Raw genomic sequence first — 115,343 nt, 5'->3', positions numbered from 1 at the left:
CAATATTCATTATCTCGATGGTGGAGTTGAATAATTTCAGCGGCGGTATAGCCCGTGTCATCTTCATTTTCGCCGAGTAAGTCGGTGTTATTACGTTGCCATTCTTCATTAATAATTTTTTGCAGTTGTTCAAAAGAGAGACGAATGGGGGTGTTAAACGTATTTTCCACGATACCAGATAACGGCTTCAGTTCTCCTGATAAGGCCTTGGCAAGAGAGGATTTACCACTGCCATTAGCACCAATAAATGCCCAGTTTTCATGCTGATTAATTGTTAATTCAGGTATATCCAGTGTTTGCGTGTCATTGAGCCTAAAGCTACTGTGACGCAGAGTAATTGAAGCCATAATACTTCCTTCTTATATACCCTTCTGCTTCAAGCGGCTGCACGGTATGAATAATATTGGCTAAGCGCCCGCTCACTAGTCAGGTTGTTGTCTTTATGCCTAGTGATGCATTAACTTGCTTTTTGGCTGCCAACTCGAATTAGCTAGAGTATCGATGTTATATTTACCTATCTGTCTCCTCCACAAATAATCATGATTGCAGACAATGTCAATAATTCACTGAGAAATGAAGCATAAAAAAAAGATGAGGGCACTTATTTATTGAGGATGATGGTGGCAATAAATAAGTGCGTTTGATTAGCAAAGCGTTGCGATGATCACTTGATCGGCATTAAATTGGGCGGTGACATCGTCATTGATCTGGAGCTGCTGTTGATCGACTTCTTGGTTACTGAGTGTTGAACACAGGGTTTCACCGCCTAATAAGGTGACGATAACTTCGCTATTTTCGTCACCACGTTCAAGTGTTGTGATTTTACCTGCAAGTTTATTATCAAATTCGTCCGTTGCTGCTGACGGCTTAGTCAATTTCACCCAAGGTGCTTTAATTAAAGCGAGTACTTCCTTACCTTCGGCAAGGCCTAGGCGGTTGGCACTCTGTTCTGTTAAGGCGGCATTAATAACGGTTTTATTATCCGCTAACAACACTTGGACATGTTGTTGGACTTGGCTATGGTCTCTTGCAATTAAGGTACCAAAGAATTGGTTACGTGCGCTGGTTTGTAGCGAGAAGCGAGAAATAGCAGCGAGAAGACTATCAAGGGGTAAATTGTCCTCTTTGAGAACATCGAATGCCTTTTGCTGGATTTGTGCTAGTAAATCGTAAAGTTGTAACAGCCTTTCACCATAATGAGTGAGCGTTGTTCCTCCGCCGCCTTTACCGCCCGTCGCTCTATCAACTAAAATATCATCCGCCAACTGATTCATTTCATTGATGGCATCCCAAGCACTCTTATAGCTGATCCCTGCTAATTTAGCGCCTTGGCTAATCGATCCTGTGGCTTTGATTTGTTTAAGCAGTGAAATTCGGCGAGGGTCAGCAAATAAATTTCCTTGTAGTTTTAGCGTGAGTAAGATTTCTGCCTGCATAAATATCTCCCTTCCTATTTCCTGTTAAGAACGACGCCATGAACAACGAAACTGCGACGAAAAAGCACGTTTAGTGTGTCGTTTGAAATGTAATTTGTCTACAATAGTGGCTGTTTTATCACTATTATATACGTTATTATTTAAATTCAGCTTTATTTTCCCTCGTCAGCGCATCAGTTGGCTGGTGGGCACAGTATCACTGAAGAGGCTTTAATGTTAGATATTCTAAAAAGCATGGGTTTTGCCCTGTTGATGGTTCCAGTTGTGATGTTTTTGATTATGGGGCTAATTTATGGCCTTGGGGCTTTCTTTAACCTGTTATCTAAAGCTCACGTTCCGCATCATCATTCCGAGAATAAATAATTCTCCCTCCTTATTTAAGTGTGCCTGTTTCTTGACGGATAATGTGAAGAAACAGGCTACTCAACATCCTTTCTTTGACTAATCCGATTTGAGTGTAGGCTCCCCGCATTTTGTGCCATTGACGCCAATTTTTGGTCAATTCATTGCGCTAGCACACTTTTATGCATCCTATGACTTTAAGTTATCGTTGTGTCCTGTTATATATAACGGGACAGTTAAATTTTAGGATGGATTAACATGAAAAAAAGCTTAATTAAGTTACTGGCGGGTGCCACGATAACGCTTTCAATGGCAAGCCACAGTGTTGCTGCGGAGAAGATTACCGTTTTTGCTGCCGCTTCTTTGACAAATGCGATGAATGAAATCTCTGAGCAATTTCAGAAAGAAAGCAAAGTAGAAGTGGTTTCATCTTATGCATCATCATCAACGCTTGCACGCCAAATCGAGCAAGGAGCCCCTGCAAATCTATTTATTTCTGCCGATCAACAATGGATGGATTATGCTATTGATAAGCAGTTAATGGTTGAAAATACCCGTTACACTTTATTAGATAATGAGTTAGTGCTTATTGCACCAAAAGATTCGAAAATTGAAAAAGTCGATATCAATAAACAGACTGATTGGAAAAAACTGCTCGATGGCGGACGTCTTGCGGTAGGTGATCCTGATCATGTGCCTGTTGGGATTTATGCTAAAGAAGCGTTGAACTACTTAGGGGCATGGGATACTGTCAATCCCATGTTAGCGAGAACAAACAACGTACGCAGCGGTATGGCGCTTGTTGAACGCGATGAAGCACCTTTAGGTATCGTGTATGGTTCTGACGCCGTTGCCAGTCAAAAAGTGAAAGTTGTCGGTATCTTTCCAGCTGACTCACATAAACCCGTTGAATACCCAATGGCTATTGTGAAAGATCAAGATAATAAAGCCACTCGTGACTTTTATGAATATCTGAAAACGCCTGCGGCATCAGAGGTATTCAAACGTTACGGTTTCACTCCACGTTAAGAGATTATAGTATTGCAGATGTTAAGTGCTTATGAATGGGAAGCGATTTACCTAAGTTTAAAAGTCTCTAGTGTTGCGGTGATCTTTAGCCTACCGCTAGGGATATTAGTTGCATGGGTATTGGTTCGTTGCCATTTTCCTGGCAAAACACTGCTTGATAGTATTATTCATCTACCACTGGTATTACCGCCAGTGGTAGTGGGGTATTTACTGTTGATCAGTATGGGACGCCGTGGATTTATTGGTGAGTGGTTGTATCATTGGTTTGGGTTTAGCTTCACGTTCAGTTGGCGTGGTGCGGCTTTGGCTTCTGCTGTTGTTGCATTTCCTTTGATGGTGAGAGCCATTCGTTTAGCGCTTGAGGCTGTCGACCGTAAATTAGAACAGGCCGCTAGAACGCTAGGGGCGACACCTTTACGTGTCTTTTTCACTATCACCATTCCGCTCTCTTTACCCGGTATTATTGTGGGTACGGTATTAGCCTTTGCGCGTTCTTTAGGTGAATTTGGTGCCACGATCACTTTCGTATCAAATATTCCAGGTGAAACTCAAACGATACCATTGGCGATGTATACGCTAATTGAAACACCGGGAGCAGAAGTTGATGCTGCTCGTCTGTGTGTTATCGCGATAGTGCTCGCACTGATCTCACTATTAATTTCAGAATGGCTAACCCGTTGGGGTAAAAAGCGATTAGGGGTAGCCTGATATGTTACAACTTGATTTTTCACAGACACTGGGTGATTTACAGCTTGAAGTGAACACTGAGTTACCCACAGAAAGCATAACGGCAGTATTTGGCTTGTCTGGTGCGGGGAAAACCTCCTTGATCAATGTCATTGGGGGGCTAACCAAGCCGAATCGTGGGCGTATTGTGCTTAATGGGCGCACATTGGTGGATATGGAAAAAGGGATCTGCTTACCACCTGAACAGCGACATATAGGCTATGTGTTTCAAGATGCTCGGCTTTTTCCACATTATCGCGTAAAAAACAACCTACGTTACGGGATGGCGCCAGAGATGAAAGGGCGTTTTGATGAAATCGTGGGTTTGTTAGGGATCGAAAAATTACTGAATCGTTTTCCAATTACGCTATCGGGGGGGGAAAAACAGCGTGTTGCGATTGGTCGTGCGTTGTTAACAGCCCCTGAAATTTTATTAATGGATGAGCCTTTGGCTTCTCTTGATCTACCGCGTAAACGTGAATTATTACCGTATTTGGAAAGGCTTTCTCAGGATGTCAAAATCCCGATTTTGTATGTGAGCCATAGCCTTGATGAAATTTTACGTTTAGCTGATAAAGTGATTGTGATGGCACAAGGGAAAGTAAAAGCTTTCGGCCCGTTAGAAGAGGTATGGGCAAGTAGTGCATTACGTCCTTGGTTGCAGCAAGAAACATTAAGTAGTGTGCTGAATGTGATCTGCCATGGTCACCATCCTGATTATGCAATGACCGCCGTGACGGTAGGTCACCAAAAACTGTGGATCCCACGTATTGATACTCAAAAAGACCACATGTTACGTTTACGCATTGATGCCTCAGATGTCTCGTTGGTGTTAGAAAAACCTCAAGTGAGCAGTATTCGTAATATTTTATCTGCGGAGGTTGTTGAGTGGATAGAAGATGGTGAACAGGTCGACGTGAAGTTAGATTTAGGGGATCAGCACTATTTATGGGCGCGAATTACTCGCTGGGCGCGCGATGAGCTTTCTATCCGCAAAGGGCGGAAAGTTTATGCTCAAGTGAAGAGTGTTTCGCTAAGCCGGCAGATTACGCTTCATACTCCAAGCCCCAAGTCATAGTATTGTTGGTGCTGAACACGGATCCTAGCCATAGATTTCTCAGGATCCGCGCCATTGCAACCTAGTGAAAACTTAACGTATTTTGAGTGATCACTTTATTATTATTTTCTTGATGGGAATTACAAAACATACTTGCGGATCACTTCGGCAATGCCCGGTTGGGTATTATCGCGAGTGACCAGCTTGGCTTGTTGTTTGATTTCATCGACTGCATTGCCCATTGCAACACCTAGACCAGCAGTCGTTAGCATACTTAAGTCATTGAAGTTATCGCCAAAAGCAACTACATCATCCATGGTCATGCCTTGTGATTCAACCCATTGTTTGAGACGTAGGCCCTTGCTGTTTCCTTTACGCCCAATATCAACCTGATCAACCCAAGACCATTCACACTCCAAACCGAAATCAGTTTCAATGCCATGGACAACTTCTTTAAGCTGATCCAGATTTTCGGAGCTTACCGCAAATTTCCAGATCGATTGATAATCGTGCATGACATCAGCATAATTTTCGACAAATTGAATATTTGGACGCTGTGCTTCTGGCAAGGTTTCTGCCCAGCTAAGGGTTCTTTTGATCCCTTCAGTCGGCGCGTTATACAACATTGCATCATCAACATACATTAAATGTTGAATATCCGTATCACGTAGCCTTTCTATCATTTGTGTTGCTGACTCTAATGTCATTGGATCAGAGGCAAGAACCTTTTTACCTAAATAGTCATAAAGGTAAGTTCCGTTACAACAAATCGCTGGAGTATCAAGATTAAGAGCTTGATAGAAAGGGTGAATAGCAACATGATGGCGTCCAGTCACAATCAGTACTTTGACGCCTTGACGGCGTGCTTCATTCAAAGCAGCTAGAGATTCAGGTAAAATCTTCTTTTGAGGATCAAGTAGTGTTCCATCGAGATCGAGCGCAATAACGCGGTATGACATAAACGGCTCCACGTGATTTGAGGTTACATATGCCATGGTTTAATGGCGATATGGTGGTTTTGACGTCGGAGGCTGAACAGAAAGGGAAATCTGATTAGCCTGATAATAATCTAGGTTGAGTATAATTTACCATCTTAGCGGATATTCGAGATTAACTAAAGTGGCGTATTGACGAATCGAGTCAAGTTATTGGTAATCCACTGTTTTAGTCATATTACGACAAATTAATAACTTGATATCGTTAAAAAAGCGTTATTAATTGTTATTCGCTAGTGTATCTAGAGATTAACCGTCATAATGACAAAATAGCGCTTTATCATGAAACACAAAGGAGACAGGATGAATCAGGTTGTCTATATTGCTAGCCCCGAAAGCCATCAGATCCACGTTTGGTCTATGAACGAAGTCGGTGAACTTACTTTGTTGCAGACTGTGACGACGCCAGGCCAAGTACAGCCAATGGTATTAAGCCATGATAAAAAACATCTTTATATTGGGGTAAGACCCAACTTTCGCGTCATCACTTACCGTATAGAAGATAACGGCACATTAAGTTTCAAAGCGGAAACCTCAATTCCAAGTACACCAGTACATTTATCATTGGATAACACAGGTAAGTATCTGTTTGTGCCGTCGTACCATCAACACAATTTGGCGGTATTACCAATAAACAGCGCAGGTGTGCCGCAAACGGCGATCCAAGTTATTGAAGGGTTACGTAACCCGCACTCTTCACATGTTGATGCAGACAATCAGCAATTATGGGTACCTTGTTTAGGGGAAGATCATATCCGTTTATTTGATCTACATGCTGACGGTTATTTAACGGAAGCCTCTGCTGATCAAATTAGTGCTGCACAAGGTGCAGGGCCTCGCCATTTGGCTTTCCACCCTCAGCATAAAGTGATTTATTGTGTTAATGAATTGGATTCGACGATTAATGTCTACCATAAATTTACACGGTATCGTCAAACGCAACATATCAATGTCTATCCACAAGGCAGTGACAGCCAACGCTGGGCCGCAGATATTCATATTACGCCAGATGGTCGTCATCTCTATGCGAGTGAGCGTTCAGATAGTTATATTAGCCACTTCCTGGTTTCTGATGATGGCCGTGAATTAACCTTTGCGGGCACTTATCCAACTGAAGAGCAGCCTCGTGGATTTAATATCGATGCGACGGGACGATTTTTGATTTCGAGTGGACAAAAGTCCGACAGTATTTCGGTCAGTGAAATCGACCCAATTACCGGTAAGCTCACACAAATTGGCCGCTACCCAGTAGGAAAAGGCCCTATGTGGGTAACGGTACTTGCACGCTAAATTGCATGAAAAGATCCCTTTACGAATAAAGGGGTCTTTTACCCTTCGATCACTTTTCTTATTGCCCCTGTCACTTTACTCAGTTGTTCTGGTGAGATGATATAAGGTGGCATGACATAAATGAGCCGCCCAAACGGCCGGATCCATACCCCCTCAGCAACAAATTTTTTCTGTAGCTCAGCAGTATTGACAGACTGGTGCATCTCAACGACGCCAATCGCACCTAAAACGCGAACTTGCTTAACATCGGCATGGTGGGCAAGTGGTGTAAGTTCTTGAAAAAGTTGTTGTTCAATATTGGCGATGGTTTGCTGCCATGGGCTTTCACGCAATAATAGCAGACTCGCGTTGGCAACTGCGCAAGCTAAGGGATTCCCCATAAAGGTTGGCCCATGCATAAAGCATCCCGCTTCACCGTCACTAATCGTTTCTGCTACGTGACGAGTGGTTAAGGTTGCTGAAAGTGTCATATAGCCGCCAGTCAAAGCCTTTCCTAAACACATAATATCAGGGGAAATATTAGCATGGTCACAAGCAAATAATGCCCCAGTACGGCCAAAACCGGTGGCGATTTCATCCGCAATCAATAAGATCCCGTAGTAGTCACAAAGCTCGCGAACGCCTTTCAGATATTGAGGATGATAAATACGCATCCCACCAGCACCTTGAACAATCGGTTCTAGTATTATCGCCGCAATGTGTCGATGGTTCGCTGCCAATGCTTGCTTTATCGGTAATAAGTCATCATCATCCCATTGGTCATGAAAACCACATTGGGGGGCTGTGACAAAAATATGCGGAGGTAAATAACCTTTGTAGAGGCCATGCATAGAGTTGTCAGGATCACACACCGCCATCGCACCGAAGGTATCCCCATGATAACCATGACGTAACGTCAAAATACGCTGACGTTTTTCTCCTTTCGCTTGCCAGTATTGAAGCGCCATTTTTAGTGCAACTTCTACGGCCACTGAACCTGAATCAGCAAGAAAAACACATTCTAAAGGTTCAGGTGTGATGTCAACGAGTTGACGGCATAGATTGACGGCTGGGGGATGCGTAATACCACCAAACATCACATGAGACATTTTTTGCAGTTGTTCTGTTGCTGCTTGGTTGAGCACAGGGTGATTGTAGCCGTGGATCGCAGCCCACCAAGAAGACATACCATCAACCAGTTTTTTTCCATCAGCCATAATGAGTTCTGCCCCTCTCGCCTCAACAATAGGATAGGCTGGGATTGGCTGGCTCATCGAGGTGTAGGGATGCCAAATATGTTTAGCATCGAAAGCAATATCTGAATTGTCCATTTATTTTATCGTCAACTTATTTTATTAAATTTGGTTGACATGATAACCGCAATATTTAAACTGGCAACGACTTTTTACGATGGAGAACTGCCGTGAGCGAATTAAAAAAGTGGACAACTAAACAGGCTAATGAATTGTTTTCTATGCCTTTCTTTGAACTTCTATTTCAAGCTCAGCAAGTGCATCGACAGCATTTTGATCCACAGCAGGTGCAAGTGAGTACTTTACTGTCAATCAAAACGGGCGCTTGCCCTGAAGATTGTAAATATTGTGCGCAAAGTGCTCGTTATAAAACAGGTTTAGAAACCGAACGTTTAATGGAAGTACAGCAAGTTCTTGAATCAGCAAAAAAAGCTAAGCAAGCAGGATCAACACGTTTTTGCATGGGGGCCGCTTGGCGTAACCCGCGTGAAAGAGATATGCCTTATCTTGAAATGATGGTGAAAGAGGTAAAATCTCTTGGCATGGAAACATGTATGACATTGGGCATGATTGACGATCATCAGGCTCAACGCCTCGCGCAAGCAGGCCTCGATTACTACAATCATAACCTTGATACCTCACCAGAATACTATGGCAACATTATTACCACGAGAACTTATCAAGACCGCTTAGATACCCTAGACAATGTACGTAATGCCGGCATTAAAGTTTGTTCTGGTGGAATTTTAGGTTTAGGAGAAAAAATTAGCGATCGGGCTGCATTATTAGTACAGCTTGCCAATTTACCTAAGCCGCCTGAAAGTGTGCCGATCAACATGTTGATGAAGGTTGAAGGGACGCCAATGGCTGATAACGACGATGTCGATCCATTTGATTTCATTCGAACTATTGCGGTTGCACGTATTATGATGCCAACCTCTTATGTACGCTTATCTGCTGGGCGTGAATACATGAATGAGCAAACTCAAGCATTGTGTTTTATGGCAGGAGCGAATTCAGTATTTTATGGTTGTAAGTTACTCACGACACCAAACCCAGATGAAAATAAAGATTTAGCACTATTCAGAAAATTGAATATTAACCCTGAACGTATTGAGGTTAATGAAGGCGACAATCAACAAGCCGCGCATTTAGCGGAAAAAATCCTTACCGCAGACAACCAACAGTTTTACAATGCGGCGATCTAATGAGCTGGCAATCTTTTATTCAAGCAGAGTTAAAACAGCGCCAGCAGAATGCGATTTGGCGCAAACGAACCTGTGTTGAGCATAATACGGGGCGTGAATTGCAGGTTGATGGCCATCAGTACCTGAATTTTTCAGGAAACGATTATTTAGGCCTAAGTCACCATCCCAAAGTCATTGAGGCTTGGCAGCAAGGCGCTGCTCAATATGGCACAGGCAGCGGTGGTTCAGGGCATGTTACAGGGTTCTCTCGTGCCCATTACCAGCTAGAAAATGCGCTGTCTGAATGGTTAGGCTATCCGAGAGCACTGCTCTTTATCTCTGGTTTTGCGGCAAATCAAGCGGTAATCACCGCTTTGATGACCCAAGATGACCGCATTTTAGCCGATAAACTTAGCCATGCATCGATCCTTGAAGCAGCAATGTTATCTCGCGCTACTTTACGGCGTTTTACCCACAATAACCCGCTATCACTAGAAAAATTGCTCGCTCCTCCAGCAAAAGGGAAAACGCTTGTCATTACTGAAGGTGTTTTTAGTATGGACGGTGACTGTGCGCCACTCGCTGAATTGCAGCGGCTTGCCACACAGCATAATGCATGGCTTATGGTGGATGATGCACATGGTATTGGCGTGCGAGGGCGAGAAGGGCGCGGTAGTTGTGATGTTGATGGTATTAAACCCGAACTGCTGATTGTCACCTTCGGCAAAGCTTTTGGTTTGAGTGGGGCCGCGGTTTTGTGTGATGAAGCTACCGCAGATTATTTTATCCAAGCAGCTCGCCATCTTATTTATAGTACATCAATGCCACCGGCTCAGGCTATTGCACTATCAGCGGCTCTACAACAGATCCGTAACGCTGATGACGAGAGGGAACGGCTTAATCAGCATATTGCGTATTTTAGAAAAAATAGTCAGTTGAGTGGTATGCAATTAGCGAATTCATCGATGGCAATCCAACCGCTCATTGTTGGTGATAATGATGACAGTATTCAGCTTTCTAATTATCTTCGGCAAAAAGGGCTCTGGGTGCAAGCGATCCGCCCGCCTACTGTCCCGCCCGGAAGTGCACGATTACGCATTACTCTGAGTGCGGCTCATCGCCAACAAGATATAGACCAACTGTTGGAGGCGCTACATGGTTTTGCCGTTAAGTGATGAAAAGCAAAAAATTGCCTCTGCGTTTGGTAAAGCGGCAAAGCGCTATGATTCGATAGCGTATTATCAGCAAAACAGCGGTCACCAATTATTGGATTTATTAGCCTCAGCACAGGTAAATTTAAGTGATAAAAAAGTGATTGATGTTGGCTGTGGAACGGGATTTTTCAGCCAAATTATCAAAAGACAAGGCGCTGAAGTCACCGCGTTAGATTTGTCATTAGGCATGTTAGAGGTTGCTCGCGATAAAAAGGCCGCTGCACAATATATTTGTGCAGATATGGAATTACTGCCTTTTGCCGACCAAACCTTCGATATCGTTTTTTCTAATTTAGCGATCCAGTGGTGCTCAAACTTATCACAAGCGTTAACGGAATTACATCGAGTGACCAAAAGTGGGGGCGTTATTGTATTTACGACTCTTGCGAAAGGCTCACTGTCTGAATTATCACAAGCTTGGGCTAAGTTAGATGGCTATTCACATGTGAATGAGTTTTTGAGCTTTGAGCTGATTACGGCGAGCTGTCAGCCATGGAAGCATCAATTACTGCTTCAGCCCGATAAACTGTATTTTCCTGATTTAGCTCGCTTGTTGAATTCATTAAAAGGGATAGGCGCGACGCATCTTACGGCAGGACGCCAAGGTGGATTGATGACAAGGCAACGATTACAGCAACTCACACATGCCTACCCAGCGTCAGTGAACGGCCTAGAACTGACTTATCAAACTGTATTTGGAATAATTTATCGTGATTAAAACCTTTTTTGTGACTGGCACCGATACTGAAGTCGGCAAAACGGTAGCCAGTTGTGCATTGCTACAAGCCGCTAATCAATTAGGTTATCAAACTGCGGGTTATAAGCCAGTTGCTTCAGGTAGCGAGCAGACGGCACAAGGGCTACGCAATAGTGACGCACTCTTTTTACAGGCAAACAGTACACTGCCATTAACTTACCAAGAAGTGAATCCAATTGTATTTGAAGCACCAACGTCTCCGCATATTATTAGTGAAAAAGTCGGGCAACCAATCGCGTTTTCGGTGATGACTGATGGATTAAAACAGTTGCAATCAAAAGCCCAATGGGTTTTAGTTGAAGGGGCTGGCGGTTGGTATACGCCACTATCAGCACATCACAGTTATGCCGATTGGGTGGTTGAGCAACAATTGCCTGTGATCATGGTTGTTGGTATCAAGTTAGGCTGTATTAATCATGCGTTGTTAACAGCGCAGGCCATCGCGCAATCAGGACTAAAATTGGTGGGGTGGATAGCTAATGAGGTCGAGCCAGCAGGAACCTATCAAGCAGAATATTTAGAGACGTTACACCGCACGATCAATGCCCCATCTCTTGGTACAATTCCTTATCAAAATAGCGATACATTTTTGGATGTTGGTCAGTATATTGATGTGAGACGGTTGCTGACAGCGTTGTGATGAGTGCTGAGAAAGAGTGGGAATATTTAAATGCCAAAAAAATCCACAATAAAGTGGATTTTTTGTTTTGCAGTGTTCGCAGGTATTGTTGGAAACATACTGACGAACACCAGTTGTTTCGCCATGACACTTACATGTTCCGTGTTGCCATTAAAGCATGACATGTTCTATCTCATGGATCTTACTGAATAATTTTTTATGTTTCTGTTTGTGCAGTGTAAAAAGTGATTCTGGATCGTTAATCCGCCATTTTTGTCAACTCTGATCCTGTAAACCAGAATAAATATTGTTTTTGTGATAAATTCTGCGTAAAAAAATTTTCACTGAATTGCCATTTTTCTGTCATTTATTTGGTCTATGTGGTTTTTAGAGTAGAACGGAAACGCACTATCTTAAAGGGATTGCAGAGTTATCCACTATTTCTGTGGATAACCTTGTGAATTAGATCTAAAAAAACAACCGTATCCAAGGTGACAAGCGGCTTTGCCTTTATTTGATGTGATTTCAGACTCATAAATAATCGTATTGAAATACAATAAGTTAAATAAAATCAATACGCAATTTTTTATTTGAGATAAGAGCAGAAATGGCATCAGCATAAAATATATAAATAACGTTAGGTCAAGTAAAATTTTGGGGATAACCTAACGCTATCCACAATAAAATTTGTGCTAGAGAAATTTTAAATTCAGTACTTGAAGCTGGTTTTTTATCCAGTATTATAAGGGAATGATCGTTTAAGAGGCGTGGGTAATGAGTAAAGTATTTAAATTGTATTCTGATTTTCAACCAGGAGGAGACCAACCAGAAGCCATTCGTCGGCTTTCTGAAGGGTTGGAAGATGGCCTAGCTCATCAAACCTTACTTGGTGTAACGGGTTCAGGTAAAACCTTTACTATTGCCAATGTGATTGCCAAAGAAAACCGTCCAACCATGTTGATGGCACACAACAAGACGTTGGCTGCACAATTGTATAGCGAAATGAAAGCTTTCTTCCCTGATAATGCAGTTGAATATTTCGTTTCTTATTATGATTATTATCAGCCTGAAGCTTATGTTCCGAGTTCAGACACTTTTATTGAAAAAGATGCCTCTGTTAACGAGCATATTGAACAAATGCGTTTGTCAGCCACAAAGGCCTTACTGGAACGACGTGATGTGATTGTTGTGGCTTCTGTTTCTGCCATCTATGGTCTTGGTGATCCGGATAGCTATTTAAAAATGATGTTGCATCTAACCGATGGCATGATTATCGATCAACGCGCTATTTTGCGCCGCTTAGCGGATCTACAATATACACGTAATGATCAAGCTTTTACTCGGGGAACATTTCGCGTACGCGGTGAAGTTATCGATATCTTCCCCGCGGAATCAGATGAATATGCGCTACGGGTTGAATTATTTGATGAAGAAGTTGAGCGGCTATCTTTATTTGATCCTTTGACAGGCCAGATCCAACATCGTGTGCCTCGTTTTACCGTTTACCCTAAAACCCACTATGTCACTCCTAGAGATCGGATCTTAGAAGCGATGGAGCAAATCAAGGTGGAGCTGGCTGATAGACGTAAAGTGCTACTCGAAAATAATAAACTTTTAGAAGAGCAACGCATTACCCAGCGAACTCAGTTCGATCTTGAAATGATGAATGAACTTGGCTATTGCTCTGGGATTGAAAACTATTCACGCTATTTATCTGGTCGAGCTCCCGGAGAACCACCTCCAACCTTGTTTGATTATCTTCCCGCAGATGGCCTATTGGTGGTGGATGAATCTCACGTCACCATTCCACAAATTGGTGCTATGTATAAGGGAGACCGTTCTCGTAAAGAAACGTTGGTAGAATATGGTTTCCGTTTACCTTCTGCACTGGATAACCGGCCAATGCGCTTTGAAGAGTTTGAAGCGTTGGCGCCACAAACGATTTATGTCTCAGCAACACCGGGTAACTATGAAATAGAAAAATCGGGCTCTGAAGTGATAGAGCAGGTGGTTAGGCCAACAGGTTTATTGGATCCCATTATTGAGGTGCGTCCAGTCGCGACTCAGGTTGATGATTTACTTTCCGAAATTCGCATACGCGCCCAGAAAAATGAACGTGTGTTGGTCACCACACTGACAAAACGGATGGCTGAAGATTTAACAGAATACCTTGAAGAGCATGGGGAGCGCGTTCGCTACCTTCACTCTGATATTGATACAGTTGAACGTGTTGAAATTATTCGTGATTTACGGCTTGGTGAATTTGATGTTTTAGTCGGGATCAACTTGCTTAGAGAAGGTCTTGATATGCCAGAGGTCTCATTAGTGGCGATTTTGGACGCGGATAAAGAAGGCTTTTTACGTTCAGAACGCTCATTGATTCAGACAATAGGACGCGCTGCTCGTAACTTAAATGGTAAAGCGATTTTGTATGGCGATAAAATTACCAATTCGATGGAAAAAGCCATCAAAGAAACGGAACGACGCCGAGCTAAGCAGATCGCCTTTAACGAGCAGCATGGTATTGTTCCTCAAGGGCTGAATAAAAAAGTCGGCGATATTCTACAAATCGGCCACAAAGTGGGCGGAAAATCGAAAGGGCGCAATAAAGAGAATACGAAAATTGATCATCGCGATGATATCCAATTGCTATCAACAAAAGAATTGGAGCAACGTATTTCACAGCTTGAGGCTCAGATGTATAAACATGCTCAAGACTTGGAATTTGAAGCGGCTGCAAATGTTCGCGATCAATTACAAGAACTCAGAGAACGTTTTATTGCTAATTCATGATGAGATAACGTTAACCACGAGATGCCTTTCTCGTGGTTAACTTCAGAGCGTTTGAGTGGCAAATTGTCGACGGCTATACGAATGATTAAAGTAGTTGTACTGTTTCTTCAATCGCTTGCAAAAGCAATTTGCGGTCGTGACGATAAGGGATATCGTCGGCTTCTAACACACGCTGTGTTACTAAACGTTCATGGCGAATAGGTTCAATATTGGTTCTTGGGCCAACGATGACGGCATTAATTTTTTGGCAGCCAATATGTTGTTCCATCATCAGTAACTTTTCTTTTAAGGTTAGACTGGCAGCTGAGGTACTGAGTTCTTTACCAAGGTTGCCAATATAAATCATAGGGGCTTTACATTCACGTAATGCATCGGTGATGTCATCAAGCAGCAATAAGGGCATTAGGCTAGTAAAGAAGCTGCCTGGGCCGATTAAAATCAAGTCAGATTGGTGAATTGCCTCAACCGCTTCTGCGGTGGCTTTGACTCTGGGGTATAAACGTAGCTCTTGAGGCAATTCAACTAAAGCATCAACATTCACTTCGCCATAGACTTCATTCCCCATATCATCTATTGCCATCAAATCCACAGGGGATTCAGACATAGGAATGAGTTTTGCATCCACTTTTAGCATATTGCGGATCAAATTGATGGCATCAAGGGGGCGAACACTGAGGTGATCTAATGACTTTAACATTAGGTTACCTAAATTATGTCCAGAGAGTTCACCATTCCCACTAAAGCGATATTCGAACATAGCTGAGGCAATTGAAGGTTCTGTGATTAGTTGGTTGAGACAGTTACGCATATCTCCCCAAGCGATGCCGCCTTCTGCTCGACGGATACGACCAGTCGACCCACCGTTATCGGTAGTGGTAACAATGCCCGTTAATCGAGAACCTAAAGATGAGAGAGAAGACATTACACGACCAAGCCCATGTCCGCCCCCAAGAGCGACAACATGCCTAAAATCAGTCAGACTACTATTCGGCATAGTGTTCCTATATCAGTTATTTTCCAGCGCCATGGCTATTATACAGTGTTCTCGTTAGTGAGATGTAATTTAAACGAAAAACGGCGCGATTTGTCACGTTTAACACAAAACCGCGTTAATCTATCACAAAACCCTGGTTTGGGTTCATTTATCATCATTATTCACAGTAAAAATTTAAAATTATGATGAGTTAAAAATTAATTATCTCATCGGGTTATTTGTGATAATCAAGAAAGGATCAATAATTGTGTTAAACCTAAATTCAGATTGCTCTTAATTAACTAAAAAAACGATAATTGAAGTGATTTTCTTATCATCTTCAAATCTTTTCAAAATGTTCAAAATACATTTACCCACATACGTCATGACATTAAATTTATATTGGATTAACAAATGCATAACTAAATGCTAAGCCGTTGTATAATATATTATATATCGAAATTCAAATTCGCTTTTTGCTTTTATTTACGCTAAAATCCCTACATATAATAAGTGAACAAAGTAAACAATGTTGAGAGCTCATTCGCCACGTTAACTTGATTCGCTTATAGATAAAAACTCCTAGCCTTTGTGTCTAAGTTCGCGCTAACGAATATGATGCTTTGGCCGTGGTCTTTGAACCACCAGGGTGCAAGATAGAAATGTCTGCATCTCCCGTATTTGGAAAGGTGTCATTATGCAGCAGCTTGTCGATCAATTTGCTCGGAAATTTTACTATCTCCGCCTATCTATTACTGATGTGTGCAACTTTCGTTGTACCTATTGTCTCCCTGATGGTTACAAACCTAGTGGTCGCCACGAGTTCCTTTCGCTGAGTGAAATTCAGCGTGTTAGCCGTGCTTTTGCTGAATTAGGAACAGAAAAAGTCCGTATCACAGGTGGTGAGCCGACGATGCGTAAAGACTTTACCGATATTATCGCTGCGATAAACGAAAATAAATCAATAAAGAAAATTGCGGTTACCACCAATGGCTATCGTATGGCGCGTGATGTGCAGCAATGGAAAGAGGCGGGGCTTGGTGCGATTAATGTCAGTGTCGACAGCTTAGATCCTCGTCAATTTGCGGCCATTACAGGCCAAGACAAATTTTATCAAGTCATGCAAGGCATTGATGCAGCCTTTGACGCTGGTTTTAAGCAAGTCAAAGTCAATGCGGTGTTGATGAAAAACGTCAACGATATCGCACTCAAATCATTTTTAAATTGGATTAAGCATCGTCCTATTCAATTGCGTTTCATTGAATTAATGGAAACGGGGGAAGGCAGTGATCTTTTTAACCGTTACCATATTTCGGGAGAAACGATTCGTGACCGCCTTATTGAAGAAGGTTGGTACAGTGTACCCCGTGCACGGAGCGATGGTCCCGCACAAGTATTTAGCCACCCTGATTACCTAGGGGAAATTGGCCTTATCATGCCTTATGAAAAAGATTTCTGCCAAAGTTGTAACCGCTTACGCGTTTCTTCATTGGGAAATCTTCATCTGTGTTTATTTGGTGAGAATGGCATACCACTACGTGATTTGCTCAGCGATGACAACCAAAATGAAGCACTGAAAGCACGTATTCAAAGTGGATTACAATTCAAGCGAGAAACCCATTTCTTGCATATGGGCGACAGCGGCATTACCCCTAATTTATCGGTAATTGGCGGCTAACCCATTTTTGATTTTTTCAGGAGAAAATATGTCACAACTGACTCACATCAATGCTTCGGGTGAAGCGCATATGGTGGATGTTTCTGCAAAAGCGGAAACAGTCCGTGAAGCGAAGGCGGAGGCTTTTGTTACCATGAATGCAGACACCTTATCCATGATTATTGAAGGAAGTCATCATAAAGGTGATGTTTTTGCAACAGCTCGCATCGCAGGGATCCAAGCAGCCAAAAAAACATGGGAATTGATCCCGCTATGCCATCCTTTGTTACTCACCAAAGTGGAAGTAACTCTCCAAGCCTTACCTGAAACAAATCAAGTACGTATTGAATCTTGCTGCCGTTTGACAGGGAAAACGGGGGTGGAAATGGAGGCACTAACGGCAGCGTCTGTTGCGGCTTTAACCATCTATGATATGTGTAAAGCGGTGCAAAAAGACATGGTTATTGGCCCGGTTCGTTTATTGGAAAAAACAGGCGGCAAATCAGGTCATTTTAAGGTGGATGCATGATTAAAGTCCTTTTTTTTGCTCAGGTGCGTGAATTAGTTGGTACAGATTGCCTTGAGTTATCAGAATATTATCCAACTGTTGAAGCGCTACGCCAATCCCTATCTAAACGTGGTGATCGCTGGGCACTCGCGTTAGAGGATGGTAAGTTGCTATCGGCGGTAAACCAATCTTTTGTTGCCTCAGATCATCCTTTGAACGACGGTGATGAAGTGGCTTTTTTCCCTCCAATGACAGGGGGATAAGATGAAAAATACCCATATTGCCGTTCAAACAGAAAATTTCAGCGTGGGTGAACAATACCAATGGCTTGCAGAGTGTGATAGCGACGGAGCAGTGGTCACCTTTACTGGTAAAGTGAGAAATCACAATTTAGGCGACAGTGTTGCGGCATTAACACTTGAACACTATCCCGGAATGACGGAAAAAGCGTTAACCCAGATAGTAGTAGAAGCACGACAACGTTGGGAATTACAACGCGTTAGTGTGATCCATCGTGTGGGAACTTTACAACCGGGTGAAGAAATTGTTTTTGTTGGTGTCACTAGCGCTCATCGTGCAGCCGCATTCCAAGCTGCTGAATTTATAATGGATTATTTGAAAACCAAAGCCCCATTTTGGAAGAAAGAAACGTTGCCTAATAATGAACGTTGGGTTGAGGCAAAAGAGAGTGATGAGGCCAGTGCAGAGCGCTGGTAATCATCTGGATTTCTTATTGAGTTTTGAGTTTGTTGAATGTTAATGTCAATAAATTGTGATAAACTTTGCAAGATATTGTCTGGCTACGGCACATTGCTGTGGTCGTTTCTTACTAATGTATGAAGGGTAACCATCATGGATCGATTCGATCAACGTAATGATTCTCTTGTCCAGCGCAGCAGTGCCACCATTCAGACATTTATGTCTCAGGTGTATGGATGGATGACCGTTGGCCTGTTACTGACGGCTTTTGTCGCTTGGTACACGTTGGGTCTTTTACTCGAAGGTAAAATAATGCTAAGCCAAGGTCTTATTATCGGCTTAGTTGTTGTTCAGTTTGGTCTCGTACTTGGCTTATCATTCCTACTACCAAAAATGAGTGGAATGGTTGCAACGGGCATGTTTATGCTCTACTCAATGCTAACGGGCGTGACACTTTCTGTGATCCTTGCGGTATATACGCAAGAGTCAGTTGTCGGTACCTTTATTATCACAGCGGTGATGTTTGGGGCACTTAGCTTCTATGGCTATACCACTAAACGCAGCTTATCGGGTATGGGTAACTTCCTGTTTATGGCATTGATAGGCTTGATCGTAGCATCACTGGTTAATATCTGGATGCAAAGCTCTGCAATGTACTGGGTGATTACTTATGCGGGTGTGTTAATTTTCGCTGGTTTAACCGCATATGACACTCAAAAGCTGAAAGAAATGGGTGCACAAATTGATGTCGAAGATAAAGAAAATATGCGTAAATTCGCTATTTTAGGTGCATTGAACCTGTATCTGGACTTCATCAACCTGTTCTTGATGTTACTCCGTATTTTCGGAGACCGTCGCTAATTTAGCGGTTTTGCGTATCGTGGTTAGCTGATACGTGAATAGATAAAGTAAAAGAACATAAACCCTTGTTATGGTTTAACCAACAAGGGTTTTTTATTGCTTGTCGATCATAAAAAACAAGTGAATGAGAGCATCTAAGCTATTTTCTTGCGAAATAGATAATAAGCAATGGAGCTGGTTATCACCGATATGAAGAGTAACGGCCATAAACTGTGCCAAATAATATTGAAATCAGCATCTTTGAGGTAAATTTGTTTGGTTATTTCCGTAAAGTGGCGAATCGGATTTACCCAAGTGATATCTTGTAGCCATACAGGCATGTTTTCTACTGGAGAGATATAGCCCGATAGCAAAACAGCGGGCATCATAAAGACAAATACGCCAATGAAAGCTTGCTGCTGTGTTGAGCATAATGCTGAAATTAACAAGCCAAACCCTACCAAAGATAAGCCATAGAAAATCATGGTCGCATAAAAAAGAGGGAGGGAGCCTGCAAAAGGTATTTGATAGCAAAAGATACCAATCACTAAGACTAATGTAGCTTGTGCTGTTGCGATAATCAGCGCAGGAACCGCTTTACCGATAAAAATTTGCCAAGTGGTAAGGGGTGAGACAAGTAATTGATCGAGAGTGCCTTGCTCTGCTTCACGGGCAATCGATAGCGAGGTAACAATTAACACCCCAATAGTAGTAATTAACGCAACCAATGATGGCACAATAAACCATTTGTAATCGAGATTGGGGTTATACCAGTTGCGTACTATTAACTCACTATTATTGGCTAAAGGTTTTCCCGCAGTCAGTTCATGTTGATACTGCTGAACAATTTGTTGGATATAATTAGCCGCAATTTGTGCACTATTAGAGTTACGGCCATCAAGCAGCAACATCATATTGGCAGTATGTTGGCTATCTATGTCTCCACTAAAATTCTGCCCAAAGCGTACGACTAACAAGCTTTCACGGTTATCCAGTGTTTCACGAATCTCATGTTCATTTTTAAGTAATAGAACCTTTGAGAAGGCCTCCGCCTTAGCCAAGCGTTGAGTTAGCTCTATGGCGTGTTGACCACCATCTTGGTCAAAAATCGCAATGGTTGTATTGGTTACCTCTAATGTTGCCGCAAGCGGAAATAAGATCATTTGGAAAATAACCGGCATGATCAAAATGATCCGTGTTTGCTTTTCTTGTAATAAAGATTGCAACTCTTTCATGATCAAGGTGTATAAGCGATAAAACATAGCAAATCCTTATCAATCAAGGCGTCGGCGCGTTTTCCATGCCGTTAAACCAATAAATAAAATGGCGGAAGCAATAAGTAGCAGTAAGTCGGTGAGTAAAACAATATAGATATCACCGGCTAAAAATAGCGTCTGTAGACTACTGACAAAATAGCGCGCTGGAATAAAGTAGGTCACGATTTGAATAACTATAGGCATACTTGATATTTCAAAAATAAAGCCTGACAGCATGATTGCTGGTAAAAATGCCGCATTTAAGGCAACCATAGCGGCATTAAATTGGTTACGGGTGATCGTTGAGATCAGTAAGCCCATCCCCAGCGCCGTCGCTAAATAGAGGCTCGTGATCAAAAACAGGACTAGGAGGGAACCTCGATAAGGGACATCTAGCACCAAGGTCGTGACGACCATACAGAGGATCATCACAAAAGAGCCAAGAACCTGATAGGGTAATAGTTTCGACAGTAATAGCTCGGTACGAGTAATTTGCGTAGAAAGTAAGGCTTCCATTGTGCCTCGTTCCCACTCTCGAGCTACAACTAATGAGGTTAAAATCGCGCCGACAACGGTCATGATAATACTGATTGCACCGGGTATAATAAAATGCTGGCTAATCGCTGCTTCGTTGAACCAGTAACGCATATTTAGATCAATAAGTGGTTCTGTTGAATAGCCTTTATTTTCACCTTGTTGCACTAACCATGTATGCCAAACACCTTTCGTGTAGGCCTGCACAAAGTTGGCGGTATTAGGTTCACTGCCGTCGGTAATCACTTGTATGGCGGCATGTCCTTCAGGCCGTAATAGCTGTTGTGAAAAATCAACGGGAACTACAACGATGCCGCGAATTTCTCCTGCTTGCATTTTATCAATCAATAATTGTCGGTTATCACTCACTGTGGCATCAATAAAAGGAGAGCCTGTGAAAGTATCAACCAGCTCTCTCGCTTCATGGCTTTGTTGATCCATTAATATGCCAATTCGTAATTGGCTTGAATCTAAATTTATGCCGTAGCCAAAGATAAATAGCAGCATCAATGGGATGACGACAGCGATTAATGCACTGCTTGGATCGCGCACAATCTGTTTGCTTTCTTTAATGCATAATGCTTTGAGTCTACGCCAAGAAAAATGAGACGCATTAGCGGTCATTGTTCCTCCTGCTGTTTATCATAGTCGAGTATCAGCTCAATAAAGGCATCTTCCATTGAAGGGTTCGGGTTCGCTTCTGTGGCAACTTGTTGTTTTAAGGCATCAGGGGTACCTGCTGCAATAATTTTGCCACGATACACTAACCCAATTCGATCACAGTATTCCGCTTCATCCATGAAATGGGTTGTGACCATGACGGTGACTCCTTTATCTACCATTCCATTGATATGTAACCAAAATTCACGCCGAGTGAGAGGGTCAACACCTGAAGTTGGTTCATCAAGAAATAAAATATCAGGCTCATGCATCAATGAACAAGCCAGTGCCAGTCGTTGCTTAAAACCAAGTGGTAGAGAATCTGTTATTTGATGCAGTATGGGGGTGAAATTAAAAGCTTCAACCATTTCAGCGATTTTTTGAACTTGATGTTTGCCATGTAGGCCATAAACCCCTGAAAAAAATTTCAGATTTTGTCCAACCTTTAAATTGCTATAGAGAGAAAACTTTTGGGCCATATAGCCTAAGTGTTGTCGTGCCTTATCTGAGCTAGTTTTTAAATCCATCCCTAAGACCAAAGCTTGCCCTTCCGTGGGTTTCATTAACCCACACATCATTTTAAAAGTGGTTGATTTTCCTGCGCCATTAGGGCCGAGTAAGCCAAAGATTTCGCCGCGTTTTACTTGGAAATTCACCGTGTCCGTTGCAGCAAAGTCACCAAATTTTTTGGTAAGGTTACGTGCTTCAATAACGGTTTCACTGGGGTTTGCAGGAATTTGAGGCATGATAGCCGCTAGCTCTGAGCGATGAGATGGCCCTCCACCCAATAAATCAATAAAGGCATCTTCGAAACGAGGCTCTGCTTCAACAAGTTTACCATTAGGTATATTCAAGCCTTGTAATAGTGATTCTTTAGATGCGTTTTCTTTTAAAATCAAACGAATGTATCGACCTTGAATAACCCCATCGGTCGTTTCAGGAAGTACAAGGGCATCTTGTAAAACGGTGCGTTTATCTTCGGCAGGAACCTCTAATAAATATGAGCGCCCGACCATTTTTTGGGTCAGTGTTTGTGGTTGTCCTGAAAAAAGTAGCTTACCTTGGTTTAGTAATAAAACATTTTTGCATTGCTGGGCTTCATCAAGATAGGACGTACTCCATAGGATCAACATGCCCTCATCAGCTAAGGTATGAACCATCTGCCACAATTCCCGCCGTGCTATCGGGTCGACTCCCACTCCGGGTTCATCCAAAAGAAGCACTTTAGGTTTACCTATCAGTGTGCAGGCTAATCCCAATTTTTGCTTCATTCCACCTGATAATTTCCCCGCTAGCCTATGAGTAAAACGGGTTAAATCGGTAAAGCTGAGTAGTTGTTGATAGGTTTTTTGGCGCTCTTCTCCAATAACGCCACGTAAATCAGCATATAAATCGAGGTTTTCTTGGACGGTTAAATCTTCATATAAACCAAACTTCTGTGGCATATATCCCAAGTTAGCATGAACTTGTACACTATCCGCGATAGGATCTAACCCCATTAGGCTGATTGAGCCAGAATCTGGTTTTAATAAACCAGCAAGCATTCTCATCAGCGTCGTTTTTCCTGCTCCATCAGGACCAACTAACCCAGTGACTGAACCGCCATAGATTTCAGTGGTTAAGCGTTCTACTGCCGGCGAATCCAGTCCTATAAATGTCTTTTCGACCTCTTGAAGACGAATATGATAATCTGATTCACTCATCATACACTCTTATTACTGCTCTTGAGGGAAACGAATAGTGACAGGCATTCCTTGACGTAAAGCATCATCAGGATTGCTGACAATAATACGTAATCGATACACAAGGTCAGTGCGTAGTTCAGGCGTTTGGACGCTTTTCGGCGTAAATTCAGCGGTTGGTGAGACAAAGCCAATGGTGCCATGGTAAGGCGCATCAGGGCGGCTATCTGTGTAGAGTAAAACTTCTTTGCCGGGAACGGCCATACCCAAATTGGGCTCATTCACATAAGCTCTAGCCCAAACAGGGCTTGTTAGAGTGACACTAAAGACGGTATTCCCAGCCCCGACAATAGTGCCTGGTTCGATTGCTCGAGTAAGAATGGTGCCATCGGAAGGGGCTGTCAAAATGGTATCTTGTAAATCTAATTCGGCTTGTGCAACAGCCGCTTCCGCTTGTAACCATTCACCACGAGCGGCTTCTATTTCCTCTTTACGGAATCCACTCTGATATTGATTCAATTTATCTTGTGCTGCTTTCAAGGCTGCAAGAGCTTGATTACGATTCGTTTTAGCATTATCCAATTCATTGGCGGAGATAACGTGGGATGCTGCTAACCCTTTTTGACGTTGATAAAAACTTTCTGCGTATTGCCATGCAGCTTGTTTTTGTGCGACTTCCGCTTCAACTTGTGCAACTTCTTGAGTTCGATAACCTTTTTCCTTCATGGCTAGTTGCGCTTTGGCACTATCCCTGATCCCTTTAGCTTTATTCAACGCATTGATATAAGGAGCTTTATCAAGCTCCCCGAGTGTTTGACCTTGGGTAACGCGCGCGCCTTCATCAACATTCAAAGACGCGAGCTTCCCACCTACACGAAAGCCTAGATTAACGGTTCGTACGTCAATATTGCCATATAAGGTTAATGTTTTATCTTGTTGTGATTGATACCAATAATAGCCACCAGCCGCGATCCCGATTACTATGACAATAAGAATAAAAAAGACAGAACGACGTTTACTGTTCATAATTAACCTTATTTCGTGTAAATATTGTGATTTAAAAGAGATAGAACAATAATCTATAACCAATTTTTATAGATTAATCATATCACTTTTTACCTTCTTTGCGATGGCGTAAACCTTCTAATAATATATTGGTGTGCTCTATCAGTACCTGATTGATAATTTTATACTCCTCTTCATTAATGTGTTTCCAGCCTGTTTGCCGAAGGAGTGTCTCTCTTGCGATACGGAATGAGAGCGTTTCCCCCAAAATGGCATGGGTCTGAATTAACGTGGTTAATTTGTTCGGATCGGAGCCTATATAGATAGCAATAAGCCGATTCAATTTAGTGTAAATAGGACCTAGTGCCTGTTCATGGATAATCGTATAAGCTTCAGTGGGATTGAGCTGTTCTCTAGCAAGTATCCGTGAAAAGCTAAGGTTCTTTTTTTCTAATTGGAAGTAGTTGTAACCTACTAAGATTTTTTGCAAATGCGTAATGGCTTCATCAGGCGAGGGTGCCGGTTGACGAAGGTAAGTATCTATTTCTGAAATATTTTCACTAAAATTTTCTTTTATTGTATCTGCAATCAATTGTGCTACAGCTAGGTATAGACCCTCTTTTGAACCAAAGTAATACGAAATAGCAGCAATATTTTGGCCTGAAACCTGAGCAATTTTGCGGGTTGTTGCTCCATCCAGACCTAATTCACCATAGACATCAGCAGCCGAATATAACAACTGCACTTTGGCGTTTTCTCCTCTATGAGTTGATGGTGTATTTATGGTCATGAAATTTCCTTAAACAGTTAAAATTAAATATTAACTTAACTAGCGCTATGCAGCTTTTTGCTTTCCGCACTGACGGAAAACGATATATTGCAGTGTGTAATAGTTATATATACTATATTCAAGTAATTTTGTATTAATTTATTTTATAAACTAAATTAATATACTTATTAGGAACAAATAATGTTACAATTTTTGCAATAGCACGGCAGTTTGCACCTTTATCCTTCTACATGATCCTTCCCCTCGAACTGCCTCTGATTATTCAGAGTGGTGAAGCCCGGAGTAATTTAAGTTGACTAGTTTTTCAGACCTCGCATTAAACGAGGAAATTCTGCTTGCCATCAATGAGTTAGGCTATGAATCACCGACGCCAATTCAGCAGCAAGCTATCCCGGCAGTTCTTGCTGGCCATGACTTATTAGCAAGCGCCCAGACAGGAACGGGAAAAACCGCGGGCTTTACGTTACCTATTTTGCAGAAATTGATCTCCACTCCCCGCACAGGGAAAGATCGTAAACCCATTCGAGCATTGATTTTGACGCCTACCCGTGAATTGGCTGCTCAAGTTGCTGAAAATGTTAAAGAATATAGCCGCCATTTGAAGGTTCGCTCCTTTGTGGTCTTTGGGGGGGTCAGCATTAACCCTCAAATGATGAAATTACGTGGTGGTGTTGAAATCTTGATTGCGACACCCGGACGTTTACTCGATTTAGAACATCAAAATGCGGTCAATTTATCTCAAGTTGAAATTTTTGTTCTTGATGAAGCTGACCGCATGTTGGATATGGGATTTATTCATGATATTCGCCGTGTTATCAATAAATTGCCTAAGAAACGCCAAAATTTGCTGTTTTCAGCGACGTTCTCTGATGAAATTAAACAGCTAGCGAATAAGCTATTAGATAACCCAATTACTATTGAAGTCGCTCCCCGTAATTCAGCCTCTGAACAAGTCACCCAATTTGTGCATCATGTTGATAAGAAACGTAAAGCGGAACTTTTATCCTACATGATCGGTCGTGATAATTGGCAACAGGTGCTCGTGTTTACGCGTACAAAACATGGCGCGAACCGACTTGCTGAGCATCTTAATAAAGATGGAATAAAAGCCGCTGCAATCCATGGAAACAAAAGCCAAGGTGCACGTACACGCGCCCTAGCAGACTTTAAATCAGGTGACATACGTGTCTTAGTGGCTACAGACATTGCTGCGCGTGGTTTGGATATCGAACAGCTTCCTTACGTCGTTAACTTCGAACTGCCTAATGTGGCGGAAGACTATGTTCACCGTATTGGTCGTACAGGACGAGCAGAAGCAACGGGAATGGCGGTATCACTAGTTTGTGTGGATGAAGTTAAGTTATTAAAAGATATAGAAAAATTATTGAAAAAATCCATCCCCGTTATGGCGATTGATGGTTATGAGCCCGACCCTTCAATTAAGCCTGAACCTATTCAGAAAGGCCCTCAGCGCAATAATGAGAGACGTAGCGGTAGCGGTAAGCGCCATACCACGTCTGCGAAGCCTCGCCGTGAACGCACCGAGAATACGAAAAGTAAGCCGGCAACTTCTGGTTCACCGTGGAAAAAATCACAAAAGAAAGTGCGTCAGGGGCATGGTGAAGGCTAATGCGTGTTGTTCTGGCTCCAATGGAAGGCGTTCTCGATTCTCTGGTACGTTCGCTACTCAGTGAGGTCAATGATTATGACCTCTGTATTACCGAGTTTGTGCGTGTTGTCGATACTCTACTTCCTGCGAAAACGTTTTATCGATTATGCCCAGAACTACGTCATGGGAGTCGTACACCGTCGGGAACATTAGTACGCGTACAACTATTGGGCCAGCATCCGCAATGGCTCGCGGAAAACGCGGCTAGAGCGGTTTCTTTAGGTTCATGGGGGGTTGATCTTAATTGTGGATGTCCCTCTAAAACGGTCAATGGACATGGTGGCGGAGCGACATTACTGAAGCAGCCTGAACTGATCTACCGTGCAGCGAAAGCTATGCGTGAGGCTGTTCCAAAGGAGCTTCCTGTGTCTGTTAAAGTAAGATTAGGTTGGGATAGTAGCCAGCTTTGCTATGAAATTGCCGATGCAGTTGAACAGGCAGGCGCGACAGAGCTCACAGTACATGGGCGAACCAAGGAAGATGGTTATCGAGCCGAGAAAATTAATTGGCAAGCTATTGGTGATATTCGTCAGCGTTTATCGATCCCCGTTATTGCTAATGGCGAAATTTGGGATTATGAAAGCGCTCAACGCTGCCTTGAAATGACAGGCTGTGATGCCATTATGATTGGCCGAGGTGCCTTGAATACGCCGAATCTTAGCCATGTGGTGAAAGCGAACCAGCCTAAAATGCCTTGGGAACAAGTTGGGAAGCTACTCTTAAAGTACACTGAGTTAGAGAAACAGGGAGATACAGGGAATTACCACGCTGCTCGTATCAAACAGTGGTTAGGTTATTTACGCAAAGAATATGAACAGGCCAACCTATTATTCTCACATATTAGAGCACTAAAAACTGCTAATCAGATCGCAGAAATAATCGAAAAAGAAGTTAAACAAACATTAAATAAAAGTTAAATTGTTTGAAATTTAATCATTCAATTGTATTTTATTTGCCAAAATAGCGTATTAGATCTTTACTTAAATTGGTTAATCATTTTTAAGTCATGTTAAATTGGGTTTAAATTGTTTGTCATAGAATGGCAAACTCACAGGATTAAACTCTATTTTACCGTGTTTAATTTGTATGGAGGTCTATGATGGGAGTTATTTCTTGGGTTATTTTTGGTCTTATTGCAGGTATTTTGGCGAAGTGGATCATGCCAGGAACCTACCAAATCGGTTTTGTCATGACGACCGTACTCGGAATTGTTGGGGCCGTCGTTGGTGGATATATCAGTACTTTCTTTGGCAAAGGTAAGGTAGATGGTTTCAACTTTGGCAGCTTTGTGGTTGCCGTGATCGGTGCGATAGTCGTGCTATTTTTAGCTGGAATATTTGCTAAATAACCTGATACCCAATCAGAATGAACCTTAAAATAAACCACCGTTAATTAGGTGGTTTATTTTTATGGAAATCGTCATGCTGATACTATAGATATCTTGGCTCACTCAATTATGGCTGATGAGTTCCCAAGATTTCAGCTAACACTCCCTTATGTGAGTTAAGTCGCTTTATATGCAAGGGAGTGATAGCACAGTGACTAAGGTTCTATCGGTAAGCCGTTATCTTGCCCCCATTCAGCCCATGAGCCATCGTACAGGCTAACATTGGTATTACCTAATAGTGTTAATGCCATTAAGACGACGGCGGCGGTCATACCTGAGCCACAAGTTGTGACAGAAGGGGCATGAATATCAATGCCTTGTTTAGCAAACAGCGCTTTCAGTTCTGTTTCTGATTTAAACTCACCCTTGTCGACTAACAGATCCCAAGGCATATTTTTACTACCAGGGATATGCCCCATGCGTAGACCCGGACGAGGTTCAGGGGCTTGCGCTAAAAAGCGTGCGGCGGCACGGGCATCAATAATCTGTACTTGCTTTTGCTCTTCTACTAGTTCAAGGACTTGAGCTTGATTTAAAACATTTTCACGCTGGCATTTGGCCGTGTAGGTTTGCGGTGTCGGAGGGATAACTTCTCCTGTCTGAGTTTCAAAACCTGCCGCTTTCCATGCATCAATGCCACCAGCTAGAATTTTGACATTTTTGTGGCCCATCGTTGTAAATGTCCACCACGCGCGAGGCGCAGAGAATAAATTATTCTGAGCGTAAATGATTACTTGAGTATCATTATTTATTCCCATTTTACCGACGGCCTGACTAAATGTAGTTTCATCTGGCAGCATATGTGGCAGGGCAATACGCGTATCTGCCACTTCATCTTGATTAAAGAATTGGGCATGAGGAATGTGTTCTTCTAACCAACGCTGCCGACAATCATAAGGCGCGGTTGGAGGGGGAGATGAAGCATCTAGTACGATAAGGTTAGTATCTGACAGGTGGTCATGTAACCAGTGAGGTGTGACAAAATAAGCGTCATACATAAATTATCTTCATCCTGAATGTAAATATTATTGAGCCTGATTAACCGCAGGAATAATAGAAGGTTGCTGTGGTTGACTGTGTTCAATAGGTGTCGTTGAACGTGTATAAATATTCATGCCCGCTAAAACAATCCCACCAACGGAACCGAATGCACATAGCGCGAAGAGAGCGATAACAACCTTTTTCATTTTTTATAGCCTGAGTTGAAGAAGTAGACCCAAAGTATAACTCGATGAGTGTTGCAGACAAGTTAAATACTCTTTTTTGTGCGGATGAATGGGGAATTTGCCAACCTGTTCCCAATTTTGTGGCATAATGGTTTTTTAAACAGTAGTTTTTGCAAAGCACATCGTAAATACTTTCTGATAACGTCTGGTTTATTAACCACATTGGTTATTCTACACCTTCTAATGTAAACAGCAGTGAGCCTATGTCTCTGTCAAATAAAATTAAAGAACATATAACCCAATGGTATAAAGGGTTATCACACCATATTGACGGGTTCGTTTCCCGCGCACCACAGCGCCAAATGATTGCTGAAGTTGCAAAAAATTTGTCTGATGAAGAAGGGCGACATTTGGTGATTGAGGCACCAACAGGAGTAGGCAAAACACTCTCTTATTTAATACCCGGTATTGCTGTTGGGCGTGAAGAAGGCAAAATATTAGTCGTCAGCACGGCGAATGTCGCGTTACAGGATCAAATTTTCAGTAAAGACTTACCATTACTCAGTAAAATAATTCCCGACCTTAAGTATACAGGCGCTTTTGGTCGAGCACGTTATGTATGTCCTCGCAATTTAGAGGCAATTTGTGCAGCTGAAGGCGAACAAATTGACTTAATGTTGTTAGTCGAAGATAAGGCTGAAATAGCCAATAGTGAAGAAAGAGCGATTTGTCAGCAGCTACGTAATGACTTTCATAGCTTTGCATGGGATGGGTTGAGGGATCACCATAAACGAGCATTTAGTGATAGCTTATGGCGAAAGGTGAGTACTGATAAAATGAATTGCTTAGGTCGTAATTGCCAATTTTATCAGCGCTGTCCATTTTTTATTGCCCGCCGAGAAATTGAAGATGCGGATGTCGTGGTGGCAAACCATGCCTTAGTGATGGCAGCGATGGAAAGTGAATCTGTATTGCCTGAACCTAAAAAGCTGCTTTTGGTACTTGATGAAGGTCATCATGTGCCTGATGTTGCGAGAGATGCATTAGAAGTAGAAGGTGAAATCACCCTTGTTCAATTAACTGCGCAAGTGGATAACTTTATTCATAATGTAGGGCAGTATGTTGCTCAGTTTAGCCCGGCTAAACCACCGAAGTTAGCGAATCCCGAACGATTGCATCAACATGCAGAAAAATTAAGGGCGGCATTTCGTGATTTTTCACTATTAACAAATGCTTTATTGCCAGAAACCTCGAAGGACAGTGAATATTTATTTCCGTTGGGACAGTTACCTGAGGCAATGCAATTATGCTGTCAGGATTTATTCAAATTAACAGATGCCCTTAAAGGCTTATCTGAAGCGATTTTAAATGATTTAACCGAACAGACAGCGAAACAAGATATTGTTCGCCTACATCGCGCTATTTTATCAACTAGCAGAGCGTTAGGTTATTTTGAAAATATGGCAAAGTTGTGGCGTTTAGCGACTCTTGAGCAAACATCAGGCGCTCCGGTATCTAAATGGCTTAGTCGTCGTTATGAGAAAAATCAGTCTCGCTTATTTATGCACTGTGCTGGTATTCGAGTGAGTGAACAACTTCAGCAACTGTTATGGCGCAATGTGCCACATATTGTGGTGACCTCTGCAACGTTACGTTCACTCAACAGTTACGCGCGTTTTCAAGAGTTGAGTGGGTTATCAGAAAAAAGTGATGATCGTTTTATCACTTTATCGTCTCCTTTTAATCATGTTGAACAGGGAAAATTAGTTATTCCTCAAATGAAATATGAGCCAACTATCGCGACCGAAGAGCAACATTTAGCGGAGATGGCAACCTATTTTCGCCATGAATTAGAGAAAGGAACGCATCGAGGGATGTTGGTGCTATTTAGTAGCCAACGCGCTATGGACGGTTTTTTAGAGCATGTGAAAGATTTGCGTTTACAATTATTAGTACAGGGGGATCAACCTCGTTACCGATTAGTGGAAACGCACTGTGAACGCATCGATAAAGGTTTAGTTAGCGTATTAATTGGCTTGCAATCATTCGCTGAGGGGCTTGATTTAAAAGGCGAATATTTAACTCAGGTGCATATTCATAAAATTGCATTTCCACCTGTAACGAACCCAGTCATTATCACAGAGGGGGAGTGGCTAAAATCGCTTAAGCGCTATCCTTTTGAAGTTCAAAGTTTACCGAGTGCTTCTTTTAATCTAATTCAGCAAGCTGGCCGCTTGATCCGTAGTCATGAATGCTACGGTGAAATTATTATTTATGATAAACGGTTAATCACCAAAAATTATGGCAAGCGGTTATTGAATGCGCTACCCGTTTTTCCTATTGAACAGCCTCAAATGCCAATAAATAAACAGGTCACATGAAGTGAACTAAAAATTGAAGGGGTTTAATAACCAATAGGGATGAAAAAGGCCACACCATGGTGTGGCCAAGGGGCAGTCAAGGTTGACTATTGTTATCGACATTACTCAATATTGGCTTCTAAGAACCATAGGAATTTATCAAGGTCACGTGATGCTGCTGTAAACATATCCGCAGTGTCTTCATCTTCGACTTCATCAATAGCCTTACGGATATCATTAGCAACAACAGCATAGCGATCGGCTAGTGCTTTGAGGTGATCCTGCACATCATGGATATCAATTGGATATGCCTCTAACGAAGTAAACTTATTCACTTGCTGAGTGGTCCCAATAGCGACTCCGCCAAGTTGAACTGCACGTTCTGCAAATTCATCAAGGTGCTCAACTAAAGAGGCACGGAAACCATCAAGCATTTCATGTACAGCAATGAAATTACGACCACGCATATTCCAGTGTGCTTGTTTTGTCATTAAAGATAGATCGGTGAAATGAACCACCATGACATTCAACATATCAATAGTTTCTAATTTGACACTATCTTCAACATCATTGCGGGTATATAAAAGGTTTGCTTGAGGTGCTTTAACTAATTTAGCTGTACTCATAATTTTCCCCTTATAAGTCTTTAATTTATCAGTATCCTGTTTCTGTTAAATAATATAAAACAACAGAGTCAGTTTGTCATAATGCTATATTCTATTACTTTGATAGGTAAAATTGATAACGAATTACAAGTAAATTAATTATTACTAAATAATAATATAGGATTAATAAGGTAATATTTCAATGACGTTAAAGAAAATTTACAATAAATAAGGTTAATAAAGAAAGTTATTTTAACTTTATTAACCTTGAATAAGATAAAAATAATAAAAGAAATTCAAACGTTATATATTTAAGTGACTTCTTCTATTTTAGTTTTTGGACGCGCAGTAGATGTTGAACCAATAGATGCACATACTATACATAATAGCGCTAACCATTGGGTTGCAGTTAAATGCTCCTGAAGAAAGATAATGCCTAGGAATGCGCCCATACAGGGTTCTAAGCTCATCAGGGTACCAAAGGTTCTTGCTGGAAGCCGCGTTAGGGCGATCATTTCAAGAGTATAAGGAAATGCAGTTGATAAAACAGCAACCGCTAATGCCAATGGTAAAATAGCGGGATCAAACATGGCTTCAACACCAGTTTGCATTAATCCAATCGGGAAAAAAATCAACGCGGAAATAAATGAACCAATAGCGACAGTTGCAGCACCATAACCCGCGCCGGCACGTTGACCAAAAATAATATAAATGCCCCAACACACGCCAGCACCGAGCGCATATAAAGCACCAATCGGATCAAGGGCATTAATATTATCACCAATAGGTAATAAAAATAGCAAGCCAACGATAACCAATGCTATCCAAAGGAAATCAATAGGGCGGCGAGATGAAAACATAGCAACGGCAAGTGGGCCAGTAAATTCGAGTGCAACCGCGATCCCTAATGGAATTCGTTCTAAAGAGAGATAGAACAAATAGTTCATGGTTCCCAAAGAAAGGCCATATGTGAGTAGAGGAACAAGGGAGTTGCGTCTAAATTTCAATCGCCAAGGCTTAAAAATAACAAATAAAATAACGGTCGCAAGCAATAGGCGTAGCCCAGTTACCCCCGGAGCACCGATAACAGGAAATAATGTTTTAGCTAGAGATGCACCGCTCTGAATTGAGGTCATTGCAAGCAACAACAACCCTACAGGTAACAGAGGAAAAGCGCTCTTTTTAGTATCGGCAGACATGAATAATTAAACCTCAGAAATACGTTATCAAGCCTATAAAATGCTTGGCTATTCTTAAATATGAATAATTTTGCGACAAAAGGAAAAACACATAGCTTAGCAATAAGATGGACGTAATTATGGCATAAATTCAACATAGATAATATGTGTTTATAAAATATAAAGCACAATAATACATGACATTTAATGTTTGTCTTGTTAACCCGATACCGACTAAAGTATAGACTAAATTTGGACAATAATTTATATGCGACTTTATGGCTTTATACAATGTGTATTGAGGTTATCTTTATGTGACGTATAATTATTTTTCAATAAAAACACAATAATAATGAGGACAAAATGAAAAAAATTAACAGTATCGCGGTATATTGTGGGTCAAGCATGGGGGCGAATGAGGTTTATCGGCAGCAGGCTATTCAATTTGCTGAAGAAATGGTCAAACGTAATATTACTTTAGTCTATGGTGGTGCTAGCGTAGGCATTATGGGAACAGTGGCTGACACCATTTTATCTTTAGGCGGAAAAGCCATTGGCGTTATTCCTTCATTACTTGAAGAACGTGAAATTTCACATAAAAACCTCACTGAATTATATAAAGTTGAAACAATGCACCAGCGTAAAAATAAAATGATAGAGCTAGCTGATGGTTTCGTTGCTTTACCCGGAGGATATGGCACGCTTGAGGAATTTAGTGAGGTATTTACTTGGAGCCAAATTGGTTTACATACCAAACCTTGCGGCCTGTTCAATATTAATAACTATTGGCAACCATTAATCGATATGACCAATAAAATGGCAGATGAGGCTTTTTTGCAGGAAAAATATCGTCACATGGCGATTGTTGAAACTTCTCCAGCGGCATTATTCGATCGCTTTGAGAGCTATATCGCGCCATCAATAAAAACATATAGCTAACTTATTAAGAGGGGATTTATGATCCGATGTGCGGTTAAACAAGACCTTGAAGCAGTGCTTTCCCTATACGAGCTATTATTTTCAGAGATGGCGAATTTAGACAGTGAAAGAATGCAACCAGCAAAACAGGCTAGAGAGTTTGTCGAACATGCCATTAGTGATGAAAAATTTCAGTTGCTAGTGGCAGAGCATGATGGAAAAGTTAAAGGTTTTTGCCTCGCTCAACAACAATCAGCATCTCCCTATAACTGTATGGTTCCTAGAGATTTTTGTTATATCTTTGACCTTGTCGTTGCTCCAGAATTAAGAAGTCAAAAAATGGGGCATCAATTTCTTGAGCATATGAAAATATGGGCGAAAGAACGCAATTTAAGTCATTTAGAACTTTCTGTATTATCACAAAATCATCAAGCTATTAAGTTTTATGAGAGAGAAGGGTTAACAGAAATCACTCGTACCATGGGAATTAAGCTATAAAAGCCCATTGATGGCCTAATAATAAATATTGGGCCATCACGATATTATCAATATATTCTATTTTTTATTGCGATTATGTTCCGTTGTCTTAACAAAGAATATTTTTATTTAGAACTTAAAGGTCATTATACAACTTTTTAATACCATTCATTATATCGTCATAATAGCAATAATTAGTATTGATATATAAGCTCATAACCGATTCATGTTTATCTCATTTGATTATAGACAGAGCAGGTGGATGACTATTGATCTCGGTGGCGCAATCAGTACAAGATCTAAGCGAACGAATGTGGCATAATGCGCCGCTATTTGGTTGGGTATCCTCGACATCGTAAATTAAAGGCATAGAAGTGTTACAGACAAGCAATATCACTATGCAGTTCGGCAGTAAGCCGCTGTTTGAAAATATTTCCGTTAAATTCGGAACAGGAAACCGTTATGGTTTAATCGGCGCAAATGGCGCCGGTAAATCGACATTTATGAAGATACTAGGGGGCGATCTTATACCAACTGCGGGAAATGTAAGTACCACAGATCCTAATGAGCGCATTGGTAAGCTTCGCCAAGATCAATTTGCCTTTGAAGAATACACGGTACTGGATACTGTGATTATGGGGCACGTTGAGCTATGGAATGTAAAACAAGAACGCGACCGTATTTATGCCCTCCCAGAAATGAGTGAAGAGGATGGCTATCGCGTTGCAGACCTTGAAGTCGCTTACGGTGAAATGGATGGCTACAGTGCGGAAGCTCGTGCGGGTGAGCTGCTGCTTGGTGTTGGTATTCCTGTCGAGCAGCATTACGGCCCAATGAGTGAAGTTGCTCCTGGTTGGAAATTGCGGGTACTTTTGGCTCAAGCACTGTTCTCTGATCCCGATATTTTGTTACTCGATGAACCAACCAACAACCTTGATATCGATACTATTCGTTGGTTAGAGCAAGTATTGAACGACCGTAACTGTACAATGGTGATTATTTCCCATGATAGGCACTTCCTGAATACAGTTTGCACCCATATGGCCGACTTAGATTATGGTGAGCTGCGTTTGTTCACGGGTAACTATGATGAGTATATGATTGCCGCAACACAAGCAAGAGAGCGCTTACTTGCCGATAATGCGAAGAAAAAAGCGCAAATTGCCGAATTGCAATCATTTGTGAGTCGCTTCAGCGCTAATGCCTCTAAATCAAAACAAGCAACTTCTCGTGCACGCCAAATTGATAAAATTCAATTGGAAGAAGTTAAAGCCTCTAGTCGCCAAAACCCATTCATACGTTTTGAACAAGAGAAAAAATTGTTCCGAAATGCATTGGAACTTGAAGCTGTGACCAACGGTTATGAGCAATCCTCTCTATTCAAAAATGTGAGCTTATTGCTAGAAGTTGGTGAAAAAATGGCGGTTATCGGTGCGAACGGTATTGGTAAAACGACATTTTTGAAAACACTGGTAGGTGAGTTACCACCTAAAAGTGGTACAGTAAAATGGTCTGAAAATAGCTCTATCGGCTATTATGCTCAGGATCATGCCGAGGATTTTAATACTGATTTAACCGTTTTTGATTGGATGAGCCAATGGAAAAACGAAGGGGATGATGAACAAGCCGTCCGCAGTATTTTAGGTCGTTTACTGTTCTCTCAAGATGATATTAAGAAAAAGGTTTCTGTTTTATCGGGTGGTGAACAAGGCCGTATGTTATTTGGTAAGCTCATGATGCAACAACCAAATATCTTAATTATGGATGAGCCAACCAACCACTTAGATATGGAATCGATCGAATCCTTAAACCTTGCGTTAGAACTCTATAAAGGAACATTGATTTTTGTTTCTCACGACCGTGAGTTTGTCAGTTCATTAGCAAGTCGTATCTTAGAAATTAAGGAAGATAAAGTGATTGATTTCAAAGGCACTTATGATGAATATTTGAAGAGCCAAGGTGTTGTTGAATAAACTGACTATGGTTTATAAATGATTGAAAAAAGACCTAGCTTAGCTAGGTCTTAGTTTTTAACAAAATAAGTTAATTAGTTCTTTTTCACAAATTCAGATTTTAGCTTCATTTGGCCGAATCCATCAATTTTACAATCAATATTGTGGTCGCCTTCGACTAAGCGGATACCTTTTACACGAGTACCAATTTTTAGCATTGATGAGCTGCCTTTCACTTTTAGATCTTTAATGACAGTGACAGTATCGCCATCTACTAATAGATTTCCGTTCGCATCTTTAACGACCAACTCATCGCTTTCTTCAACAGGCTCGGCATCATTCCATTCATGCGCACACTCAGGGCAGATATACATATCGTTATCAGTATAGGTGTATTCAGACTGACATTTCGGGCAAGGAGGGAATTGCATATTAAATACTCTCAGTAACTTATTTAGTAATGTAAAGTGATGACTGATTATTCATGCCAGCCAACACGAAAGGGGATAGTATAAGGTTAAAGCAAAAATAATTTATTTTTTAGGATTATTCTTAATTTGGGCGGCATTTGAATAACCGCCACATATCATCGACAAAAATGTTATTGCTGAGAGCACACTTCACAATGGGTGTCTTTGGTGAGTTTAAATTGGCGGAACTCCATCGTCATCGCATCAAAGAATAACACCTTACCCGTATTCACTTTCCCATATTGCGTGAGCAGTTTGATGGTTTCCATCGCTTCCAGTGTACCAATCGTTCCGACTAATGGAGCCATTACACCTGCCTCTACACAGGTTAGACTATTTTCACCAAATAAGCGGCTCAAGCAGTGGTAACAAGGGGTGTCATCTTCATAGGTAAAAACTGACAATTGTCCTTCCATGCGAATAGCGGCACCTGACACCAGCGGTTTTTTTTGTTGGAAACATAGACGATTTAATTGTTCACGAATAGCGACATTATCGGTGCAATCAAGTATTACATGATGTGTTGTGATTAATTCATTTAGTTGCACATCATCCAACTGTGCATTGATCGTCTCAATACAAATATGTGGATTGATCGCTGTTAATTGAGCTTTAGCGGAATCTACTTTAGGTTGGCCAATCGTCGCATCACGGTGCAAGGTTTGCCGCTGTAAATTAGACAGTGAAACGGTATCGAAATCGACTAAGGTGAGTTGACCGACACCCGCAGCCGCTAAGTATTGTGTGGCTGCGCAACCTAAACCACCGAGACCAATGACCAGCACTTTGCTGGCCTTGAGTTTCTCCTGACCGTCAAAATCAAATCCACGCAAAATGATTTGACGGTTATAGCGTAACATTTCTTGATCGGTAAGCTCTTGCACTGTCATTATTCACTTTTGAGTAGGTCATTGAACATTTCGACATCAACGATTTCGCCTGCGGCGACATGTCCTCGTTCCCTTTCTAAGACGATAAAGCAGTTGGCTAAACTAAAGGAACTAAACACATGAGAGCCTTGATGCCCTGTTGTTGCAACTTGCAGCAGCCCATGTTCATTGACGCTTAGGATCCCACGTTGAAAATCCAGACGGCCGGGGCTTTTTTTCAATGGCGTAGTCACAGGAACTTTAAATTTCATTGGCGCTTGCCACTGGCTATTTCCAGAAAGGCGAGCAATTAACGGCTGTACGAGTTGATAAAAGGTAAGTGCCGCGGAGACAGGGTTACCTGGTAATCCACAAAACCACGCTGAATGGAGTTTACCAAAAGCAAATGGCTTGCCGGGTTTTATGGCAAGTTTCCAGAAGCCGATTTCTCCTAGCTCCTCTAAAATGTGTTTCGTGTAATCAGCTTCCCCCACGGAGACACCGCCACTACTAATCACTAAGTCAGCTTGGCTATCGGCATCAATAAAGGTTTGTTTAAGTTTTTCAGGGGAATCAGGAATAACACCTAAGTCGATAATTTCACAATTGAGTTTTTCGAGCATCAAGCGGACAGTAAAGCGGTTAGTGTCGTAGATTTGCCCCTCTTGCAACGGTTGACCAACTGCTTGCAGCTCATCTCCTGTAGAAAATAGTGCAACTTTTAGACGGCGATGTACATTGACCGTTGCAATGCCCAAAGACGCGATAAGGGGTAATTGGGCTGTGGATAGCAGCGTGCCGCGAGGGAGTACGCAACTTCCTTTGGCGATATCTTCGCCTGCTCGGCGGATATTGCTACCTTGTTTGACAGTACCTGTAAATAAGATCCCTTGAGCTGTCTCTTCCGTCTCTTCTTGCATGACGACAGTATCGACACCTTGTGGAATGGGTGCGCCAGTCATAATGCGAACACAGCTACCGTGGGGAAGCTCCCCTTGCATTGGTTGGCCTGCGAATGATTTTCCTGCTACAGGCATAGGGGTTTTACCATCCCACTCTGCGAAACGAAGACCGTAGCCATCCATTGCAGAATTATCAAATGGGGGAACATTCATTGGTGAGATGATGTCAGCTGCGGTGATGCGCTGGGCCGATTCTGTGAGCGGAATGGATTCTGAGCTAGTCACAGCTTGTGTTTGAGAAAGAATTTTTTCTAGTGCTTGCTCAAGAGAGATCAATCCCGCGGTATGACACATGTCCATTATTACCCCTATATTTCTGCTTTGCCATTGAGGCTTAAAATACTGTCGTACTGCTTATTATGGCAGAGATATTGCGATGGGTGAATGAATAGAAATTGATTCAGAATAGCTTTTGATTGGATTTCGTAGGAAAAACCACACAGAAAACAGTCTGCTATTAGGCATAAACAAAATTGTTTTTTTGTGAATGCTATGTTAAACCAGTAATCAAATTAATTATTGCATTTGAGATGAAACAAAGGATTTTATGGCTGTAGCGCAGAAACATCCCCATTCAAGCCGTAGCGCTAGTGCTTTTCATATTGCTTTTAGCGGATTTCTTTCATTAATTGTCGTGATGGGAATAGGGCGTTTTACGCTCACGCCTCAAGTTCCGTTAATGATTGAAGAGCATCAGCTAACCCTCTCTACCGCCAGTGTCGTTGCTGCATTTAATTATCTAGGATATTTATTGGGTTCATTTGATGCGATGCGAGCTCGTCAGCATATTGAAGTCCGTATGTGGTTGGGGATATGGGGAGCAGTTGCGATCACATTAATATCATCACTTCTTGGTGATGTCATACTTCATAGTCTCGCGCGTTTTGTTATTGGCTGGGCGAGTGGCATGTCATTAGTGTTGGTCGTTGCTTGGGCAAATGAAAATTTAGCGAGGTTAAATCGCCCAGCGTTAAGTGTCGCGGTGTTTGCGGGGACAGGAGCAGGCATATTTATTAGCGGTATGTTCGCCGTTGCGATTCAAGATTGGCAATTATCTGCCAGCCAAGGTTGGTTGATTTATGGTGTGTTGGCCCTTATTTTTAGCTTGTATATCAGTCGTTATATTCCTCGAACGGGTCAATGGCATCGTCCAGCAGGAGACGTGAAAAAGCTGCATCTTACGCCGGAAATTAAGCGCTTGGTATGGAGTTATGGATTAGCTGGATTTGGCTATATATTACCTGCGACCTTTTTGTCGCAAATGGCTTCCCAGCGCTTTCCTGATAGCCTATTTGCCCAGTTTGTTTGGCCCGTTTTTGGTGCGTCAGCTGTACTTGGTATTCTTATCGCCATGCTATTAAGGACGGTATCTACAACGCAAAATCGTTTAGCCATCACGTTATGGTTACAAGGGGTTGGCATTCTCATTGCGGAAGTGATTTCAGGTATTTCGGGATTAGTGATGGCCGCGATATTGATTGGTGGTGGCTTTATGTGTGCTGTACAGCTATCAATGCAATTAGGTCGTGAATTAGCCCCCGAACATAATCGCTTTATGGCTGGATTACTCACTACTTTTTATGCCATAGGTCAATTAGTGGGCCCAACACTGTCCTTCATTTCTACTTTGCTAACAGGAAAACTGGAACCTGCACTGTATACCGCATTTATGGCTTTGTGTATTGCCGGTGGGTTAGTCTATCGCCGTTCTAGATAAAGACTATAGCGGTAAATATGTTATTTATTAGAGAAATAATAATATAGCCGCTAAAGAATTCGACGGTGTATCATGATGAAATAAATATTGGTTCATGCAAATATTTCATATGAACCATGGCGGTAATGCTGGATTATCGATACATGCTGTTTTAGAGTACGGCGCACACCTGCGTTTTTATAAAAAATCGTTATATCGTTTGTGGAGAATCTAATGTCATCTCTGAGTAAAGAAGCCGAATTGGTTCATGCTGCTCTGGCAGCGAGAGGGCTTGAAACGCCGTTACGCATCCAACCTAAATCTGGGCAAGAGCGTAAGCAGCTAATTGAAGGGCATATGGCAGAGATCATGAAGTTACTGAATTTAGACCTAACCGATGACAGCTTAGCAGATACCCCAAAACGTATTGCTAAAATGTATGTTGATGAGATTTTTTCAGGTCTAGATTACGCGAACTTCCCAAAAATCACCGTCATTGAAAATAAAATGAATGTCGACGAAATGGTGACTGTACGTGATATTACATTAACGAGTACATGTGAGCATCACTTTGTCACTATTGATGGAAAAGCGACGGTTGCTTATATTCCAAAAGATAAAGTGATAGGTCTTTCGAAGATCAATAGAATTGTTCAGTTCTTTTCTCAACGTCCTCAAGTTCAAGAACGTTTGACTCAGCAAATTTTAGTTGCGCTACAGACATTACTTGGAACAAATAATGTTGCGGTATCAATTGATGCGGTACACTACTGTGTCAAAGCTCGCGGTATTCGTGATGCAACCAGCGCAACGACGACGACTTCTTTAGGTGGGCTATTTAAATCAAGTCAAAATACGCGCCAAGAGTTTTTGCGCGCAGTACGCCATCAGTAATGCATTATGGCTGTCATGGCATCGCCTGAATCCCAACAAAGGCGCATTGATAGGCTTGATGCAACGCGCGGCATTGCAATCTTAGGTATTCTATTAATGAATATTTTTGGATTTGCTTTGCCGCAAATGGCCTATATGAATCCTGTGTATTCTCAATCGGTAAGCCAACCAGACATCCTCGTCTGGGGCGTCTTTAATCTCTTTTTCCAAGGCAAGTTTTTAGCTATTTTTTCGATTTTATTTGGTGCAACTTTGGCACTTTTACATCGTAAAGGCTATCGGTGGAATATGTGCCGTTTAGCGATCTTAGCGATTTTAGGCGTGATTCACGGTGTAGGGCTTTGGGATGGTGATATTTTACTCGCTTACGCGATTACGGGAGTAATGGCATTATTTATTTTTGAGCAGTATACACAGCAATATTTGTTAAAATTTGCCTGTTTTATTTATGTCATTGGGCTCATTATTTTATTTTTCCTTGGTATTTCGGTCGATGCAGATAACTTCTGGCGTGTGTCTGAAGAACAAGCACTCTCTGAATTTTTACAAAAAACAACGGGGGGAAGTGTTAGCCTGCTATATCGAGCACAATCTGTACTCAACATGGTCGAAATGCTATTTATTCAATATGGTTGGCAGTTACTTGGATTAATGATAACAGGGTTTTTATTAATCCGTAATGGATGGTTATGTGGGCAATTTAGTTCGCAGCATTATCGACGTATGGCCATTTTATTGATCACACCGGCTTTGTTGGTGCAAATTTTGTCACTTTATCTACAAAGTCAATTTGGTTGGGGGTATTTTGCTACCTCGATTGTTGGCTATATTATTAATGAATTGATGATCCCGCTACAATCACTAGGGTATATTGCGCTAGTTTATGGTTTCTGGGAAAGTATAAAAACGTGTGTCATTGCTAAGATGTTGCAATGTACAGGGCGTATGGCATTAAGTAATTATTTATTGCAAACCTTTATTTGTACAACGATTTTTTATCATTTGAGTTACTTTAATAAGTTTTCTCGACTCGAGTTATTAGCGTTTATTGTGCCAATATGGCTAATCAACTTACTGTTTTCTTATTATTGGTTACACTTTTTCACGCAAGGCCCAATCGAATGGGGATGGCGCAAACTGACTGACACCATATCCAATTGCTTAGAAAGCCCGAAATAAGCATTTAGGCAGTTATGTTTGATAACTGCCTAATGAATAAAAAGGATTAAATTTTATTTACTTCATCGGGTGAAACGGCAGGATAACCCTTCATTCCTTCAGGCATTTTGATTGGTGCAGGAATGGATTCTTGTTCCCCTAAAAACTTAGGCTCACGGTTTAAAATATAGAGATCAGCCAATGCCCCTAACCGTGCAAATACTTCACGTACTCTTACCTTAAACATGGCTTTTGGCGTTGGTACAGCTAAACACTGTGCATCGATACCTTTATGTTTAGCAATAAATAAAGCTCTTTCACAATGAAAGCGCTGAGTGATAATCGTGAAATTATCCGTATCAAATACTTTGCGAGTACGAACAACAGAATCTAACGTTCTAAAACCTGCAAAATCGAGAACAATTTTAGAGGCGGGAACACCGGCCTTGATTAAATCTTTGCGCATGGTAATCGGTTCATTGTAACTATGAGCGCCATTATCACCACTTAGCAGTAAATATTTTACTTTTCCGCTATGGTAAGCATCTGCGGCACCTTGGATTCGGTAGTGGTAGTATAAATTTTGAGCGCCTGTCGAATAATATTTCGATGTCCCTAAAACCATCCCGACATCACGTGCGGGCAGCTCTTCAACTTTTTCATAGATATAAGGGGCAGTTTCCCAAGCGATCCAGCGGTCAAGTAAAATAATAGTGACTAAAGTTATCCCTAAAATAGTTATTAGACCATAAAGCAGACGTTTCCTCATTGTCCTTGCCTTCATAATAATAGTCGTAATGATAAGGCTACTTGACTTAAATGGGGGAAGCAAGTTGAGCAACGTAAAATCCTGTCAATAGATTTAACAGTGTTCGAGTTGGCTCAGCGCAAGTGCCGATTGTTGCATTACAGGAACATGTTCAAGTAGAGATCCTAGAGGGGTTCGAATTGATGGTGCATGCGTATAAATGCAAGCAATTAACCGATTCTTCTCATCTTTTACAGGTACTGCACAGGCTACCATCCCATCAATAAACTCTTCATTATCCGTACTGATTTGAGTTTGAGCGATTTTATCGAGTTGAGCATTTAATTCAAACATGTCAACTAGCGTATTGCGTGTCATTTGATGAATAGGGAGGGCTTTTAACAAGCTTTGTCGTTTGGCTTCGCTAAGGCTTGCAAGGTACAGCTTACCACTGGCTGTACACCAAAGCGGCGTACGACTACCTTCCGGTAAGTTAATTTGTAGTGGCCAATTGGTTTGAATTCTTTCGTAGTACAGCATTTCTAAGCCATTCGGCACTGAAATTCCACAGGTTTCATTGATATTGTTTGCCAGTGTTCTCAGTATGACTTGGCGTGCAGACTTAAAACGAACACTATTCCAAACACCTTGCGATATCTGGAGTAAGCGATTTCCCGGTTCCCAAAGCCCTCTTAAATTCATTTGTAGATAACCATCTTGCTTAAGTTGAGCAAGAAGACGATGAACAGTCGGTTTAGGGATAGCCAGATCATGAGCAATATCAGCAGGTGAAAGAGGATTATCAGATTTTGCAATGTGCTCCAAAATGGCCAAAACGCGTGTTACGGCTGAACTTTTATCATGCTGTGTATTCAATAGACGGTTTCTCTTAACATAAATTTTTTGCCATGGTGGCATTATCGCAGGTGTGAAGCAAGAGTGATAGAGGGAAGGAGGGAAGAAAATAGCCTCTCATCAAGCAAAAGATGAGAAGCTATGCGTTAAATTTTACTTCATTGTCGGCATTGAAAACTCAGCGCCTTCACGTAAGTTTGCTGAAGGCCAACGCTGAGTAATTGTTTTACGGCGGGTATAGAAACGGACACCATCTGGCCCATAAGCGTGCAGGTCACCAAATAGTGAATTTTTCCACCCTCCAAAGCTATGATAGGCAACTGGTACAGGTAATGGAATATTGATCCCAACCATGCCCACTTGGATATAGTCTGCAAAATAATTCGCTGCCTCACCATCACGGGTATAAATACAAGTACCATTACCATATTCATGCTCATTAATAATATCCATGGCTTCTTGCATCGATTTAGCGCGGATCACTTGCAGAACTGGGCCAAAAATTTCAGCTTGATAGCTATCCATAGCGGTGGTGACGTTATCGATAAGTGTAGCGCCAACAAAGAAGCCGTTTTCATGGCCTGCTACCTTGGCATTTCGTCCATCGACAATAATTTTTGCCCCTTGCTTTTCTGCACTAGTGATATGCCCAATGACTTTTTGTTGATGTTCTCGAGTGATAACGGGACCGAAATCGTTATGTTTATCACTGTAAACTCCCATTTTTAGGGTAGACATCCGTTCTTGTAACTGACTGACCAACTCATCAGCGATTTCATCACCAATGGCAACAGCCACGGATAAAGCCATACAGCGCTCACCCGATGATCCAAAAGCAGCACCTAAGAGTGAGTTAACCACGTTTTCCATATCGGCATCTGGCATAACAATGGCATGGTTTTTAGCGCCTCCGAGAGCTTGGCAACGTTTGCCATGTGCCGTAGCTGTCGCATAAATGTATTGTGCAACAGGGGTTGAACCAACAAAGCTAACAGCTTTGACGCGTTTATCAGTCAATAACGTATCAACAGCTTCTTTATCACCATTAACAATATTAAAGACCCCATCAGGTAAACCTGCTTCTTTTAGCAGTTGGCCTATATACAGGGTGGCGCTTGGGTCACGCTCTGAAGGTTTCAAGACAAAGGTATTCCCGCAAACGAGTGCTAATGGATACATCCATAATGGCACCATCGCAGGGAAATTAAAGGGGGTGATCCCAGCGACAACCCCTAGAGGTTGGAAATCACTCCACGAATTAATGCCAGGCCCCACATTTTTGCTAAACTCACCTTTTAAGAGTTCTGGTGCACTACAAGCATATTCGACGTTTTCAATGCCTCTTTGTAACTCACCGGCAGCATCGTGCACAATTTTACCGTGCTCTTGACCTATTAATCGACAAATCTCATCGGCACGCTCTTCGAGTAACTGTTTATAACGAAACATGATGCGTGCACGTTTCATCGGGGGTGTATCGCGCCATTGTGGGAATGCTTTGTGAGCCGCATCGATTGCATCTTCGACGGTAGCTTTTGGTGCGATAGCGACCTGACGGCTCACTTCTCCGGTAGCTGGATTATAAATATCTTGTAAGCGTGAATGGGTTTCATTGATTGCACCATGAATGAGGTGTCCGACGATATTCATTTTATTTCTCCAATTAATTCAGTTTTTAATCCCAAAGTTGTGTGTAGATAGCGATCATTTCATCAACAGTTGGAACTCGCGGATTATTACCTGGTGAACCTGAGGCTTCCGCTTGTTTTGCCATGGTGTCGACAACTGAGAAAAAATGTTGCTTATCAATGCCAAATTCCGCTGGTGTTGGAACAGAAAGTTCCTTGTTGAGTTCGACAAGGGTATTAATCAGCTTTTCGCAGGCGACATCATCGCTATCTGTCTCTTGTGCAAAGGTTAATGTACGGGCACATGTCGCATAGCGTGCTTTTGCTGCATTTAATGAAAAGCGAGTGACAGCAGGAAGTAACATGGCATTAGAAAGACCATGTGGAACATGAAAAAAGGCACCAATAGGGCGGCTCATACCATGTACGAGTGCTACGGAAGCATTAGAAAAAGCAACGCCAGCAAGTGTTGAGCCTAGCATCATGGCTTCACGTGCCTGTTTATCGTTACCATTATGATAAACTTTACGTAAATTAGGGCCGATGAGCTTCATGGCACACAGCGCTTGGCTGTCTGAATATAAATTCGCCTTACGGCTTACATAAGCTTCGATGGCATGTGTCATTGCATCGATACCCGTATCAGCTGTTGTTCTGGCAGGAACACTCAGTGTTAAATTGTAATCAACGATAGCGGCGATGGGCATAAAACCGGTGCCCATACACATTAGTTTTTCATCCGTTTTCTCATCCGTAATGATGGTGACTCTGGTACATTCGGAGCCTGTTCCCGCCGTCGTAGGAATAGCAACAATGGGAAGACCTTGCTCCTCGACTTGTCGAGGAAACCGGTATTCATTGATAACCCCCCCCAATTTACCGATCACTGCAATTGCTTTTGCACTGTCGATTGGGCTGCCACCCCCAAGTGCAACGACAGCATCAAAATCGGCACTTCGGACTTTATCAATACCGGCTTGAATAGAGGCCGCAGTCGGTTCAGGAACGGTGTCTGAATAGACATCACTTTCAATACCTGCCTGAGATAATATCGATTGTAAATCACTCAGGTAACCGAGCTTAACCATCATATTATCTGTTACAATCAAAGGTTTACGGCAATTTAGGCCTTGTAAGATATTCGGTAGACGCTTGATTGAATTATGACCAATTTCAAGTGTTCTTGGTAGCACAATCGTAGACATAACCATTTCCTTTTGTTTTAGAATGAGCCAAATATTGAGCCAAGGGAGATAACAGCAATGAGTCCTAACAGACTGCCAATGACGGTCACCATGAAAATATCGAGATAGGAACGTTTGTGAGTTAGACCGCAGATAGCAAGTAGTGAAATCACCGCGCCGTTATGCGGTAAAGTATCAAGACCGCCAGAAGCCATAGCTGCAACTCGGTGTAGTAATTCAGGAGAGATGCCTGTTGCTTCAGCAAGTTGTAAAAAGTGTTCCCCCATCATACTAAGAGCGATACTCAAGCCACCGGAAGCGGAACCTGTTGTACCGACAAGCATGCTAATGACAATTGTTTCGGAAATCAGCACATTGCCAGCGGAGATACTGAGTAAATAATTACTGATTACGGCAAATGCCGCGAGCGAGGCGATGACTGCACCATATCCAACTTCTGACGCGGTATTGAAAATAGGTAATAACGAACCCATCACACCTTTGTTCATGGTTTCTTTCAAATCTTTCCAGCGTGACCAATTCAGTAAAATGATCGTGACACAAGAAAGTACCAGCGCGCCGATAATCGCCCACAAGCCTAAAACGCTATTTAAGCTGGCATGTCCATATTTAGCATCAGAGAGGTATTCGGTATTCATTAGAGGAATGAGTTTGCTGAGTGCATAGTTACTGGAGACAACTAATACGATTGGCAACAGGGCTTTCCATAGTGCAGGTAAATGATGGTGTTCATCATCAGTATGCTTTTCTGGTGCATGATAAATATCCCCGTAGCCTTCTGCGGCATGTTTGGCTTTACGGACACGATAGCTCAACCAGCCATAGCCAGCCGCAAACATCACGGCAGAACCAATCAAGCCAAGACCGGGAGCCGCGAAAGCATCGGTTCCAAAAAATGGCATAGGAATGGTGTTTTGAATCGCAGGCGTTCCTGGTAAAGCAGTCATCGTAAAGCTGAGTGAGCCAAGGGCAATAGCACCAGGGATCAGGCGTTTAGGAATAGCGGCAGCATGAAAAATTGCAGCTGCAATAGGGAAGATAGCAAAGCCAACCACAAATAATGAGACCCCACCGTAAGTCAAGATACTGCAAGTAATAACGACGGCGAGTAGCGCACGGTGACCACCTAATTTTTTGACCAATGAATAGGCGATAGATTGAGCTGAGCCTGAATCATCCATCAACTTCCCAAAGACGGCACCCAGTAAAAACAATGGAAAATACTTTATGACATAGCCGCCTAGACCAGTCATAAAGACCTGTGTGTAGACACCAAATAAGTGTGTGATATCTCCACTCATCACCACAGCAAATAGCGCTAGGATAGGAGCGAGCAGTAAAACGCTTACGCCACGGTAAGCAAAATACATCAACATCAGTAGGGAAAGAATAATACCTAGGATACTCAACATAACCGTTTCTCCAGTGTTATTAATCGCAGGCTGATTATTAGGATTCTATTTTTATCGGCCGCAAAATAATCTTTTTGTTAATCCGTATCGTTGGTTGATATGAATTGTATTAATAGATGAGATAATTGTAATGAGCAAATGGATTCGGAGAGAAAAGAAAAGAAAAACTGTCTGGATCACAGAAAAGTTAACAAATCGTTAATAACTCGTGATTGAGATCGCAAACAGCTATTGAAGGAAATTTGAGATAAAAATGGCATCCGCATTGATTGCGATGAAGAGGAGTACGCAAGTTAGGAGAAAAAGAAATTTTTTTGGTGTTTAAATCAAAGCTCATTATTTGTTCTGTTTATAAAATATAATGCTTTTGGAGATAATATACGTTTCTAGCTGAAAATATTGTGAGGGCTTATTTGTCAGAGTCAGAGCGATGAAAGGCAGCATAATCACGACATTTAGATATTCTACTTATATAAAAATATTATTCGTATTTTAGTATAAAAAAATCGCGTCTTAATCTCAGAGTTAGACTAAATAAAGTAATTAAAATCATAATATTAAGAAAAAGAGTATTGGACTTGTTGCTATGTCAAAACTGGTTTTTTTGATAAAAATAACAAGAAGGAATAGGTATGTCGACAATGAGGGTAAAGTTGGAATGTTTACTCACTAGGGGAAAAGGCACTGAACAACGTATCGCCAGTTTTTTGTTAGATAGCAGTCATATGAGCCATCTTGCAATGAATGTTGCTGAACTTGCTCAGGCAGCGGGTGTCAGTAGTGCATCGGTGATTCGTTTTGCTCGTCAAATGGGTTATCGTGGGTATCCCGAGTTTAAGGTCGATTACTTATCTGATGAAAAACAACATAGAATAAAAAACGAGTATAGTAATCTAACCTATTATGATGATACAAATCAGATCATTACTAAATCCGGCCAAATGTTTACTGTGGCTATTGAAAAGTCATTAGAGTTACTTGAACCTAAAATAGTGGATCGTATTGCGCAACAGATGGTTGCCGCAAAACGTGTCGTGTTATTGGGAATTGGCTCTTCGACTATTGTTGCGAATGATATTTTTCATAAACTGATTAATGCAAATAAAGATGTTTTATTTAGTCCAGACCTCTATATGCAACTTAGCTATTCAGTTAATTTGAATGCGCATGATCTTGTGATTGCAGTCACTGCAACGGGTAATAAGCCCGATATGAATGGCATGCTAAAAACAGCTAAACAAAAAGGTTGTACCATCGTGGCGATAACCCGTTTTGGGCAAGATGAGTCGGCACGTTTAGCGGATATAGTACTGCCTTATTTCTATGATGAACAGCCTTCTCAACTTGGCATAATCACACCTCAAATTTTGCAAATGGTTGTATTCGACACTTTATTTTTTAAATACTTAACGCTCGTTAATCAAGATATAAATAACGTATCATAGAAGAAATGATGAGCGTTTATGTAAAGCAGGATAAGGTATCGTGATTTTAACTGAATTAGCCATCGGTGCATTGATTGGCTTGATTATTAGTACAACTGGTGTCGGTGGTGGTGTGATCGTTTTGCCCATCTTGACTTATTTTTTTGGGCTTAATGCATTAGCCGCTGTTGCAACGGCTAATTTTCTGTCGATGTTGATGAAGGTATCATCCTCGTATATGCATTTTCGATTAGGGAATATCCCATTAAAGGGCGCGGCTATTGTGTTAGCAATTATGTTGCCAAGCACATTTTTGTCGAGCTTATTGGTTGCTTGGCTAGGAAGTTTCCCTGAATATCAAAAGACGGTTGAATGGGCAATTAACCTACTTGTTGCTGCCGCAATTATTTTTTCATTGTATTTATTTGTTCATCGAATGTTTTATGCTGCACCGATTCAAAAAAATATTGCTCAAGGAAATCCATTTCAAACAATGGCATTACCAGCGGTAATTGCGGGAATTGTACTTGGTGCAACGGGGGTTGGTGGGGGCATTGTCGTTTTACCGATGTTGTTGCGTTATATGCAATTAAATATTAAGCAAGCTATTGGAACTTCAATTGTTGTTACAACAGTCTTATCGGGCGCTTCTGCATTGGCTTATGCCCAAAATGGGTATACAAATCTCAAATTGGCGCTAACTTTGTGTATCGGTGCATTATTGGTGATGCCATTAGCTAAATATTTATTAATCAAGCTGTCAGAAAGAGCTTTTCAATATATGACATTGTTGCTGATATTATGTAGCGCAATTATGATGACCCTAAAAGCGATCATGCAGGCATGATCTCCTTTAATACTTTATTTATGTGCCATGTGAAGTTCTTTATTGATCTCTTGATAAATAAATTGACGTTCATACAGTAAATTTTCATCTGTAGAAAATGAAAAAGAGTGGATCGCTAACGCAAGCAGGAGCACGGCAATAACCGTGATGCTAACACTCGTCATCGCTGACTTTTTGGACACTAAAACATAGCCGATACTGATTAGTGCACCAATAATAGCCCCTCCAATATGGGCAGCATTATCAACACCAGATTGCAAACCATTTACCAGCGTTAATGCGATCATTGCAATAATATTATAGAGTTGGCGCTTTTGCTTTGAGTGTATGACAGGGTGAGGGTGTGGCTTATTAATCGCTTTTAGCAAATAGATGACGGATGCAGCCGCAAGCCCCATAATTGCACCGGAAGCACCTACACCAATGATGATATAAACCGTATTGTCTGACCATATTTGATTGTTTATCGTGTCGTAATATTGCCAATAGGCGCTAAATAGCGCCGCTCCGACACCTGAGATAATATAAATAGCTAATACTTTTAATTTACCATAAGCACGTTCACATTCTATGCCAATCACAAATAACGCTAAGCAGTTAAAAGCTAAATGCATCCCGTTTGAATGTAATATCATACTAATAGGGTAACGCCACCAATCTCCGGTTAATGATAATTGGTAAACATTCGCACCAAACAGTATTAAGTTATTTTCCCGTGATTCAAGGGGAGAAGCGAAAGCAATTTGATAGAAATAGACGGCAATATTCAGCAGGACAAGGATCAGCGTGAGAGCCATTGCCCGTAGGAAAGAGCGTGATTTTAGTGTATGCCTTTGTTGTCCTATCATCTCAACTCCCCCTCTTTAAAGATAACGATCTTAATAAAAATACGGCGGTATATCACGGCTATTTTATGATGAAAAGCATCATTAGCACAGCCAAGTACATACGTAATGAATTTAAATTTAAGTCGGCTCAAGAATTAGAGAAAGAAGTATGAGATTTAGACGTTATATATGAATCAATCATTATGCACTAACGACGTTAAAAAAACATTTCTCTTTTTTATTCTTACTCAATAAACGTTTTAATTAAATTCAGTGATTTTTCTTTTTCTACTAGAAGGATAGCGATATTGATGAACATAACATGATGGACCATTATTCACTACAAATAGGTATAATGAGATCTTATGATGACAAATAACAACTCATCAATAAATGAATGCCAATATTCACTCACTGAGACATGAAAGCTATTTTTAGGTTGATGATAAAAGATAATTACTGGTGGAATTATCTAGGGCACCTTAAGGTGCCCTTATTATCTTAGAATGAAGTCCGTTTATAAGTCCGGTATTCAGGTTTCCAGAAGTTACGCTCGATCGCTTCATCTAATGCACTATCTGATGTTACTGTTGCAACACCTTGCACTTGAGCTTCTTTAGCGACTTGTTTTGCTATAATGCGTGACACTTGTTGGATATCAGACAATAGTGGTAACAGTGGGCCTTCACCTTCTTTTGCCAGTGGTGAACACTCAGCTAATGCACGGCTTGCTGCCATCAACATGGCTTCTGTGACACGTTTTGCACCTGACGCGATAACGCCAAGGCCAATACCTGGGAAGATGTAGGAGTTGTTACACTGAGCAATTGGGAAGATTTTCTCTTTATAAGAAACTGGCGAGAATGGGCTTCCTGTTGCGACCAATGCTTTACCGTCTGTCCAATTAATAATATCTTCTGGGCGGGCTTCTACTCGTGATGTTGGGTTAGAGAGTGGCATCACGATAGGACGTTCACAGTGTTTATGCATCTCTTTGATGATCTCTTCTGTAAACAGACCGGCTTGGCCAGACACACCGATTAGGATCGTTGGTTTTGCATTACGTACGACATCCAATAAAGAGATAGAATCGCTATTGACATCCCAATCGCTTAAATGATTGCTGTTTTGGGTTAGTTTGCTTTGGAAATCAAGCAGGTTAGGCAGTTTATCAGTCAATAAACCAAAACGGTCAACCATGTAAATGCGTGAACGCGCTTGTTCATCACTTAGCCCTTCAGATTTCATCTGAGCAATGATTTGCTCGGCGATACCGCAGCCAGCAGAGCCTGCACCTAAAAAGGTAACGCGTTGATCACTTAATTTACTGCCCGCAGCATGGCTGGCAGCAATTAAGCTTCCCAATGTGACAGCCGCAGTACCTTGAATATCATCATTAAAGCAGCAAAGCTCATCGCGATAGCGATTGAGCAATGGCATGGCATTTTTTTGTGCAAAATCTTCAAATTGCAATAAAACATTTGGCCAACGACGTTTCACCGCTTGAATAAACTCATCGATAAACTGGTCGTATTCTTCACCAGTAATACGTGGATGGCGCCATCCCATATATAGAGGATCATTGAGGCGTTGTGGATTATTGGTTCCCACATCAATGACAATTGGTAATGTATACGCTGGGCTAATACCACCACAGGCGGTGTAAAGTGAGAGCTTGCCGATAGGGATACCCATACCACCAATGCCTTGGTCGCCTAAACCTAAAATACGCTCACCGTCAGTGACAACGATCACTTTAACATTTTGTTTGGTGGCATTTTGCAGCATATCATCAATATATTCACGGTTTGGATAAGAGATGAATAAACCACGTGCACGGCGATAGATATCAGAGAAATGTTCACACGCTTCACCAACAGTAGGGGTATAAATGATTGGCATCACTTCTGTAAGATGGGCATCAATCAAGCGATAAAACAAGGTCTCGTTGGTATCTTGAATATTTCTTAAGTAAATATGCTTATCGATGTCAGTTTTGAAATCAATTAATTGTCGATAGGCACGCTCAACTTGTTCTTCAATAGTTTCAACTTGCTCTGGCAGTAGGCCATAAAGGTTAAAGCTAGCGCGTTCTTCTTCACTAAAAGCACTTCCTTTGTTTAGCAAAGGAAACTCGAGCAGGATAGGGCCTGCATAAGGAATGTACAGAGGGCGTTTTGTTTCGTATTCATGTTCCATGAAATATCACTCTTCGGACGATTAAAAAACAACAGTCGAGATAGATCCTAAGGCAAACAAAAAATATGTACAGTGATTATTGATACAAAGAGTTAAAATAAATGTTAATTTATATTATTTGCATAATAAACAATATAATAGAAGACTTAAACCAAAAGGGAAATTGTACGACTTAAAGGGTAAGGATAACCTAGGATGCTTAGCGCCAGCACAGTGCGCTTAAGAGGAGTCAAAAGCACCAAAAAAGCGACGAACAGTGGAAACGAGCAATAGGGCTCAAATAATAAAGTGCGATGCCTTGTGCTACATTAACGTATATATTTATTTAAAATATTGTCATTAGCTTTCAATAATGAATGACGATAATAGGTTGCTAAATATCTGAAGCATAAAATATGCATATTGATAAATAGAATTTAAAGGCGTGATAAAATTAATTTATTCGTAGAGAATATAGCGATATTAAAATAAAGTATGATAATGTCAAACTAACGTTATTCATTGAATTTTATCTACGACCACTGTCTATCGGTTTGATACAGGCTTGTTTTGCGATTACTGCCATTGATGATATCTCAATAGTTAAAAGGCAGAATGGTTAATCGATCGTTTATCAAGGCTTAAAGATAAGAAGAGGAGGTTGATAATTCTCAAAATATAATGGCATATTGATTTGATGTGTCGACTATAGCCGCATTTAATTTTGGTTTTGGTGTTTTTACGCTATATCGCAATACACGTATGATGAGATGTGCTTATATTTTAAGTGTGTTGATCTTCTCTTGATTTTATTATCGATTGTTAAAGTCTATATGAATAAAACTGCCGCTATTTTATTTGGCGGCAGTTAAACAGATAAACAATTAATCGAGATAAATGACCTCTTTTTGCTGGCAACCGAGCGCCTGCAATGTATTTTCAGTTATACACCACTGCTTAACGATAGCATCTTGTTTCTCAACTAACACCGCTTGTTCAATGGCATGCATACCTTTACCTGCTAAATTAACCATAATCAATGCCGCTTGCAGTGGCGGTAGACTTGGGTTGAATGCGGCATTTTCGGCATAGCGGCCAGTAAATAATGAGCCATCTTTTAGCTGTAGTGCAATGCCTGAATGGGATTGACTATAAGGTGCGTGTGACTGGTTTGCAGCTTCAATAGCAGCACATAATAACCGGTTACGGCTAGGCGTACTGTAACCATGATCAACGGTATCCAGCAGTAGCGTTGTGATTTCTAAGTCAGATGGACCAAATGAATCGGGCAAGTAATCATGCAATGTTGCTGGTTGGCGTTCTGGTAAGTGGATTGCGATTTGGCCACCACCCCGTAATTCGTTCATAAACTGTCGGCAATGACCACATGGCGTATAGTTGACGGTGATCGACGCTAATTGTTTTTCGCCCTTTAACCACGCATGTGTCACCGCACACTGCTCGGCGTGGATAGTTTGCGCGATAGCGACACCACTGAACTCCATATTAGCACCGAAATACAGGTTACCACTCACACCACGGGCAATTGCGCCCACATTAAAGTGTGAAATTGGGGTAACGGCATAGGCGGCGGCGAAGGGTAATAATAAAAATGCCAGCTCGCTGTCACTATAACCGCAATCAGTTTTAATCTGATTAACGTGTTCGGCACTCAGCATCGCTTGAAAGTCAGGTGTATCAATAATAGGTCTGAGCGCAGTTTGTAACTTTTCTGGAAGTTGAGACCAAGCGGACTTAAATCTTGAATGCATGAGTTGCTCTCCTAATGACTTGCTTACATTCTATACTCAATGGCGGCGCTTTATGTTGAGGTATGGTGTTTAGCTTCCTAGCGACTCCTTTTCTCGTCGTTTAACTATACCTCGAATGATTGAGAGTATATGTAATAAGCCATACCCTCATATGTGACTGTAGTCACTATTTTTGTGAAATGAATGAAACAAATTTTATAATTGAGAGATGTATCTCAAGTTTTTGATGCAAAAAAGAGTGAGAGAGGCGATAAGCCTCTCTTCGTTGTATTGAGTCTAGCCGAAAAGATGAAGTATGACAGGGAAGATAAACGGGGCGAGTAAGGATGTAATAATCCCACAGGTCATTAATGCTAAAGAACTATAAGCACCTTCAATATAATTAATTTCTGCACAACGAGCTGTTCCTAAAGCATGAGACGCTGTGCCCATAGCCAGTCCTCGTGAGGCATGTGTTCGAATACGTAAAGCATCGAACAATGAATGGCCAAACATAGCACCTAACATCCCAACAAAAATGACGCAAGCTGCACTAATCGCGGGAATACCACCAATAGAATCAGCAACAGCCATTGCAATAGGTGTTGTAACAGATTTTGGTAATACTGATGCCGCAATATCAGGTGTTGCACCTAACCATAAAGCAATGGCTGTACCAGTAAACATAGCGACTAAACTACCGGCTAAACATATGCTGAATAAAGATTTCCATTGGGCACGAATTTGATGCATTTGCTCATAAAGTGGAAATGCCAATGCAACAACAGCAGGTTGCAATAGGTCATTCAGAATTTTACTGCCCGCGAAATAGTGCTCATAGGGGGTATGAGTGAAAATCAGCAATGGCACAATAATCGCTATCGCAACTAATAATGGATTCAACAGTGGGAGTTTTAATTTAACCGATAAAAACCGTGCCAGATAAAAAACAGCGATCGTTAACGGTAGTGACCACCAAATATGCTCTAACATTTGCCATTCCCCTTATCTTGCTGATTATCTGTTGGTATTTTTGTTGGTTCTTCAGGGGGAAGGGGGACCTCATCTGGCTTTGCCCCAACGATTTGACGCTCTTTATGGATGTAGTGAGAACTAAAAGCTACCACCCCCATCACCACTAACGTACTGATAAAGCAGGCTACAAGAATGGGAACCAGTTGCTGACTTAATTGACTGTAGTAGTTCATGATGCCAATACCGATGGGTACGAACAGCAGTGTCATATTTTTTAGTAAAAGTGAGCAACCCGGTTGCGCCCAATGCGCAGGAATAATTTGTAAAGCGAGTAACACAAACAGTATTAACATACCGATGATGCTACCGGGAACAGAAAATGGCAGTAGTGTTGATAACAAGTTCCCAATGATTAGGCAGAGATAAAGTATGACAAAAGCACGTAAATACTGCCATCCGGTTATCAGCACTTGTTTTAATGACATGAGACCCGTCCTATTATGCTAAGTGCATTCATCATACAATTAACTTTATTATTGTGCTACAGATCACAGTTAAAAGGTGATAAAAAAAGCGGAGAATTCATCATTCTCCGCTTTTCGCTTAATAATTAACTCTTTCCAGAGTAGGTTGCGTTATTTTATTTTACTTGCATTCCTGGTTGAGCACCGCTATCAGGGCTAAGTAGGTAAATATCCTTCCCACCAGGACCCGCAGCCATCACCATACCTTCAGACATACCAAAGCGCATTTTTCGAGGTGCTAAGTTTGCCACCATGACCGTCAGTTTACCTTCTAATGCTTTCGGGTCAGGGTAGGCACTGCGAATACCAGAGAACACTTGACGCGTCTCGCCACCAATATCTAATTGTAGTTTCAATAGCTTATCAGAACCTTCAACAAAGTCAGCTTGCTTGATCAACGCAATGCGTAGATCAATTTTAGCAAAATCATCAAAGGAGATGGTTTCTTGAATTGGATCATCGGCAAGTGGACCCGTCAGGACTTTAGCGGGTTTAATACTTTCTTTAGAAGCTTCAACCATAGCATCAACCTTCGCCATTTCAATGCGGGTAAACAGCGCTTTAAAGGGTGCAACTTCATGGTCAGTCAATGGCTTTGCAATGGAATCCCATGCCAGATCAACATTGAGGAACGCTTCTGCGCGTTTTGCCAGTCCTGGTAGAATGGGTTTCAAATAAGTCATTAACACACGGAACAGATTGATACCCATTGAACAGATATCTTGTAGCTCTTGGTCTTTACCTTCTTGTTTTGCAACAACCCAAGGGGCTTTATCATCAACATAGCGGTTTGCAATATCTGCGAGTGCCATAATTTCACGCACGGCTTTACCGTATTCACGGCTTGTATAAGCCTCGCCAATAGTTTGGGCTGCATCAACAAATTGCTGATATAGTTCAGGGTCAGCCAATTTAGCTGACAGCTTCCCGCCAAAGCGCTTAGCAATAAAACCGGCATTACGTGAGGCAAGGTTAACGACTTTATTGACGATGTCACTGTTTACGCGTTGAACAAAGTCTTCTAAATTCAAGTCGATATCATCGATACGTGATGAAAGCTTGGCCGCGTAATAGTAACGTAGGCAATCGGCATCCAAATGATCAAGGTAAGAACGCGCGGTAATAAAGGTGCCGCGTGATTTAGACATTTTTGCCCCATTGACCGTCACGTAACCATGAACAAACAGGTTAGTTGGCTTACGATATTCGCTGCCTTCAAGCATTGCCGGCCAGAATAGGCTATGGAAATAAACGATATCTTTGCCGATAAAGTGATACAGATCGGTTTTTGAGTCTTTATTCCAAAACTCATCAAAATTGATATCAGCCCGTTTATCACATAGGTTTTTAAACGACCCCATATAACCGATAGGGGCGTCTAGCCAAACATAAAAATATTTGCCCGGCGCATCTGGGATTTCAAAACCAAAATATGGCGCATCCCGGGTGATATCCCACTGTTGCAGTCCTGACTCAAACCACTCTTGCATTTTATTCGCAACTTGCTCTTGCAGCGCGCCTGAGCGTGTCCACGCTTGCAGCATGTCGCTAAAGGCAGGCAAATCAAAGAAGAAGTGCTCGGTATCACGCATTTCAGGTGTTGCACCAGAGACAACGGAACGCGGATTAATCAGTTCTGTCGGACTATAAGTCGCACCACAGACTTCGCAGTTATCGCCATATTGATCTTCTGCTTTACAGGTTGGGCAGGTGCCTTTGACAAAACGATCAGGCAAGAACATGCCTTTTTCAGGATCGTAAAGCTGTGAAATAGTACGATTTTTAATAAAACCGTTATTTTTCAATTTACTGTAGATCAGCTCTGATAACTGTTTATTTTCTTCACTGTGTGTGGAGTGATAGTTATCGTAACTGATCGAAAAACCAGCAAAATCTTCCTGATGCTCTTGGTTCACTGCGGCAATCATATCTTCCGGAGAAACACCTAATTGCTGAGCTTTAAGCATGATTGGTGTGCCGTGTGCATCATCTGCACAAATAAAGTGAACCTCTTTGCCGCGCATTCGCTGATAACGGACCCAAATATCAGCCTGAATGTGCTCCAGAATATGACCGAGATGGATTGAACCGTTAGCATAGGGTAACGCACAGGTTACCAATAGTTTATTCGCGACTTGAGACATAGTAATGATCTTACTTCCGTAATTAAAAAGGGACTTTGATGTTACCCGATCACAACTTTCGCTGCTAGGGTAATAGGATATTAATTGTCAAATCAGACGAAAAAGGGTTTTTTTGCTGTTCAGTGGCTTTTAGTTAGGAAGGCGATCACTATTTTTGTGGTTCTCTGTTATGATGAACAGTAGTCAAAGTATACTCGTGATACTTCAAGTTGTAGCGTTACGTTGTGGAATGGGGATTAGCATATTCACACTAGTCTTAACACCTTCCATATGGCTAGCTTTTATTAGCCTGTTGTGAGCTGCACCTCGAATTATTTGGGGTATATCATAGTGTTAAAAATATAAAATAAAGGAGCCGGGATGAACGATAAATCCCCCGAGCAGAACAACCCAGAACTGCTGACTGAAAAAGTCTCCACTGTTTTGGCTTCATTTACACACCCAACACTGAAGCGCAATCTGATTTCTATCAAAGCATTACATCATTGCGCAATGTTGGATAATGTGTTGCATGTCGAACTCGTGATGCCATTCGTTTGGAAAGGGCCTTTTCAGGCACTGATCAGCGAAAAAACGGCAGAACTGAAACAAGTTACTGGCGCTCACGCAGTTGAATGGAAACTACGTCACGACATAACGACACTAAAACGTGCAAATGATTTAGCTGGCATTAATGGTGTGCGTAATATTTTGGCTGTGAGTTCTGGTAAAGGTGGGGTCGGTAAATCCAGTACCTCTGTCAACCTTGCGTTAGCACTAGCTCAAGAAGGGGCAAAAGTCGGTATTCTTGATGCGGATATTTATGGTCCATCGATCCCTAACATGCTGGGAACTACCATGGAACGTCCAACATCACCAGATGGCCAGCACATGGCACCGATTATGGCATATGGCCTCGCGACAAACTCAATCGGTTATTTGGTTACTGATGACAACGCAATGGTCTGGCGTGGCCCAATGGCAAGTAAAGCGTTGATGCAAATGTTGCAAGATACCTTATGGCCAGATTTAGATTATTTAGTTATCGATATGCCACCGGGTACGGGGGATATTCAGTTGACGCTGTCACAAAATATTCCGGTTACAGGTGCTGTGGTTGTGACAACGCCACAAGATATCGCGCTGGTGGATGCGATGAAAGGGATTGTGATGTTTAAGAAAGTGAATGTCCCTGTCCTTGGCATTGTGGAAAACATGAGCGCACATATCTGTAGCAATTGTGGGCATGTCGAGCCGATTTTTGGTACCGGTGGTGCAGAGAAACTTGCTGAGAAATATAACACTAAACTGTTAGGGCAAATTCCATTGCATATCTCACTGCGTGAAGACTTAGATCGTGGTCAACCAACGGTGATGCGTGACCCTGAAGGTGAATTTGCGGATATTTATCGAGAAATTGCGTCAAATATTTCGTCACTAATGTACTGGGAAGGGGATAAAATCCCAACTGAGATCTCATTCCGCGCAGTTTAATACTCTGCTTATTGTAAGGATCTATTTCAATTTAATGGGATAGATCCTTATTTTTCAGCTTACTAACACCGCTTCTTCCTGATTTAACTCATTTCGATTTTTCTGATTTATTATTTGGTTATTTCTCTATTTCATGAGGATAGCGTAGAATGCTGAATATATAATGTTTAATGAATACCTGTTAAGTTAGGGCATTAATATTGCATTTTTTTCCTATGGCGGATGCCTAAAAGGTGATTATGAAATTTTTAATTTTGATTGTCGTTTTAGTATTGATTGTTATTTACTTTTATAACCGTATTGTCGCCATGCGTGAAGCTGTTATATCGAGCGAAACTGAAATCTCAGTGCAATTAGATCGCCGTGGAAAAGTATTTGATAGTTTGCTGGCAACGGTCAAAAAATATTTAAGTCATGAGTCAGAGGTTTTCAGTAAAATTACTGAGCTGAGAACAAAAGCTCAAACCGCAACAGGTGCACAGGCGCGAGAAGCGGAAGATGCTTTATCAAAAATGGTGACCAGTGGTGCGATTAATGTTGCTGTAGAAGCCTATCCAGAGCTGAAATCAGACGCGATTATGGCCAATTTACAAGAGGAAATCGTTTCATCAGAGAATAAACTTTCGTTTGCGAAACGCGGTTATAATCGCGCATTGGAAAGCTACAAAGCGTATATTGCTTCAATGCCAGCAGCGCTTATCGTCGGCATTATTCCGAGTTTGAAAATCGATAAAGACTACTGGCGTCTTGATGAAGAAACGATTAAGAGTGAGGAAGCTCGCCGTATTAATTTTGATTAAAAACGACAATCGTTAATGATATTTGTTAGGGGGATGCCCCTAACAAATTATACAGAGTACTTGTTCATGGATTTTAGAAACATCATACGTAAAAATAATTTTCGTACGCGATTGGTGGTCATTAGTTATATATTTATTATGCTGATCGTCGGTTTATTAGCAGATACAGCGACGCACTCAGACGAGCGTATTGGATTTTTTGAAAATATGCTCATATTTGTGACTTTTGAAAAACTACCAGTAGCAACATTAATTATTTTAGGGCTTACCGTTTTAGGATTGGTATATATTCATTTTCGTGGCCATAAAATGATGTTAGCAGGTCTGAACGCAAAAGAAATTACAGCGCAAAATGCCAGCACTCCTGAAGAAAGACAACTGTATAATATTTTAGAAGAGCTCAGTTTAAGTGCTACTTTACGCTATGTGCCTCGCCTGTATATTTTAGACAGTGATGAGCCTAACGCATTTGCTGCCGGTTGGGGCGCTAAAAACGCTTTAGTCGGTGTCACTCGAGGTTTATTGCAAACACTCAATCGTCACGAAGTTCAAGCGGTGATGGCTCATGAAGTTGGGCATATTATTCATGGTGATTCTAAATTGACATTGTATGTTGGTATTTTAGCGAATGTGATCCTGACTATTACGAATATATTTAGCCAACTATTTATTCGGACGGCAGGGCGTAGCCGAAATAGTGCATCTAATAAAGCACAGCTAATTCTATTAGCTCTTAACTTTGTTTTACCGTGGATCACCCAAATTCTCTATTTTTATCTTTCGCGAACGCGTGAATATATGGCCGATGCAGCGGCTGTTGATTTAACCACCGATAATCAAGCTATGATCAGCGCACTGAAAAAAATTTCGGGTCAGCATGAAAAACAGCAATATGATAAGTCGGGTATTGGTGATGCATACCGTAGTGCAGCCTATATCTTTAATAAAGGTGATTCGATATTGTCGACGCATCCATCGATAGAAAATCGCATTGCAGCTTTAGAAGGCCGTAAAAAATTTTAGCGGGTTGAGTGATAACAATTTGGGGCACACTATTTTAGTCACATATTGACATACACTTTTTATGATGTTTCCCATTAATATTTGGTATTTTTTGAGTCTGTTTGTGTTGCGAAGCTGGAACCTCACGCCATTAACTCCTATAATTCCGGCAACCATAACTTTGTGAAGATAAAGTTAGGCATTTCATTTCAGATTTATTTAACCAGGTTATCATTTTATGACTGACATAGCGCATCAATGTACCATTGTAGGTATATCAGGAGCTTCTGCATCCGGAAAAAGCCTTATCGCAAGTACCTTATATAGAGAATTAAGGGAAAAGGTCGGTGATCATAATATCGGTGTTATACCAGAAGACTGTTACTATAAAGATCAAACAGATATACCAATGGAAGAGCGGTTAAAAGTCAATTACGACCACCCAAACTCCATGGACCATAGCCTGCTTTATCAACATCTTAAAGCATTAAAAAGCGGTAAATCTGTAGAAATTCCTCAATATGACTATGTCGCTCATACACGTAAAGAAACCAGCATTCACTTCAAACCTAAAAAAGTCATTATTATCGAGGGGATTTTACTGCTTACGGATAAACGTTTACGTGAAGAGATGGATTTTTCGATCTTTGTTGATACCCCGCTTGATATTTGCTTGATGAGACGGATAAAACGTGATGTAAATGAGAGAGGGAGAACATTAGATTCGGTTATTGAACAATATAATAAAACCGTGCGTCCTATGTTCTTACAGTTTATTGAGCCGTCGAAGCAGTATGCCGATATTATTGTGCCTCGTGGCGGTAAAAACCGTGTGGCAATTGATATCTTAAAAGCAAAAATCGGCGAATTTTGCCAAGACTAAACTTGGCTAGGCGACATGGCGATAAAAAATAATGAAGGGGGATATAATCATGCGTCTTTGTGACCGCGATATTATTCAATGGATGGATGAAGGAAAGTTAGTTATTAGCCCTCGTCCACCTATTGAACGGATCAATGGAGCAACAGCAGATGTGCGCCTAGGAAATCAATTTCGAGTTTTTCGAGGACATACCGCCGCTTTTATTGACCTAAGTGGCCCGAAAGATGAAGTAAATGCAGCGCTTGACCGTGTGATGAGCGATGAAATTATTCTCAATGATAATGAGCCATTTTTCCTTCACCCAGGAGAATTAGCACTTGCAGTCACTCTTGAGTCTGTTACCCTGCCTGATAACCTCGTAGGATGGTTAGATGGCCGTTCTTCATTGGCGCGATTAGGTTTAATGGTGCATGTGACAGCACATCGAATCGATCCCGGTTGGTGTGGGCAAATCGTGCTAGAGTTTTATAATTCAGGCAAACTACCACTTGCTTTGCGCCCTGGAATGGTGATTGGTGCGTTAAGTTTTGAGCCATTATCAGGCAGCGCAGATCGCCCCTATAATAGCCGACAAGATGCGAAATATAAAAATCAGCAAGGGGCGGTTGGTAGTCGTATCAGTGAGGACTGATAGTAATATGTATGACGGAATTATTGCTTATATGGGGTAATTCCGCATAGCGCAGGGATAGGTGTAGTGTGAGCCTTTTGTGTGGCGTAGCAGACATAATTTTAGTGAGGGAAGAATGAAACGATTTCTGACGACACTGGTCATTTTGCTAGTCGTGATTGTGGTTGGTCTAACCGCATTAGTGATGTTGGTTAACCCAAACGACTTTAGGCAATATCTTGTGGAAAAAGTTGAGAAAAAAAGCGGGTATCAAATTGACTTTAAAGGGGATATGCGTTGGCATGTTTGGCCAACACTGAGTATTATTACCGGCCCTGTTTCGATTACCGCTCCCAATGCCAGCCAACCTGTTTTAAGTGCGGAGAATATGCGCTTAGATGTGGAATTATGGCCGCTACTTTCTCATCATTTATCCGTCGAACAAATTGTTGTCGATGGTGCAGTGATTCGCCACACGCCTGAAAGCGAACCCCAAATGAATGCGAACTCACCTATTGCGCCTGCCGGTAACCAAAGAACACCAAATTCTCCAGAAAAAAATCAATGGTTATTAGATATCGAAAAAGTTGAAATATCAAACAGCTTGGTGATCTGGAAAACACAAAATGATGAGTACAATCTACGCAATATTGATCTTTCTTTAAAGAAAAGTGATAAGCGCAAAATCAGCGCTAAATTCAGCGGCAACTTAAATAAGAATCAACAAGAGCTACGTTTTGATGCGCGGGCAGAACTTGATCTTTCCCAACTATCACATCAAATTAATGGTCAATTAACTCAGTTTGATTATACTTTCACGGGGGTTGATTTACCTGAAGGTGGGATCACCGGACAACTGACCAGTGATTTTGCTTATATTAAAGATAATATTGCAACAGCGAGTTTACATAACATCGCGATTAAAGCCAATGACAGTGATTTAACGGGTCACGTTGAAGCAAAATTAGGGGTTATTCCAGATATTAATGTTCAGTTATCTTCTCAAACGTTAAATCTTGATAAATTAATTGGCGCACCAAATTCAAGTACAGCGGCTAATTCGTCTAATGAAACGAACCTTTCTACTCGCGTTGGCGTTAAACCGGTGATTTCTGGAAAAGAAACACAGAAATATGATTTATCTAACCTAAAATCATTTACTGGAAATATTAATTTAAATATTGAGAATTTAGTTTATCGTGGAATGGCTGTGAATGCGGTAAAATTTGCAGCACAAAACCAAGCGCCGCAATTAACCATTTCCCAATTAGAAGGTCAGGCCTTTAATGGCCAGTTTTCGCTTCCTGTGACTATTAATTACTCAAATATTCCAGCGCAAGTTACAGCGAAACCTAATATTCAAAATATTAATTTAACGCCATTGTTGAAAGCGTTTAATATGCCAGAAAAACTGAGTGGTATTGTGACAATCAATGCCGATTTATCGGGCCCAGGTTATGATGATTATGCGGTGAAAAATTTATGGCAAGGCCCGGTGAATTTCAGTTTACAAAATGCACGCTTAGCAGGATTAAATATTCCATTATTAATCCAACAATCTATTTCACGGGTGACCAATAAAATCAATGCACCTGTTAATACAGGTAATTATACTGAAGTAGAGCAGTTCACCGTTAATGGTCGCTTAAATAAAGGCACGATTAACATTGCATCCATGAATGCAACTTCTCCTTTAATTTCAATTACGGGGCAAGGATGGGCAAATGTGCCAGCAGAAACATTGGATGTGAACCTCGGTGTGCAAATTACGCAAGGTTGGGGCGGAGACTCTCGCTTTATTCAACAACTGCAATCAATGACAATACCGCTACGTATTTATGGCGGTTGGAGCAACTTACAATATCAACTTAATGTTGAAAGATTGCTACGTAATGAATTAAAGACACAAGCCAAAGAGGCATTAGGGAACTTTTTGAAGAAAGAGGAACAAAAAGGATTGAGTGATTTGCTGAATGCACTATAGCTTTTCTATTGATAAATGGCATCATAGGTCATGATGCCATTTATTGGGATAAAATGATTAGAGTAAACTACGAGGGGTGACGTATTTTGGCGTTGTGTTATCAAATTTTTTATTGGCTTCTTGAGTCGCTTTCGTATTTTTATAACCTTCTTTTGATTCAATCTTATTTTTATCTAAGCTCGCTGCATTTAATTTACTTTCAAATTTTGCAAGCGTTTCCCGTTTTTTAGAGTTTTGCTTATAGTTTACGCCATTGAGCCTTTCTTGATAGTTTGCTGTTTTAGCCTTCAGAGAATGAAGCGTGTTTGAAAATATTGTTAACTCTTTTTTATTATTTTCTCTCTCCATCGCTCCTCGTTCATGACCTATATTTTCTAATAATGTCTTCATTTTTTGCTGAATAGAGTTAACCTCTTTTTCTATTCCTTTTAATTCTTTAAGCTTAAAGATTCCACTATCAACTTTAGACGTGTTTTGCTGATTTAGAACTGGATTTGATTGAACATTATTGGCTGTACGTTTGATATTTCCAGTAATACCTGAGTTGTGAGCTGTTGTTTGTGGCTGTTGTAACTGTTGTGTGTAATTTAATGCTTTATGAGTGATTGACTGGACCATGTTAACCTCGAATAACCTTATTAAGTTATCCGAATTATTGAACAATCAAATGATTAATGCTTTTAAAAAACGCTGTTATTTTGGCGCTTCAAGTGACTTGTTATGGGAATACTTATCCGCACTATAAAAAAATACCGGCCAATTTGGCCGGTATTGTATGAATAAACAAAAATTATTCTTCTTCGTCTTCTTCCGGTACTTTCGGCGGAACAATGAGCACTTTACTAATACGGTGGTTTTTGATTTCAAGCGGCTGGAAAATGCAGCCATTGACTTCAATTTGTTCACCTTCTTCAGGTACTCGTTGTAGGTGTTCCATCAATAAGCCTGCAATGGTTTCATATTCGCGCTTTTCATCCAGTTCCATAGGAACAAATAGGATCAAATCTTCTAATGGCATAAAGCCGTTAGCAATCCAACTCCCATTTTCTAGCTTTTGAATATCATGACGTGAGTCATTTTCTTCTTCACCATCTGGTAAGTTACCGGCGATCGTTTCCATCACATCCGTTAAGGTGACAACACCCTCGACAGAGCCAAACTCGTCGACGACAAAAGCAAAGTGAGTCTGTGCTTTACGAAACTGCTCTAATGCTTTTAATAGCGAGAGACCCTCAGGGAAGATAAGAGGTTGAGTAATCAAAGCTCGTAAGTTCAGCGGCTGACCACTTAACTGCTGTTTGACTAAATCGAGCATGTGAACAACACCAACAGGCTCATCACTCACGGTTTCATCGATGACAACAAAACGTGAATGCGGATTTTTTTCCAGCAATTGCAGCAGCTCATTGGCAGACTTATTGACATCGAGATATTCCACATCATGACGTGATGTCATAATACTTTCGACATTACGTTGAGCCATACCTAAAACACGGGCGATCATCTGGCGCTCTTGAGGGTCAAAAACCGCTTGGTTGTCCGCGATTAAGTCTGAAGTGTGCGCATCTAGCTCCGCACGTTCGTGGTTACCACTTAGAATACGTAAAACGGCTTCAGCCGTACGTTCACGAAGTGGACGACTACCTTTGAGGAATTTGCGACGGTTAAATTGTGCAAACTGGTTTAAGACTTCAATCATAATAGAGAAGCCAATCGCAGCATACAGATAACCTTTTGGTATTGCGTAACCAAAGCCTTCAGCAACTAAACTAAAGCCGATCATCAGCAAGAAGCTGAGACATAAGATCACAATAGTTGGGTGATTGTTGACGAACGATGTTAGCGGCTTACTTGCCCATATCATAAGGATCATGGCAATAGTCACTGCTGCAACCATAACCCCAATATGGTCAACCATCCCAACGGCGGTAATGACTGAGTCAAGAGAGAATACCGCATCTAGGACGATAATTTGTGCAACAACAGCCCAGAAATTCGATGTTTTTCGTTGATTAGTGGTGTGCTCATCCCCCCCCTCTAATCGTTCGTTTAACTCCATTGTGGCTTTAAATAGCAAGAATAACCCACCCACCAACATGATGAGATCTCGGGCGCTAAATGGATGATCGAATAATGTTATTAAAGGCTTGGTGAGAGTGATTAGCCAAGACAAGCTAAATAGCAGAATAACTCGCATCACGAGAGCGAGCATGAGACCCGTCACACGAGCCCTATCACGCAATTTTTGCGGCAGTTTGTCTGCCAAAATGGCAATAAAGACGAGGTTATCAATACCAAGAACGATTTCTAGAACGATTAAGGTGGCAAGCCCCGCCCAAATCGAAGGATCTGCGATCCATTCCATACAGTTTGTTTTACCTTCTGATATGACGGCATATGCCGACTCGTGAATAATGCGGTTTGTTTCCCTAAATTTCAATAAAAATTGTCGCGTATGAGACGATAATCTACAAATAATATTCCGTTTGCGTCATCGATTGCATCAATAACTACCCAGCAGAACAAACCTGAGTTAACATGTGATCCTGTTAACAGAATTGCCAGCATAAAAATGGCTGGCTTAGGTCCTAATCAGACAGGAGTTTTTCATGTCAAAGCAACAGATTGGTGTTGTCGGTATGGCTGTCATGGGGCGCAATCTTGCCCTGAATATTGAAAGCCGTGGTTATTCCGTCTCTATTTTCAACCGTTCAAAAGATAAAACGGATGAAGTTATTGCCGAAAATCCAGGGAAAAAATTAGTTCCCAGCTACACGATTGAAGAGTTTGTCGACTCTCTGGAAAAACCACGCCGTATCCTGTTGATGGTGAAAGCGGGTGAAGCAACGGATAAAACGATTGCTGCATTGACTCCGCATCTAGACAAAGGTGATATCCTGATTGATGGCGGCAACACTCTGTATAAAGATACTATCCGTCGTAACCGTGAACTGTCTGAGCAAGGCTTTAACTTTATCGGTACAGGGGTTTCTGGTGGTGAAGAAGGCGCTCTAAAAGGCCCATCTATCATGCCTGGTGGTCAAAAAGAAGCTTATGAGCTGGTTGCACCAATTTTGAAAGAAATTGCCGCTAAAGCCGAAGGCGAGCCTTGCGTAACTTATATCGGTCCAGATGGTGCTGGTCACTATGTGAAAATGGTTCACAATGGTATCGAATACGGTGACATGCAGTTGATCGCTGAAGCATATTCATTGCTAAAAGGTTCTTTAAACCTGAGCAATGAAGAGTTGGCGGAAATTTTTGCTGATTGGAACCAAGGCGAACTTAGTAGCTATCTGATCGAAATCACTGCGGATATCTTCAAGAAAAAAGATGAAGATGGAAAATATTTGGTTGATGTGATTTTAGATGAAGCAGCGAATAAAGGTACAGGTAAATGGACAAGCCAAAGTTCATTGGATTTAGGTATCCCAGTAACGTTGATCACTGAATCTGTATTTGCACGTTATATCTCTTTCCTGAAAGACCAACGTGTTGCCGCATCTAAAGTACTAACAGGCCCAGTATTGAAGCCTGTTGAAGGCGATAAAAAACAATTTATTGAGAAAGTTCGTCGTGCACTCTACTTAGGTAAAATTGTTTCTTATGCCCAAGGCTTCCAACAACTGAAAGCCGCTTCAGATGAATACAATTGGGATCTGAACTACGGTGAAATTGCTAAAATTTTCCGCGCGGGTTGTATCATTCGTGCACAATTCTTGCAAAAAATCACTGATGCATACAATGATAATGCACAGATCGCTAACTTGCTGTTAGCGCCATACTTTAAGCAAATCGCTGATGAATATCAGCAAGCACTACGTGATGTGGTGTGCTATGGCGTACAAAACGGCATCCCAACACCGACCTTCTCTGCGGCAATTTCTTATTACGATAGCTACCGTTCAGCGGTATTGCCTGCAAACCTAATTCAAGCGCAACGTGATTACTTTGGTGCTCACACTTATAAGCGTACTGATAAAGAAGGTGTGTTCCATACCGAATGGATGGAATAATACGTTAAAATAACGTATTAAATTATTAAGGTGCTGGTTTTCCAGCACCTTTTTTATTTTTAAGTATAAAAATAGGGATGTACTATCAATACTTATTGGTCGTTTTTATCTTTATTATTGGATCGAGTATGGTTTTGATTGATGATACTGATAGAATCGAAAGCTTGTTTTTATTCTTAGGCCTCAGGTATTACTGTAAGCCTAGCTGATCATTTTATGATTATAAGTAAGAATTCTATTTATGCGAAAGTTCCTTGTCTTGCTGCTGTTACTTGTGCTGCTGAGTCCATTGGCAATTGATTTATATCTGCCAACAATTCCTACAATTGCGATTGCGTTAGGGGCGCCCGAGTCGCTGATCCAGTCTACTATTGCATTATTTATACTAATTTTTGGTATAGGGCAGTTAATTTCTGGCCCCTTGATCGACCGATATGGACGTAAGCCCATCGCGATTGTGGGCATCCTAATTTACATTGTCGGTTCAACTGTCGCAGCGTTATCAACAACCCCGGAAATTTTTATTGCCGCTAGGGTATTACAGGGGGTCGCTGTTTGTTGCACTGGTGTTGTGGCTTTTAGTGGTGTTCGTGATCGGATGAACGGCACGGAAGCTGCGCGTGCATTTGGTTTTTTAAATGGAACGCTCAATATCGTACCAGCATTAGCACCGCTTTTGGGGGGCTTTCTCGCTGAATATTGGGGATGGCGAGCCCCTTTTTGGTTTTTGGCTCTCTATGCGGTACTCATTTTAATTTTAGTCATCGCATTTTTGCCCGAAACTCGCCCGGCAAGTTTGCAAAATGTGAAGAAGTTGCAACTCAATCACTACCTGCATATCTTGCGTAACAAGCACTTTATTATTTTTGCATTGGTGAATGCAGGTAGTATGGGCATGGTCCTGACGTATGTTTCATTCGCACCGATTGTCTTAATGGGGGATGCAGGACTCACGCCACTAGAGTTTTCATTGGCGTTTGGTGCTAATGGTTTTTGGATTATGTTTGCGAGTTACATTGCTAACTATTATATCCCCAAAATTGGTCGCCCTAACTGTTTAAAAGCCGGCAGCCTATTTATGATAGCGGGGTGTTTAGGCTTGTTATTCGGTTTACTTGTCTTACCAACAGAGTTACAAAACCACTGGTTAGCTTATATGTTACCTGTAGCGTGTGCCTGTACAGGCCTTGCCTTTATGATGGGAACCGCAACGAGTTATGCTTTAGAACCTTTTGAAAAAGAGGCAGGAACGGCTTCGGCTTTAGTGGGTTTTATTCAAATGGCAGTAGGTGCAGCCCTGAGTTTATTGGCGATTAGCTCTCCCTTACCTGCAAATTGGGCATTAGCTATGTTAATGTTAGTAGGCGGAGTGATTGCGTTGGTTGCACGAAATACCAGCTTAAAATTAGCGCATTAAGTAGAGAAAAGATAGATGATAAATCCGTTATTAAAGCAGCCAAGGGTTGCTAAAGGTGATGTATTTTTGAGCGCGAATACATCACCATAGACAGCGTTCTATGGTAATAATAATTTTATAATTAGGATTGTTACCATGAATCAAAAACATTGGTCAAAATATCAACTTTTACACGAAGTTGTACAGAATCCGAATATCCATATCAAAGGACGTCATAGTTATTATAGTGACTGCTGGGATAATGGGTTTGAACAATCAGTAGTCCGCTATTTACAAGGGGATGAAGTCAGCCGTGATTGGCAATTACCTTGGGATGTCGATCAACTTTATATTGGCGATTATGTGTGTATTGGGGGAGAAGCCGTCATATTGATGGGGGGAAACCATACTCACAGAACAGATTGGTTTTGTTTATATCCATTTATTGAATATGTTAATGAAGCCTATGTTGGTAAAGGCGATACGGTTATTGGTGACGGAGCTTGGATTGGAATGCGGGCATTGATTATGCCAGGCATAAACATTGGTGAAGGCGCAGTTATCGCAGCAAATAGTGTTGTGGTGAAGGATGTCGAACCATACAGTATTGTGGGTGGCAATCCGGCTAAACGGATTAGCTATCGTTTTGCGCCTGATATCATTGCAGAACTTCTGGCATTAAAGATCTACGATTGGCCAGAAGCACAATTTAATGCCTTAAAGCCTTATTTGTGTAATTCAGATATAACAGCTTTGAAAATAGCCTTGGCTAAATATTTAAAATAAATAATACATAGGGAATGAGTTTATTATCATTCCCTTTTTGCATTTTATTTATCAGAATTATTTTTTGCCGGCTAAATAACCGAATATAAATCCGATACCAGCAGCGACAGTTGCTGCGGCAAGAGGATTACTTTTTACTGTATCCACAGCAGAATTGAGCGTGTCACAGCCTTGAGCTGCACATTTTCTGACAGTACCTTTTATTTGATGCTCAGCAGAACCCGTTGCTTCACCGTAGGCTTGTTCTGCTGTACCTGTTGCTTCTCTAGCTTTGCTTTCTGCTTTGTCGAATAAACTCATTATATTCTCCTTAAGAGTGAATAACAGTCACTATTAAGTGTAGCAGTCTTAAAAAATATGATACTTGATTTTACTTAAAAATAGGTACTTTTACTTTTATTCATCATCTCGAATAAAATCGACTAAAGTTGGATTAGCAATACGACGGTAATCTTCTGTATTCAAAATAACTGAGCGCTCAAGTGTTCCTGCATTAAAAGCCAGCTCTTCAAAACGAACAAATAAATAAGGATCAGCAATGAGTTTTAGAGATGGATGAAAACTAAAGGGCGGGATTGCACCAAAAACACATTGAGTTAATTCATCCACTTCTTTTGGGCTTGCTAATGAGGCGCGAGTGCCTCCGATGGCATGAGCGATCTTCGTTAAATCCGCTTGTTTATCAGCAGGAAGGATAGCAAGGACATGTTGACGAATACCATTTCCTTTAACGTGGCAAACTAAGCCTTTAGCACCTTGACCTAATTGTGTGCCACGTATTTTTGCCACTTCTTCTGATTTACCTGCCGTTGGATGTTCCATCACGCGGTATCGCGCATTCTGTTTATCAAGTAATTGGGTTAATTGAATAAAAATAGGGCTTTCTGACACGACGGTTCCTTTTTTATAAAAATAAACAGTTGAGATAGTAGCAAAATTAGATAACAAGCTAAATACCATGGATATGATATGAAAATTGGAAGAAATAATGGGAGCTAGGCAACGCAATAAGAGAGTTTTTAAGTTAATAGCGAACTCATTGTCTAAATCGCATGTTGATTAAAATAGGCTTTTACGTGAATTGGTTGACTCAGTTATCTAAGTCGCCACTTATAGGTAAGAGAATAGAGAGGATTTGGTCGACGATCAAGTATCAGCGCATTTTGTTATATTGGGTAGCCCACCTTAAGCAGGCTACCGCATTATTATTGATGGCGTTCTTTCAGACGTTTGATAATGGTGCTTAAATCAAGATCTTGGTCCTGTAAGAGTACCAGCAGGTGGTACATTAGATCGGCGGCTTCATTCGTTAGCTCAGCACGATCATTGACTGTGGCTGCAAGTGCCGTTTCAACGCCTTCTTCGCCAACTTTTTGAGCGATACGTTTAGTACCACTTGCATATAGACGCGCCGTATATGAGCTTTCCGGATCAGCACACTTACGTGATTTTAATAAGGTTTCCAGCTCAAATAAGAATCCCCAATCACTTTGAGCGGGAGCAAAACAGCTCTCCGTACCATTGTGGCAAGTTGGTCCAACCGGTTGCACTAGGGCGAGTAGCGTATCACTATCACAATCAGGATAGATATCGACTAAATTAAGATAGTTGCCCGATGTTTCGCCTTTAGTCCATAAGCGCTGTTTGGTTCGTGAATAAAAGGTTACCTTACGGCTATCTAATGTGGCTTGCAACGCTTCTGGGTTCATATAACCTAACATTAATACATCACCAGAAGTTGCGTGTTGCACAACCACGGGCATTAATCCATCCACTTTTTGCCAAGCAAGTTGGCGACATTGTTCTGTGGTTAACATACTCTTATTTGAACTCCATTTTCTGCAAGGTATTGCTTTAATTCACCAATATTGATGATTTGCTTGTGGAAGACGGATGCGGCGAGGGCACCATCAACCTTTGCTTCAGTAAAAGCATCTAAGAAATGTACCATTTCACCAGCACCACCAGAGGCGATTAATGGCACTTGGCAGACATCACGGACTTTTTTCAGTTGGATTAAATCATAGCCTTGGCGTACACCGTCTTGGTTCATCATATTTAAGACAATTTCACCGGCACCTCGTTGTTGAACTTCAGTGACCCAATCGAGGGTTTTCCAGCGTGTTTGGGTGGTCCGTTTTTCATCCCCTGTAAATTGATAAACGAGGTAGTCACCCGTTTCATGGTCAAACCAGGTATCGATACCGACGACAATGCATTGTACGCCAAAACGATCAGCAAGGCGGCTAATTAGTGTTGGATCCGATAGCGCTGGTGAGTTAATGGATATTTTATCAGCGCCAAATGATAAAATTTGCGCCGCGTCTTCAACACTTTTGATACCACCCGCAACGCAAAATGGAATATCAATGACTTCTGCAACTTTTGATACCCAACTCTTATCGACCACTCTTCCATCAGATGATGCTGTAATATCGTAAAATACCAGTTCATCAGCACCTTCTTGGGCATAGCGCTGTGCCAGTGGAACGATATCACCAATAATCTCATGATGACGAAATTGAACCCCTTTTACTACTTGTCCATCCCGAACATCCAAACAAGGAATTATGCGTTTTGCCAACATGCGATTGCCTCCGCGACTGTGAATTTGCCTTCGAGTAGGGCACGACCAACAATCACCCCCGCGGCGCCTGACCCTGGAATAGCAGCGATATCCGCCAAAGAGCCAATACCACCAGATGCTTGAAATGCAATAGCTGGATATTTTTGGCTAATTTCTTGGTATAAATTGACATTTGAACCTGCCAATGTGCCATCTTTAGAAATATCCGTGCATAAAACGTGCTTTAACCCATAAGGTTGATACATTTCAATGGCTTGTTCTAATGAAAGATTAGAGTTTTCTTGCCAACCACTGATGGCAATCTCTTTTATACCTTGTTGGTTAATTCGCACATCAAGGGCGAGTACGATGGCTTCTCCACCATAACGTTCGAACCAGGTTTTAACTAATTCAGGCTGTTTCACCGCGGTTGAACCAATAACCACCCGTGTAGCCCCTGCATCTAAAAGTGCTTTTACATCCTCTTCTGTGCGGATCCCGCCACCGACTTGAACGGGTACAGACACTCCAGCTAACAGTTTTTTAAGGAGGGGAATTTGGCGTTTTTGTGGATCTTTTGCTCCAGTTAAATCAACTAAGTGTAATAATTTTGCGCCTTCTTGTTGGTATTGTTGTAAGCGTGGCAGGGGATCACTGCCGTAAGCGGTTTGCTTGGCATAATCGCCTTGATGTAAACGAACAACATTACCATCAATAAGATCTAAAGCAGGAATGATCATCTCAATTACATCTCCAAAAAGTTTTGGATCAGGCGAGAGCCAGCTGCTCCCGAGCGCTCAGGGTGAAACTGAACACCATAAAAATTATCCTGATTGACAGCACTGCTAAATGGATTACCGTATTGGGTTTGTGCAATGGTATTGCCTGAAATAGGCATGGAGTAGCTATGCACAAAATAGAAGTAAGCATCGTCGCGGATCCCTTTAAATAAAGGGTGGCCTGCTAAAGGTTTGACTTGATTCCAGCCACTATGAGGAACAGGTAAACCATCCGCATTCATTTTTTGGACTGGGCTATCTATCAAGCCAAGCAGTGGGATCAACGATTTTCCTTCTTCACTAACACTCCCCATTAATTGCATACCTAAACAAATACCTAAAACAGGCTGAGTCAGTGCTTTAATTAAGGGGATCAGTTCACGTTGCTGGAGTTGTTCCATCGCTGCGCTTGCAGTTCCGACACCCGGTAGGAAAACTTTATCTGCTTGTAAAATGGTGTTGGTATCACGACTGATCTGTGGGGTATAGCCTAAACGTTTGACGGCATAGGCCACAGAAGACAAATTTGCACAGCCTGTATCAAGGATAACAACGTTCATTAGAGAACCCCTTTCGAGCTAGGTAACGTATCTCCTTCAACGCGGATAGCTTGACGTAAGGTACGACCAAATACCTTAAATAGGCTTTCAGCTTTGTGGTGATCGTTTTTCCCTTTCGTTTTCAGGTGTAAGGTACATCCCATCGCATAGGATAGGGAGCTGAAAAAGTGTTCGATCATTTCAGTGCTGAGGTCACCAACACGTTGGTATTTAAATTCTGCTTTATATTCAAGGTGTGGTCGGCCTGAAATGTCTAATGCACAACGCGCTTGGCACTCATCCATTGGGAGTACAAAGCCAAAGCGTGCGATACCACGTTTATCGCCGAGAGCAACGCGTAATGCTTCACCGAGTGCCAAACCCGTATCTTCTACGGTGTGGTGGTCATCAATAAACAGGTCACCTTTAACTTGGATATTCAAACGGAAACCACCGTGAGTGGCGATCTGGTCAAGCATGTGGTCAAAGAAGCCGACACCCGTATTGATTTCGCTTCCACCCTCACGATCAAGCCAGAGTTCGACGCGAATATTGGTTTCTTTTGTGACACGCTCAACGATTGCATGGCGATCACGCTGAGTTAATTTATCGGTGATAGCCACCCAATCAAGTGAATCAGGGCTATAGCGTAGGCCTTGGATCCCCATATTTTCGGCCAATTGTAGGTCAGTTTCACGATCACCAATCACATAACTGTTCGCTTTATCTAATTTACCTTCAACTAGGTAGTTTTCCACTAAGCCTAGTTTTGGTTTACGGCAGTTACAGCCATCCGCTGGTTTGTGAGGACAAATTAATACATCGTCAAAATTAATCCCTTGTGACTCAAAAACCTGCATCATTAAGTTGTGTGGTGGTTCGAAATCAGCGGTTGGGAAGCTGTCGGTACCTAAACCATCTTGATTGGTGACCATGACTAAGCGGTAGTTGGCTTTTTGTAAGGCCAGCAGGCTTGGAATCACTGCTTTTTCAAAAGCTAATTTGCTTAGGCTATCGACCTGAAAATCAGTAGGTGGTTCAGTGATTAATGTACCATCACGGTCAATAAAAAGAATTTTTTGGCTCATGAATATTTCCTATTTCAGGTTTAGCAAAGGGCTTCAATAGCTTCAATAACACGCACGTTTTCGGTTTCAGTACCCACAGTGATGCGTAGGCAGTTAGAAAGTCCTGGCTGTTTACTTTGGTCACGCAAAATAATGCCTTGTTCCCACAGCGCTTTAAATACTTTATTTCCATCCGTAAAACGCACCAAAATATAGTTGGTCTCACTGGGATACACTTTTTCTACGATAGAGAGTTCCGCTAGCGCTTCAGACAAGGCAATACGATCATTCGTGATTGTTGCGACACGGTGTTTCATTGTCGCTATTCCTTCCACGCTCAATGCTTCTGCGGCTATCATCGCAACGGGTGTCGAAAGAGGATAAGGAGCGATCACTTTTAAGAGTATTTCGATTACATCGGCGGAGGCTAATGTGAAACCACAACGTAGGCCAGCCAGCGCAAAGGCTTTTGATAATGTTCTTAATACCACAAGGTTTGGATAGTTAGCGAGCCAGCCTGCCACACTGTATTGTGGGCAAAATTCAATATAGGCTTCATCAACAACCACAAGCGCTTGACCCGCCGCCATGTCGAGCACTTCACGCAGTGCCTTATTATCGATGATGTTGCCAGTTGGATTATTTGGGCTACAAATATAGATCAATTTGGTGTTTGGCAAATTTTCACGAATGGCATCAATATTTAATGACCAGTCTGGTAAAGCGGGAATTTTTTTCTGTTCTACGCCAAAAGTTTCAGCGCTGACACTATACATACCATAGGTTGGAGGACAAAACATCACAGCGTCTTTGCCCGGTTCACAAAATGCACGGATCAGCAGTTCGATAGATTCATCGGCACCTCGGCAAACTAATACTTGCTCAGGAGCAACATTTGCATAAGCGGCATAGTTGAGAATGACACTGGCGGGCTGGCATTCTGGGTAACGGTTTAGATTACGTTCGTTAAATTGGAATTCTGGTGCAATAGGGTATTCATTGGCATTTAACCAAACATCGCCGTTACCACCTAAGCGACGAGCAGACATATAAGGGGTCATCACTTTCACATTTTCACGCGCAAGGCTAGCGGCTTTAAAGTTTTCGCTCATCACTTACTCCTGACTTTGTTTTTTGAGTTCAGTAACACGTAATGTTACGGCATTTTTGTGGGCGGTTAGGCTCTCTGCTTGCGCGAGTGTTTCAATCGTTGTCGCTAACCCAAGTAACCCTTGAGGTGAAAGCTTTTGTACTGTCATCCGTTTCATAAAATCAGCAAGACCCAAGCTGGAATATGTCGATGTATAGCCATAAGTTGGCAGCACATGATTAGTTCCTGATGCATAATCGCCCGCTGATTCAGGTGACCAATCTCCGACGAACACAGAGCCTGCACTGGTTATGCTGTCAACGAGTGCATCGGCATTACGAGTTTGCAAAATCAGGTGTTCAGGCCCGTAGCGATTGCTAATTTCGACACATTGTGCAATTGAATCGGCGATAATTACACGACTAGCACTCAGTGCGGCTCTCGCGATGTCAGCACGTGATAATTCAGCCAGTTGTTTTTCTGTTTCATCAATAACCTGCATAGCAAATTCTTGGCTATCCGTTAGTAGAATAACTTGTGAATCAGGTCCATGCTCAGCTTGCGATAACAGATCTGAAGCTGTAAATGCAGGGTTTGCTTGGCTATCTGCAATAACAAGCACTTCTGATGGGCCTGCTGGCATATCAATGGCTGCTCCTTCGTGGCTTTGGCTCACTTGGCGTTTCGCTTCTGTTACATAAGCATTGCCTGGGCCAAAAATCTTATCGACCGCAGGGATACTCTCTGTACCAAATGCCATTGCAGCAATGGCTTGCGCACCGCCCACCTGAAAGATATCGCTAATACCACACAGTTTTGCAGCATAGAGAATTTCATCCGCAATCGGTGGGGGAGAGCAAAGGATAATTTGTCGACAACCTGCAATTTGTGCAGGAGTGCCTAGCATCATTACCGTTGAGAGCAATGGCGCTGAGCCGCCGGGAATATATAAGCCAACCGAATCAATTGGGCGGGTGATTTGTTGACAAACCACGCCTGACTGAGTCTCAACGCGAATAACTTCAGGTTTTTGTGCTTCATGAAAACGACGGATATTACCAATAGCATTTTTCATCGCGACTTTGATGTCGTCATTGAGGCGTGATTCAGCTTGCTCAATGCTATCTGGCGTGACTCGAATGCTAGAAATGGCCGTTTTATCAAAACGTTGGCTAAATTCAATGAGTGCATTGTCGCCACGAGCTTGTACTTGCTCAATGATCTGTGTGACCGCGCGACGAATACTGTCTGATGCCGCAATGGCTGGGCGTGTCAGCAGTGCTGTTTGCTCATTTGCATTACATTCTGACCAGCGAGTCGGTTGGTTAAATCCCATTTCCATTGCACTTACTCCATCATTTTTTCAATAGGCAGAACTAAAATAGAGCTGGCACCTAATGCTTTAAGTTTTTCCATGGTTTCCCAGAACAAGGTTTCGCTACTGACCATGTGCATAGCTACGCGATTTTGATCGCCTGCTAATGGGAGCAGAGTTGGGCGTTCTGCGCCTGGCAGCAATGCAATAATATCTTCCAAACGTTCACTTGGAGCGTGCAACATGATGTATTTGGATTCACGAGCTTGAATAACGCCCTGAATACGAGTCATCATGCGGTCAATAAGCTGTTGTTTATCTGAAGAAATTTCGCCGTCACGTTGGATTAAGCAGGCTTTTGAACGATAAATCACTTCAACTTCTTTGAGGCCATTCGCTTCGAGTGTTGCGCCAGTAGAAACTAGGTCACAAATGGCATCGGCAAGACCTGCCCGAGGCGCGACTTCGACAGAGCCGTTTAATAAGCAAGATTTAAATTGAATGCCTTTTTCATCGAAATAACGTTTTAATAAGTTCGGGTAAGAGGTCGCAATACGAGCGCCATTTAAGCACTCTGCACCTGTGTAGTTAAAGTCAAGAGGTGCGGCTAATGACAAACGGCAAGCACCAAAATCAAGACGACGTAGTGTTTTGTATGCGGGGTTATCGCCTTGAGCGCGGCGGCTTAATAATTCTTCTTCAAGAACGTTTTCACCGATAATTCCAAGGTCTACAACGCCGTCCATGACCAGTCCTGGGATATCGTCATCACGTACACGCAGTAAATCAATAGGCATATTTTCTGCATAAGCAATCAGTCGCTGTTGCTGTAAATTGATTTTAATTCCACAGCGTGCAAGTAGTTCTTGTGAGTCTTCACTTAAGCGTCCTGACTTTTGAATGGCAATTCTTAATCGTGATTTGTCCAACATAATTTTACCCTGCTTATTTTGTAATATATTTTTGATTAATAATAAAAAAACCCTCGGAAGATTATCTTCCGAGGGTTTTCTCTAATTCGCATTTCAGCCACCGGAAGAGTCGTTGATCGTCTTCCAGCACACATCGCCCGAAAGACTAATCAGGATGATGGTGATGATGATGGTTGCGAGAAATACGAGTCATAATAGCTTCCGTTAGTAATGGTGTTAGTTGCTTAAACATTCATTACCTATCAACCTATCCGATTTCCTCCCTACAATGCAACTGTTTTTTGCAAAATAACCAATAATAATTAGATAGTGAGGTTTCATAGTGAATAATCGCATAAATAATATATTCGGAAGTTAAAAGGTTTTCAGTTAACCTAGATGAAATTAAGTCGTTATCGGTAATCAGAGGTGATAGATGAAAAAGGTTGCGATTGTTGGATTAGGTTGGTTGGGATTACCGCTTGCGAGAGCCTTGTTAGCTGCTGGTATGGATGTTTCTGGTACCAAAACAACGCCGGATGGTATTGCGGCGGCTCGTGCTATAGGGATTGATTGTTATTATTTACAATTAACGCCGGAATTAGACTGTGATCCCACTGATTTCGCTCAATTAATGGAAGAGGCAGGGGCACTCATTATTTTACTACCACCTTCAAAAATTAATGTATCTGCTTATGTTGAAACAATTGAATTACTTGTCGATACGGCGATAACTTTTCGGATCCCCCGCGTGATTTTCACTTCTTCAACGTCGGTTTATGGTGATCTTAGCGGTGAAGTTAATGAAGAGAGCGAACGTCAGGCAACCACGGCATCAGCACAAGCTTTGATTGATGTTGAAAATTGGCTGCATGCGCTACCAAATATTTCGGTGGATATTTTACGGCTCGCAGGCTTAGTTGGTGAGAATCGCCATGCTGGACGTTTCCTTGCAGGCAAAAAATCACTCAAAGGGGCGCAACAGCCGGTGAATATTGTTCATCAAGATGATGTGATTGAGGCAATCAAATTATTGTTGAAACAACCTCAGGGTGGGCATATTTATAACTTGTGTGCACCAGAGCATCCACAACGCGCTGATTTTTATCGTCAAGCCTCCCAATCTCTAAATTTAGAATTGCCTGAGTTTATGCTCGAAACGGAAGTAACAACTGGAAAGATTGTGAACGGTAACCGTATTTGCCAAGAACTCGGGTTTGAGTATCAATACCCAAACCCGATGAATATGCCAATGACAATTTAATTATTTCAGTGGGATCAACACAATTTTTTGGAAAGCGGGGCGCGTTTTTAATTGCTGATACCAACGCTCTAAATTAGGGAATTCAGGGCGTTCGGTGGCAATTTCATGCCATGGATAAAATAATGGGGCAATGGCGATATCGGCAATACCAAATTTTTGGCCATTAAAATAAGGCTGATTTGCCAGTGCCTCATCGGCAATTTTAAACAATTTTTCAAGATGATGATAAATTGCACGCGCGACTTCAGGATCGCGCTCAGCGACGGGAACACGCACAATTTTATTCATCATTTGTTTAATACTGTCGAATAAAGTCCCACATCCCCAGTCCAACCATTTGTCTGCCGCAGCTTTCTCTTGGAGGTTTTGTGAGACTAATAAGTGAGAGTGATCAAATTTTTCCGTAAGGTATCGTAAAATGGTATTTGATTCCCACAGGGTGAAGTCATCATCCTGTAAAGTTGGGATAGTGCCGTTTGGGTTCATTTTCTGATATTCAGGTGTATCAAGTCCGCCAAAAGGACCTCCAACATCTTTTTGATTATAAGCAACATTCAGTTCTTCAAGGCACCAAAGCACTTTTTTGACGTTTGATGAGTTTTTACGACCCCATACAGTTAGCATAGTTTACCCCATGATTTGATATTTCGTTGTTTATCGTCTCTAAGATAGATGAAATTGCATTATGGGAACAATCTTTATTTGTTGTGTGTAGCTTAATAGCGTAAAAAGTCCTACATTAATAATGAATTAACCGTTTTAGTATTTGCAAAGGAGTAACCGATGAACAGAAAATTTTTAACCTTAAAGGCACAATATCTAGGAACTGGATTAGGCCTTTTAGTTGCTGTAAGCAGTTTTTCTTATGCAGCAGAGACACCGGTTGCTCCACAGGTTGATGCCAAAGCTTTCGTTTTGATGGACTACGATAGCGGTAAAATATTGGCCTCGGGCAACCCAGATGAACGGTTAGATCCGGCAAGTCTAACAAAAATGATGACGAGCTATGTGGTAGGTCAAGCCATTAAAGCGGGCAAAATTACCCCACAAGATATGGTAACGGTTGGCGTCGATGCTTGGGCAACGGGGAACCCAGTGTTGAAAGGTTCATCATTGATGTTTTTGAAGCCAAAAGATCGAGTGTCAGTATTGGATTTAAATAAAGGGGTTGTTATTCAATCGGGTAATGATGCCAGTATTGCATTAGCCGATTATGTCGCAGGTAGCCAAGACTCGTTTGTGAGTTTGATGAATCAATATGTACAGCAGTTGGGTTTAAAAAATACCCATTTTAAAACGGTACATGGCTTAGACTCCGAAGGGCAATACAGTACCGCTCATGATATGGCAATCCTAGCGCAAGCCATGATCCGCGATGTACCAGAAGAGTACGCATTACACAAAGAAAAAGAGTTTACGTTTAATAAAATCCGTCAACCGAATCGTAACCGTCTATTGTGGAGCCAAAACCTCAACGTGGATGGCGTGAAAACGGGGCATACCAGTGGGGCAGGGCATAATTTAGTGGCATCAGCGACAGATGGCCCAATGCGTTTAATTTCCGTTGTGCTTGGTGCGCCAAGTGATCGTGTGCGTTTTTCTGAAAGTGAAAAACTATTAACTTGGGGATTCCGTTTCTTTGAAACCGTCACGCCAATAAAGGCTGATCAAACATTACAAACTCAACGAGTTTGGTTTGGTGATAAATCAGAAGTTGCACTCGGCGTAGAAAAAGATGCTGCTATTACCATACCAAAAGGGCAATTACAGAATTTGAAAGTGAGTTATACACTGTCTGATCCCTCAATTGAGGCGCCATTAGCTAAGAATCAGGCTGTAGGCACGGTCAACTTTATCTTGAATGATGAAGTGATTGAGCAGCGTCCTTTAGTCGTAAAAGAAGCTGTTGAGGAAGGAGGGTTCTTTGGCCGAATTTGGGATTATATCGTTAAAACGGTTAGTGGCTGGTGGACGGCTATTTTTGGTTAAATTGTTATGTTAAAAACATTTTAACCAGGGAGATATTAGCAGCTACTACGGTTAGGCATATCAATAAAGCCTATGTGAAGATGAGCCGTTAATAAACGTTTTCTACCATGGTCTTGATAGAAAACGAAGTTAACGACATAAATAAAAGCAAACCTTATGGTTTAGCAGCCCGCCAATCTAAACGGGAAGGGAGAGACCTCTTCCCGTTTTAACGTCAGCAAATCAAATGCCTCAATCACGGTAGCTCGGTAAGTTTCAATTTATCAATATCTTAGGTTTTAAATGGCGCGTGGTCATTGGCATAACAATCGAAGATATTGGGGGAAGGAAATCACGTGTGTGGATTGCCTAAATGACGTTTGATGGAAAATACAGGGGGCTACCAGATAAAAAGGAAAGCGTAGTTTCTGACGCTATTATATTTTCTACGCATTAATTTGCTGATTTAAAATAGCAGTAACCACCTCCGTAGAGATGGTTACTTGTATTTTATGGATTATTCACAATGTGCTAGTTTGATGGCTAAGCCGCCCTGTGAGGTTTCACGATATTTAGCATTGATATCTTTACCTGTTTCATACATGGTTTCGATAACCTTGTCTAAACATACCCGTGGGTCACTGACGCGGCGTAATGCCATACGTGCCGCGTTCACTGCTTTCACCGCAGCAATCGCATTACGTTCAATGCAAGGTACTTGTACTTGGCCGCCAACGGGGTCACAAGTTAGCCCTAAATTATGCTCCATTGCAATTTCAGCAGCGACACAAACTTGTTCAGGGCTTCCACCCATGAGTTCAGCCAGTCCTGCCGCAGCCATTGAACAAGCTACGCCGACTTCACCTTGACATCCAACTTCTGCACCTGAGATAGAGGCATTCATTTTATATAATGACCCAATCACACCAGATACTAAGAAATAGCGGGTGTAAGAGTTTTCGTTAACAGGGCGAATAAATTTATCGTAGTAAGCTAACACGGCAGGAATAATACCGCATGCACCATTCGTTGGTGCGGTGACCACACGGCCGCCAGCGGCATTTTCTTCGTTTACAGCTAAAGCAAACATATTGATCCAATCAATAACGGCCATAGGGTCGATATTGGTATTGTCGCTAGTGACTAATTGACGGCGTAAAGCGGCTGCACGGCGAGGAACACGCAGTGGCCCCGGTAATAACCCTTCTGTAGTGACACCACGTTCAATACTGGCTTTCATGACATCCCAAACGGCAGATAGGTATTCATGAATTTCTTCTTTGCTGTGCAAGGCAAGCTCATTCTGCATCACTAATGCAGAGAGGGATAAGCCGGTTTCTTTACAATGTTTTTGTAAGTCAGCGGCATATTGATAAGGATATGGAACTTGTACTGATTGTTCATCCGATTGACCAAAGTGCTCTTCGTCGACAATAAATCCACCGCCAATCGAGTAATAGGTTTTTTTGTAAACAACATCATCTGCATTAAATGCCGTAATGGTCATGCCATTCTCATGCAAAGGTAGATTGGTTGAATGGAAATTCATGCCACCTTCAACAGGAAAATCCACTTCATGTTGGCCTTGGGCTAACAGAAGTTTGCCGCTTTGTTCTACGTGACGGATAAAATTGGGAATAGAGTCAATATCAACAGTATCAGGTAAATTACCCGCGAGGCCCATGATAATAGCAATATCAGTCGCATGTCCTTTACCCGTTAGTGATAAAGAACCATAGACGTCAACAACAATTCGTGTTGTTGAGGTCAGTCGATTTTGCTGAATCAAATCCTCGACAAATTGTTTACCTGCTTTCATCGGGCCGACGGTGTGGGAACTAGATGGACCGATACCAATTTTGAAGATATCAAATACGCTAATCATATTCAGCGCTTCCTATATAAAATAAAGTCTTAATATTTTAGGCATGTGATGCCGTGTATTCCGGCATCTTATTGTATTGAGAAGGGGAGGTATGTCCGCCGGAGTGGATCACGCCTCCCTCAAAGGTATGCTTAGAAGAACAGTTTATAAGTTGCCGCGGAGATAGCAATCAGACCCATCACGACGACAAACACATTGCTAAACTTACCCGCGTACTTATGCATTGCAGGAACTTTGCTAATCGCATATACCGGCATTAAGAACAGGAGGATCGCAATCACTGGGCCACCTAAACTCTCAATGATATCCAATACGCCAGGGTTCAGTGTTGCGACTAACCAAGTTGTGACCAACATGAAAATAGCGGTACCACGATTGAGCTTACGGATATCAATTGTTTTGCCTTTTGCACGGTATGCGCGCTCAACTAGGCCATTAAAACCTTCTCGTGCACCTAAATAGTGACCGAGGAATGACTTAATTATAGCAACAAACGCGATGATAGCGGCAGCAAACTTGATGAAAGGTTGATCAAAGTAGCCTGAAAGGTAATCAAGGATACTAATGTTCTGAGCTTTTGCTTGCGCTAGGTCAGCTGATGAAAGGGTAAACACACAGCTAAACACAAAGAACATTACGGTAAAGACCATCAAGATATGGGCAGAGGCTAGGATGCGTGAACACTTTTTCTCTGCTTGCGCACCGTACTCTTCGCGTTTCGCTACAGAGAAGGCAGAAATAATCGGTGAATGGTTGAAGGCAAATACCATGACAGGGATTGTCAACCAGATGGTCACCCACATGCTTTGTCCACCGCTGTGTTTTGCTGCTTCGGCAATACCTTCCATTGTTAATGTATCCAGTACTGCGCCATTCCAATGAGGGATCATATATAAAGAGAACGCGAGCAGGACCGCAATGAATGGGAATACCAGCATGCTCATCACTTTAACAATATATTTTTCACCGAATGAAACAATTGCCATAATCCCACCCACTAAGATCAGCGCAAGTAACCAACGTGGTGGCGCGGCGAATCCCATGAGTTCAGTAAGGAATTTGTTGACGTTATTGGTAATTGAAACCCCATACACCAGCAAAATAGGGTAGATGGCGAAGAAATACAGCAAGGTGATCCAGTTACCGGCAGTTCGTCCAAAATGCTCTTCCACGACTTCCGTGATATCCCCTTCTGGTTTTGAACCAGAAAGAACAAAGCGTGTTAAGCCACGGTGAGCAAAAAAGGTCATTGGGAAGGCTAATACCAACATCAACAGAACAGGAATTAATCCACTCATCCCCGCGTTAATGGGTAAAAACAGAACACCAGCACCGATTGCTGTACCATATAATCCCAGCATCCATACTGTGTCAGTTTTACGCCAAGCCGCGGCATCCACTGTTTGCGAGGCTGTTTTATCGATGGAACCAACTCGAGTTGTATCCATAATAGTCTCCGAAATAAAAGTCAAAAAATAGGCATCTGAGCGAGGACAATAAGTCATCGCTGATGTTTTAATCTTTTGGTACGAACAAAATATCGCCAAATATAATGTGCAGTTTTTGTTTCAACGTAACAATCTGATTGGAAATAAATATAAAACTGATAGTAAATTTATTTTCAATCAGTTTTGTTAATTTTATATGTAAATTTGATAAACCGTTTTTGATGGTGCAAATGTACATATTATTAGTAGAAATCACCGTGATCATACTCTCAAAAGAGAAAAATGTCTTTAATGATGCTTTTTTTCGATTTTTATAAAAATGTTAAAAAATTTGCCTTAAGATTAACGGATATAATGCTATTTGTGACAATGAAAAATAACCAAGATAATGGCGTTATATGCCTTTTTATATTTAGTCTGCAATTTATTATTATATTAATAAATTAAATTAATATAAAAAAATAACAGTGAAATAAATTAATTTAAGAAAAAAATGTTAATGTGAAAAATATTATACTCAAGCGATGAGTTATATAAATAATTGATTTTTATTGGTATTTTTATTGGTGGTTAAGTGATTCACTTAGTGAATAATTATTGTTTTTTTAGTTTTTTAATTCTAAATACATTAATGAACGATAAGGTGATAAGAGGAAGAGGTTAATACTTATTTTTCGATGCAAAAAATAATTAAAAAACGTAACGAAATATTTGTTAAGTAATTGTTGTTATTTTTTGTGAGGAAAGCGTTATTTTATTCATTTGAAGGATAAAAAAATAAAACTAAATATTGATACAACGCAATATTTAAATAGCTTAGGTACTGGCGGAAATAACGCCAGTACCGATTAATAAGATTATTAGGCTTGCAACCAGCCTTTACGGATCAGAGACGCAAATATCATGTGGTAGAGGCGAGTGAGAGGAGCTTGAATTTTATGGCCAATAAGGCACCAAAAAATCTGAGTTAATCCGCATGAGATTAGGCCTAAGATAAATGCGCCAACCATGTCTAACGGCCAGTGAACCCCGAGATAGATGCGTGACCATGCAATAGCAATGGCGGGAACAAGCATTAATACGCCAACCCAAGTTCTTAGCCAGAATAAAAATGCAAATACAAAGGTAAAGACAATCGTTCCGTGGTTACTAGGGAACGAGGAAGTCGGTTCGTGTTCAAGGAAGTTAGTACCAATACCCATCACAAAAGGTCGGTCGTGAGGCGCGACTAAACCAATCAACCATGAAATTGCTAAGCCAATCACTAATGCATATGCAGTTTTACACACAAAGGCTCTTTGACGAGTCATGTCTTGTTGTGCTCCCCAAAACCAACATGCTGCGGTGAATAAGGGGAAAAGGAGAATTAAGCGTTTAGCGATAACGGTTGCAAATGCGATAGTATCACTTGCAGACGCTGGGGCCGCATTAATGAGATTAAAAAGATCCAGATTAAGTTGTTCCAGCACGAGTGTATACCTCTGAAAATGGTGATATTAAAGACAATAAAGCGAGAGAGTAAAGTCTCTTACATGACAGGTAAAGTACCTTTATCTTAATATTGGTGAAATTAGTCGATAAATTGACGTTTTGTTGATGATTTGCTCAATGGTTATCAATGAAAAACATGAAATGGGGGAAAGGACAGGTGATGTGGGTTCAAAAAGAAATAAAGCTAATGGCAAAAGAAAGGGGATTTCATCTTGTTACTGAGGAAATTTTACAGCAGCTACCAGAGCTAAAACAGATTCGGATTGGGTTACTGAATGTGTTCATTCAACATACCTCAGCCTCATTGACGATAAATGAAAATGCGGATTATACGGTAAGAAAGGACTTTGAGCGTTTTTTTAATCGTATGGTTCCTGAAGATGAACCTTACTATCAGCACAATTATGAAGGAAGTGATGATATGCCTGCTCATCTTAAAGGGAGCATTCTAGGGGCGAGTTTGACCATTCCTGTGAGCAAGGGGCAATTAAACATGGGAACATGGCAAGGGATTTATCTATGTGAACATCGAAATTATGGCGGTCAGCGTAGGCTCGTTCTGACATTACAAGGGGAATAAGAGGGATCGCTTGAAAATGGGCAACAAAAAACCCGATAGCAGTAAGACGTAAAGTTGGCTATCGGGCTCCTCAATATGGGGACATCAAAGAAAAGCAGTGGCATAAATTAAGACTCCTTCTCAATAAGAAAGTTCGCATGTAAGAAAAAAAATTTGCTTTATTTTTGAATTTCTGGCTGGAATAGCACAAATTGGATAAGAAAGCGGCTCAAAGGAAGGCGTGAACCGCTTGAAAGTGAATGCTTATTTATAAAGGTCTAGATGCTCTTTCGCATAAGCTTCAAAATCTGTGCAGCCACCGATGTGTTTTTCATCGATAAAAATTTGTGGCACGGTCAGAACTTCTTTACCTACTGTTTTTGAAAGATCTTCTTTGGTGAGGCCTTCTGCTTGAATATCGACATAGCGATAGTCGAAATCATCACGATCATTTTTCAGTTTTTCCGCTAACTCTTTCGCACGCACGCAGTATGGGCAGCCTGGACGACCAAAAATCACAGTATACATAGTATCTCCTATATGACTAATTCTGTTTTTTTATCCACAATGCTCAATACTATGCCTATAACAGCAAAGAAATAAAAGATGATTTTTCCTTTTGTTAGTATAGGTCTGTCATATAATACGGTGAGTAGCTGTTGGTCATATTTTAAAGTACAGGATGGTTAATGTGCGCCAGCCACTGACATGACATAGCTATCTGCTAATTTGAGTAGGTTATTGATAAAAATTGACCAAAGGGTATACGATGAATAAAAAACCACAACGTGAAATGCGTTCACTATCTGATCTACCTAAACCCATTTTAATTTTAGAAGCTATCGGTATTCTGCTACTCATTGTTGTATTACTTGCCATGAATGGTTACTTGACATTACCTGAACCATTGATGCAAAAAAATGCAATGGTGGCGATAGTGATGGTTGGAATTGGTTGCTTGATACCTGCAACGATTAACATCGTTTGGCGTGCGATTCATCGATTAAGCTTTCTTGGGATTGATAGTCAAAAAACGGCAAGGCCGGGAAGTAGAAAAAATCGAAATAACGATGATGAAAAAGAGAAAAAGGATGAGTGAGCATGGTTTTACTGGCGTTTTCACGGTTGATGTGTGAAAATTATCCACTTTTCTAACCATAAACGTTCGGTTTGGTTTAGTTAGAGTCAGGCGATTTGTTATTATTTGAGTTGAAGAAGGTTGTTACCCATGGATTCTATTTGTTACCCAGACATCTCACAATTGCGTGAATGGCTCGATCAACTCAAAACGTCCTATTTCGAGTGTGATTCATGCGCGGCGTTGCATTTGCCTCATATGCAAAATATAGAAGGTATCTTTGATGCTAAACTGGACATTATTAATAATGTACTGGTTCTTTCTGCTTTAGCTGAGCTGAAACCGACCGCAATAGTGACTTTGGTGGCAAATATTAGCCAAATTAATGCGAGTTCGCTGACGGCGAAAGTCTTTTTAGAAATTAATAACGAAAACCTACCTAAGTTAATTGTTAGCCAATCATTTTCTCTTGAAGCTGGGATGACTTATCGTCAGTTTTGTCATTTTTTACAGCAAGCCGAAGAGCAAATATCATCAATTGTGTTTGAAATTTATAGTAATAATCTACTTTATGCTAATCAAGATGAGTTTGATGAAGAAACCATTGAACTTGATGTTGATGATAATCCTTCCGTGATCCTTCACTAAATTTTTATATTATGTATTGTGAAAAATATGAGGCAGGTGAATGTCGTTCCTGCCAGTGGCTTGAATTACCGGCTGAGCAACAACTTAGACTAAAACAAGACAATTTGTTTTCCCTGCTACCTACGCTTTCACCAGCAGTATTTCAGCCTCCCGTTGCGAGCGCCTCGGTCAGATTTCGTAATAAAGCAAAAATGGTCATTAGCGGTAGTGTTGAAAAGCCTGTATTTGGCATCATCAACCCGCAAGGACAGGCGGTTAGCTTAACTCATTGCCCTCTCTATACTGAAGGTTTCGAACCTGTGTTTGACGTGCTTAAGCCTTTTATTGCGCGTGCAGGCTTAACGCCATATAACATTGAACGCAAACGAGGGGAATTAAAATATATCTTGTTAACTCAGAGCCAGCATACAGGGCAATTTATGTTGCGCTTTGTATTGCGTTCAGAAAAAAAAGTTGAGCAATTAAAAAAGGCATTACCTTGGCTAAAGCAGCAACTCCCACAATTAGCCGTTATCACCGTCAATTTACAGCCTATTCATATGGCGATTTTAGAGGGTGAGCAAGAAATCTATCTTACTGAGCAACAGGTTCTACGGGAAGAGTTTAACCAAGTTCCTTTGTTTATACGCCCTCACAGTTTTTTTCAAACTAACCCTGTTGTTGCTGCGCAGCTATATCAAACAGCGCGTGAATGGGTAAGGGAACTTAAGATTGATAGCTTATGGGATCTTTTCTGTGGAGTTGGCGGCTTTGGTTTACATTGTGCTGATAAACAAACTAAATTAACGGGCATTGAAATTAGTGCACCTGCTATCGCTTGTGCAAAGCAGTCAGCCCAAGAACTAGGTTTACAGCGGGTTGAATTCCAAGCGTTAGATTCCACTCAGTTTGCGACAGCTAAAGAAGGTGTTCCTCAACTTGTTTTAGTCAACCCACCAAGGCGTGGGATTGGTAAAGCGCTGTGTGATTATCTTTCAAGAATGCAGCCAGACTATATTTTATATTCGAGCTGTAATGCGCAAACAATGGCAAAAGATATAGAGCAATTGGTCGGCTACGACGTTCGCAAAGTTCAGCTGTTTGATATGTTTCCTCACACATCGCATTATGAAGTGCTAACCTTGCTTGCCAAGGTCTCCACAGAACACAAGCATTGATTTATTCACAGTCACTTGCATGTTAGCAAGTGACTGACTGCTCCTCGAGAAATGCAAGCTACGCCGAGCATAATGGCGAGTGATGGCGCTTTGACTTGATAGGTATCTGGTAGACAGGAACGATACAGTTGCAGCCATCTGTTGAGTGGCTGCGACGTAAATTCGTAGAATTGGATATGATGGCGCTAATTTCATGATGGCATATGGCAATATGCCATCATGAAAGCTTAACTTCGTTGTTCAAACGCGAGTGCTTGGCGCTCAATCAATCGCATAATAATGGTTAAGATGGCATTAACAACAAGATAAATAATACCAGCAGCGACAAACGCCATAACATCCCAACTTTGCCCAAACACTTGGCTACTGTAGCCCATAATATCCATCATCGTGATGGTACTGGCTAATGATGTACTCTTGAAGATCAACACGACTTCATTTGAATAAGAAGATAGAGAGCGTTTGAAAGCATAAGGCAGAATAATGCGCATAGTTTGTGCTTTAGACATACCTAATGCTTGGCAAGATTGCCACTGTCCTGAAGGAATCGCTTTTACCGCACCGTGGAAAAGTAATGTTGAGTAAGCTGCACTATTTAATGCCAACGCAATTACAGCACAGACCCATGGTGTCGAAATAAAATCCCATAAAACAGGGTAGTTCTGTAATGATTTAAATTGGCTAGGGCCATTATAAATTAAAAAGAACTGCACTAATAATGGGGTTCCCGTAAATAGCGTGATGTAAACCTTCACCGCTTGGGAAATCACCGGTGTTTTCAACGATAGAATCAATGTAAAGACTACCGCCAAGACAAAAGCGATAAACAATGCACTGAACGTCAATGATAAACTGGTCGGTAAGCCAGGAAGAATATTAAGAATTAAATCGATCATTGCGATTCACCTCGCTCAAAACGGGTTGTACGCAACTCGATTCGTTTTAGGATGACTTGGCTCAATAAGGTGATCGCTAAGTAGATTAAGCCAACAATCGCATACCATGTAAACGGTTCATGGGTACGGTTAACGATGGTTTTAGTCTGCAACATTAAATCATTAACACTGATTAAAGAAACTAAAGCGGTATCTTTGAGTAAAACTAACCACTGGTTCCCTAATCCGGGCAGCGCATGACGCCACATTTGAGGCATGATAAAGCGAAAGAAAATAGTTCGTTTAGTTAATCCGAGGGCTAAACCAGCTTCCCATTGCCCATAAGGTACGGCTTTTAAGGCTCCTCGTAGCGTCTGTGATGCATAGGATGCATACAGTAGAGCCAGTGCAACCACACCGCAAGCAAAAGGCGTAAAGTCGAACTCACCACTTTCCGCAAAGAAAATGCTTGGATCAATTTGTAAGGTGGTTTGCCAGAAACCAAGGTTGATATCAATACCATCGCCTAATAGGTTTATCAGTTGCAGTGTCCCGAAGTAAACAAACAGGACAACCAGCAGTTCTGGTAAGCCTCGAATTAACGTTACCCAACAGGTTCCTAAAAATGCGATTGGTTTAAATCGAACGGATTCCCAAGCTGTGAATAGCATGGCGAGAATCAAACCCAATATAAGGGCAGAAACAGCAAGGCCGACGGTCAGACCGGCGGCACTTGTTAGAAAAAGAAAATTATTCATTAACAGTATCGATTATTGTTCAAACCATTTTTTATAGATAACGTCATAAGTACCATCTGCTTTGACTTCTGCGAGTGCCTTATTCATTTTATCTAATAACTCTTTATTACCTTTACGTACTGCAATACCGAGACCAATGCCGAAGTATTGTGGGTCTGTGACTTTTTCACCAACAGGTGCTAAGTTTTCGTTACCTTTAGCTTTTAGCCATTCGTCGGCAACCGCAGTATCGCCAAACACGGCATCAATACGGCCATTTTGTAGGTCAAGAATGGCAGATTGATAGTTATCATAAGGCACAGTTGTCATACCTTTATGTTGTTCCATGATGTATTTTTGGTGAGTTGTTCCGTTTTGTACACCAATTTTTTTACCTTGCAGTTGATCGACCGAAGAAACCTTCTCTTTAATGGCGATAAATTCGGCTGAGTTAGGATAGTAAGTATCCGTGAAATCAACTTGTTTTTGACGATCTGGCGTAATATCTATTCCTGCCATTAATGCTTCAAAACGACGGAATTTTAGACTTGGGATCAAGCTATCGAAGGATTGGTGAGTAAATGTGCATGTCGCATTCATTTTTTCACACATAGCATTTGCCAAATCAACATCAAAGCCAACGATTTGGTTATTTTTATCGAACATTTCAAATGGTGCGTATGTTGCTTCTGTTGCAAAACGGATAGTCTCTTTTTCCGCCGCAGTTGCAGATAAGGTTACAGCGCCAAGTAGTGCAGCTAATATCATTTTTTTCATTGCTTAATCCTATATCTATTAATGTGACAGATAGTTTGCAAATGCTTGAGTTTGAGGAGCAGTGAAGTGGCTAGCATCCCCTTGTTCAACAATATGGCCGTTTTCCATATACACCACACGGCTAGCGGCTTTACGGGCGATCTCTACTTCATGAGTAACGATAACCTGTGTAATTCCTGTTGCTGACAATTCCCGAATAATATCGACAACTTGTGCCGTAATTTCAGGATCAAGTGCCGCAGTAGGTTCATCAAATAGCAGCACTTGGGGTTCCATCATCAGTGCACGGGCAATGGCAACACGTTGTTGTTGACCACCCGATAAATGTAACGGAAAACGTGTTGCGAATTGTGTTAGGCGTAAACGCTCTAGCAATTTCTCCGCTTTGGCTTTTGCTTCTTGACGTGACAGCTTTAAAACTCGGCATGGTGCTTCAATAAGGTTATCTAAAACGGTCAAATGTGGCCACAAGTTGTATTGTTGAAATACCATACCTACATTTTGGCGCAATGCACGGATCGCCTTGGCATCGGGTGTAGATGCAAAGTCAAATTGCTGACCTGCAATGTTAAGCAAACCTGAACGTGGCATCTCGAGCAGATTTAACACGCGTAATAAAGAGCTTTTACCAGCGCCGCTAGGACCGAGTAACACCATGGTTTCTCCGGCTGGGCACTCTAAGTTAATATCAAAAAGTGCCTGATGAGAGCCGTAAAAACAGTTTATATTTTTTAATTGAATGCTCATGCTTACCAATAATACCTTGTTTAATTGACACAGATATTAATCCTGTAAGCATATTTATGCAATATTGTATGCATAAAAATTTGGTTTTTATCTTCAATCAATGATTATTTTGAAGATAATTGCTCTGTTTGTGGTTTATGAGCACGCTGTTTATCGCGTTCAAAAGCCAGCTCACTGATGCGTTTTGCCATTCCTTTAAAAATAAATAAATGTGCTGGCATCATGGCGAACCAATACAGTAATCCACTGAAGCCAGCAGGATGCCACCAAGCACGTACATCAATTGAACGGCGACTTCCGGTATCATGAATCGTAAAGGTGAGACGGCCTAAACCTGGGGCTTTCATACCAAATAATAAACTAAGCTGTTTTTCTGGTTCGATATTAATCACTCTCCAGCCATCGATCTCATCACCTAGCTGAAGTTCTTCGCGATCAGGCCGACCATATTTCACCTTGTTTAGCATCATGTCATCCATAATCGCACGGGTCTTCCAAAGGGCATTGGCATAAAAGTAGCCATCTTTCCCCCCAATTTGTTGTACGACGTGCCATAAAGATTCTGTGCTGGCGGAGGTACCGAGGGTAAAACCTGCTTGTTTAGGATAAAAACCATAACCTGGGCGCCAACGTTTTTTAACTTCAGGATCGTATCCCCAATCTGCATTATCGATCGCATCGGCTTCTTGAGACAAAGTCATTCTGACAGCATCATCAAATGAAACTAACGTTTGTGGTATCAATTGGCGTAGCGCTTTATCATCTGCTGGCAGATCATGTTGTAGGCCTTGGATCAACTCTTTCGCAATGGAAGGTGGTACTGAAGTGATTAGACTAATGAAATGTACCGAAATCATACTGATTGGAATGGGAATAGGGATCAGTAACCGACGTTTGCCGCTGATTTTGATAAAGCGTTTAAATAATTCTTGGTAGCTCATATATTCTGGGCCACCGGCATCATAGATATGATCTTCCGTGACAGGCAGTTTTGCGAATTCAGTTAAATAATAAAGGATATTACTCAATGCGATTGGTGATGATTTTGAGCGAACCCAACGTGGCGGAGTCAAAATGGCTAAGTTGTAAACCATATCACGCATGATTTCAAAGGCGGCGGAACCCGAGCCAACAATGATAGCCGAGCGAATTTCGGTGACAGGCACTTTGCTTTCGCGCAGGATCTCTCCGGTTAAACGGCGAGAGATTAAATGCTGTGAATAACTATGACCATGCTGTAATGAACTAAGATAAATGACATGTTTTACATTAGATTCATCAAGCGCTTGCTGAACATGACGTGCCGCAGTGCGTTCACGTTCAATGAGATTGGCTTGATCCGCCATGCTATGAACGAGGAAATAGACAATATCGATTTCCTGCATAATATCATTGAGTGTTTCAGGATCTTGTAAATCAACATAGATGCATTGCGTGTCTTGCCAACCTTGGGAGAGCATCCAATCTACACGTCTTGCTGCTGCTGTCACTTGATGGCCTTGTTTAATTAATTCAGGGATTAAATTCTGCCCGATATAGCCACTCGCTCCCAAGACTAAAATACGTTGTTTTTCACTCATGTTGGTTTCCTATTTCGCACTCATCTAACGCTATTGTGACTGAAATTCTACTTATGTAAAGCGCTGTTAAATATCGTCATTTTAGGATACCTGCTTATTCACTTAGTCATGAATAAGCAGGTGGATATAAAGAAAAAGGGGGTTAGGTAAAGAAGGCCATTAAGATAGGGGTAACGAGACTCAGCACGAAGCCATGAACAATCGCTGCGGGAACAATAGAAACCCCTCCACTACGCTGGAGAACGGGAAGTGTAAAATCCATTGACGTGGAGCCACATATCCCTAAAGCCGTAGAACGGTAGCGATTAATCATTAGAGGAATTAGCATAATTGCGGCAAGTTCACGAGCAAGGTCATTAAAGAACGCGGCACTTCCCATAACAGGGCCGTAAGCATCGGTTAATACGATACCCGTTAAGGAATACCAGCCAAAACCTGAGGCTAATGCCAGTCCCATTTTGACCGGTAGACCCAATAATATTGCAGCAATAGCACCACCTGCGAGTGCACTGACGGCCATTACAAAGGCAATCGTTGTACCACGACGGTTAACTAATATCTGTTTAATACTCATGCCACTGTTACGTAGTTGCAAGCCAACTAAGAGTAATAGGGCCATTAAAGCTATTTGGCTACCTTTATCGGCATAGTGAAGAAAATCAAAGCCGGTTAAGCCGACCAAGAAACCGATTAACAAAACACCACATAGCTGGAGTGATTCGAAAACCATCTTGATACGTGAAGGCGGTTTTTCTTGTTTATGCTTTGGAATTTTCCAAGGATCAAGCTTATCTAATAGCAAGAGTGAAATCAGGTTGAGCGAAAAGATACAACCAAAAAATGTTAGTGCGTAGATTAAAATGGAAAAGAGGTGAACACTTAAGTTTTCAAGTAAGGCGAGTGTAACCCCCATTAAAAATAAAATGATATATACCATTGAATTTAATGCACGATGGGTAATATCTAAGATCTTTTTATTTTTTATAGGGATAAGATAACCTAGTGTTAACGGTAGTAAAATAATGAGTAGTCCTGAATACATTTTGCATCCTTAAATTTATCCCATTAACAAGGAGTTATATAATCATTATTATATTTTAAAATGATTTTGCCTGTATCCTGTTTTTATAACAGCAGGCCAAATACTTTTATTACAACAACTATTACAGCAACGTCTTTTTCTCTAGCTATCGATAAAAAATAGGATAAAAAGACTAAAAAATAAAGTTTAACTATTTTATAACACTAAAAATAGATGCTCAATATGGTTCGCTATACTCGGTATACTACAAGTGTATTGAATGGTTGACTACCTGCATTTTTGTTAGCGATTTGGCTCTACATGCTTTTCCAATCCATTTATCTACTGTTTTACTACGTGTCGAATTATTTAGAGTATATATTGATGTAAATATATTTAATTTTTGAGCACTCTTATAGTCAGTCTATCGGTTAATAAGGTAAGCTCTAAAAATAGTGAATAGCAAGGAGAGGGTGTATGTATCTGGAACGTGTGGAAATATACGGTTTTAGAGGGATTAACCGGCTCTCATTAGCTTTGAATAAAAATACGGTTTTAGTAGGTGAAAACTCGTGGGGAAAGTCGAGTCTTTTAGATGCATTGACTCTCTTACTTTCACCAGAACAGGAACATTATCAGTTTAATAAGCACGACTTTTATCATCCAACGGGCGATGACACTTCGCGGTTTCGTTCATTACAGATAGTGCTTAAATTTTGTGAAAATCGGCCCGGACGCCATCGTTCATTTCGTTTTCGTCATCTTAGTTCTGTTTGGGTCGATAATGGTGATGATTTAAAACATATTTTTTATCGTGTTAGTGCAGTATTAAATGACGATGGAAGCATTAGTGTTGATCGTAGTTTCCTTAATGCGGGAGGAAACAAGTTATCTTTGGATAATGTCGGTAAGTATATTAAAGAAATTATTCGTTTATACCCTGTTATCCGTTTACGTGACGCCCGTTTTCTCCCCTCATTAAACACCGAGACCATTGTGTCAGGTGAAAAAGAAGTTCGTGATATTTTTAATGTACGTATGGAAGAACTGACGCGAGCCTTGATCAATAACCCACAAAGGCTGAGCGATGAAGAGTTAGTTGAAGGCGTTGATGCAATGCAGCAATTACTCAGCCATTATTTTGCTGGGCAAAGCGCATTCATGTTTCAAGAAAAGAATGAAACGATTAAAATTGAGCCCCGCAAACGTGGTTGGCAGGCCTTAGATAATATCAGCCGCATTATTGCTAAACCCAATCAACGTAATATCCGGTTGATTATATTAGGAATGTTTTCTTCTCTGCTACAATCAAAAGGCAATATGCAACTGGATAAGTATGCTCGGCCTCTCGTCATTGTCGAAGACCCTGAGACACGATTACACCCGATTATGTTGTCGATTGCTTGGGGGCTGTTAAATCTTTTTTCGCTACAACGTCTTACGACAACAAACTCAGGGGAGCTTTTATCACAGGTTCCCATTGAAAATATTTGCCGTTTAGTACGGGATTCCGGCAAAGTCTCTGCTTACCGTTTACGAGAGAATGAGTTATCCGCAGAAGAAATTCGTAAAATCTCCTTTCATATCCGTTTTAACCGGCCTTCTGCAATGTTTGCTCGCTGTTGGTTACTGGTGGAAGGAGAAACTGAAATTTGGTTGATGAATGAGTTAGCCAGACAATGTAATTATTACTTTGAAACCGAAGGGATCAAGGTGATTGAATTTGCACAAAGTGGTCTTAAGCCTTTGTTAAAGTTTGCCAATGGAATGGGTATAGAATGGCATACATTGGTTGATGGTGACGAAGCAGGCAAAAAATATGCGGCAACGGCGATTAGTTTTGCTGAAAAAATGCATGATACAGAGCGCGACCGATTAACACGGTTACCCGCACCCGATATGGAGCATTTCTTGTATCGTGAAGGCTTTGGACATCTTTACCACGAAATATCGGGGATCCCTGATAACGCAAAAGTGTCCACGCGACGAGTGATTATTAAAGCGATTTCAAAAGCCTCAAAACCTGACCTTGCGATAGCCATTGTTAACCGCGCGGCAGAATTAGGGCCCGACTCAATACCATCACAACTCAAAAGCATGTTTTCACGAGTCGCGTGGCTAGCGAGGGGGAAAGCTTACTAAGTAACATCATAAGCAGGTTTTGAAGAGAGTGAATTTTTGAGGGGGCGTAGCCCTCTCTTTATTGTTATAGGTATGGATTGAATGAGAGCAAATTCACGTAAAAAAAAGTGGCTGATTTCTTTATCAGTAATTTTGATTTTGATGGTTATCGCATTGTTATTTTTTGGGGGAGAACAAAAAGAAGTCTTTCAAACAGTTTCTGTGACGCGAGGTGATTTAAATAAGCAAGTTCAAGCAACAGGGAAACTGGACGCGGTCAGAAAAGTTGATGTTGGGGCGCAGGTTAGCGGGCAACTACAAACCTTGTATGTGAAAGAGGGCGATAACGTCAAAAAAGGCGATTTACTTGCTGTTATCGATCCCCAAAAAGCACAAAACGATGTTACCGAATCTCAAGAAACGATTCATGAGTTAGAATCTAATTTAGCCTTAGCAAAAGCGGAATTACGTTTAGCAGAGGTGACTTACCAACGCCAATTGAGTCTATCCAAACTTCAAGCGGTTTCTAAACAAGATTTAGATAAAGCGCAAACAGATGTTGAAGTGAAAAAGGCACAGGTAGCAACGTATCAATCACAGATTAAGCGTAATCAAGCCACTTTAGATACCGCTAAAACGAATCTTAAATACACGCAGATTACCGCGCCAATGGATGGCATTGTGACCTTTATTAAAACATTACAAGGTCAAACGGTGATAGCGGCGCAAGAGGCTCCTACCATTTTAACGTTAGCTGATCTCGATACCATGCTAGTAAAGACTGAAGTATCAGAAGCTGATGTGATTTATCTTAAGCCTGGTCAAGCGGCCTCATTTACCGTATTAGGTGCTCCCGATAAACGCTTTTCAGGGGTATTGAAAGATATTTTACCGACGCCTGAAAAAATTAATGATGCAATCTTTTACTACGCGCGTTTTGAGGTGCCTAATCCTCAGCATTTACTGAAATTGCAAATGACGGCACAGGTGCAAATTGATCTCGAATCACATAAAGATGTCCTGCTTTTACCTTTGTCGGCATTAGGCACAGAAGTTTCACCGCAGGTGTATGACGTTGAGATCCTTAATGGTGAAAATGCCGAGAAGCGCCAGATAAAAATTGGTAGCCGCAATGATATTTATGTTGAAGTCATTGATGGCTTAAAAGAAGGCGAACAGGTTATCACTAGTCGCAGCACGGTGGATTAATATGTCGGCCTTATTAGAACTGAAAGGGATAACTCGACGTTATCCCGCTGGTGAAACCGAAATTACCGTACTGAAAGACGTCTCACTAAAGATTGAAGCAGGGGAGATGGTTGCCATTATTGGCGCTTCAGGCTCAGGTAAATCAACATTAATGAATATCATTGGATGTTTGGATAAGCCGAGTTCAGGCGAGTATTTCGTTGCTCAACAAACAATTTCACAGCTTGATAATAATCAGTTAGCGGAATTGCGTCGAGAGCACTTTGGTTTTATTTTTCAACGTTATCATTTGTTAAGCCATTTAACGGCGGAGCAAAATGTTGAGGTTCCAGCCGTTTATGCGGGGGTGGGCAAAACACAGCGACGTCAAAGAGCGATTGAATTACTGGCCAAATTAGGGCTTAAAGAACGCGCAGAATATCGGCCTAATCAGCTGTCTGGTGGGCAACAACAGCGAGTCAGTATTGCACGAGCATTAATAAATGGCGGTCAAGTGATCCTTGCTGACGAACCTACAGGTGCTCTTGATAGCCATTCAGGTGAAGAGGTCATGAAAATCCTCAAAGACCTGCGCGCACAAGGTCACACCGTAATCATTGTTACTCATGATCCAAAAGTGGCCCAGCAGGCTGAACGCATCATTGAAATTAAAGACGGTGAAATCATTCGTGATTCCGGAACAGTGACAACGTCAGCACCACCGCGATTAAAAAAATCCGCCCCGAGAAAAATGTCCTTGTCACAAATGTACGGCCGATTCAGTGAAGCACTGTTAATGGCATGGCGTGCCATGGTCGTGAATAAAATGCGTACCTTATTGACGATGCTGGGCATTATTATTGGTATTGCGTCAGTCGTCTCTATCATGGTGATAGGGGATGCTGCACAGGGAATGGTACTTAATGATATTAAATCAATTGGTACGAATACCATCTCAGTGTATCCAGGCGAGGATTTTGGTAGCGATAATGCACAAGACCGGCAATCGTTAAAACCAGCCGATGTTGATGCCATTGCGAAGCAGCCCTATGTTCAAGCGGTATCTGGTGAGTTATCTCAATCAACTCGATTACGCCGAGGTAATTTAGATGCTTCAGCACGATTATTAGGCGTTGGGCGTGATTATTTTCAAGTTTATGCCGAAAAATTTTCTGAGGGGATGAACTTTACTGAAGATATGGTGAGACGTAGAGCTCAAGTGGTCGTGATTGATGCTAATACGAAACGACGTTTTTTCCCTAATCAGAAACAAGTGGTTGGTGAAACTATTTTGATTGGTAATATGCCAGCAACGGTGATTGGGGTATTAGCGGAACAAAAATCAATTTTTGGTTCAGATAATTCATTATCGATTTGGTTGCCTGATACCACCGTCAATAGCAAAATCGTAAACCGACCTTATTTGGATAGTATTGTTGTTAGGGTTAAAGAGGGTATTGATGCCAAAGTAGCAGAGCAACAAATCACTCGTTTGTTAACACTGCGACACGGTAAAAAAGATATTTTTACCTATAATATCGACACGCTAGTGAAAACCGCCGAAAAAACCACGCGTACGATGCAGCTATTTCTCACCTTAGTGGCTGTTATTTCACTGGTTGTTGGCGGGATTGGGGTAATGAATATCATGTTGGTGTCTGTAACAGAGCGCACACGAGAAATTGGTATTCGTATGGCTGTAGGAGCACGAACGAGTGATGTGATGCAACAATTTTTAATTGAGGCAGTGCTCGTCTGTTTGATGGGGGGAGGAATGGGCATAGCCCTTTCTTATGGTATCAGCCTACTTGCTCAAATGGCATTACCTGGCTGGGAGTTTGTTTTTCAGCCAATCGCGTTGATTAGTGCATTTGTGTGTTCGACTGCGATCGGTATTATTTTTGGGTTCTTACCTGCAAGAAGTGCCGCTAGATTAAACCCTATTGATGCGTTAGCCAGAGAATAATTTCCCTCTTTTTTCAAATTTGTGAAGCACCTCTAATCATTAAAGAGGTGCTTCAACATCCTTATTTTTATATTAATTTCCCTTCTAAAGGTTTTGTTTTCCGTCTTTAGTAATATTTCGACACCTAAAAATATATCTTAAAAGATAAATTTTACTTGCGATTTGGTAGCGAAGGCGGATATCATTCATCTCGTGGAATAAATGAAACCCAGTTCCATAAAATGGAACCGGATAATAAGCCAAAAAAAATTTAACAGCAAAGATTCTCACAGCAGGAATACTAAAATGGCGAATAAAATGGGTGAAGATTATTCTCTGGCTAGGGTACCTCTCAGTGCCCGTCGGCCATTTTATGAAGTCCTAATAATCCGTATTGGTTCACTGGCCTGTGTTTCACAGGTGATGTTAGGGGCCGCTCTCGGTTATGGACTGACTTTTTGGCAAGCGTTTTGGGCCACCATGCTAGGTTCAGTTATTTTACAAGTCGTTAGCTGGGCATTAGGTGCAGCTGCGTGCCGCGAAGGAATGTCAATCAGTCTACTGTCACGGTGGTCTGGGTTTGGTAAGTTAGGATCTGCTCTGATTGGTGGCGCTATTGCGATTTCACTGATGGGGTGGTTCGGCGTACAAAACGGTTTCTTTGCGGATGGTATGTATAAAGCGACGAATGTGCTAACACCAGGGACTTGGTCGCTTATTACAGGTATTGCGGTGACGATTATTACGGTATATGGGTATCGCTTTTTATCTATTACCGCCAATATTTCAACGCCGCTATTTTTACTCGCGTTAGTCTGGGCAACTTATAATCTGCTTTCAGGGCAGGATATTAGTGTCCTTATCAGTAGTGCTGAACCAGCAGGGCCTCTTATGACTTTACCCGCGGCCATTACTATGGTTGCTGGTGGGTTTATTATTTCCGCTGTCACAACGCCCGATATTAGTCGTTTCATGAAAAGCCCAAAAGAGGTTTTTTGGATGACTCTTATCGGGACTTTTTTTGGTGAGTTGTTAGTTAATATGATCGCCGTATTGATGGCGCTGGCATTACATACGTCTCAGGTATTCGATTTGATGATGACACTAACTGGGCTAGTTGGCGCATCAATTGTTATCTTCTCAACCATCAAAATGAACGATATTAACCTATATTCATCATCTTTAGGTTTTTCGACTTTATTGAACGCTATTTTTAATAAACGTTTTGATCGTCGTTATCTCACATGGGTCATTGGTATTTTTGGCACTATTGCTTCAATGCTAGGTATTTTAGATAACTTTATTGGTTTTCTGATTTATTTAGGAATAGCGATTCCGCCTGTTGCTGGCATCATGGTCATTGATTACTACTTATTAAAACGTGATCGTAAAGAATTAGAGACAACAAGAGCGAAAGGGGAACTCCCACTGACTTGTGAGGCGTTTAACCCTATTACGCTAATTGTTTGGATCATTGCTGTGATCGTCGGTTGGCTAAGTTCTGAATTAGGTCCTTTTAATGCCGACTTTGGTGTACCTGCACTGAATTCACTGCTTGCAAGTGCTCTTCTATATTGGATTGGAATGCGTTGGCAAGCTCGCATTAGAGGTGTTGATACGGTTCAATTCCGTAAAGTAAGTCACTCAGATTAAGGATGAGAGCGATGAGTAATCACATCGTTAAAGTTGCGCTTGCACAATTTAATTCTACGCTTGGTGATAAGACCCAAAATTTACAGCGTATGACGGATTTTTGTCATCAAGCCGCTGAACAAGGCGCTAAGCTGATCTGCTTCCCTGAATTGGCAACAACAGGTTATCGAGGCGATTTGCTCTCTACGCGATTATGGGATCTTAGCGATAGTACAGGCAGTGAAACCTATCAATTATTCAGTTCACTGGCTACCCGTTTGGATCTCACTATTGTGAGTGGTTTTGCCGAAAGAGGTCATTATTTAGGCGAGGTATATAACTCTGTCGGTGTCTGGAACCCAGGGTGTGAAGATATCAGCGGTGTTTTTCGCAAAGTTCATGCATTTGGCATCGAAAAACAGTGGTTCAGCTGTGGCAGTGACTATCCCGTCTTTGAGACGCCAATCGGCAAAATAGGCATCATGATTTGTTATGACATGGGCTTCCCCGAGGTGGCACGAATTCTGACTTTAAATGGTGCAGAATTATTGATCGCACCTTCTGCATGGTGCATCCAAGACAGAGACATGTGGGATATTAATACCGCTTGTCGTGCTCTTGAAAATGGGACTCACGTGCTAGCAGTGAATCGTTGGGGTCATGAAGGTGATTTACATTTGTTTGGTGGAAGTAAAATTTTAGGTCCTAGAGGACAACTTCTTAATGAGGCTCGCTGTGATAGCGAGGCATTGCTCATGGGAGAAGTAAACTTTCTTGTTCAGGCACATACTCGCCTGAATATTCCTTATTTAAGAGATCGAAAACCACAAAGCTATCAGGCATTGGTGCAAAATTCTCCGTTTACAGGTGAGTTATGAGTATTCTCTCAAGTGTTGTCGATGTATACCGTTTGTTTCTTCGCTCAGGCGATGAGCTTACAGTGACAACGTTAGTTAATGAATTGGGAATGCCAAAAAGCTCTGCATCGCGTTTATTAAAACAGATGGCGGAGTATGGCTTACTCGAAAAGAAAAATGATGCGCCTATTTATCGTCCGGGTTTGATCATTATGGAATTAGCTCATCATGCTAGAGGGATGAACCCTGTTATTGATATGGTGCTTGAATCGCTGGATGAGCTGACGAAAGAAACGGGTTATACCACTTATGTCTCTTTAAGAGATAAAGATAAGGTTCGGGTCGTGCATGCCCGAATTGGTAATAGTATGTTGCAAGTCATCACTCGACCGGGAACTAAGTTACCGATAGCGGGGACTTCGACAGGAAAAGCCTTGCTGTCTCGTAACTCGTTAAGCGAGCGCGAGGTGATTATTTGCCAAGAACCACAAGAGAAACAAGATCAGTTACGTCAAGAACTGAATATGATTGAAGAACGGGGTTGGGCATATTCGATTAATGAATCGGTTCCAGGAGTGGCTTCTGTATCGAGTACTGTTTATGACCCAGCGCAAGGTACCCTCTATGCATTGTGCTTGAGTTTACCTGCATCACAGATTACGCCTGAATTATTAGACCAGCTAGCCACACAAATATGTCATAAAGCATCCTATATTGGCAGCATGGTAGGCGATTCTTATTGGTTAAAACGTAGTATTAAACCATAAACATAACAATTAAATTTTATAGTGCGTGAATACGCCTTCACCAGGAAATAGGGTCAATTATCTGTTGTTATTCTCAATAATTTGCGAAATAACAACAGAATTGACCTGAAGTTGTAAAAATACCAAGGGTAAAATATGAGTTTAAAACAGACCCTGTGCGCTTACGAGTTAATCGATAGTGCCGTTGTTAGTGGGGATGATATTGTTGCCTTATTTAAGCATTTCACTGGCGTTGAGGTATCCTCAAAAACAGTGCAAGACGAAAAAGGGCAAAGTGATTTTGTTCGTATAGTCATTCCAGGAAGTCAGGGGAAATTACAAGGTAAAAACACACCGACACTTGGCATTATAGGTCGTTTGGGCGGAATTGGCGCGAGGCCATCGCGTATTGGCGTTGTCTCTGATGCCGATGGTGCGATCGCGGCGATTGCGGCGGCGCTAAAACTCGCCAATATGCGTGAAAGCGGTGATATTTTGAAGGGTGATGTGATTATAACAACACATATCTGCCCAACAGCACCGACCCGTCCTCATAGCCCCGTTGATTTTATGGATTCCCCTCTTAATGATGAGACGATGAATCAACATGAAGCCATTCCTGAAGCTGATGCCATATTATCGGTAGATACAACCAAGGGAAATCGCTTACTGAACCACAAAGGGTATGCATTGTCGCCGACAGTTAAAGAAGGTTATATCCTACCGGTTGCTGAAGACTTATTGCGATTAATGGAATGGAGCAGCGGGCAACATGCGGTGACCTTCCCACTCGCAGTGCAAGATATTACACCTTACGGTAATGGCTTACACCACATCAATAGTATTATGCAACCATCGGTATCAACCACAGCGCCTGTGGTGGGGGTTGCTATTTGCACACAAACGATTGTCCCGGGGTGTTCCACAGGTGCCAGCCATGAAGTGGACATTGCTGCCGCGGTGAAGTTTATGATTGAAGTTGCTAAAGAATTTAGTAGCGGGCATTGCCAATTCTATGATGAAGAGCAGTTTGCTTTACTTAAATCACTTTACGGTGACCTATCATTTTTGCAAACACACAGCCGCCCGCGCTGATCTCTGCATATTGTTTAGAAATAGACACAGTTAACTACCAAAAATTGTCATGTCATCATTACTGAACGCATGAAGTAATTAACTGTGCTCTATTAGGCTGAATTATTCTTGAGGCGTTGCCTCCGCACTTGTATTATTCAATGTACCATTTTCAATCGGAATGATGAGATTGGCATGGTTTCCTTTTGGGCCAGTATTAATACTAAAATTGACTTTCTGGCCAGCCTTTAATGTCCTGTAACCATCCATCTGTATGCAGGAGTAATGAGCGAAAATATCTTCTCCCCCATTTTCTGGGCAGATGAAACCAAAGCCTTTGGCGTTATTGAACCATTTAACTGTACCTGTCTCCATACATCGTCCTTCGTATTTACAAGTTGTGTTTGACATAAATGCATAATCACTATGCATCGACTAAGTATAATTACCCATATTGACTGTCTGCAAATCATACTGTAGTGAATTGCCTTCGGACGTCAAGCGATCAGTTTGCGGATTTTTGGCAAAGTGATAAAAATTTGATATGGCTAACGCTCCTTCCTTTATAAACTTTGAAGTTGGTCACAAACTATTGGTCATATGAGTTACTTTGAATAGCGTGTTACACTGTTATTAGAGTGAATCAATGATTGATAAAACAAATGATTCTCACGACATTTAATTGTTATCTTGATTAATAGAAATCATTGATAATAAAGGTTATGCTTAATTGAATCTTAACTCCGAGCACGACAAGTAATGAGCGATTTTCTTGGTACATTTAAAACAGATGTCATTATTAAGGATGAAGTGGAACAAGTCTTACAGCCACCTTCAATGTATAAGGTTATATTAAATAATGATGACTACACTCCAATGGATTTTGTTGTTGAAGTGTTACAAAAATACTTTTCTTTTGATGAAGAACGCGCTACACAGATAATGTTAGATGTTCATTTTCAGGGAAGAGGGGTTTGCGGTATTTTTACGGCAGAGGTTGCTGAAACAAAAGCGGCACAAGTTAACAGCTATGCGCGCGAACATGAGTACCCTTTGTTGTGCACAATAGAAAAAGTGTGAACTAGCTAATATCAATTTTGGGAGGTGCTTATGCTCAATCAAGAACTGGAGCTTAGTCTGAACGTCGCATTTGCAAAAGCGAAAGATAATCGACACGAATTTATGACAGTGGAGCACCTGTTGCTGGCATTATTAAGTAACACGTCAGCGCGTGAAGCATTGGATGCCTGTAAAGTTGACCTCGTTGTCTTGAGGCAAGAGCTTGAGCACTTTATTGCGCAAACGACACCACTGTTACCTGAAAATGATAATCGTGATACGCAACCCACTTTAAGTTTTCAGCGTGTTCTACAACGCGCTGTTTTCCACGTTCAATCATCTGGGCGTCATGAAGTGAGTGGTGCCAATGTTCTTGTGGCAATCTTCAGTGAACAAGAATCACAAGCCGCTTATTTATTGCGTAAACATGACGTAAGCCGTTTAGATGTTGTTAACTTTATTTCTCATGGCACCATTAAAGGCGAAAACCCAGCGCAATCTGAGCAAGATGCCGCTAATAGCCAAGTTAGCAATGAAGAGCAGCCTGTTTCCGATGATCACATGGATAACTTTACGACGAACCTCAATCAATTGGCGAAACAAGGCAATATTGACCCTCTGGTGGGGCGTCAGGCCGAGCTAGAAAGAACCATTCAAGTTCTGTGCCGCCGTCGTAAAAATAACCCATTGTTGGTCGGTGAATCAGGCGTAGGGAAAACCGCGATAGCGGAAGGGCTTGCATGGCGTATCGAGCAAAATGATGTACCTGAAGTGATGAAAGGCTGCACTATCTATTCACTCGATATTGGCGCTTTGTTGGCAGGGACTAAATACCGTGGTGACTTTGAAAAACGCTTTAAATCACTGTTGAAAATGTTGGAAAAAGACAGTAAAAGCATTCTTTTTATTGATGAAATCCATACTATCATTGGTGCTGGCGCAGCGTCTGGTGGACAAGTGGACGCCGCAAACTTAATCAAGCCATTACTGTCAGGCGGCCGGATTCGCGTGATTGGTTCAACAACCTATCAAGAATTCAGCAATGTATTTGAAAAAGATAGAGCGCTTGCACGCCGCTTTCAGAAAATCGATATTGTAGAGCCTACAGCAGAAGAAACCGTTCGTATTATTAATGGGTTAAAACCAAAATACGAATCTCACCATGATGTTCGCTATACCGCGAAAGCGATTCAGGCGGCAGTTGATTTATCCGTTAAATATATTACGGATAGACATTTACCTGATAAAGCAATTGATGTGATCGATGAAGCAGGGGCGAGGACTCGCTTAGTCGCACCCAGCAAGCGCAAGAAAACAATCGGTGTGCCTGAAATTGAATCTGTGGTTGCACGTATTGCGCGTATTCCAGAAAAAACCGTTTCTTCAAGTGATAAAGAGCGTTTGAAAACCTTGGATGCCCGTTTAAAAATGTTGGTGTTTGGGCAAGATGATGCGATTGCAGCGTTAACTGAAGCGATAAAAATGAGTCGTGCTGGTTTAGGCCAAGAGCATAAACCGGTTGGTTCTTTCTTGTTTGCAGGTCCAACAGGTGTTGGTAAAACAGAAGTTACCGTGCAGTTAGCTAAAGCGCTTGATATTAAATTATTGCGTTTTGACATGTCCGAATACATGGAGCGACATACTGTGAGCCGTTTGATCGGGGCTCCCCCAGGGTATGTTGGGTTTGACCAAGGTGGCTTATTAACGGATGCAGTGATTAAACATCCTCATTCAGTAGTGCTACTGGATGAAATTGAAAAAGCACATCCAGATGTGTTCAATATCCTGTTGCAAGTCATGGATCACGGTACTCTGACTGATAATAATGGGCGCAAAGCGGATTTTCGTAATGTTATTATTGTGATGACGACTAACGCGGGGGTTCAAGAAACACAACGCCGTTCTATTGGATTTGCTGAGCAAGATAATAGTACTGACGCCTTATCTGAAATTAAGAAAGTCTTTTCGCCTGAGTTCCGTAACCGCCTTGATGGCATTATTTGGTTCAACTCATTGTCGGTTGAGATTATCACTCAGGTGGTGGATAAATTTATTGTCGAGCTTCAAGCACAATTGGATGAGAAAGGGGTGTCTATTGAGGTTAGCCAAGCGGCTCGCCGCTGGTTATGTGAGAAAGGCTATGATAAGGCAATGGGAGCCCGACCCATGGCACGTGTTATTCAGGATAACCTGAAAAAACCATTAGCAAATGAGTTGTTATTCGGTTCGCTAACTAATGGTGGCTCGGTGAGTATCGGGCTTGATGAAAAAAGCAACACACTGACATATAGCTTCAGTAGCGTGCACAAGGCCTCTCCGGAGGATGCGGTATTCTGACAAATAGACCACAGGTGTGTTGTGCAATAGCACACCACCTGTGGCTGTATCAGGCCTTGCCTGAAGAGATAGAATCAGCGGCTACGGAAAATGATACGGCCTTTGCTCAGGTCGTACGGAGTTAACTCTACAGTTACCTTGTCGCCTGTCAGGATGCGGATATAGTTTTTACGCATTTTTCCAGAAATGTGGGCAGTCACTACGTGACCATTTTCCAGTTCAACACGAAACATTGTGTTTGGCAGGGTATCGAGTACTGTGCCCTGCATTTCAATATTGTCTTCTTTGGCCATCTAATCCTCTAAGTCTAATAACCATGATTTTTAACGGGCAAGATAATGCCCAAAAACCCTCACTAAGTAAAGAAATGTCGCATTTTAAAGCGATTTTTCTTGAGCAGTGTGGGCATAAAATAGCTTAAAGCCAGAATTCGCTATTCGAATAATGACTGTATTTCAATCGATTGCGGTAACCAGCAGGCGGGATCAATCGCTTTGTTACGCCACCGATAAAGAATATGTAAAAAATCCCGACGGGATATTTCTTTTGCGCCTAATGAGGCGGTATGGTGGTTAAGTACCTGACAATCAAAAAGCTGCCCATTATAGCGCAAAAAATGAAAATAGAATGTAATAAAAGCAACTTTGGATGCATCATTCATTCTACTGAACATAGATTCGCCACAAAATAGGTGCCCTAGGTTCACGCCATATAGGCCGCCAACCAGCTCTTCACCATACCAAGCTTCGACAGAATGTGCGACCCCTTGTTGATGTAGAGCCTGATAACCAACGCAAACTTCAGGCACAATCCATGTTCCCTCTTCACGGATAGCACACGCCTCAATAACCTCGTTGAAGGCATGGTTGATGGTGATGCGATATTTTTGCTTTCTCAATAATTTTTTCATTGAACGGCTAATATGCAATTCACCCACCATTAAAACAGCTCGGGGGTCAGGCGACCACCACAATGGCATTTCACCGGGATTAAACCAAGGAAAGATACCATCATAATAAGCAGCCTTAAGCCGTTCAGGTGCTAAATCGCCGCCTATTGCTAACAGGCCATTAGGTTCCCGCATGGCTTCATGCACTGGCGGGAATAAATAGGAGTCATCATCGAGTTGGTACATGATGTGCCTCACAGAACCTGTTGTTGCAAATGGCGTTGACGAAACTGGAAGTAACGTCCTTTTGACGCTAATAATGCTTGATGCGAGCCTTGCTCAATAATTTCACCGTTATCCATCACGCAAATGGCATCCATTTGTTCTATGCCTTGCATACGGTGCGTGATGACAATCAGTGTTTTCTCGGCACATTTCTCTTTCAACAACGAAAGGATTTGTTGTTCCGTTTGTGCATCAAGTCCTTCAGTGGGTTCATCCATTAAAATTAATGGCGTGTCATGTAGAAGCGCGCGAGCGATACCTAAACGACGTTGCTCCCCACCTGATAATTGTCGACCGCCTTCACCCATCCATGCATTAAGTTTTTGTTCATTCTCAAGCAAATTGCCGAGGCCGACTTGTTGTAGAACTTCATTAAGTTGCTTATCGGTCGCTTTATCATTCGCAAGAAGTAAATTATTACGTAGCGTATCACTAAAGATATGCACCCTTTGTGGAACGACAGACATAATCGCACGTAGAGCTTGCTCACTATAGTCACGGATATCCTGCCCGTTAATGTTGATCATACCACTATCAACATCCCAAGCTCGGGTTAATAGCTGTAATAATGTCGATTTGCCGCAACCTGTTTTACCCAATAAAGCAATATGTTGGCCTTGTTTTAGTGAAAGTGACACTTGTCTTAAAACAGGGAAAGGCTGCTCAGGATAAGTAAAAGAAATATTATCGACGACAAGGCTTTCCAATTGAGGTAGCGATAAACCTTTTTGTGGAAAGGTGACTTCAGGTTTGGCATCGATTAATTGAGATACTCGCTCCGCTGAAGCGATCACTTGGCCCATATGTTGAAATGCAACGGCCACAGGCCCTAAGGCTTCAAAGGCGGCTAATGCACAGAACACAAATAGAGCGATCAACGCACCAGGGTTTGTGTTCCCTCCGACATGATCTGCTGCCATCCACAACAAGAGTGTTGCAGTAAAGCCGGAAGCAAACAGGATAATCCCTTGGGATAACCCCGTTAGGCTAGCTTGCTGTTGTTGACGTACTTGCCACTGACTTTCAATATCAGACAATGTTTTACGAAAACGGGGAAGGGCACCGAATAAGGTCAATTCAGCTTGCCCTTGCAAGGCCGATGTGAGCACTGTGCGATAATGCGCGCGTAAATGCGTCAGTTCTTGACCGATAGGCTTGCCTGCTCGGTAAAATACGAATGGCAATGTAAACAGTAACAAGAGCATGATGCAACCAAGTGTCCACGCTAAGCGAGGATCAAGGAAGCTCAAACCAAAAATCAGGACGAAGATCACCACAAAAGCGGCAAAAATAGGTGATAGCACACGTAAATACAGATGGTCTAAGGTTTCCACGTCAGCAACCAAGCGGTTAAGCACCTCGCCTTGACGGAAGCGACTAATTCCGCCTGGTGACAGGGGTAATATTTTGCTGAAGGCGAAAACACGTAAATGTGCCAATACTCGGAATGTCGCGTCATGGCTGACTAATCGTTCAGCATAACGTCCTGCTGTCCGGAAAATTGCGGCGCCTCGCACTCCAGCAGCAGGCAGCATATAATTGAAGTAGTAAATACCGGGGAAGCCGGCAATAGCCGCGCCTGCTAAGAACCATCCAGATAAGGTGAGGAGCCCGATGCTGGCAAGTAAAGTCACGATGGCTAAGATCATGCCGAGTAGGATCAGAAACCAATGACGGCGATAGAGTGCCAGAAAAGGTAATAGAACTCGCATTATCAAAGCTCCTCATTACGATGGGTCAATAAACGGGCAAATGGCCCAGCGGATTGACTCAGTTCTGCATAATTGCCACGCTGAATGATTTGGCCATTTGCCATCACCCAAATTTGGTCATAATTAACGGTTTCTTCCAGCAAATGGGTGACCATAATTGTCGTTTGCTTTTGCGCTAGCTGGTTTAGAGTATGCATAACGCGTTGTTCGCTGTGTGCATCAAGGCTGGCGGCAGGCTCATCAAGCAATAAAATACGGGATGGTTTTAACAGTGTACGCGCAACCGCAACACGTTGTGCTTGCCCAACCGATAATCGTGCCGCATAGTCTCCAAGACGGGTATTTAAGCCATCAGGTAGCATAGGAAGAAACTCTGAGACATAAGCGTCATCCATTGCTTGTTGTATCTCTGCTGCTGAAGCGTTCGGTTTACCTAAACAGATATTCTCGACGAGTGTTTGCTCAGGTAAATGCGGATTTTGCCCAACCCAGCCAATGAATACTCGCCATTTTTCATGGCAAAGCTCGTTCAGTTCATCACCGTTAATTTTAATTGAACCTTGATAAGGCAAAAACCCTAACAATAGATTAAGTAAAGAGCTTTTCCCCGCGCCACTTTGCCCAACAATGGCAACGCGTTGTTGTGGTTCAATAATAAAATCGAGAGGGCCGACAAGACGTTGGCCGTCATGAGAAAAAATTTCTAATCCTTCGGCTTGGATGCGAATAGGTTGATCGAGCGGTGTTTTATTGCCTGTTTCGGTTACCTGTTCGCCATCGCTTTCTAACAAGGTCACGAGGCTTTCGGCCGCACCTACTGCTTGTGCTTTCGCATGATAATAGGTGCCCAGATCGCGTAGCGGTTGGAAGAACTCAGGGGACAGGATTAAGGCAAGAAAACCCGCAAACATGGTAACAGGTAAGCCATAGCTACCAAAATTTAGCTCGCCGAGATAAGAAAAACCGAAATAGACGGCAACGATAGCAATTGAAATAGAAGCAAAGAACTCTAACACCCCCGAGGAGAGGAACGCCATTCTGAGTACTTCCATGGTTCGTGAACGGAAATCTTCGGTTGATTCCCGAATTTGTTGAACCTCTGCTTTTTCACGGAAAAATAACCGCAAAGTATCTAACCCGCGTAACCGATCCAAAAAGCTGCCACTGAGGCGACCTAGCGCAATAAAGTTACGACGGTTGGCATCTGCCGCACCAAGGCCGACCAGCGCCATAAAAATGGGAATCAATGGCGCTGTCGCAAAAAGTATCAAACCCGCTGCCCAGTTAAATGGAAAGATGGCAATCAGGATCATCATTGGAATGATACTTGCCAGATACATTTGCGGTAGGTAGCGTGAATAGTATTCTTGCATATCCTCGATTTGTTCGAGAACAATCGTTGCCCAACTCCCCGCGGGTTTACCTTTTACCCACACAGGACCTAATTGTTGCAACTTATTCAAGACCATAGCGCGAACTTCTTGGC

At 41.6% G+C, this 115,343-nt stretch carries 107 protein-coding genes, 1 riboswitch and 1 other annotated feature (2 of these 109 only partly in view); of the genes, 51 read left to right on the top strand and 56 right to left on the bottom strand.

Going from position 1 to position 115,343, the window contains the following annotated elements; genetic code table 11:
• Together modF and modE are read right to left on the bottom strand one after the other, a co-directional pair.
• Positions 1–347, bottom strand: partial view of a molybdate ABC transporter ATP-binding protein ModF gene (modF, locus tag G3341_RS14845; protein WP_154624699.1) — the beginning only. Its footprint begins 1,138 nt before the window's first position; 347 of the gene's 1,485 nt are visible here — the first part of the coding sequence; its start codon is at positions 345–347; its stop codon lies off the left edge, out of view.
• A 297-nt stretch (positions 348–644) separates the two neighbouring features.
• Positions 645–1,436: a molybdenum-dependent transcriptional regulator gene (modE, locus tag G3341_RS14840; protein WP_154624700.1), complete on the bottom strand. Its 792-nt coding sequence runs from the start codon at positions 1,434–1,436 to the stop codon at positions 645–647.
• 213 nt (positions 1,437–1,649) lie between these two features.
• On the opposite strand from modE, the gene G3341_RS14835 reads away from it, so the two are divergent.
• From G3341_RS14835 to modC, 4 genes are all read left to right on the top strand, one after another.
• Complete coding sequence (locus tag G3341_RS14835; RefSeq protein WP_154624701.1) at positions 1,650–1,799, top strand: AcrZ family multidrug efflux pump-associated protein; 150 nt, start codon at positions 1,650–1,652, stop codon at positions 1,797–1,799.
• A 288-nt stretch (positions 1,800–2,087) separates the two neighbouring features.
• Positions 2,088–2,807 carry a molybdate ABC transporter substrate-binding protein gene (gene modA, locus G3341_RS14830; protein ID WP_244316516.1) on the top strand — a complete coding sequence of 240 codons (720 nt, stop codon included), beginning with the start codon at positions 2,088–2,090 and terminating at the stop codon, positions 2,805–2,807.
• Between the two features lie 18 nt (positions 2,808–2,825).
• Entirely contained in the window at positions 2,826–3,515 is a 690-nt protein-coding gene (modB, locus tag G3341_RS14825; RefSeq protein ID WP_154624721.1) for a molybdate ABC transporter permease subunit, read from the top strand.
• Between the two features lies 1 nt (position 3,516).
• On the top strand, positions 3,517–4,611 hold the full coding sequence (modC, locus tag G3341_RS14820; RefSeq protein WP_163862741.1) for a molybdenum ABC transporter ATP-binding protein ModC: 1,095 nt from the start codon (positions 3,517–3,519) through the stop codon (positions 4,609–4,611).
• A 119-nt stretch (positions 4,612–4,730) separates the two neighbouring features.
• Here the strand turns inward: modC and G3341_RS14815 are convergent, their stop codons facing one another.
• Positions 4,731–5,549, bottom strand: a complete 819-nt coding sequence (locus G3341_RS14815; RefSeq protein WP_154624704.1) for a pyridoxal phosphatase — start codon at positions 5,547–5,549, stop codon at positions 4,731–4,733.
• Between the two features lie 339 nt (positions 5,550–5,888).
• On the opposite strand from G3341_RS14815, the gene pgl reads away from it, so the two are divergent.
• Entirely contained in the window at positions 5,889–6,875 is a 987-nt protein-coding gene (gene pgl / locus G3341_RS14810; protein WP_163862739.1) for a 6-phosphogluconolactonase, read from the top strand.
• 38 nt (positions 6,876–6,913) lie between these two features.
• Here pgl and bioA read toward each other — a convergent pair whose 3' ends face one another.
• A complete protein-coding gene (bioA, locus tag G3341_RS14805; protein WP_163862737.1) occupies positions 6,914–8,185 on the bottom strand; it encodes an adenosylmethionine--8-amino-7-oxononanoate transaminase in 1,272 nt (423 codons plus the stop codon).
• Between the two features lie 92 nt (positions 8,186–8,277).
• Here bioA and bioB point away from each other — a divergent pair, with 92 nt between their 5' ends.
• From bioB to uvrB, 5 genes are all read left to right on the top strand, one after another.
• A complete protein-coding gene (bioB, locus tag G3341_RS14800; protein WP_163862735.1) occupies positions 8,278–9,315 on the top strand; it encodes a biotin synthase BioB in 1,038 nt (345 codons plus the stop codon).
• Positions 9,315–10,469 (top strand): 8-amino-7-oxononanoate synthase, encoded by a 1,155-nt coding sequence (bioF, locus tag G3341_RS14795; protein ID WP_163862733.1) that lies wholly within the window; start codon positions 9,315–9,317, stop codon positions 10,467–10,469. The genes bioB and bioF overlap by 1 nt, the downstream gene beginning before the upstream one ends.
• Complete coding sequence (gene bioC / locus G3341_RS14790) at positions 10,450–11,226, top strand: malonyl-ACP O-methyltransferase BioC (RefSeq protein ID WP_163862731.1); 777 nt, start codon at positions 10,450–10,452, stop codon at positions 11,224–11,226. The genes bioF and bioC overlap by 20 nt, the downstream gene beginning before the upstream one ends.
• Complete coding sequence (gene bioD, locus G3341_RS14785) at positions 11,219–11,905, top strand: dethiobiotin synthase (RefSeq protein ID WP_163862728.1); 687 nt, start codon at positions 11,219–11,221, stop codon at positions 11,903–11,905. Before bioC ends, bioD begins: the two co-directional genes overlap by 8 nt.
• A gap of 753 nt (positions 11,906–12,658) precedes the next feature.
• Complete coding sequence (gene uvrB, locus G3341_RS14780; protein WP_154624709.1) at positions 12,659–14,677, top strand: excinuclease ABC subunit UvrB; 2,019 nt, start codon at positions 12,659–12,661, stop codon at positions 14,675–14,677.
• 85 nt (positions 14,678–14,762) lie between these two features.
• On the opposite strand, the gene yvcK is transcribed toward uvrB, so the two are convergent.
• Positions 14,763–15,671, bottom strand: a complete 909-nt coding sequence (gene yvcK / locus G3341_RS14775) for a uridine diphosphate-N-acetylglucosamine-binding protein YvcK (protein ID WP_154624710.1) — start codon at positions 15,669–15,671, stop codon at positions 14,763–14,765.
• 546 nt (positions 15,672–16,217) lie between these two features.
• Positions 16,218–16,358: riboswitch (molybdenum cofactor riboswitch) on the top strand.
• Between yvcK and moaA the strand changes: the two genes are divergently transcribed.
• The 5 genes from moaA to G3341_RS14750 all read left to right on the top strand — a co-directional run bounded on the left by moaA (position 16,348) and on the right by G3341_RS14750 (position 19,375).
• On the top strand, positions 16,348–17,328 hold the full coding sequence (moaA, locus tag G3341_RS14770) for a GTP 3',8-cyclase MoaA (RefSeq protein ID WP_154624711.1): 981 nt from the start codon (positions 16,348–16,350) through the stop codon (positions 17,326–17,328). It overlaps the preceding riboswitch by 11 nt.
• Positions 17,329–17,356: 28 nt before the next feature.
• Positions 17,357–17,836, top strand: coding sequence for a cyclic pyranopterin monophosphate synthase MoaC (gene moaC, locus G3341_RS14765; RefSeq protein ID WP_154624712.1), 480 nt, complete (start codon positions 17,357–17,359; stop codon positions 17,834–17,836).
• On the top strand, positions 17,833–18,078 hold the full coding sequence (moaD, locus tag G3341_RS14760; RefSeq protein ID WP_163862726.1) for a molybdopterin synthase sulfur carrier subunit: 246 nt from the start codon (positions 17,833–17,835) through the stop codon (positions 18,076–18,078). Before moaC ends, moaD begins: the two co-directional genes overlap by 4 nt.
• A gap of 1 nt (position 18,079) precedes the next feature.
• Complete coding sequence (moaE, locus tag G3341_RS14755) at positions 18,080–18,532, top strand: molybdopterin synthase catalytic subunit MoaE (protein ID WP_163862725.1); 453 nt, start codon at positions 18,080–18,082, stop codon at positions 18,530–18,532.
• A gap of 135 nt (positions 18,533–18,667) precedes the next feature.
• Complete coding sequence (locus G3341_RS14750; RefSeq protein WP_154624715.1) at positions 18,668–19,375, top strand: Bax inhibitor-1/YccA family protein; 708 nt, start codon at positions 18,668–18,670, stop codon at positions 19,373–19,375.
• A 134-nt stretch (positions 19,376–19,509) separates the two neighbouring features.
• Here the strand turns inward: G3341_RS14750 and G3341_RS14745 are convergent, their stop codons facing one another.
• From G3341_RS14745 to cecR, 5 genes are all read right to left on the bottom strand, one after another.
• Complete coding sequence (locus G3341_RS14745; protein ID WP_154624716.1) at positions 19,510–20,616, bottom strand: ABC transporter permease; 1,107 nt, start codon at positions 20,614–20,616, stop codon at positions 19,510–19,512.
• Positions 20,617–20,628: 12 nt separating this feature from the next.
• Positions 20,629–21,768 carry an ABC transporter permease gene (locus G3341_RS14740; RefSeq protein ID WP_154624717.1) on the bottom strand — a complete coding sequence of 380 codons (1,140 nt, stop codon included), beginning with the start codon at positions 21,766–21,768 and terminating at the stop codon, positions 20,629–20,631.
• Positions 21,765–23,507 carry an ATP-binding cassette domain-containing protein gene (locus G3341_RS14735; RefSeq protein WP_154624718.1) on the bottom strand — a complete coding sequence of 581 codons (1,743 nt, stop codon included), beginning with the start codon at positions 23,505–23,507 and terminating at the stop codon, positions 21,765–21,767. The genes G3341_RS14740 and G3341_RS14735 overlap by 4 nt, the downstream gene beginning before the upstream one ends.
• Before the next feature lie 12 nt (positions 23,508–23,519).
• Positions 23,520–24,512, bottom strand: coding sequence for a secretion protein HlyD (hlyD, locus tag G3341_RS14730; protein WP_154624719.1), 993 nt, complete (start codon positions 24,510–24,512; stop codon positions 23,520–23,522).
• 82 nt (positions 24,513–24,594) lie between these two features.
• Positions 24,595–25,281 (bottom strand): transcriptional regulator CecR, encoded by a 687-nt coding sequence (cecR, locus tag G3341_RS14725; RefSeq protein ID WP_154624720.1) that lies wholly within the window; start codon positions 25,279–25,281, stop codon positions 24,595–24,597.
• A gap of 292 nt (positions 25,282–25,573) precedes the next feature.
• Between cecR and rhlE the strand changes: the two genes are divergently transcribed.
• The 3 genes from rhlE to G3341_RS14710 all read left to right on the top strand — a co-directional run bounded on the left by rhlE (position 25,574) and on the right by G3341_RS14710 (position 28,298).
• Positions 25,574–26,911: an ATP-dependent RNA helicase RhlE gene (gene rhlE, locus G3341_RS14720; RefSeq protein WP_163862722.1), complete on the top strand. Its 1,338-nt coding sequence runs from the start codon at positions 25,574–25,576 to the stop codon at positions 26,909–26,911.
• On the top strand, positions 26,911–27,867 hold the full coding sequence (gene dusC, locus G3341_RS14715) for a tRNA dihydrouridine(16) synthase DusC (protein WP_163862720.1): 957 nt from the start codon (positions 26,911–26,913) through the stop codon (positions 27,865–27,867). Before rhlE ends, dusC begins: the two co-directional genes overlap by 1 nt.
• A gap of 182 nt (positions 27,868–28,049) precedes the next feature.
• Positions 28,050–28,298: a GlsB/YeaQ/YmgE family stress response membrane protein gene (locus G3341_RS14710; protein WP_154621979.1), complete on the top strand. Its 249-nt coding sequence runs from the start codon at positions 28,050–28,052 to the stop codon at positions 28,296–28,298.
• A 194-nt stretch (positions 28,299–28,492) separates the two neighbouring features.
• Here the strand turns inward: G3341_RS14710 and sseA are convergent, their stop codons facing one another.
• Both sseA and G3341_RS20500 read right to left on the bottom strand, forming a co-directional pair.
• Positions 28,493–29,335 carry a 3-mercaptopyruvate sulfurtransferase gene (gene sseA, locus G3341_RS14705; RefSeq protein WP_154621976.1) on the bottom strand — a complete coding sequence of 281 codons (843 nt, stop codon included), beginning with the start codon at positions 29,333–29,335 and terminating at the stop codon, positions 28,493–28,495.
• A 27-nt stretch (positions 29,336–29,362) separates the two neighbouring features.
• Positions 29,363–29,524 carry a hypothetical protein gene (locus tag G3341_RS20500; RefSeq protein ID WP_167520925.1) on the bottom strand — a complete coding sequence of 54 codons (162 nt, stop codon included), beginning with the start codon at positions 29,522–29,524 and terminating at the stop codon, positions 29,363–29,365.
• 242 nt (positions 29,525–29,766) lie between these two features.
• On the opposite strand from G3341_RS20500, the gene dinG reads away from it, so the two are divergent.
• Positions 29,767–31,884: an ATP-dependent DNA helicase DinG gene (dinG, locus tag G3341_RS14700; RefSeq protein ID WP_163862719.1), complete on the top strand. Its 2,118-nt coding sequence runs from the start codon at positions 29,767–29,769 to the stop codon at positions 31,882–31,884.
• 101 nt (positions 31,885–31,985) lie between these two features.
• Here dinG and dps read toward each other — a convergent pair whose 3' ends face one another.
• Together dps and rhtA are read right to left on the bottom strand one after the other, a co-directional pair.
• Positions 31,986–32,489, bottom strand: a complete 504-nt coding sequence (gene dps, locus G3341_RS14695) for a DNA starvation/stationary phase protection protein Dps (RefSeq protein ID WP_154621974.1) — start codon at positions 32,487–32,489, stop codon at positions 31,986–31,988.
• Positions 32,490–32,779: 290 nt separating this feature from the next.
• Positions 32,780–33,667, bottom strand: a complete 888-nt coding sequence (gene rhtA / locus G3341_RS14690; RefSeq protein ID WP_154622687.1) for a threonine/homoserine exporter RhtA — start codon at positions 33,665–33,667, stop codon at positions 32,780–32,782.
• Between the two features lie 342 nt (positions 33,668–34,009).
• On the opposite strand from rhtA, the gene G3341_RS14685 reads away from it, so the two are divergent.
• From G3341_RS14685 to G3341_RS14675, 3 genes are all read left to right on the top strand, one after another.
• Positions 34,010–34,585 carry a TIGR00730 family Rossman fold protein gene (locus G3341_RS14685; protein WP_154622688.1) on the top strand — a complete coding sequence of 192 codons (576 nt, stop codon included), beginning with the start codon at positions 34,010–34,012 and terminating at the stop codon, positions 34,583–34,585.
• Between the two features lie 18 nt (positions 34,586–34,603).
• On the top strand, positions 34,604–35,062 hold the full coding sequence (locus G3341_RS14680) for a GNAT family N-acetyltransferase (RefSeq protein WP_154622689.1): 459 nt from the start codon (positions 34,604–34,606) through the stop codon (positions 35,060–35,062).
• Positions 35,063–35,415: 353 nt separating this feature from the next.
• Positions 35,416–37,014: an ABC-F family ATPase gene (locus G3341_RS14675; RefSeq protein ID WP_163862717.1), complete on the top strand. Its 1,599-nt coding sequence runs from the start codon at positions 35,416–35,418 to the stop codon at positions 37,012–37,014.
• A 74-nt stretch (positions 37,015–37,088) separates the two neighbouring features.
• On the opposite strand, the gene G3341_RS14670 is transcribed toward G3341_RS14675, so the two are convergent.
• The 3 genes from G3341_RS14670 to moeA all read right to left on the bottom strand — a co-directional run bounded on the left by G3341_RS14670 (position 37,089) and on the right by moeA (position 39,594).
• On the bottom strand, positions 37,089–37,424 hold the full coding sequence (locus G3341_RS14670) for a zinc ribbon domain-containing protein YjdM (RefSeq protein ID WP_163862715.1): 336 nt from the start codon (positions 37,422–37,424) through the stop codon (positions 37,089–37,091).
• Positions 37,425–37,594: 170 nt separating this feature from the next.
• A complete protein-coding gene (moeB, locus tag G3341_RS14665) occupies positions 37,595–38,353 on the bottom strand; it encodes a molybdopterin-synthase adenylyltransferase MoeB (protein WP_163862713.1) in 759 nt (252 codons plus the stop codon).
• Positions 38,353–39,594: a molybdopterin molybdotransferase MoeA gene (gene moeA, locus G3341_RS14660; RefSeq protein ID WP_163862711.1), complete on the bottom strand. Its 1,242-nt coding sequence runs from the start codon at positions 39,592–39,594 to the stop codon at positions 38,353–38,355. The genes moeB and moeA overlap by 1 nt, the downstream gene beginning before the upstream one ends.
• A 247-nt stretch (positions 39,595–39,841) precedes the next feature.
• Here moeA and G3341_RS14655 point away from each other — a divergent pair, with 247 nt between their 5' ends.
• The 3 genes from G3341_RS14655 to yeiB all read left to right on the top strand — a co-directional run bounded on the left by G3341_RS14655 (position 39,842) and on the right by yeiB (position 43,063).
• Complete coding sequence (locus G3341_RS14655; RefSeq protein ID WP_163862709.1) at positions 39,842–41,011, top strand: YbfB/YjiJ family MFS transporter; 1,170 nt, start codon at positions 39,842–39,844, stop codon at positions 41,009–41,011.
• A gap of 213 nt (positions 41,012–41,224) precedes the next feature.
• Entirely contained in the window at positions 41,225–41,884 is a 660-nt protein-coding gene (gene folE / locus G3341_RS14650) for a GTP cyclohydrolase I FolE (RefSeq protein ID WP_154622694.1), read from the top strand.
• A gap of 6 nt (positions 41,885–41,890) precedes the next feature.
• Positions 41,891–43,063: a DUF418 domain-containing protein YeiB gene (gene yeiB / locus G3341_RS14645; protein ID WP_163862707.1), complete on the top strand. Its 1,173-nt coding sequence runs from the start codon at positions 41,891–41,893 to the stop codon at positions 43,061–43,063.
• Positions 43,064–43,109: 46 nt separating this feature from the next.
• On the opposite strand, the gene sanA is transcribed toward yeiB, so the two are convergent.
• The 5 genes from sanA to G3341_RS14620 form a co-directional block, all read right to left on the bottom strand.
• A complete protein-coding gene (sanA, locus tag G3341_RS14640) occupies positions 43,110–43,811 on the bottom strand; it encodes an outer membrane permeability protein SanA (protein ID WP_154622696.1) in 702 nt (233 codons plus the stop codon).
• Positions 43,812–43,904: 93 nt separating this feature from the next.
• On the bottom strand, positions 43,905–44,666 hold the full coding sequence (locus tag G3341_RS14635) for an IclR family transcriptional regulator (protein WP_196714056.1): 762 nt from the start codon (positions 44,664–44,666) through the stop codon (positions 43,905–43,907).
• Between the two features lie 132 nt (positions 44,667–44,798).
• Complete coding sequence (locus G3341_RS14630) at positions 44,799–46,295, bottom strand: CoA-acylating methylmalonate-semialdehyde dehydrogenase (RefSeq protein WP_163862705.1); 1,497 nt, start codon at positions 46,293–46,295, stop codon at positions 44,799–44,801.
• Positions 46,296–46,320: 25 nt separating this feature from the next.
• Positions 46,321–47,478, bottom strand: a complete 1,158-nt coding sequence (locus G3341_RS14625; RefSeq protein WP_163862703.1) for an iron-containing alcohol dehydrogenase — start codon at positions 47,476–47,478, stop codon at positions 46,321–46,323.
• A gap of 17 nt (positions 47,479–47,495) precedes the next feature.
• On the bottom strand, positions 47,496–48,890 hold the full coding sequence (locus tag G3341_RS14620; protein WP_154622700.1) for a GntP family permease: 1,395 nt from the start codon (positions 48,888–48,890) through the stop codon (positions 47,496–47,498).
• Positions 48,891–49,522: 632 nt separating this feature from the next.
• On the opposite strand from G3341_RS14620, the gene G3341_RS14615 reads away from it, so the two are divergent.
• Positions 49,523–50,335 carry a MurR/RpiR family transcriptional regulator gene (locus G3341_RS14615; RefSeq protein WP_163862702.1) on the top strand — a complete coding sequence of 271 codons (813 nt, stop codon included), beginning with the start codon at positions 49,523–49,525 and terminating at the stop codon, positions 50,333–50,335.
• Positions 50,336–50,375: 40 nt separating this feature from the next.
• Positions 50,376–51,161 carry a sulfite exporter TauE/SafE family protein gene (locus tag G3341_RS14610; RefSeq protein WP_163862700.1) on the top strand — a complete coding sequence of 262 codons (786 nt, stop codon included), beginning with the start codon at positions 50,376–50,378 and terminating at the stop codon, positions 51,159–51,161.
• 14 nt (positions 51,162–51,175) lie between these two features.
• Here the strand turns inward: G3341_RS14610 and G3341_RS14605 are convergent, their stop codons facing one another.
• The 6 genes from G3341_RS14605 to metG form a co-directional block, all read right to left on the bottom strand.
• The gene (locus tag G3341_RS14605; RefSeq protein ID WP_163862698.1) at positions 51,176–52,009 is read right to left on the bottom strand and encodes a rhomboid family intramembrane serine protease; all 834 of its coding nucleotides are present in this window, start codon (positions 52,007–52,009) and stop codon (positions 51,176–51,178) included.
• A gap of 480 nt (positions 52,010–52,489) precedes the next feature.
• A complete protein-coding gene (locus G3341_RS14600) occupies positions 52,490–54,187 on the bottom strand; it encodes an NAD-dependent malic enzyme (protein ID WP_154622547.1) in 1,698 nt (565 codons plus the stop codon).
• A gap of 863 nt (positions 54,188–55,050) precedes the next feature.
• The gene (cdd, locus tag G3341_RS14595; RefSeq protein WP_163862696.1) at positions 55,051–55,938 is read right to left on the bottom strand and encodes a cytidine deaminase; all 888 of its coding nucleotides are present in this window, start codon (positions 55,936–55,938) and stop codon (positions 55,051–55,053) included.
• Between the two features lie 276 nt (positions 55,939–56,214).
• Positions 56,215–56,910, bottom strand: coding sequence for a CidB/LrgB family autolysis modulator (locus G3341_RS14590; protein WP_154624493.1), 696 nt, complete (start codon positions 56,908–56,910; stop codon positions 56,215–56,217).
• Complete coding sequence (locus tag G3341_RS14585; RefSeq protein WP_163862695.1) at positions 56,904–57,377, bottom strand: CidA/LrgA family protein; 474 nt, start codon at positions 57,375–57,377, stop codon at positions 56,904–56,906. Before G3341_RS14585 ends, G3341_RS14590 begins: the two co-directional genes overlap by 7 nt.
• Positions 57,378–57,532: 155 nt before the next feature.
• Positions 57,533–59,560, bottom strand: coding sequence for a methionine--tRNA ligase (gene metG / locus G3341_RS14580; protein WP_163862693.1), 2,028 nt, complete (start codon positions 59,558–59,560; stop codon positions 57,533–57,535).
• A 360-nt stretch (positions 59,561–59,920) separates the two neighbouring features.
• On the opposite strand from metG, the gene apbC reads away from it, so the two are divergent.
• From apbC to asmA, 6 genes are all read left to right on the top strand, one after another.
• Positions 59,921–61,033 carry an iron-sulfur cluster carrier protein ApbC gene (gene apbC / locus G3341_RS14575; protein ID WP_154624490.1) on the top strand — a complete coding sequence of 371 codons (1,113 nt, stop codon included), beginning with the start codon at positions 59,921–59,923 and terminating at the stop codon, positions 61,031–61,033.
• 239 nt (positions 61,034–61,272) lie between these two features.
• Entirely contained in the window at positions 61,273–61,833 is a 561-nt protein-coding gene (locus tag G3341_RS14570) for a LemA family protein (RefSeq protein ID WP_154624489.1), read from the top strand.
• A gap of 66 nt (positions 61,834–61,899) precedes the next feature.
• Positions 61,900–62,856, top strand: a complete 957-nt coding sequence (htpX, locus tag G3341_RS14565) for a zinc metalloprotease HtpX (protein WP_163862687.1) — start codon at positions 61,900–61,902, stop codon at positions 62,854–62,856.
• 217 nt (positions 62,857–63,073) lie between these two features.
• Positions 63,074–63,718, top strand: coding sequence for a uridine kinase (udk, locus tag G3341_RS14560; protein WP_154624486.1), 645 nt, complete (start codon positions 63,074–63,076; stop codon positions 63,716–63,718).
• 49 nt (positions 63,719–63,767) lie between these two features.
• Positions 63,768–64,349 carry a dCTP deaminase gene (gene dcd / locus G3341_RS14555; protein ID WP_154624485.1) on the top strand — a complete coding sequence of 194 codons (582 nt, stop codon included), beginning with the start codon at positions 63,768–63,770 and terminating at the stop codon, positions 64,347–64,349.
• A gap of 115 nt (positions 64,350–64,464) precedes the next feature.
• Positions 64,465–66,312, top strand: a complete 1,848-nt coding sequence (asmA, locus tag G3341_RS14550; protein WP_163862686.1) for an outer membrane assembly protein AsmA — start codon at positions 64,465–64,467, stop codon at positions 66,310–66,312.
• A 57-nt stretch (positions 66,313–66,369) separates the two neighbouring features.
• Here asmA and G3341_RS14545 read toward each other — a convergent pair whose 3' ends face one another.
• Positions 66,370–66,930, bottom strand: coding sequence for a hypothetical protein (locus tag G3341_RS14545; protein WP_154624484.1), 561 nt, complete (start codon positions 66,928–66,930; stop codon positions 66,370–66,372).
• A 172-nt stretch (positions 66,931–67,102) separates the two neighbouring features.
• Positions 67,103–68,677, bottom strand: a complete 1,575-nt coding sequence (locus G3341_RS14540; RefSeq protein ID WP_154624482.1) for a TerC family protein — start codon at positions 68,675–68,677, stop codon at positions 67,103–67,105.
• Between the two features lie 244 nt (positions 68,678–68,921).
• Here G3341_RS14540 and gndA point away from each other — a divergent pair, with 244 nt between their 5' ends.
• The 3 genes from gndA (at position 68,922) to G3341_RS14525 (ending at position 72,510) form a co-directional block, all read left to right on the top strand.
• Entirely contained in the window at positions 68,922–70,328 is a 1,407-nt protein-coding gene (gene gndA, locus G3341_RS14535) for an NADP-dependent phosphogluconate dehydrogenase (protein ID WP_154624480.1), read from the top strand.
• A gap of 241 nt (positions 70,329–70,569) precedes the next feature.
• Positions 70,570–71,745: a multidrug effflux MFS transporter gene (locus tag G3341_RS14530; RefSeq protein WP_163862684.1), complete on the top strand. Its 1,176-nt coding sequence runs from the start codon at positions 70,570–70,572 to the stop codon at positions 71,743–71,745.
• A gap of 135 nt (positions 71,746–71,880) precedes the next feature.
• A complete protein-coding gene (locus G3341_RS14525) occupies positions 71,881–72,510 on the top strand; it encodes a CatB-related O-acetyltransferase (RefSeq protein WP_154624478.1) in 630 nt (209 codons plus the stop codon).
• A gap of 57 nt (positions 72,511–72,567) precedes the next feature.
• Here G3341_RS14525 and G3341_RS14520 read toward each other — a convergent pair whose 3' ends face one another.
• The 10 genes from G3341_RS14520 to hisG form a co-directional block, all read right to left on the bottom strand.
• Entirely contained in the window at positions 72,568–72,810 is a 243-nt protein-coding gene (locus G3341_RS14520) for a DUF883 C-terminal domain-containing protein (protein WP_154624477.1), read from the bottom strand.
• A gap of 96 nt (positions 72,811–72,906) precedes the next feature.
• A complete protein-coding gene (locus G3341_RS14515; RefSeq protein ID WP_230085899.1) occupies positions 72,907–73,332 on the bottom strand; it encodes a YbaK/prolyl-tRNA synthetase associated domain-containing protein in 426 nt (141 codons plus the stop codon).
• A gap of 383 nt (positions 73,333–73,715) precedes the next feature.
• Positions 73,716–74,327, bottom strand: coding sequence for a bifunctional phosphoribosyl-AMP cyclohydrolase/phosphoribosyl-ATP diphosphatase HisIE (hisIE, locus tag G3341_RS14510; protein WP_154624475.1), 612 nt, complete (start codon positions 74,325–74,327; stop codon positions 73,716–73,718).
• Positions 74,321–75,097: an imidazole glycerol phosphate synthase subunit HisF gene (gene hisF / locus G3341_RS14505; protein ID WP_154624473.1), complete on the bottom strand. Its 777-nt coding sequence runs from the start codon at positions 75,095–75,097 to the stop codon at positions 74,321–74,323. Before hisF ends, hisIE begins: the two co-directional genes overlap by 7 nt.
• Complete coding sequence (gene hisA, locus G3341_RS14500; RefSeq protein ID WP_154624472.1) at positions 75,079–75,816, bottom strand: 1-(5-phosphoribosyl)-5-[(5-phosphoribosylamino)methylideneamino]imidazole-4-carboxamide isomerase; 738 nt, start codon at positions 75,814–75,816, stop codon at positions 75,079–75,081. Before hisA ends, hisF begins: the two co-directional genes overlap by 19 nt.
• A 5-nt stretch (positions 75,817–75,821) precedes the next feature.
• The gene (hisH, locus tag G3341_RS14495) at positions 75,822–76,415 is read right to left on the bottom strand and encodes an imidazole glycerol phosphate synthase subunit HisH (protein WP_154624471.1); all 594 of its coding nucleotides are present in this window, start codon (positions 76,413–76,415) and stop codon (positions 75,822–75,824) included.
• Positions 76,415–77,482, bottom strand: a complete 1,068-nt coding sequence (gene hisB, locus G3341_RS14490; protein WP_154624470.1) for a bifunctional histidinol-phosphatase/imidazoleglycerol-phosphate dehydratase HisB — start codon at positions 77,480–77,482, stop codon at positions 76,415–76,417. The genes hisH and hisB overlap by 1 nt, the downstream gene beginning before the upstream one ends.
• A gap of 20 nt (positions 77,483–77,502) precedes the next feature.
• Positions 77,503–78,573 carry a histidinol-phosphate transaminase gene (hisC, locus tag G3341_RS14485; protein ID WP_154624469.1) on the bottom strand — a complete coding sequence of 357 codons (1,071 nt, stop codon included), beginning with the start codon at positions 78,571–78,573 and terminating at the stop codon, positions 77,503–77,505.
• Positions 78,574–78,576: 3 nt separating this feature from the next.
• Positions 78,577–79,893: a histidinol dehydrogenase gene (hisD, locus tag G3341_RS14480; protein ID WP_163862681.1), complete on the bottom strand. Its 1,317-nt coding sequence runs from the start codon at positions 79,891–79,893 to the stop codon at positions 78,577–78,579.
• 5 nt (positions 79,894–79,898) lie between these two features.
• A complete protein-coding gene (gene hisG / locus G3341_RS14475) occupies positions 79,899–80,798 on the bottom strand; it encodes an ATP phosphoribosyltransferase (protein ID WP_163862678.1) in 900 nt (299 codons plus the stop codon).
• Between the two features lie 41 nt (positions 80,799–80,839).
• Positions 80,840–80,968, bottom strand: a sequence feature (His leader region).
• 245 nt (positions 80,969–81,213) lie between these two features.
• On the opposite strand from hisG, the gene G3341_RS14470 reads away from it, so the two are divergent.
• On the top strand, positions 81,214–82,041 hold the full coding sequence (locus G3341_RS14470; RefSeq protein ID WP_163862676.1) for an SDR family oxidoreductase: 828 nt from the start codon (positions 81,214–81,216) through the stop codon (positions 82,039–82,041).
• Here the strand turns inward: G3341_RS14470 and G3341_RS14465 are convergent, their stop codons facing one another.
• A complete protein-coding gene (locus G3341_RS14465; RefSeq protein WP_154622055.1) occupies positions 82,042–82,665 on the bottom strand; it encodes a glutathione S-transferase family protein in 624 nt (207 codons plus the stop codon).
• 159 nt (positions 82,666–82,824) lie between these two features.
• On the opposite strand from G3341_RS14465, the gene G3341_RS14460 reads away from it, so the two are divergent.
• Positions 82,825–84,030 carry a serine hydrolase gene (locus G3341_RS14460; protein ID WP_163862675.1) on the top strand — a complete coding sequence of 402 codons (1,206 nt, stop codon included), beginning with the start codon at positions 82,825–82,827 and terminating at the stop codon, positions 84,028–84,030.
• Between the two features lie 496 nt (positions 84,031–84,526).
• Here the strand turns inward: G3341_RS14460 and G3341_RS14455 are convergent, their stop codons facing one another.
• From G3341_RS14455 to ybjG, 3 genes are all read right to left on the bottom strand, one after another.
• Positions 84,527–85,894, bottom strand: a complete 1,368-nt coding sequence (locus G3341_RS14455; RefSeq protein ID WP_163862673.1) for an L-serine ammonia-lyase — start codon at positions 85,892–85,894, stop codon at positions 84,527–84,529.
• 131 nt (positions 85,895–86,025) lie between these two features.
• Complete coding sequence (locus G3341_RS14450; protein WP_154622052.1) at positions 86,026–87,342, bottom strand: serine/threonine transporter; 1,317 nt, start codon at positions 87,340–87,342, stop codon at positions 86,026–86,028.
• An 860-nt stretch (positions 87,343–88,202) separates the two neighbouring features.
• The gene (gene ybjG / locus G3341_RS14445) at positions 88,203–88,811 is read right to left on the bottom strand and encodes an undecaprenyl-diphosphate phosphatase (protein WP_163862671.1); all 609 of its coding nucleotides are present in this window, start codon (positions 88,809–88,811) and stop codon (positions 88,203–88,205) included.
• Positions 88,812–88,993: 182 nt separating this feature from the next.
• On the opposite strand from ybjG, the gene G3341_RS14440 reads away from it, so the two are divergent.
• Positions 88,994–89,413: a secondary thiamine-phosphate synthase enzyme YjbQ gene (locus G3341_RS14440; protein WP_163863635.1), complete on the top strand. Its 420-nt coding sequence runs from the start codon at positions 88,994–88,996 to the stop codon at positions 89,411–89,413.
• 243 nt (positions 89,414–89,656) lie between these two features.
• On the opposite strand, the gene G3341_RS14435 is transcribed toward G3341_RS14440, so the two are convergent.
• Positions 89,657–89,920 (bottom strand): GrxA family glutaredoxin, encoded by a 264-nt coding sequence (locus G3341_RS14435; RefSeq protein ID WP_004918038.1) that lies wholly within the window; start codon positions 89,918–89,920, stop codon positions 89,657–89,659.
• Positions 89,921–90,161: 241 nt separating this feature from the next.
• Here G3341_RS14435 and G3341_RS14430 point away from each other — a divergent pair, with 241 nt between their 5' ends.
• From G3341_RS14430 to rlmC, 3 genes are all read left to right on the top strand, one after another.
• Positions 90,162–90,491 carry a YbjC family protein gene (locus G3341_RS14430; RefSeq protein ID WP_154622373.1) on the top strand — a complete coding sequence of 110 codons (330 nt, stop codon included), beginning with the start codon at positions 90,162–90,164 and terminating at the stop codon, positions 90,489–90,491.
• A gap of 129 nt (positions 90,492–90,620) precedes the next feature.
• Positions 90,621–91,118 carry a YbjN domain-containing protein gene (locus G3341_RS14425; protein WP_154622374.1) on the top strand — a complete coding sequence of 166 codons (498 nt, stop codon included), beginning with the start codon at positions 90,621–90,623 and terminating at the stop codon, positions 91,116–91,118.
• A gap of 11 nt (positions 91,119–91,129) precedes the next feature.
• On the top strand, positions 91,130–92,275 hold the full coding sequence (gene rlmC / locus G3341_RS14420) for a 23S rRNA (uracil(747)-C(5))-methyltransferase RlmC (RefSeq protein WP_154622375.1): 1,146 nt from the start codon (positions 91,130–91,132) through the stop codon (positions 92,273–92,275).
• Between the two features lie 227 nt (positions 92,276–92,502).
• On the opposite strand, the gene artM is transcribed toward rlmC, so the two are convergent.
• The 6 genes from artM to G3341_RS14390 all read right to left on the bottom strand — a co-directional run bounded on the left by artM (position 92,503) and on the right by G3341_RS14390 (position 98,033).
• The gene (artM, locus tag G3341_RS14415) at positions 92,503–93,171 is read right to left on the bottom strand and encodes an arginine ABC transporter permease ArtM (protein WP_154622376.1); all 669 of its coding nucleotides are present in this window, start codon (positions 93,169–93,171) and stop codon (positions 92,503–92,505) included.
• Positions 93,168–93,908, bottom strand: a complete 741-nt coding sequence (artQ, locus tag G3341_RS14410; RefSeq protein ID WP_154622377.1) for an arginine ABC transporter permease ArtQ — start codon at positions 93,906–93,908, stop codon at positions 93,168–93,170. The genes artM and artQ overlap by 4 nt, the downstream gene beginning before the upstream one ends.
• A 12-nt stretch (positions 93,909–93,920) precedes the next feature.
• Complete coding sequence (gene artJ, locus G3341_RS14405) at positions 93,921–94,664, bottom strand: arginine ABC transporter substrate-binding protein (RefSeq protein ID WP_154622378.1); 744 nt, start codon at positions 94,662–94,664, stop codon at positions 93,921–93,923.
• 18 nt (positions 94,665–94,682) lie between these two features.
• Complete coding sequence (artP, locus tag G3341_RS14400; protein WP_154622379.1) at positions 94,683–95,411, bottom strand: arginine ABC transporter ATP-binding protein ArtP; 729 nt, start codon at positions 95,409–95,411, stop codon at positions 94,683–94,685.
• A 104-nt stretch (positions 95,412–95,515) separates the two neighbouring features.
• Entirely contained in the window at positions 95,516–96,991 is a 1,476-nt protein-coding gene (locus tag G3341_RS14395) for a DUF2867 domain-containing protein (protein WP_163862669.1), read from the bottom strand.
• A 142-nt stretch (positions 96,992–97,133) separates the two neighbouring features.
• Positions 97,134–98,033 carry a lysine exporter LysO family protein gene (locus G3341_RS14390; protein WP_154635650.1) on the bottom strand — a complete coding sequence of 300 codons (900 nt, stop codon included), beginning with the start codon at positions 98,031–98,033 and terminating at the stop codon, positions 97,134–97,136.
• Positions 98,034–98,489: 456 nt separating this feature from the next.
• On the opposite strand from G3341_RS14390, the gene G3341_RS14385 reads away from it, so the two are divergent.
• The 7 genes from G3341_RS14385 (at position 98,490) to G3341_RS14355 (ending at position 107,596) form a co-directional block, all read left to right on the top strand.
• Positions 98,490–100,154: an ATP-dependent nuclease gene (locus G3341_RS14385; protein ID WP_154621788.1), complete on the top strand. Its 1,665-nt coding sequence runs from the start codon at positions 98,490–98,492 to the stop codon at positions 100,152–100,154.
• A gap of 81 nt (positions 100,155–100,235) precedes the next feature.
• Positions 100,236–101,342 (top strand): macrolide transporter subunit MacA, encoded by a 1,107-nt coding sequence (gene macA / locus G3341_RS14380; RefSeq protein ID WP_154621787.1) that lies wholly within the window; start codon positions 100,236–100,238, stop codon positions 101,340–101,342.
• Position 101,343: 1 nt separating this feature from the next.
• Entirely contained in the window at positions 101,344–103,287 is a 1,944-nt protein-coding gene (gene macB, locus G3341_RS14375; protein ID WP_163862667.1) for a macrolide ABC transporter ATP-binding protein/permease MacB, read from the top strand.
• Positions 103,288–103,572: 285 nt separating this feature from the next.
• Positions 103,573–104,919, top strand: a complete 1,347-nt coding sequence (locus G3341_RS14370) for a purine-cytosine permease family protein (RefSeq protein ID WP_154623182.1) — start codon at positions 103,573–103,575, stop codon at positions 104,917–104,919.
• Between the two features lie 11 nt (positions 104,920–104,930).
• Positions 104,931–105,776 carry a nitrilase-related carbon-nitrogen hydrolase gene (locus G3341_RS14365; RefSeq protein ID WP_163862665.1) on the top strand — a complete coding sequence of 282 codons (846 nt, stop codon included), beginning with the start codon at positions 104,931–104,933 and terminating at the stop codon, positions 105,774–105,776.
• Entirely contained in the window at positions 105,773–106,522 is a 750-nt protein-coding gene (locus G3341_RS14360) for an IclR family transcriptional regulator (RefSeq protein ID WP_154623178.1), read from the top strand. Before G3341_RS14365 ends, G3341_RS14360 begins: the two co-directional genes overlap by 4 nt.
• A 135-nt stretch (positions 106,523–106,657) precedes the next feature.
• Positions 106,658–107,596: a DUF1177 domain-containing protein gene (locus tag G3341_RS14355; RefSeq protein ID WP_154623177.1), complete on the top strand. Its 939-nt coding sequence runs from the start codon at positions 106,658–106,660 to the stop codon at positions 107,594–107,596.
• Between the two features lie 102 nt (positions 107,597–107,698).
• On the opposite strand, the gene cspD is transcribed toward G3341_RS14355, so the two are convergent.
• Positions 107,699–107,950 carry a cold shock-like protein CspD gene (cspD, locus tag G3341_RS14350; RefSeq protein WP_154623175.1) on the bottom strand — a complete coding sequence of 84 codons (252 nt, stop codon included), beginning with the start codon at positions 107,948–107,950 and terminating at the stop codon, positions 107,699–107,701.
• Between the two features lie 384 nt (positions 107,951–108,334).
• Between cspD and clpS the strand changes: the two genes are divergently transcribed.
• Positions 108,335–108,655 (top strand): ATP-dependent Clp protease adapter ClpS, encoded by a 321-nt coding sequence (gene clpS / locus G3341_RS14345; RefSeq protein ID WP_163862663.1) that lies wholly within the window; start codon positions 108,335–108,337, stop codon positions 108,653–108,655.
• A gap of 30 nt (positions 108,656–108,685) precedes the next feature.
• The gene (clpA, locus tag G3341_RS14340; RefSeq protein WP_154623172.1) at positions 108,686–110,971 is read left to right on the top strand and encodes an ATP-dependent Clp protease ATP-binding subunit ClpA; all 2,286 of its coding nucleotides are present in this window, start codon (positions 108,686–108,688) and stop codon (positions 110,969–110,971) included.
• Between the two features lie 74 nt (positions 110,972–111,045).
• On the opposite strand, the gene infA is transcribed toward clpA, so the two are convergent.
• From infA to cydD, 4 genes are all read right to left on the bottom strand, one after another.
• Entirely contained in the window at positions 111,046–111,264 is a 219-nt protein-coding gene (gene infA / locus G3341_RS14335; protein WP_004244560.1) for a translation initiation factor IF-1, read from the bottom strand.
• A 140-nt stretch (positions 111,265–111,404) separates the two neighbouring features.
• The gene (aat, locus tag G3341_RS14330) at positions 111,405–112,106 is read right to left on the bottom strand and encodes a leucyl/phenylalanyl-tRNA--protein transferase (RefSeq protein WP_154623170.1); all 702 of its coding nucleotides are present in this window, start codon (positions 112,104–112,106) and stop codon (positions 111,405–111,407) included.
• Between the two features lie 8 nt (positions 112,107–112,114).
• Positions 112,115–113,857 carry a heme ABC transporter ATP-binding protein/permease CydC gene (cydC, locus tag G3341_RS14325; protein WP_154623168.1) on the bottom strand — a complete coding sequence of 581 codons (1,743 nt, stop codon included), beginning with the start codon at positions 113,855–113,857 and terminating at the stop codon, positions 112,115–112,117.
• A 2-nt stretch (positions 113,858–113,859) separates the two neighbouring features.
• A protein-coding gene (gene cydD, locus G3341_RS14320) for a heme ABC transporter permease/ATP-binding protein CydD (RefSeq protein WP_154623166.1) crosses the window boundary here: on the bottom strand, positions 113,860–115,343 show its 3' portion. It continues 283 nt past the right edge of the window; only the last 1,484 of its 1,767 coding nucleotides appear in the window; its start codon lies beyond the right edge, outside the window; it ends in the stop codon at positions 113,860–113,862.

The organism is Providencia vermicola, from assembly GCF_010748935.1.
GTDB lineage: Bacteria > Pseudomonadota > Gammaproteobacteria > Enterobacterales > Enterobacteriaceae > Providencia > Providencia zhejiangensis.
This window is presented reverse-complemented; position numbering and strand designations above follow the sequence as displayed.

What these genes read in the sequence shown, in the direction of transcription:
- folE (WP_154622694.1), top strand. Translation starts at nt 41,225, where the DNA reads ATGTCATCTCTGAGTAAAGAAGCCGAATTGGTTCATGCTGCTCTGGCA.
- G3341_RS14670 (WP_163862715.1), bottom strand. Translation starts at nt 37,424, where the DNA reads ATGCAATTCCCTCCTTGCCCGAAATGTCAGTCTGAATACACCTATACT.
- modC (WP_163862741.1), top strand. Translation starts at nt 3,517, where the DNA reads ATGTTACAACTTGATTTTTCACAGACACTGGGTGATTTACAGCTTGAA.
- uvrB (WP_154624709.1), top strand. Translation starts at nt 12,659, where the DNA reads ATGAGTAAAGTATTTAAATTGTATTCTGATTTTCAACCAGGAGGAGAC.
- clpA (WP_154623172.1), top strand. Translation starts at nt 108,686, where the DNA reads ATGCTCAATCAAGAACTGGAGCTTAGTCTGAACGTCGCATTTGCAAAA.
- hisD (WP_163862681.1), bottom strand. Translation starts at nt 79,893, where the DNA reads ATGGAAATGGGATTTAACCAACCGACTCGCTGGTCAGAATGTAATGCA.
- dcd (WP_154624485.1), top strand. Translation starts at nt 63,768, where the DNA reads ATGCGTCTTTGTGACCGCGATATTATTCAATGGATGGATGAAGGAAAG.
- G3341_RS14585 (WP_163862695.1), bottom strand. Translation starts at nt 57,377, where the DNA reads ATGTCATTAAAACAAGTGCTGATAACCGGATGGCAGTATTTACGTGCT.
- G3341_RS14625 (WP_163862703.1), bottom strand. Translation starts at nt 47,478, where the DNA reads ATGTCTACGATTGTGCTACCAAGAACACTTGAAATTGGTCATAATTCA.
- G3341_RS14515 (WP_230085899.1), bottom strand. Translation starts at nt 73,332, where the DNA reads ATGGAACATCCAACGGCAGGTAAATCAGAAGAAGTGGCAAAAATACGT.
- yvcK (WP_154624710.1), bottom strand. Translation starts at nt 15,671, where the DNA reads ATGCCGAATAGTAGTCTGACTGATTTTAGGCATGTTGTCGCTCTTGGG.
- cydC (WP_154623168.1), bottom strand. Translation starts at nt 113,857, where the DNA reads ATGCGAGTTCTATTACCTTTTCTGGCACTCTATCGCCGTCATTGGTTT.
- G3341_RS14525 (WP_154624478.1), top strand. Translation starts at nt 71,881, where the DNA reads ATGAATCAAAAACATTGGTCAAAATATCAACTTTTACACGAAGTTGTA.
- dinG (WP_163862719.1), top strand. Translation starts at nt 29,767, where the DNA reads ATGTCTCTGTCAAATAAAATTAAAGAACATATAACCCAATGGTATAAA.
- G3341_RS14745 (WP_154624716.1), bottom strand. Translation starts at nt 20,616, where the DNA reads ATGTTTTATCGCTTATACACCTTGATCATGAAAGAGTTGCAATCTTTA.
- artM (WP_154622376.1), bottom strand. Translation starts at nt 93,171, where the DNA reads ATGATCGATTTAATTCTTAATATTCTTCCTGGCTTACCGACCAGTTTA.
- G3341_RS14545 (WP_154624484.1), bottom strand. Translation starts at nt 66,930, where the DNA reads ATGGTCCAGTCAATCACTCATAAAGCATTAAATTACACACAACAGTTA.
- G3341_RS14600 (WP_154622547.1), bottom strand. Translation starts at nt 54,187, where the DNA reads ATGGAACATGAATACGAAACAAAACGCCCTCTGTACATTCCTTATGCA.
- G3341_RS14710 (WP_154621979.1), top strand. Translation starts at nt 28,050, where the DNA reads ATGGGAGTTATTTCTTGGGTTATTTTTGGTCTTATTGCAGGTATTTTG.
- G3341_RS14655 (WP_163862709.1), top strand. Translation starts at nt 39,842, where the DNA reads ATGGCTGTAGCGCAGAAACATCCCCATTCAAGCCGTAGCGCTAGTGCT.
- G3341_RS14630 (WP_163862705.1), bottom strand. Translation starts at nt 46,295, where the DNA reads ATGAATATCGTCGGACACCTCATTCATGGTGCAATCAATGAAACCCAT.
- sseA (WP_154621976.1), bottom strand. Translation starts at nt 29,335, where the DNA reads ATGTATGACGCTTATTTTGTCACACCTCACTGGTTACATGACCACCTG.
- hlyD (WP_154624719.1), bottom strand. Translation starts at nt 24,512, where the DNA reads ATGAACAGTAAACGTCGTTCTGTCTTTTTTATTCTTATTGTCATAGTA.
- udk (WP_154624486.1), top strand. Translation starts at nt 63,074, where the DNA reads ATGACTGACATAGCGCATCAATGTACCATTGTAGGTATATCAGGAGCT.
- rlmC (WP_154622375.1), top strand. Translation starts at nt 91,130, where the DNA reads ATGTATTGTGAAAAATATGAGGCAGGTGAATGTCGTTCCTGCCAGTGG.
- moaD (WP_163862726.1), top strand. Translation starts at nt 17,833, where the DNA reads ATGATTAAAGTCCTTTTTTTTGCTCAGGTGCGTGAATTAGTTGGTACA.
- moeA (WP_163862711.1), bottom strand. Translation starts at nt 39,594, where the DNA reads ATGGACATGTGTCATACCGCGGGATTGATCTCTCTTGAGCAAGCACTA.
- asmA (WP_163862686.1), top strand. Translation starts at nt 64,465, where the DNA reads ATGAAACGATTTCTGACGACACTGGTCATTTTGCTAGTCGTGATTGTG.
- G3341_RS14520 (WP_154624477.1), bottom strand. Translation starts at nt 72,810, where the DNA reads ATGAGTTTATTCGACAAAGCAGAAAGCAAAGCTAGAGAAGCAACAGGT.
- G3341_RS14530 (WP_163862684.1), top strand. Translation starts at nt 70,570, where the DNA reads ATGCGAAAGTTCCTTGTCTTGCTGCTGTTACTTGTGCTGCTGAGTCCA.
- moeB (WP_163862713.1), bottom strand. Translation starts at nt 38,353, where the DNA reads ATGACAGTGCAAGAGCTTACCGATCAAGAAATGTTACGCTATAACCGT.
- G3341_RS14570 (WP_154624489.1), top strand. Translation starts at nt 61,273, where the DNA reads ATGAAATTTTTAATTTTGATTGTCGTTTTAGTATTGATTGTTATTTAC.
- cspD (WP_154623175.1), bottom strand. Translation starts at nt 107,950, where the DNA reads ATGGAGACAGGTACAGTTAAATGGTTCAATAACGCCAAAGGCTTTGGT.
- infA (WP_004244560.1), bottom strand. Translation starts at nt 111,264, where the DNA reads ATGGCCAAAGAAGACAATATTGAAATGCAGGGCACAGTACTCGATACC.
- macB (WP_163862667.1), top strand. Translation starts at nt 101,344, where the DNA reads ATGTCGGCCTTATTAGAACTGAAAGGGATAACTCGACGTTATCCCGCT.
- G3341_RS14740 (WP_154624717.1), bottom strand. Translation starts at nt 21,768, where the DNA reads ATGACCGCTAATGCGTCTCATTTTTCTTGGCGTAGACTCAAAGCATTA.
- hisH (WP_154624471.1), bottom strand. Translation starts at nt 76,415, where the DNA reads ATGAACGTTGTTATCCTTGATACAGGCTGTGCAAATTTGTCTTCTGTG.
- macA (WP_154621787.1), top strand. Translation starts at nt 100,236, where the DNA reads ATGAGAGCAAATTCACGTAAAAAAAAGTGGCTGATTTCTTTATCAGTA.
- hisF (WP_154624473.1), bottom strand. Translation starts at nt 75,097, where the DNA reads ATGTTGGCAAAACGCATAATTCCTTGTTTGGATGTTCGGGATGGACAA.
- aat (WP_154623170.1), bottom strand. Translation starts at nt 112,106, where the DNA reads ATGTACCAACTCGATGATGACTCCTATTTATTCCCGCCAGTGCATGAA.
- modA (WP_244316516.1), top strand. Translation starts at nt 2,088, where the DNA reads ATGGCAAGCCACAGTGTTGCTGCGGAGAAGATTACCGTTTTTGCTGCC.
- G3341_RS14540 (WP_154624482.1), bottom strand. Translation starts at nt 68,677, where the DNA reads ATGGAATGGATCGCAGATCCTTCGATTTGGGCGGGGCTTGCCACCTTA.
- G3341_RS14750 (WP_154624715.1), top strand. Translation starts at nt 18,668, where the DNA reads ATGGATCGATTCGATCAACGTAATGATTCTCTTGTCCAGCGCAGCAGT.
- G3341_RS14460 (WP_163862675.1), top strand. Translation starts at nt 82,825, where the DNA reads ATGAACAGAAAATTTTTAACCTTAAAGGCACAATATCTAGGAACTGGA.
- dps (WP_154621974.1), bottom strand. Translation starts at nt 32,489, where the DNA reads ATGAGTACAGCTAAATTAGTTAAAGCACCTCAAGCAAACCTTTTATAT.
- G3341_RS14390 (WP_154635650.1), bottom strand. Translation starts at nt 98,033, where the DNA reads ATGTATTCAGGACTACTCATTATTTTACTACCGTTAACACTAGGTTAT.
- G3341_RS14385 (WP_154621788.1), top strand. Translation starts at nt 98,490, where the DNA reads ATGTATCTGGAACGTGTGGAAATATACGGTTTTAGAGGGATTAACCGG.
- G3341_RS14365 (WP_163862665.1), top strand. Translation starts at nt 104,931, where the DNA reads ATGAGTAATCACATCGTTAAAGTTGCGCTTGCACAATTTAATTCTACG.
- G3341_RS14465 (WP_154622055.1), bottom strand. Translation starts at nt 82,665, where the DNA reads ATGCTAACTGTATGGGGTCGTAAAAACTCATCAAACGTCAAAAAAGTG.
- G3341_RS14605 (WP_163862698.1), bottom strand. Translation starts at nt 52,009, where the DNA reads ATGATAGGACAACAAAGGCATACACTAAAATCACGCTCTTTCCTACGG.
- G3341_RS14815 (WP_154624704.1), bottom strand. Translation starts at nt 5,549, where the DNA reads ATGTCATACCGCGTTATTGCGCTCGATCTCGATGGAACACTACTTGAT.
- artP (WP_154622379.1), bottom strand. Translation starts at nt 95,411, where the DNA reads ATGAGCATTCAATTAAAAAATATAAACTGTTTTTACGGCTCTCATCAG.
- clpS (WP_163862663.1), top strand. Translation starts at nt 108,335, where the DNA reads ATGAGCGATTTTCTTGGTACATTTAAAACAGATGTCATTATTAAGGAT.
- G3341_RS14430 (WP_154622373.1), top strand. Translation starts at nt 90,162, where the DNA reads ATGAATAAAAAACCACAACGTGAAATGCGTTCACTATCTGATCTACCT.
- modB (WP_154624721.1), top strand. Translation starts at nt 2,826, where the DNA reads ATGTTAAGTGCTTATGAATGGGAAGCGATTTACCTAAGTTTAAAAGTC.
- cecR (WP_154624720.1), bottom strand. Translation starts at nt 25,281, where the DNA reads ATGACCATAAATACACCATCAACTCATAGAGGAGAAAACGCCAAAGTG.
- G3341_RS14360 (WP_154623178.1), top strand. Translation starts at nt 105,773, where the DNA reads ATGAGTATTCTCTCAAGTGTTGTCGATGTATACCGTTTGTTTCTTCGC.
- G3341_RS14470 (WP_163862676.1), top strand. Translation starts at nt 81,214, where the DNA reads ATGAAAAAGGTTGCGATTGTTGGATTAGGTTGGTTGGGATTACCGCTT.
- G3341_RS14685 (WP_154622688.1), top strand. Translation starts at nt 34,010, where the DNA reads ATGAAAAAAATTAACAGTATCGCGGTATATTGTGGGTCAAGCATGGGG.
- moaE (WP_163862725.1), top strand. Translation starts at nt 18,080, where the DNA reads ATGAAAAATACCCATATTGCCGTTCAAACAGAAAATTTCAGCGTGGGT.
- bioC (WP_163862731.1), top strand. Translation starts at nt 10,450, where the DNA reads ATGGTTTTGCCGTTAAGTGATGAAAAGCAAAAAATTGCCTCTGCGTTT.
- G3341_RS14440 (WP_163863635.1), top strand. Translation starts at nt 88,994, where the DNA reads ATGTGGGTTCAAAAAGAAATAAAGCTAATGGCAAAAGAAAGGGGATTT.
- G3341_RS14435 (WP_004918038.1), bottom strand. Translation starts at nt 89,920, where the DNA reads ATGTATACTGTGATTTTTGGTCGTCCAGGCTGCCCATACTGCGTGCGT.
- G3341_RS14455 (WP_163862673.1), bottom strand. Translation starts at nt 85,894, where the DNA reads ATGATTAGCGTATTTGATATCTTCAAAATTGGTATCGGTCCATCTAGT.
- pgl (WP_163862739.1), top strand. Translation starts at nt 5,889, where the DNA reads ATGAATCAGGTTGTCTATATTGCTAGCCCCGAAAGCCATCAGATCCAC.
- apbC (WP_154624490.1), top strand. Translation starts at nt 59,921, where the DNA reads ATGAACGATAAATCCCCCGAGCAGAACAACCCAGAACTGCTGACTGAA.
- G3341_RS14620 (WP_154622700.1), bottom strand. Translation starts at nt 48,890, where the DNA reads ATGTTGAGTATCCTAGGTATTATTCTTTCCCTACTGATGTTGATGTAT.
- yeiB (WP_163862707.1), top strand. Translation starts at nt 41,891, where the DNA reads ATGGCTGTCATGGCATCGCCTGAATCCCAACAAAGGCGCATTGATAGG.
- G3341_RS14735 (WP_154624718.1), bottom strand. Translation starts at nt 23,507, where the DNA reads ATGAGTGAATCAGATTATCATATTCGTCTTCAAGAGGTCGAAAAGACA.
- G3341_RS14680 (WP_154622689.1), top strand. Translation starts at nt 34,604, where the DNA reads ATGATCCGATGTGCGGTTAAACAAGACCTTGAAGCAGTGCTTTCCCTA.
- artQ (WP_154622377.1), bottom strand. Translation starts at nt 93,908, where the DNA reads ATGAATAATTTTCTTTTTCTAACAAGTGCCGCCGGTCTGACCGTCGGC.
- G3341_RS20500 (WP_167520925.1), bottom strand. Translation starts at nt 29,524, where the DNA reads ATGAAAAAGGTTGTTATCGCTCTCTTCGCGCTATGTGCATTCGGTTCC.
- gndA (WP_154624480.1), top strand. Translation starts at nt 68,922, where the DNA reads ATGTCAAAGCAACAGATTGGTGTTGTCGGTATGGCTGTCATGGGGCGC.
- artJ (WP_154622378.1), bottom strand. Translation starts at nt 94,664, where the DNA reads ATGAAAAAAATGATATTAGCTGCACTACTTGGCGCTGTAACCTTATCT.
- moaC (WP_154624712.1), top strand. Translation starts at nt 17,357, where the DNA reads ATGTCACAACTGACTCACATCAATGCTTCGGGTGAAGCGCATATGGTG.
- dusC (WP_163862720.1), top strand. Translation starts at nt 26,911, where the DNA reads ATGCGTGTTGTTCTGGCTCCAATGGAAGGCGTTCTCGATTCTCTGGTA.
- hisB (WP_154624470.1), bottom strand. Translation starts at nt 77,482, where the DNA reads ATGAGCCAAAAAATTCTTTTTATTGACCGTGATGGTACATTAATCACT.
- hisA (WP_154624472.1), bottom strand. Translation starts at nt 75,816, where the DNA reads ATGATCATTCCTGCTTTAGATCTTATTGATGGTAATGTTGTTCGTTTA.
- sanA (WP_154622696.1), bottom strand. Translation starts at nt 43,811, where the DNA reads ATGAGGAAACGTCTGCTTTATGGTCTAATAACTATTTTAGGGATAACT.
- hisC (WP_154624469.1), bottom strand. Translation starts at nt 78,573, where the DNA reads ATGAGCGAAAACTTTAAAGCCGCTAGCCTTGCGCGTGAAAATGTGAAA.
- hisG (WP_163862678.1), bottom strand. Translation starts at nt 80,798, where the DNA reads ATGTTGGACAAATCACGATTAAGAATTGCCATTCAAAAGTCAGGACGC.
- G3341_RS14355 (WP_154623177.1), top strand. Translation starts at nt 106,658, where the DNA reads ATGAGTTTAAAACAGACCCTGTGCGCTTACGAGTTAATCGATAGTGCC.
- G3341_RS14590 (WP_154624493.1), bottom strand. Translation starts at nt 56,910, where the DNA reads ATGTTAGAGCATATTTGGTGGTCACTACCGTTAACGATCGCTGTTTTT.
- bioA (WP_163862737.1), bottom strand. Translation starts at nt 8,185, where the DNA reads ATGGACAATTCAGATATTGCTTTCGATGCTAAACATATTTGGCATCCC.
- G3341_RS14395 (WP_163862669.1), bottom strand. Translation starts at nt 96,991, where the DNA reads ATGAGTGAAAAACAACGTATTTTAGTCTTGGGAGCGAGTGGCTATATC.
- moaA (WP_154624711.1), top strand. Translation starts at nt 16,348, where the DNA reads ATGCAGCAGCTTGTCGATCAATTTGCTCGGAAATTTTACTATCTCCGC.
- G3341_RS14450 (WP_154622052.1), bottom strand. Translation starts at nt 87,342, where the DNA reads ATGGATACAACTCGAGTTGGTTCCATCGATAAAACAGCCTCGCAAACA.
- G3341_RS14615 (WP_163862702.1), top strand. Translation starts at nt 49,523, where the DNA reads ATGTCGACAATGAGGGTAAAGTTGGAATGTTTACTCACTAGGGGAAAA.
- modE (WP_154624700.1), bottom strand. Translation starts at nt 1,436, where the DNA reads ATGCAGGCAGAAATCTTACTCACGCTAAAACTACAAGGAAATTTATTT.
- bioF (WP_163862733.1), top strand. Translation starts at nt 9,315, where the DNA reads ATGAGCTGGCAATCTTTTATTCAAGCAGAGTTAAAACAGCGCCAGCAG.
- G3341_RS14835 (WP_154624701.1), top strand. Translation starts at nt 1,650, where the DNA reads ATGTTAGATATTCTAAAAAGCATGGGTTTTGCCCTGTTGATGGTTCCA.
- G3341_RS14370 (WP_154623182.1), top strand. Translation starts at nt 103,573, where the DNA reads ATGGCGAATAAAATGGGTGAAGATTATTCTCTGGCTAGGGTACCTCTC.
- rhtA (WP_154622687.1), bottom strand. Translation starts at nt 33,667, where the DNA reads ATGTCTGCCGATACTAAAAAGAGCGCTTTTCCTCTGTTACCTGTAGGG.
- hisIE (WP_154624475.1), bottom strand. Translation starts at nt 74,327, where the DNA reads ATGTTAACCACAGAACAATGTCGCCAACTTGCTTGGCAAAAAGTGGAT.
- htpX (WP_163862687.1), top strand. Translation starts at nt 61,900, where the DNA reads ATGGATTTTAGAAACATCATACGTAAAAATAATTTTCGTACGCGATTG.
- metG (WP_163862693.1), bottom strand. Translation starts at nt 59,560, where the DNA reads ATGTCTCAAGTCGCGAATAAACTATTGGTAACCTGTGCGTTACCCTAT.
- G3341_RS14425 (WP_154622374.1), top strand. Translation starts at nt 90,621, where the DNA reads ATGGATTCTATTTGTTACCCAGACATCTCACAATTGCGTGAATGGCTC.
- cdd (WP_163862696.1), bottom strand. Translation starts at nt 55,938, where the DNA reads ATGCATTCAAGATTTAAGTCCGCTTGGTCTCAACTTCCAGAAAAGTTA.